The organism is Paenibacillus hemerocallicola, from assembly GCF_006265175.1.
Lineage (GTDB): Bacteria > Bacillota > Bacilli > Paenibacillales > NBRC-103111 > Paenibacillus_AB > Paenibacillus_AB hemerocallicola.
Genome location: NZ_VDCQ01000001.1, coordinates 114,308 through 225,696, shown reverse-complemented (window position 1 = coordinate 225,696; position 111,389 = coordinate 114,308). Strand labels below are relative to the sequence as shown.

The window sequence follows — 111,389 nt, the reverse complement described above, 5'->3', positions numbered from 1 at the left end:
CGACTTGGGCGACTTGCCCGCCGATACGCCCCAGTCCGAGCAATCCGAGCCGCTTTCCGTACAGATCAACCCCGATCCGTGTTTGCCAAGTGCCGTTATTTCTAATAGACCCGTTCTCGGGTATCAAATGTTTGGTCAGACCGAGGATCAGCGCCCACGTCAGCTCCGCCGGACCGCGGCCCCCTCCTCCCGTCCCGCTCACCGCGACTCCGTGCCGGGCCGCCGCTTCGAGATCGACGGAAGCGTTTCTCATGCCTGTCGTGACAAGCAGCTTCAAGTGTGGCAGCCGGCGGAAAAGCGATTCGCGGAAAGGGGTCCGTTCGCGCATGATCACGACAATCTCGCAATGAACGATAGCTGCCGCGAGTTCGTCCTCAAGCTCGAAATGGCGGTGAAACACTTGAATGTCCAAGCTGTCGGAGACGGTGGACCAGTCGGCCATTGACAGCGATACATGCTGATAATCATCCAAAATGGCGCAGCGCAGCTTCATTACTCATTTCTCTCCTTTGGTCGGCTTGTGCTGTATTTGTTCGTTCTCTATATGAAAATCTATATAGTCTACACCTATTTCTTTACGCTACAATGGTTAGTATGCGACTTATAGCGATAAATTTTAGAGCTGCCCGATGATGGACATTGAAATTGGATTGCAACTCGATCGTTGCAAAAGGAGACAAGTTCAGATGGAGCAACAAATCCCTTATTCGGTACCCGGAACCGTTCAACGGACCATGCATTCCCGTAACGGCAATCGGGAATACCGTATATTCGTATTCAAACCGGCGCACGCAGCGCCTCCTTCCGGCTATCCGGTCGTCTACCTGCTGGACGCCAATTCCATATTCGCCTCGGTCGCCGAAGCGGTACGCTTGCAGTCGCGCAGAGCCGGCGGCGTGGAACCGTTCGTCATTGCGGGAATAGGCTATCCGACGGATGAGCCATTTGCCAGGGTGCGAAGATTTTTCGACTATACCGTCGAAGCGACCTTGGAGCAGCTTCCCCATAGACCGGACGGCTTCTCCCTGCCTGCGACGGGCGGCGCGGAGCTGTTTCTCGATTTCATCGAAAACGAGCTCAAGCCCTCGATCGAACGGGAAATTCCGATAGACCGGAAACGGCAAGCTTTGTTCGGACATTCGCTCGGAGGCTTGTACGCGCTGCACGTGTTGTTCACCCGACCCGGACTTTTCCAGGCCTATATCGCGGGGAGTCCGTCCCTTTGGTGGAAAAACAAATATTTGTTCGATGAAGCGCAGCGGCTCCGTTCGCGAATGAATCAAGCCAATGCCGCCGTATCCTTGATGATTGCCGTCGGCGGACAAGAAAAACCGTTTATGATCGAGGACGCCGAACGGATGGCAAAGTCGCTTTCTTCTGCCGATATTCCCGGTCTAAGGCTAACTTACAGCTACTTCGGGGATGAGGGTCATGTCTCCGTTCTTCCGCCGATCATTAGCGCCGCATTAAGATTTATGTCCGGCAGTTCTCCCACGCCGCGATAACAATGACGGAGCAGCAGTACCGTCTCGAACCATTGGATTCGTTCCAATAGGGCGACGGCGGCTTCGTGCCGCTCCTTCTCCACCTGCCGTTCCACCGCGTCGACGAATCGGTCGGAGTTCCACCTGTCCGAGAGGACAAGCGACTCCAGCTCGGATTTAACCCGATCGGACCCCACGCTTGCCAACACTCCCGGCTCCTTGGACATCTCGAATACCGCCAAGTGCAGCTCCGTGAATATGGGGTGATTGCCTACGCGTTTATACCAATACTTCGAATTCCAATAGTCGCCTTCCATCCGGTGCATGATCGCATGCCAATAGCTTCCGTCCGGCGTATGTATGTCTTGCGAAATCGTATGGGAAGCATCCAGGCTGTCATTCCACAAATGCATGCCCGAGAGAAACGAATGGGCGTACGGTTTATACTTGGCCTCGACTTGCTCGGCCCATCCGCCTATGACCGCGGCGATCGAAGCGTCCAGCTCCCCGTTCCATACTTGTACCGGCCTCAAGACTTGTACAGGCTTCCGCCCCGCCAGCTGACGAACCAACTCCATCATGCGAGAATCCCTCCCATATGCTTACTTACGTCTGCACCCAGTATAACACAGCAAACCGAGCGGAATGCGTCCTATTTGCAGCGACGGAACGAAAAAGACGACGCACCGACATGCTGTGCATCGTCCTATTGCCTCAGACTCCCCCCAGTTTCCTTACAATGCCCGAACCATGCCTCCGTCCACGAGAACGGCTTGCCCCGTTACATAAGTGTTGGCGAACGATCCGAGGTAAACGATCGTCTTGGCGAATTCTTCCGGCGTTCCGTAGCGTCCAAGCGGAATCTGGTTCATGAATTGCGTGCGAACCTGCTCCTCGGTCATGCCCTTTGCATCGGCGGCCCGACGGTCCAGCTCCACGATCCGGTCCGTTTCGATTCGTCCGGGTCCGACCGTATTGACAAGTATGGAATCTTTCCCGAGTTCGGCTGACAAGCTTTTTGTCAAAGCATATACGCCGGCACGGAATACGTTGGACAAAATCAGGTCGGGAATCGGCTGCTTGACCGACACCGAGGTCAGATTGACGATCCGCCCGCCTCCTTGCTGCCGCATATGCGGCAGCGCTTCGCGGATGAGACGGACGACGCTCATCAGGTTTTGCTGAAACGCGGCTTCCCATGCCGCATCGTCGAACTGGTCGAATCCGCCTCCGGGCGGACCTCCCGCGTTCGTTACAAGCACATCGAGACGCCCAGTCCAGTCTGCGGCAGACTGAATCGTACGCGATATATCTTCCTTGCGATTAACGTCCGCTTCCACCGCCAACGCCTCGCGTCCAGTAAGCCGTTCGATTTCCTCCTTGGCCTGCTTCAGATGGTCCGCATTGCGGCTCGAGATGACGACATTCGCGCCTTCGCGGGCGAACTCGATTGCGCTAGCCTTGCCCAATCCTTTGCTGCCCGCCGTAACGAGCACCGTTTTCCGATCCAACTGCAAATCCATCGCTTATCGCTCCTTCGCCCAGGTGCCGGATTAAAATATTTTATTTTTCTCGCTTTGGGTCAGCTTGCGCGCCGGAATGTCCAGCACCAGTTTGCCATCGGCCAACCCCCATATGCGCGAAGCGTTCCGCTCGGCCATCTCCAAATTTTGCATCGCCGCGATGACGATCATGTTTTGATCTTTGCACAACGCCCGAAAATCCTGCAGCACTTTCGTCGCCGATTCCGGGTCTAGTCCCTTCGTCGGCTCGTCCGCCAAAATGACTTGAGCGCCTTGCGCAAGCGCTCTCGCGATGGCTACGCGCTGCTGCTCGCCTCCGCTCAGCTTCTCCGCGGGCAGCATTTTCGCTTTGTCGAGCAGGCCGACCCTCTCCAAGTAATCCATCGCCCGTATATGCTCTCCGGTCGATATCGTCCCCGTCAGCTTGCGCCACAACGGGAGCTGATAAAACCGGCCGCTGAATACGTTTTTCAAGGCGTTTTTTTTCGGATGCAGCGCCGGACGTTCCTCGAGAAACGCCCATTCCTTGCGCAGCTGGAGCTTGTCCGACCATTTCGTATTCGACAGCTCCTTGCCGTCGATTATAAATTGGCCTTCCGTCCATTTTTGCTGCAGCGCGATGCAGCCGAGCAATGTCGATTTCCCGCTTCCGCTGGCGCCGATGACGACGACGAATTCGCCTCTGTCGACTTGAAAGCTGACTTTGGACAGTATCGTTTGGCCGTCGGTCAATGTTTTCGATAAGTTTCGTACGATGATCATTCCAATATCAGGGCTCCTTTTGCCGGCGGCGACTGCCGTTCGATTGCCGGATCGCGTTTCCCACTCATTATACCATGATTTTCGCGGTCGGGCAGGTCGGACCGATTCAGGGCTGCACGGCGGTGCCAAACAAACGTATTTTGCGAATCGAACCTCCTTGCTGTTGATCCCACAGCAGAATATTCCCCTCCGCATCCACCGTGAACGGCCCGAATTCCTTTACCGTAGGAACGCTCTCGCCGATCGGAGTCATCATGATGGAGCCGTTCGGATTCGTGACTATTGTGCGCTGCCCGTTCTCGTCAGGCTGTTGAATTTCTTTCAGTGAAACATAAGGCGACAACCGCCCGCTCGTATCGAGCGTGTATATTTGCTCGTAATTTGACAAGTAGAATATCCCGTCCCTTGCCGTTGCTTGACGCAACGATTCCACATTTACTTTCGCGACTTGACGGGTAGCTCCGCTGCTCGGTTCCAGCTCGGTTAGTGTCTGCGATATTTTGTCGAAGTAATAAATTTTTCCCTCTTTGATAGTCGCCGTGAGCTTGACGCTTCCCGAGCTTTTATCGATCGAAGCGATCGGGTCCGCTTCGCCGCCCGAGGCGGATGTGTAAATTTGGCTATGTACGATATCGCTGAAGTAAAATTGCTTACCCTCTATAGCTAGGAGGAAATTATCCTGAAGCGGTTGCATGCCCCCCGCCGATGCATTGGTAACCATTTGGATATCCGGAGTAATGCGGTAGACGATGCTGGAAATGCTGCTCTTTAGCAGCGATTGGCCGGTTCTGTTGTAAGTCGCGTTCGTATTGTTGGCCAGCAAATAAACATTGCCGCTCTGTTCGTCGTAGTACAGCGCTCCCGGGGCAATATCTCCGTAGGACATTTCTTTTTTGCCGCCCAACGGCTCGGTATAGCTGAAATTGAACCGACTGTCGAACGAGTCCAGTGTAACTTTCGCCCGTTTCGTTTTGGCGTCGTATTGAAGCAAAGCCAGACTCGTCTCCAGCCTGTCTTTCGAAAACAAAACGTACACGTTGCCGTCCTTGTCCGTCACGATGCTTTGCAAGCGAGCGGGAAAATTGAGCACTTCTCTCAATTTATTGCCCCCGATCAACGTTTCCATCGCAATCGTCTCCAGTTTGTTCTTCTGAACAGGCGGTTTCGCCGGCGCCTCCTCCTTCGGCGGGGTCTCCGATTGCTTGGCGGTGATCGTGATCGTGCCTGTAGCCGTATCGAACGATACGGCTTGATTCAAGCTTTCCGCAATGAATCGCAGCGGTACCATCGTCGTCTCATTGACGATTTGAGCCGGCTGGTCCAACGGCTCGGATCGGTCATTCACGATTGCAGTCTTGCTTCCGATGACCAGTCGAAGCTTGTATGCTCCGGCTTGGATCACGATAGCGCTCTCATCGCCGAACCATTTCACCTCGGCCCCCAATGCCTCTGACACGGCGCGAATTGGCACCATTGTAGTATCACCGAACAGAGTCGGCTCGACGGGCAACAATAATTCCTTGCCGTTTACCGCAGCCGTTTTGCTGTTCAGTACCATTTTTACGGACGAAACCGCTTGCGCGGTCGCCGTTTTTTGTCCGTCCTCCGCATATGCCGGACTCCCCCCGATCAGCAGACCGAATGCCAGCGCCAAGCTGACGGTTTTGCGTTTGTTCATATAGACTCCTGCTTTCTTTATGTTTAGGCAGCCTTTTCCAAAGATAAGCTCCATTTCCCATACTACCGCTAGCCCCGAAATAGATGCAATACCATTTACGAAAAAAACGCCCGTTTCCCCATATAGGGACTCGGGCGTTTTGCGAAATCGCTTTTATAAGGTAATGCTTTCCTTGCTGTTCAGCGCATGACACGTTATATCGTATTCTTTCAGCATCGAAGCGAATTTCTCCGTATCCTGACGGATGACCGGGAATGTGTTGTAATGAAGCGGGATCACTTGCTTCGTCTGAAGCCAGCGGGCTGCGATAACGGCCTCTTCCGGTCCCATTGTGAAATTGTCCCCGATCGGCAGCGCGGCCAAGGCGATTTCGTTCATTTCCCCGATCAGCTTCATGTCGCCGTACAAGGATGTATCCCCCGCATGGAAGATCGTCGTATTGTCCATTGTCAGCAAAATGCCTGCCGGCTGTCCGGCATACAAGTATTGATCGCCCTCGCGCAGGGAAGAACCATGGAACGCTTGGGTGAATTTGACCCGGAAGCCGTCGAACGAATAAGAGCCCCCGATGTTCATCGCATGCGCTTTGGCCCCAAGTCGGATACAATGCATCGCCAGCTCGAACACCGCGACGATCGGGCAGTCGTTTTGCTTGGCAATCTCGATACTGTCGCCGAAATGGTCGTCGTGCGCATGGGTCAGCAGCACCGCATCCGCTTCGATCTCCTTCGGGGATACGCCGGATTGCGGATTGCCGGACAGGAACGGATCGATGATCACCTTTTTGCCGCCGCTCTCCGCGTACAGGCATGAATGTCCGAAACATGTAATGTTCATTACGGTCACCCTCTCTTCATCCAAATGTTGGGTACCTCTACATTTTACATAAATTATTTCGCGGAAGCCAACGATACGGATGGAGGTGTAACTGCCCATGACAACATCCAAGCGCCGGAAAGAAAACGCGTGGAAAATGCGCAAGCAAAATCAGCAGCCGCACGGTAAAATTACGCCGCTCAAGGAATTGTCCGACTCGTCGGAGCAAGGTTAGGTCAGCCTCTTCAAGGAAAGAACCCCCTGGCAATGGCGAAACCGTTCGGTTTGGCCTTGCCCGGAGGTTCTCATTTCTTTGTATCCCGGAGGGATCAGGTGTTTTCGTTTTTGCTTATTCCGTTTAGCGAGGCGGGAAATGCTTTCGATTTATCCGCATGCAGCGTTTGCGCTTCTTCCTTCCTACGGGACATATTCTGTTGTTCTTTGAATGCTTTGCGGCGATGATGCGGCATTGTTGCACCTCCGTAAAGTATCTTTTAAGTTACCGTTCCTTCTGCTTGCCCGGCAGCTTGCGGTCCGGATCGCCCTTGCCGTGGGTTCTCCGATTTTTCTCGTCCTTTGCTTGCGTGTCGTGCAGCTTGTTCAAGTAGGACTGCGTATCGTCCATGGCGGCTCCTCCTTTTGCTGAACACTTCGCCCCTATTATGTCCACAAACGGCCACCGCCTCTGCTACTAGCGCTTGTCAATTTCAGTAAAGCGAAAAGGCTCCCTCCCGGATGGAGGAAGCCGATACTTCGATGTCCTTTTGCTTAAGCTTTTTGACGGAAAAAGTTCCAGCCGCCGAGCCTTTCCGGATTGCCTTTGTCGTCCGCAAGCAAGTCGTTGTATTGCAATGCGGCTTTGCGGAAAGCTTCGACGTATTGGTCGATTTGCTCCGTATTGAAATGCTTGAACCAAGGGATGGAATAAACGCGTGCCGCGATCCCTTCGGAAATTGGCAGGCTGCCCTTCGGCTGACGCAAATCGCGCGAAGCGTTGGCAATAATCGTCGGTTTACCATGGCCGTACACGTCGGCGTCTTGCTGCAGCGAATGCAGATGGAGCGGCAAGTTGCAGCCCGGTCCGATCGATACTCCCTCCGCGCGCACAGCTTCGCAAAATCGGGTTACGGACAAGCCGCCGAGCTCTTCCGGAACATAGTGGCCATGCGTCGCATACCAGCCTCCCATCGTACTTCCCGAGTTTTTGGCCGGACGGTGCGCTCTCAAGCCCGGTACGCCTTCGAGCCGATCCCAGAAATAGTTCATCGCTTTGTCGATTTCGCCGATTCGCTCATCGTAATATTTCAGCTGAACGCGACCGACTGCCGAGCTGACCTGATGCATCCGGAATTTGTAGCCGCCGAGCGGCAAGCCCGCATGAGGCTGCAAGTAAGGAGTTTGAATTTCCTGGTTGTACCGCTCGTAATGCCCCAATGCGATAGCGCGCTCATAAATCTCCAGATCGTTCGTGACGAAAATACCGCCCTCCCCGATGGCAAACGATTTGCCCGCCATCAGCGACATGGCGCCTACATCCCCGATCGTTCCTACCCGGCGGCCTTTGTAATATCCTCCCTGCGCATGCGATACATCCTCGATTACTTTGATGTTATGCTTCTTGGCGATTTCCATAATCGGATCCATATCGGCCGGATGTCCCAAGTAGTGAACGACTACGATCGCTTTCGTCTTCTCCGTAATCCGATGCTCGATATCGTTCGGATCCAGACACAGCGTAACCGGATCGATCTCCGCAAACACAACCGAGGCGCCTAGCGAATAAGCCGGCAATGCCGATGCCCAGTAAGTAACGCTCGGACAGATGATTTCATCGCCCACTCCGACGCCGCAGCCGTAAAAAGCTCCCAGCAAGGAGTTCGTACCGTTATTGAAGGCGAGCCCATATTTCATATCGAGCCAATCGGCGAACTCGCGCTCGAATTTCCGCGTAATATCCGTTCCGGACATCGCGCCGTCACGCAAAACTTGCACGGCTGCCGCTTCATCCTCCTCGGTAATAATCGGCCATTTGAACAGTCCCTCTTGCGACTGCTTAACCGCTTTCGTTCCGCCGAATAGAGCCAGCTTTTCAGTTCCGATCATGTCAGTGACACTCCTTCAATGGATAATTTGCAAATCGTTATTGGATATGTGCATTTACCAGCTTACCGCCCAACAAACGAATAATGCTGTCGGGATGCTCGTCGCGCAGCGTATAAGCGGCTTTCGTTCCGTCGCTGCGAAAACGGATTTCCCTCCTGAACGGCGCTTTCGCCCGCAGCAGCGCAAATTGCTCCCGGTTCTCGATAAACCGGCGCGCCGCTCGTTCGGCTCCCTCGCGAATTCGGCCTCTCGCGGTTTCAGGATGAAGATGAATCGCCCCGTTATTGCGTTCCTTGTAGCCCTCGGTGTTAAATTCGTCTCCGCTTCCCGGCATGAGTCCGCGTTTGACGGAAACCGTCTCGATTCCTTCGACCAACGCCGCAGCTTCTATTGCGAAAGCTTCGTCCCCGGCGCCGAATATCGAGCGTATACCGAGAGAAGCCCCGCAAAGCGCCAGCTGTCCGAACTCGCCGACCGATGTGCCGTTAATCGTATAATCGATTACGTTGAACCAGCCGGTATGCGCCATTTGCGCAAAAGGAGTTCCCGCCTTGGCATGCTGGCCGATCCAAGCAATCGCATCGAATGAGGCATCCAGCATCGAGTAGTAGTTTCCATGGTAAGGGCCGCGCATAAACCGCGCCCGCGCGTCCAGGAGCAAATGGTTGATCCCGCCGTATCCATGTCCGTCCACGACTATAAACTCATTCGCTCCCCCTGCCGCGAACCCTTCGATGGCGGCATTCGTCTCCATCGTCAACAGCTTCTTCCCGTCCTCGTAATACCGGCCGCCGGGGACGACCCAGTCGTCGTGATTGATCATCCCGGCTACGCCTTCCATGTCGGTCATGATGAGCATTTTCACGGCCCATCCTCCTAGAGCAGATTAGCCCGGCCGAACTTCGGACAGCCGTCTCCGAAGCGGTAAATGGGGCTTCCTTTTCTCGTATGTAACTATATAATAAAAGGGAAAGCGCCACATGACAGAAACGGCTTCGCCAGATGTCATTTTTTAATCGTTTTGTCGCTCCCCATACGGGGCGTGGATTGAAACTGACAAGGGGGAACAATATGGCGAAAACCATATACCCGGAATACCAAGAGCATATCGGCGGCCTGAAGATGTCCGCGGACGGCAAGCAGCGTTTTTTTATCAATATCGGTACGGTTACGCAATCGGCGCTTCACCATCACGATTATGCGGAGCTTTCCTTTTTCATCGAGGGAACCGGTTCGGAGTCCATAAACGGGGTGGCTCACCGCATTCGGCCGGGCACCGCTTCGTTTCTGCTCCCCCATCATATGCATAAGCTGGAGAGCGACCCGGGACGAACGATGAGTAAATACCGCTGCATGTTCGATTTGCCTCTGCTGTTCAGCGAGTACGAGGACCCGGAATTTTCCCGTCTCGTATACGGAATCGGAACGACCTCCTCCTCTTTCGCCGATTTTGACGGTGACGCGGCGGAACGCATGATGGCGACGATGAGACAGCTGCACGAGGAATACGCCATGCCGGATACTCCGGGAAGTCGTCATATGATCAGGCTGAAAATTAGCGAGGCCCTTCTGCTGTTCGTGCGCAACGCAACAGGGAATGACCGCTCCCCGATCAAGGATGGCCCTGAAGAATCCGTAAAAATGTCGCCATTGCTTCAATACGTGCACTTGCATTATACGGAGAAGCTTGCGCTTGAGGATTTATCGCGGCAGTTCCGGTACAGCGTGCCCCACATCAGCCGCTCGTTCAAGGAGCAGACCGGTAAACGATTTCACGATTATGTCCGGCAGCTTCGTATCGAAAGCGCGATTACGATGCTGCTGCATACGAACATGTCGGTAACCGATATCGCAACTGCCGTCGGCTTCGATTCGTTCCGGACGTTCGCTCGCGCTTTCCGGGATATGAAAGGGCAAACGGCTAGCGAGTATCGCGCCATGATGAGAGACGGCGGAAGCGGAGCTTTACACGGCGAGTAATCTTTGCAGCGTTATTTGACTATATGAATTTGGGTGCGATGTTAACAGACAAGCCCTTTTCGCGCATTTTTATGCTTGTTCGGATTGAGCGGTTGCACGTGTGGGAAGTGAAAGACTGCTATCCACGTCCAACCCGAAGGAATCCGCGCTACATCGAAGGGAAATAATCCAAAGCGCAAAAAAGATGCACCCGCTAATAAAGCGGAGTGCATCTTTTTTGCAAGCATTTTGCCGTACAGCATGCTCAATACAGTTTGTCCAGCACCGCCTTGGCCGTCATCTCCAATGCCTCGTACGTACGCTCCTTTTGACCGAGCGCAACGGCTGTGGACAAGACGTCCAGTGCATGGATTTGCGACATTTTGGAGGAGAACGAACCTCCTTGCAGCGGACTTTCCTTAGAAGCGGTCAACAAGACGACGTCAGCGAACTGTGTAATCGGCGAACGGGCATGGCTCGTCAAGCATAAAATGCGAGCCCCTCTCCGTCTGGCGATTTCCAGAGCATCGACGAGATCCTTCGTGCTGCCGGACGTAGAAACTCCGATTACGACGTCGCCCTTTTTCAGCAGCGCCGCATTCATCGCGATGATATGCGCATCATTCTCCGCCGAGCAATCGTAGCCGAGCCGCATGAACCGGTACTTGGCGTCAAGCGCCGTGATACCGGAGGAGCCGACCCCGAAGAAATACAGCTTCTTCGCCTCGCGGATGATCGCAATCGCCTTGCGCAAGCTTTCTTCGTCGAGCAGCGTCGTCGTATTCTCGATATTTTGCCGATTCATCGAGCTTATTTTTTTCACGACGACGGACAGCTCGTCATGGTCCTGAATGTCGCCGTGAATATTTTGCGAAGGAGTCGACAAGTTTTGGGCCACGGACAGCTTGAATTCCTGATAGCCTTTGAACCCGAGCTTGCGGCAAAACCGGATGACCGACGTTTCTCCTACGCCCGACTTTTCCGACAAATCGGTAATCGTGTAAAAAACAGCGGCCTCCGGCTCCTTCATGACGACGTCGGCGACTTTCTGCTCCGATTTCGTCAATGAATTGTAGATGCTCGATATTTTCAATAACGTATTGTTCAGGTCGGGAATTTTGGGATGTTTCATACGAGTTTCACGAACGGCTTATACTTCGTTCCAGATGCGGAACGCATTGTCGATAGCCGCTTTCGTCCCCCATTTGCATTCCTCTTTGCCTTCGAACTCGATCGACACGTATCCGTCGTAGCCGGAAGCTTTCACGACGCGGATCACTTCATACATATCGATATCGCCTTGGCCGACGATCGCGCCGCGCAAATAGTTGCCGCTCGAGGTACGGAACCAGCCTTCTCCCGGATTGCGGTAAGAAGGACGGACATAAAAGTCTTTCAGGTGAACCATCGAAGCGTACGATACGCTCTTCTTGACGGCCGACACCGGATTCTCGTCTACGCACAAAAAGTTGCCGATATCGATCGTATGACGGAAATTCGGACGGTTGACCGCCTCGATGATCCGGTGCACGCGCTCGGTCGCCTGAACGTGAAAACCGTGGTTCTCGATGCTCGTCACGATGCCGTATTGGTTCGCATAATCGGCAATTTCCATGCTTGCCTTGACGATCGTATCGAAATCCTTCTCGAATTGGGCGGTACCCGTCTCCGGAATCGGTCTGGACGCTACGTCATGGCGCATCCTTTTGACGCCGAGACGATTGGCGACGTCCACGTGCTTTTTCACGCGGTCAATCTCGGCTCGGTAACCGGCTTCGTCCAGATCGATGAATTTGGCTCCGATGGCGTAGTTGGAAATGTCGATTCCCACTTCCTTCGCTTTGTTCACGATCGCGTCCGTCAGATCGGGATCGCTATCCAGCGAAATGCCGATCGGCACGATCTCGACATGCTGTCCGCCGTTGTCGGCGATCCATTGGATCGCTCCCAAAATGTCGAATTCCTTGGCTGCGATTGCCCTGGACAAGCTATAAGTGCTTACTCCGATTTTCATGAATGAATCCCTCCGCTTGGTTTTGTTCCTTTCTCATTGTAACCGGACCATGCCGGTTTGTCTGCCATTTTTTTCACCGAAAATTAAGGAACGCCGTTCCTTTTTTTGCCTGCGCCGTACCGTCGGCAACCGGAAAAAACCGATATAGCCGAATTCGCATTTTCTTTTTGCTCCTTCGTATGGTAGTATGAAGGTCTGTTTTTTGTAGGAGCAAAGTCAGAGCCCCTCCCGTACTTCGAAGGAAAGGGTCAGGGTCAGGCTCAGGCTTTGTTCCGGAACGTCAAGCCGATGGTTGGGAGGTAACTGAATTGGAGATTCAAAGTGCCTATCAAGAGGAATTGGAAAAGCTGGAGCATACGTCGGCATGGATCGACCGGAAGCTAAGCGAGCTGCAATCGGTTCCGCGGTATTTCGGGGATAATTTGACCGAGCAGGTATTGGACTCGATACGCGAAACGGCTCGCCACAATTTATCCGGCGCCACGGACGAGCCCTACTTCGGAAGGCTCGATTTCAAAGAGCCGAAGGACGCTTCCAGCCGTCAGCTCTATATCGGCAAATTCGGCGTAGACCACGATACGTCCGGAGAACCGCTCGTCATCGATTGGCGGGCGCCCGTAGCCAGCCTGTTCTATTCGTTTACGGGCGGCGAAGGGCCTGCCTCCTATGAAGCGCCGGACGGCGAGATCGAAGGACTCGTTTATTTAAAGCGGAATCTCGTGATCCGCAAACAAATATTGCAGCGCGTCGTCGACACGTACGACCGCAATAGCGACAGTCCGGCCGTAACCGACGAATTTTTGCTGTACAGACTCGGCGAGAACAAGGACAACAAGCTGCGGGACATCGTTTCCACGATCCAGGCCGAACAGGACAAAATTATCCGTTCCGCGAAAAATACGGCGCTTGTCATCCAAGGCGTGGCCGGGAGCGGCAAAACGACCGTCGCGCTGCACCGACTCGCCTATTTGTTGTATCAATACCGCGAACAAATCCGCGCCGAGCGAATGATCATATTGGCGCCGAACCGGATGTTTCTGGATTATATTTCCTCCGTTCTGCCGGAGCTGGGCGTCGGCCATATCCAGCAGACGACGTTCGAGGATTGGGCGCTGGAAACGCTGGCCGACCGGATCACGCTGGCCGACGAGTCGGATCGACGGGCCCGATGGTTCGCCTATGGAGGCGAAAAGCCGGTTATCGACGATGAGGCGCCTGGCCGCTTCAAAGGCTCGCTCCGCTTCATGCAAGCGATACGGGGCGCCCTCGCGGATTTCGAACGCTGTTTTGTCCCAGAGTCGGACTTCGAGCCATGGCCTGGCGCGAAATGCTCTGCCGACAAAATGCGGGAATGGTTCCATGAGGAATACCGTCACTACCCTCTAATGAAACGGAAGGAACGCGTCGAAGGAAGAATCAAACGCTGGCTCGAAATGGAGCTGAACGAGACGCGTGACCCGAACGTTCGGAAGGAACGCAAAAAGAAAGCGACGCAAAAGCTGAAAACGTTCTGGAAAACATGGCCGGACGATACGCCCTTTGCCTTTTACCGTTCGCTCTTCCCCAATTCGGCCCGCGAAGACGGCGCATCGTCAAGAACGCTCGGAGATTTGACCATCCCGGCTCAGGTGGCGGAGGAATCGGTACTTGCATTCCGCAAAAACAAGGTTTATCCCGAAGATCTTGCACCGATGATGCTGATCTATAACGGCTTGTACGGTATTGACGGCGACCGCACGTTCGACCACGTCGTAATCGACGAGGCTCAAGATTTTTCGCCTTTTCAAGTAGCGCTGCTTAACAACCACGTCAAGAGCGGATCGTTTACGATATTGGGCGACATGTCCCAGGGCATTCACGCTTACAAAGGAATCCGATCGTGGGACGAATTTCTGAGCCTGTTCGAGGCGGACGATCGCGCTTATTTCACGATGGAGAGAAGCTACCGATCCACGATGGAAATTATCCGTTTCGCTAATGCCGTCCTGGCAAACGGCATACCGGACGCGATGCAGGCGGTTCCCGTTTTCCGCAGCGGCGAGAAAGTGAAGATGCTATGCCATGACCGGAAGCGGCGAACCGATACGATCGTTCGAGCGCTGCGCAAATTGGAGAGCGGGCCCGCTTCCACGATTGCGGTGATCGGCCGAACCGAGCAGGAGTGCAAGCAGCTGCATACCGCGCTGCTCCACGAGGACATATCGGCGACGCTGATCGACGCCCAGCGGCAAAAATACGAAGGCGGCTTATCCGTCGTCCCGGTCCATCTCGCCAAAGGGCTCGAGTTCGACGCGGTCATCCTGATCGACGCGGACGAGGAACATTACGGAGCCAATGAACACGACGCCAAGCTGATGTACGTAGGCTGTACCCGGGCGCTGCACGATTTGTGGGTCATGTACGCCGGAAAGCCGTCCTCCTTGATCGCAGGAACGGACGACGAGTTCGTCAAGCATATCGAGGCATGACCCGATAACGAAAAAGAGGCTTTGGGACCGATCGGACCCCGAAGCCTCTTTGCTTTAATCTCACCAAACCTTCCGACACTCGCCCGCTAATGGATCGGAACCAGTTCTCCAAGCTTGGGCACGAGCAGTCTCCCGGAGCTTAATCCGTTCGCTTGCCAAGCGGCATGCAGCCTGTCCAGCGCCTCTCTCGGCGTATCGTCCGCCAGACGGAACGCACCATAGTGCATCGGCACGAAGGTGGTCGCCCCTACGTCCATGAATGCTTGAACCGCTTGTTCCGGAGAGACGTGCTGAGGAGCCATGAACCATTCCGGCTCGTAAGCCCCGATCGGCATTAGCGCGATATCGATTGCGGGGAATCGCTTCCCGATTTCCGCAAATCCGGGAAAGTAACCGGAATCGCCGGCAAAATAAACGGTCTTCTTCGCATCCAACCGGCTCTCTTCCTCTTCGTCCCGTCCCGTCTCGATTATCCAGCCGCCCCAATGGGAACGATTCATATCCCATAACGTTCTGCGGGTCCAGTGCTCGGCCGGCACGAATGTAAAGGCCAGCTTGCCGACCTTCGCACTTTCCCACCAGCCGAACTGCTTCACGTTGGACAGACCTTTTCGCAGTAGCAAGCTGCCTACGCCCTCCGGAACGAGATGGATCGGATTGCCTTTCAAAAAACGCAATGAAGGGATGTGCAGATGATCGTAATGGCTGTGCGACAGCAGAACGATATCGATATCGGGCAGATGCTCCACCGCGATTCCGGGCGGGGAAAGCCGTCGCTCGAAGCCCATCCGTTCCGCCCATACCGGGTCGGTCAGTATGTTCATACCGCCCGATTGGAGTAAAAAGGTGGAATGTCCGACCCATGCGAATCGGGGAGTTTCCGCATACGATTCGAGCTCTGTCGGATCGGAAGGCGAACTGGGAACCACAAACGACAAATCTTTCACCTTCGCTTTGCGTTCCTTCCGCCATGCCCGCAAATCGCGAAATGTCGCGCGTTTCGGCGCTCCACCCATATTGTTATAGCTTGCCACGGTCAATACTCCTTTCCACTGCTACCTTTCATACGGGATTTCGCACGCTCCGGTTGCAAAAAATGCCGATTGCCGATTGCGGGCTTGGCAAAGTCAGCGTTTCTTTCCTTCCGCGCTCCAATAAGCTAAAATAAAACCAAATCACAGTAAGCGAGGGGAGTTATCGATGAAGTATTCGGTTCGCGAAGAAATCGCCAACGCGATCAGTCACGGCATAGGCGCTATGCTGAGCGCGGCTGCGCTTGCCATACTGGTCGTGTTCGCCAGCCTGCACGGCGACGTGTGGCACATTGTCAGCTTCAGCATTTTCGGCACGACTCTCGTTCTGCTCTACACCTGCTCCACGCTGCTGCACAGCTTTCGCGAAGGAAAAGTGAAGGACATCTTCGAGATTTTGGACTATTCCGCCATCTATTTGCTAATCGCCGGAACGTATACGCCCTTCCTTCTCGTTACGCTCCGCGGCCCGCTCGGCTGGACCATATTCGGTATCGTCTGGGGCTTGGCGGTAGCAGGAATCATTTTCAAGGCATATTTCGTCAGCAGGTTCATCATGCTCTCTACGGTATTCTACATCGCCATGGGTTGGCTGATCGTGTTCGCCATTAAACCGCTCTATGAGCAGCTTCCTTGGAACGGCTTGCTGTGGCTGGTAGGCGGAGGCATTTTCTACACGGTCGGGACCGTTTTTTTCATTTGGCGCAAAATTCCTTATCATCATGCGATTTGGCATACGTTCGTCATCGGCGGAAGCGTCTGCCATTTCGTTGCAATTCTGTTCTATGTGCTGCCGATGCCAGGTACAGCCTCCTGAGCCATACGGTGTAGCCTATTTGTTATCCTCATAGGTCCGGTTTCCGAGCTGAGCTGATATCCCCCGGGAGTCGGATCGCCCTCACAAGGGCGAACGATATTTCTTTCGCTCCAAATACAGCTCCATCGTCCTCCTGCTGCCTCCGCGCTGCGGGGATATCGGCGGAAATTGGTCCGGCCGGTATAAGTGTACGCGCCCCTCCTCGCTGTCTCTCGCACTCCCTCCGATCGCCTTCGCTTCATAGTAAAAATGGAGCATCGGTCCGGGATAACCTGCATTTTTGTTAAAGCCCCAACCCAGCAACTCCGTAATCGCAACATGAAATCCGGTTTCCTCATAGGCTTCCCGAACGGCCGCTTCCTCCGGAGACTCCCAATACTCTCCATGCCCCCCCGGCAAAGCCGCCGGATACTCTTTCGGCGCACTCGGCGGTAAAATCGCGACGATGCGGTCCTCTACCGCAACGATAATGATGACTCCCATCGCGTTCGTCGGGTAATGGACCCAGCCGCACGAGAGGCAGCATACCCGCTCCAAATCATCATCGTTCAAAATCTTTTTCGCAAGAGCTTCCCTGCACATTGGACAAAACCGATAACGCAGTCGCGGCAATACGATTTCGGGATACAACATCACGTTGGCGTCACTCCCAATTTTCGATAATTGGGACATAATACGTCCCTATAGGACTTTTTACGTCCCTCATACTCATAGTAGCACCCATTATATGTTAAATCAATCCGATTATGCGTGGAACCGATTTTCGCTGTTCCCTCCAGGTCCAATCTCCCGGCTCGGATGCACTCCAACCGACGAGAGCATAACCTCCCCCGGATTCGTCGCATAAAAAATAGGCCGCACGGTCCTTTCGCCGTACAGCCCGGGTCTGCCTCAACTTTCCGAATTTTACGCTCAAGCGCACTAAACGCATAGTGGCACTGCAGGATGACGTTTGAACCACATGTTTGCCTTTCCAATCGCAGGTCGTCGTTGTCCGTCCTTCCCTTTACTTGAATTCCATCTGTTCCAATGTAACCCGATGAAAGTCCCAAATATACCGCATGTCATACTCATACGTATCCGCTTCGATCCAACGGTATATAAGCAATATGACAACGCCAAAAAACGCCAGACATCCCATCATGCAGATTAGAAACAAGCCCATGGGAACAACGACTCCTCTCCTGAATGTAATCGCTTCCAATATTAATATGAAACAAACGTCAAAAAAAGCACCTTCGCATGAAGGTGCTTTCCTGATTGTTAACCGATACATACTCGTTCCGACCTTTAAACCTTCTCCGCGACCATCTTGTTCGTAATGGATCCGAGCTTCTCGATCGACACGGTGACGACATCGCCCGGCTGCAGGTAGACGCGCTTCTCCGGCGGATATCCGAGAACGACCCCTTCCGGCGTGCCGGTCAAAATAACGTCGCCCGGTTTCAGCGTAAGATGGCGGGACAAGTAGCTAATAATTTGTTTACAGTTGAAAATCATGTCGGACGTGTTGGAGTTTTGGCGCTGCTCCCCGTTCACATGGCAGCTGATCCGCAGGTTGTTCGGGTCGGAAATCTCGTCCGCGGTGACAAGCTCCGGTCCGAGCGGCGAAAAGCCGTCGCATACTTTGCCGAGCATCCATTGGTTCGTGCGCAGCTGCAGGTCGCGGGCGGACAAGTCGTTGACGACACAGTAGCCGAATACGTAATCGAGCGCTTCCTCCTCGCTGACATGCTTCGTCGGGCGGCCAATGACGATGGCGAGCTCCGCCTCGTAATCCACTTCCTTGGACGTGATCGGCAGCTCGACGTCGTGACCATGACCGGTTAACGTATTGTTGAATTTGTTGAACAAAATCGGGTACTCCGGAATTTTCGCGTTCGTTTCCTCCGCATGCTTGCGGTAGTTCAGACCGACGCAAATCAATTTCTCCGGACGTGTTACGCACGGGCCGTAAACGACCGAATCGGCATTCAGCCATGCCGCGGAATCCGACTCCGCTTCGCGCACGAGCGACTCTATCGCTTGCCGGGCAGCCGCTCCGCCTTCGATCAGCTCATGTACCGTTACCGGAAGCGAGCTTCCTTTGCCCGAACGGGCTGCGGCCGTTACGTTCAAAATGCCGCGATCGGTTTTCACGCCCAAATGGTTCTCGTTATTCGTTTGAATAGTGACGAATTTCACCGTTAAGTCCTCCCCCGTTTGGCAATTTTCCGTCCAATCCCAGCTTGTCCGCCGCGCCTCGAAATGTCAGATGCTCAGCCGGAACAGCTTTATGGCATTGTTCGAATAAATGTCTTCCCTTTGACGCGGTGTCAAATCCGCTTCCTGAACCTGGGCATAATTCGTAATGAACGAGCAGCCTGGCATATCCGAGCCGAACAACACCCGGTCGGAGCCGAGCTGGCTCACGGCATAATCGATGTCTTCCCTGCCGAACAGGGAGCCGGAAAAGTCGGTCCATACGTTCGGCTTATCGCGGACCGCCTTGATGCCGTGGTACGCGTTGCCGCCCAAATGAGCCATGATCAGCTTAGCCTCGGGGTACCGGTCGGCCAGCCTCGCTACATGCTCGCCCGTCGTCTCGTCAGGCAATTGATTGACGGCTTTGTGAAAGGCATGCAGCAGAATCGGCACATCCAGCCGGATGCAGCGCTCGACCAGCGGATAAACGAGAGGATCGTCACAGTAAGAGGCGATCCACAGCTTCAGTCCGACCATTCCATCGTCTTCGATACCGCGTCGAAGCGCGTCCTCCGCATTCGCATGGCGCGGATTGGCGTACACGTATCCTTCGACCAAATCAGGGCGTTCCTTGCGGAAACGGACGATGTCGTTGTTATGCTGCTCGATTTCGGCCTCGTTCGGATATTGCCGCGCGATTCCGGAAACGATGATTTTGGCAATGCCGTACCGTTCGCAATTCGCGATCAAATCATGGGTATGCGGCTCGTACCTGCCGCCCCAGACGTGCGTATGCATATCGATGATCATCAGTCGTCTGAGCCTCCCGGCTTGCGTCGGATTGAACCGTCATTCTCTATGGTAATTCAAGCGGGGCGGCATGTAAACACCATTTAAAGATTTTTATGTGAAGCTTCGCTTACGGCATATAATAAAGCTTCGTGCTGATTTCTTTGGCTCCTTGCAGAACGGATTGTCCGATTCGCTCCCACATGACCGGCTCCCATCTCGATTCCGGCATCGACACGCCCAATGCGGATACGATCTGTCCCGAAGCCCCATAAATCGGTGCGGCGACACAGCGTATGCCGTGAACCGATTCGCCAATGCTATATCCGACTCCGTCTGCCCGGATTCGGTCGATCTGCTTCATCAATTCTCCGAAATCGGTTATGGTCGTATCCGTCAGCCTGCCCAACTGCTTATCCGGATAAAGCTTCGCAATCTCCACCTCCGGCATTCCGCTGAGCAGCACCTTCCCCATAGCCGTCGCATGTAGCGGCAGCTGCATGCCGAGGTGCGAAACGAAGCGAACCGGATGGGTGCTCTGCTTCTCGGCGATATAAAGCGCCATTTCCCCATTGCGGATCGTCAAAAATACCGACTCGTTGATGTCGTCGATCATTTTTTGCGCGGAAAGCTGGAATTCGCCGGCAAGATCGGTCCGCTGGGCGTATTTGCTGCCGATTTCGAACAGCTTGTAGCCGAGACGGAACGTCTTGCCCTGTTTGTCGGACTCCAGGTACCCGCGCGCGAGCAAGTTTTGCAGCAGCTTGTAGGCGCTGCTTGCCGGCATTTCCAATTCCCGCGACAGCTCCGTCAAATTGATCGGCTCGTGCCGCTCGGCGAACAGCTCGAATATATCCAACACCCGGTCGGCGGATTTTACCGTAGTCGTTTGCTTCTCGGTCTCTTTCATAAATACCCCTTTCCGGCGAGCTTGGCAGAATGTTCCCGAAGCGGAACGCAGCCTTCTTGGCTTATAAACGGTGCAATTAAGATAGCTTGATCAGTTGTCCGCCGTCGACGACCATGGAAGTTCCGGTCACGTACGACGAATCATCCGATGCCAGGAACAAGGCCGCGGAGGCGATCTCCTCCGGTTGGCCTACCCGTTTCATCGGGACCGTGCGCAAATAGTCGGCGATGGCCGGAGGGTTGTCGATCAGCGGCTTTGTCAGCCGGGTCTCGATAAAGCCGGGGCAAAGCGCATTAACGCGGATGCCGTGCTCCGCCAGCTCCAGCGCCATGGACATCGATAAATTGATCATGCCGCCCTTGGTCGTATTGTAATGAACCTGATCGCTTTCCGCCTGAATGCCGTTTACGCTCGACATCTGGATGATCGAGCCTCCGCTTCCCAGACGCACCATCTCGCGGGCCGCGCGCTGACTGACGAGGAAGGCGCCCTTCAGGTTAATATTCATATGGCGGTCCCATTGGTCTTCCGTAATATCCAGGAAGGGCGATACCTCGCAAATGCCGGCATTGTTCACCACAATATCGAGCCTGCCCCATTGCTCCACGATGCCGTCGATCAACCGATCGACCTGGCCTTTGTCGGAAACGTCGGTTTCGAAGGCGAGCGCCTCCCCGCCCTGCTCCCGGATCAAGGCGACCGTTTCCTCAAGCGCGGCTTTTCCTCTGCCGCACAGCGCAACCTTCGCGCCTTCCCGCGCGTACCGGAGCACGACCGCTTGACCGATGCCGTGAGAACCGCCCGTAACGAGCGCGACTTTGCCGGAGAGCCTCATGTCAGTTCCCCTCCGTCAGCCGCACGAACACCCGGTCGATCGCCTGCAGCGTCTTCTCGATATGATCCGCCTCATGGACGGTCGAAATATACCACAGTCCGTTCGGCCGAACGAGAACGCCTTCGTCCAGCATCAGCTCGGCGAATTTGGCGTATTTGCCCGAATTGCGCTTTTGGAACGTATCGAAATGCGTGACTTCGTCTTCTTCGATGAACATGAAATGGAATACCGGCCCGATTTGGTTGACTACGCCGCGATGACCATGCTTTTCGAACAAAACGCGAATTCCGGTTGCCAGCTTGATCGCATTGTCCTCCATTTTACCATAAACGGCGCCGTCGTTTTCGGTCAGCAGCTCGAGTACGGCCAGAGCGGAGGAAGTGGCTACTCCGTTGCCGTTCAACGTACCGAGGTGGCTCACCTGCTCCGAATCGATCAGCTCGAATATTTCTTTGCGTCCGCCGACAGCGCTGACCGCGATACCGCCGCCAAGCGCCTTCCCGACCGTCACGAGATCCGGGTTGATTCCGAACCGGCCGTGTGCGCCGCCAGGGCTGAGCCTGAAGCCGGTAATTACTTCATCCATAATAAACACGATATTCAGCTCGCGTGTCAACTCGCGAATTTGTTCCAAATAGCCGGGCAGCGGCAAAATGCAGCCGGAGTTGCACATGACCGGCTCGGAAATGACGGCCGCGATTTCGTGCGCATGCGCGCGGAGCGTCGCCTCCAGCGTCTCGGGCTCGTTCCAAGGCAGCAGGATGACGTCCTGCAAGCTAAGCTCGCTCTGCCCTTTCGTGCCAGGAGGCACGCTGTCTGCGGCGGCGGAGGTCGCCTTCTGCATCATGTCCGGACTCGGAAAAGAGGTGAAGATCGAGTCCGACCAGCCGTGATAGTGGCCGTGGAACCGGACCACCTTGCTCTTGCCCGTATAGGCGCGGGACAATCGAAGCGCCAGCATGACCGCTTCCGTGCCGGATCCGCTTAGGACGACTTTGTCGGCGCACGGCAATACTTCGGTCAGACGGCGCGCCAGCTCGATTTCTCCGTCGTGCTGCAAGCCATACGTAATCCCTTTTGCCATCGCCTTGCTTACTTTCTCGTTAAAGCCCGGATGGGCGTGACCCAAAATTAGCGGACCGTAGGCCAACTGGTAGTCCAAATATTCATTTCCGTCGACGTCCTTGACCGTTACGCCCGATGCCGATTCGACGTAAAGCGGCGTCGGCTTCATCGAGCCGCGAAGCGTGCTTGCCACTCCTCCTGCCAATACTTGCTTCGCTTCCGCAAGCTTCGCGCGGGATTTCTCAAAAGTTTTCATCTTGTTTCCCCTCTCCAGTCGATGTCTATTCGATCGAATCCAACGGATAAATCGGTCTTTTTACGGCTTCGTAACGAAAACGGTGCATATTGGCCGTACAGCAGCCCGGAGTGTCCACCTCGATCACGAGCTTGGCCACATCGCCGAAAGCGGTTCTCCAGGCAATGGCCGCTTTCACTACGATCATATGGAATTGCTCGGGCTGAAGCCCGACGAACTTGACGTGGCCCGGATCCCACGGGGCAACCCGCTCTTCGGTCAAAACGACCGTAACGTTGCCGCATTCGATTACGGCGGTCAAGCCCATCCGCGCGTACTGGCCGGTCATATAGGCGCCGATATGGCGATAGTTGCCGTCGAACAAAGTGCGAATCCGGCCTTCGATCTCGACGGGCTCGCCATGCAGATCGTCGCTTTTCCCTCCGATTGCGCAGCGCAGCACCGCCCCGATTCCGTGCTTCGCCGCAAGGCGCGCCGCTTCGGGATCGCGGATCACGATCAAGCTTTTTTTCGGAGCCGTCAGCAGGTGAGGCAATATATGCGTCGCATCGGCGGGAGAGCCTCCTCCGACATTGTCCGAGCTTTCGATCAGAATGACCGGTCCTTCCGGATGGCGGACTGCCATGGCTACCGCTTCGGCCGGCTCCAGCTGTTGAACGGTGAACCGCTCTCTGCGATCCCAGGCGGCCGCCCGCAGCTGCTCGCAGCACCGCTCGGCAAGCTCCGGATCATTGTCGACCGTGACGACGAACGTCATGCCCGCATCCTCGACATCGCTGTATGGGAATCCTCCGGCTACCGATATGTTGAGCACGCCTTGCACCTTTTCCAGCTCGAAGGCAAGGTCCATCATTTCCTTCATAACCCCCGATGCGGTCAGCATCGCTTGCGGAGCGACCAGCATCCGCGTATGGACGAGCCGTTGAACCGGCTTGATATCGCCCTTCAGCTGGCTGTTCAACAGGTGTACCGCCTCGACCGCCCTGTCGTATGTATCGACATGCGGATACGTGTCGTAGGCGACGATAATGTCCGATAAATCAACCATTTCCGGACTGATGTTTCCGTGCAAATCGAGCGTCACGGCCATCGGCAAGCTTCTGCCGAACTTCGCCCGCAGCCGGCGCAAAATTTCTCCTTCCGCGTCCGGATACGAGGAAGCGACCATCGCACCGTGCAAAATGACGACAAGCCCGTCGACATCGTGATCCGCCGAATCGGCTATCCCGTCCGCGATCGCATTGAAAGCGTCGTCGGTCACCATACCGCTCGGCGTCGCCTGAGTGTAGAAGCCCGGACGCAGCTCCAAGCCGAGATCGCGGGCCGCGTCGATCACGCCGCCCATCGATGTCTTCGTTCCCGTATAGCGATCGACGAAAGCGGCCGTTCCGACAATCCAATCGTTTTTAAAGGCGTCAAGTCCCGTCAAGCCGGGTGCAAACGTATTCGTCTCGTGAACGACTCCGACGACTCCGATGACTTTGGGACGGTTCGTTTTCGTTTGCTCCATCGATTATTCCCCTTCCGCTCCGCACCAATCGACCATAATCTCGGCATACCAGCGGATCAAAGTGTAATAGCTGTCCAAATCCATTTGCTCGTCGGCCGCATGCGCGTTGGCACCGGACGGTCCCAGCACGAGCGCGGGCGTCGGGCTGTGCAGGTTGAACATAAAGCCGTCGCAGGCGAACGGAGAGCCTTGACCGCGTGCCGTCTCATGGCCGAGGGCGATCGAGCCCGCGCTGCGGACGCTCGCGAGAAAGCTATCCGTTTGCGGTCCGGCCGGCATCTCGCTTCCGGATAAATACCGGATAAGCGGAGTGATGGTCGGCCGGCATTTGGCGAGGATCGGAAAATGGGGCAGCTCGCTTTCATAAAATTCGTCCAGCATCGCGAGAATTTGCTCGGCCGTCATTCCCGGATAACCCTCGATCCAGAAATTGAGCTTGCCGTCCGCAGGCAGCTTCTCCTGAAGCTCGCGTTTCGTATCGCCCGACAAGATCGACAATACGACTACGTCGATTCCCCTGTCCGTATGGCTCCACAGCGGATGCGGCTTCACAAGCTCGTTCAGGCGCAATTTGAACTTTTGCAGCAGCATGGCAAACGAAACCGTCGCATCCAAGGCGCTGATCAGTTCTTCGCCATTGAATCCGATACCGCTTTTGCCGGAAAACTCCGCCTTCCATATTCCTCCGCCCAAGTGAGCGGGATACGGAATCAGGTTGGTCGGCTCGGGGATGATCGCCATATCGGGGTTAATCCCCATCAGCCTGCCGGCAAGCGTTCCGTTCGCCCCTCCGTGCTCCTCGTCTACTACGCTTTCTATATATACGTTACCCGCCAACCGTATACCCGACTCCTGCAAGCACCGTACCGCTTCCAATGCGGCGGCCATTCCGCCCTTCATGTCGTAGGAACCGCGTCCGAACAGCTTGCCGTCCCGGATCGTCCCCGAGAAAGGGCCGTCCTGCCACGGCTCTACACCCTCATATACCGTATCGGCGTGGCCGGAAAAAACGAGCGAGCGGCCGTTGCCCGTTCCGCTGAACAAGCCGTGCACATTGGGACGGCCTGCGTAGTTGCGGGTATTCATATAAGCCGGATGCTCCTTCAGGCCGGGCACGGTGTCGAGCTCGTACGTCGTCACCTCGGCCCCCATCGAGCGGAGCCGATCGCCGAAATACGTTTGGTAAGCGGCTTCATTTCCATTGGGCGGATGATTTACGCTCGGTATGCGGACCAGCTCCGAGGCCAAGGCGGCGGATTCCGCCTTGTGCCCCTCGATCCATAACGCGATTCGATCGGATAGAACGTTTCTGTCCATTAGCCTTCTCCTCTGCGGGTCGGAGCGTATGCGATCACGTCGATTTCGATCAAATAGTTGCCCAACCCGCTCTGCACGGTCGTTCTTGTCGGATAAGGCTTGCTGAACAGATTTTCGTAAGTTTTATTGTAAGCCGGTGTATCGGAGATACTCGTCAAATGTGCGTTTACTTTAATGACATGATCAAGCGTCAAGCCGGCCGCCTGCAGAATCGTCTCGATGTTGCGCACGCTTTGTTCCGTTTGCGCTTCGATCGTATCTCCTACGACTTCGCGGGTTTCCGGATTGACGCCGACTTGACCGGATACATACACGAAGTCGCCGGCGCGAAGCGCATGGGAGAACGGAAGCGGGAATTGCGGTGCGTTGGGAGCTTTGATTTCGATAGACATGATCATTTCATCCTCTCATCAGTTGGGTTATCGTATTTGTCCTCTTGCATCGACGGGGAGCCATTTCTCGAACCGTCCGTTGCGGACTCCCGTTAGCCGGTCCTGCAAATTCGTCACGACGCAGCAGTGATTCGGCACGATTCTCAATTGCTGACCGATCTCGTACGCTCCGCTGTCCGGAACTTTCACGATGCCGTGCTCTTCGCTTAGCCTTTCGATGACGGCGCCCGAATGCCCCAAAATAATGCCGTAGCCCGGATGGTACTTGCTTACGTCGCTGCTAAGCGTTTTCGAGCCTGCATCTATAATGATCGTTCCGGGTCTCGGACGTCCGACGACAGTAGCGACGATCGTCATGGCAAGCAGCTCTTGCCCGATCAGTCCCATCGTCCATTGCGTGCCGTCGCCGAATACGTAAGCGCCGGGGCGCATTTCCGTCACGCCGAGACCGGCTATGTCGGCGACGAACTTCGAGGTCGGAGTCGAGCCCACGCTGATCTCTTCGATGGATATGCCGGCTTCCTCCACCTTCCTTTTCGTCAAAAGAAGGCTTTCGGCTTCCTGCTTTGCTATTTCCCGGACGGCATCATTGCTGTTATAGCCGTATGCGTGTCCGGAATGGGTCATCAGACCGGTTACCCGTATATTCGGCAGGTCCGTAATCCGTTTCACGACGTCGGCCGTTTCATCGCCGGGCTCCTTGCCGCACCGGTTCAGCCCCGTATTCACGTCGACATACAGAGAGATTTCCCGATTCAAGCTTCTGCCGAACGCCGACAATTGGCGCGCGACGTCTACATCATCCGTGCTGAGCGTAATTTTGGCGTTTTCCATCAGCCTTCCGAGCCGTTCGAGCTTCGGCGCCCCGATCACCGGGAACGCGATCAGAATGTCGTTTATGCCGGCCTCCGCCATTACTTCCGCTTCGCCCAGCTTGGCTACCGTAATTCCTGTCGCTCCGTACCGGAGCTGCTCCTTGGCGATCCAGACGCTTTTGTGCGTCTTCGTGTGCGGCCGCAGCTTCACGCCTGCTCTGGCTGCGGCATTCGCCGTCTCCCGTAAATTCCGGTCCAATACGTCCAAATCGATCTGGACGGATGGAGTATCCCATTGCTCCATGGCTTCGATCCACTCCCCGATTGTTTCGCGCGCCTCCGGTCCCGAATCGAGCCCGAAAACACTTTTCGCGATCATCGTAACATAGCAATTCTTTCACATCAAGAAAAACTTTTTCTAAATAGAAAAAAGATCCGCAAGAAACGAAAATCGTTTCCATACGGATCGTGCAGAAATTATTGTGCGTCGGCGAAACGGAAAAAAGGAGCATAAGCCCCTCTCTTCCCGGGCTGTGCCACCGGTTATCCTTTGATGGAACCGAGCAGCATCCCTTTGACAAAATATTTTTGCAAAAACGGGTAGACGATCAGGATCGGGATGATGGCCACGACGACGGTCGCCATCTTGATCGTTTCCGGCGGCAGCGTCTGCAGGTCGCTCGCGTTGACATTGAGCTCGGAGCTCACGCTTGGCGATACGATCATATTGCGGAGCACGACCTGTATCGGCATCAGATCCTTGTCGGTCAAATACATAATACCGCCGAAATAGGCATTCCAGTGACCTACCCCGTAGAACAAGCCGAGCGTTGCCATAATCGGCATCGAGAGCGGCAGAACGATTCTGAACAGTGTCTGCATGTCGCTGCAACCGTCCACCTTGGCCGCTTCCTCAATCTCGCCCGGCAAGTTCTCGAAATAAGTTTTCATGATAAGCAGGTTGAAGGAAGAAACGAGACCCGGGATGATGAGCGCCCAGATCGAGTTCAACAGCCCTGTCGCTTTGACGACGATATACAGCGGAATCAAGCCGCCGGAGAACAGCATCGTGAAGACGATACCCATGAGCACGATATTGCGTCCCGGCAAATATCTTTTTGACAGCGGATAGGCCAAAAATGTAGTGATGAGCAAGTTGCAAAACGTACCGATAACCGTAACCCTGATCGTAACCCATAATGCGTTAGGGATCCGGTTGCTGCTGAAAATGTATTTGTACGCTTCCGTCGTGATTTCATTCGGCCAAATGACGAACCCGCCGTTGCGCAGCACCTCGGCGATCGGAGTAATGGACATGACTATGACGTAATACAAGGGGAACAATGTGGCAAAGCCGAACAATGTCATGGACAGGTAGATGAAAAAGTCGACAACATAATCGGATTTGGTCTTTTTGAGTATGAATGACATCGCTGTGACCTCCTACCAGATCCCGGACCCGCCGAGTTTTTTCGAAACCTTGTTCGCCGTAACGACCAGCAGAAACCCGATGACCGATTTGAAAAAACCGACCGCGGATGCCACGCTGAAATCCAAGCTTTCGATTCCTCGTCGGAAAACCCAAGTATCGATAATGTCCCCGACCTCATACACGCGAGCGTTCAAGAAAATATAAACTTGCTCGAAACCGGCGTCCAAAATATGTCCGATACGCAAAATGAGCAGCAGGATGAAAACTTCCCGGATACCCGGCAGCGTAATGTGCCATATTTGTCTCCAGCGTCCGGCACCGTCGACGACGGCCGCCTCGTAAAGCTCATTGTTGATCGTGGCGAGAGCCGCCAAATAAATAATGGCGCCGTAGCCGGTGCTCTTCCATATATCGGTCAAAATGAGAATCGGACGGAACCAGTCTTTATCGGTCAGCAGATTCAACGTTTCTCCCGTATTGTCTCTCCACCAGGTGCTGATCAATCCCGCGTCAGGTGCAAGGAACGAGAATACGAGACCGTACACGATAATCCACGACAAAAAGTACGGACCGTAGGTTACCGTTTGAATGATGCGCTTGAACCACTGCAGCCGGATTTCGTTCAAGATGAGCGCTAGCAGCACATCCGGCAACATATTGAAAACGATTCTGTAAAAGCTGATGAGCAGCGTATTTCGGATAAGATCCGGGAAATCCGGCGAAGTAAATACGGTACGGAAGTTCTCGAATCCTACGAATTCGCTGCCGAAAATGCCTTTGCCCAAGTTGTACTTTTGGAACGCGATCATCAAGCCGCCCATCGGAATGTAATGATAAATGATGTAATACAGAACGCCTGGCAGCATCATCAAGTAAAAATACTTGTAGCGGACAAGCGCTCTTCCGAGCAGGAGGAACCTTTGCTTGATGCCGGTTGATTCGTCTGCGTTCCCTGTAGCAACATGATCTGTCTTCACTCTTGCACTCCTCCTGTTTGATTTGCGTTTCTTAACGAAACGGTAAAGCGTTTACAAGACTACCCCATACCTACATCATATTCGTAATGTTTTCCGATTACAAGGTTTGCATGACGCAAAATCTGTCTTTAAACGGTCTTTATTACGTTATCGTTAATGAACGCGGAAAGATCAAATACGCAATACCTTTTTGTAGCAGGCGATGCCGTACCATTCGACCGTCTCGGAGCCGAAATCGCCCGTGGCGCTTGATATTGCGGGAATGTACACGACAATGTCGTAGTCCGATGATGGGCCGTCCAAACGAATACTTCCATCTTCGCCAACACCCGCTTTCAAGCTGCGCCGATATCGCTCCCAGTCGTTCACTTTTTTTCCTGTCCAAAAATCGAAACCGAGTTGACGCGCTTCCGCAACCAATTTCCGGATCGAATTCCGTACGGCTTCCCAGTTGTGAATATGCACCTGATGGTACAGGAAGTGGGCCACTCCGCGCACCCGCTTTACTTGTTCCAGAAACGGACGGATTACACTATTATCGGATAAGGTCGACAGCTCCAAATCTTGGGTCAGGAAGCTCATTTCCAGTACGTCGTACATCCGGTTGCCGTCATTTGCCCAAGCGATCGGGAAATACGGATGACTTGTGCCGAACAGCATGCCGACATTCCCCTTCTTGCTCGGCCCCCGCGTCTGATCGGCGGCAATCCCGTTGCGCTCGCACCATTCGAACAGCTCTCCCCATCCTTCGAACCGGGTGTAATGATTTTTGTTCGAGGTAACCGATTCCAGCTCCGCGGCATCCTTCAGCCATTGCAGCTGGCGGGCGAATTCTTCTTCCGACCATATTCCTTTTTGGGTTTCCAGACCGTTAAAGTGAAAGGCAAGCTCATGTCCGGCTTCTTTAACCCGCTCGTAAATAGGCTTTCCATATCCGGGCTCCAGCATGCACCAAGTCGTGTTCAGTCCGACCTCGGCCAGCAGCTCGAGCGTCGCTTCGGCGTATTGATCCTTGTTCTGATCGCTATCGTGGGACACCATCAGCACATGGGATATGCCATCCGGGTAATAGCCGATGAACGGCAACGTTTTCCCGTCCGCGACAATGGCTTCCAATAGCGAGCCCAGAAATGCCTCGCGCCACAAATCCGCGTACGGATAAGCGAAATAGGGCATGCCCGTATCGGTAATTTTGCGGTCCAGCTCCCAGTCTACTGCCGCTTGATCGTCCGCTTTCAATATGTTGTCGTTCAACGCGCCCGTTCCGTCGGATGCGGGAGCGCCGTCTTCCAGAACCGGACCATTTCCTTGCTGCAAATGTACGATCGTGTTCCATATATCGACGGACCAACGGTACAAGCGGCCGTTTCCAACCGGGAAAATTTGAAGGGCGGCGCCTTCAAACGCGCCATCCTGCCGATCGCGGAATATCGAGCCTTTCTCTGCCGAAGGGATCGTGCGATCGGCTAGTACCGGACGCCACGGAGTCGCTCCCAAAAATCGCAACGGCGTATTCTCGGAGCCGCTGTTCCCCAGATCGGCGTATCCTACCGCCACTTCTTCCGCTTTCGCATAACCCAGCTTTCCCCCGAGCTTGTTCAACCCGGCACAGCTTATGACGATACCGCCGCTTTCCATGTATGCAGTCAAATGTTTGACCGTACGGTCGTCTTCGGCACATGCCGCAGCAACGATGACATCGCAGCCGCACGTTTCCGCCTCGCCCGCATCATGTAATTCGACAAAGCTCATACCTGCGTGTGCCAGCACTTCCCCTACGTACAGTCCGAATGCATTCAGTCCGAACGATTGCAGTTTGGATATGGCTTCCCGGTCACGCAGCACGGCAATCTTAGCCAAGTTCGTCATGATAACCTCTCCTCTTCGATTTACCGTACGACAACGGATTTCTGTTCAGCGCACGATTGTAAATCTGTATTTTACATGTATGCAACGATGAAGAAACAATTTCGATGGTACCACATTGCATCCCGATTCGGCAATGAAGAAGTTTTGGCAAGGGGACATTTTTTGCTGAAAAAACAAAAAACAATGGAAGAATAGGCGCATTCTTCCATTGCTGGGCTGTCTCTATAAAATCGTGGAGGGGATTAGGGCTGATATTTCGGATCGGGCTTGAACGTTAACGGGTAAACCGTTTTCCCGCCGCATTCATCGCATTCATGCGTGTAGCATTCGGATTGCTCTTCCATTACGGTTCCGCATTTGGAGCATTGCTTTTTCGGAAGCGTGTCGAAAAATTGATTGACCGGCAGCAGCATTCGGGTATTCACACCTTTCGCCTATTATTTGTACTATTACAGATTTTTTTTTGTGTTTTTATTATATAACAACATAGAATGGAATGCGAGTTGTTTTTTTGTTAATGCAAGGTTATCGGCCATGCCGGACGAAACGATTAGTGAATCGACTGTCACTGTTTGCGAACCAAAAAAAGACCGTACCGAAAGGTACGATCCCTATTTATGAAATAGCCGGATTATTCACGAGTACAAGTGGACCATTTCTTCATCAATCAAAGGAAGGCGTTTCATCCGATCCAATTCGAGCTTAAAGATCGATTGCTCCTGTACGGAGTATTCGATATTTTGTCTCAAATGCTCGACACGACCGCCAGCCGCGGCAAGCAGCTTTTTCATCTGCCGTAATATTTTCGGACTGATAGGAGTCCAGTTTCTTATCCAGAGAATCGACTTTGGTGTCCAATGAACTCGCGGTACACCCTTTTCCCTAATGGAATGATTGTACCCTATCGGATGCCGCGACAGAGGAACAGAATTGGGCAATAATGGAATTCAGCCTCGCTATTCCGACAAAATCCGGAACGAACCGCTCCCCCACGATCCGAGCCGTCCCGTACTGTCTTCGATCTTGCCGTAAACGGTTATCATTTTCCGGGACTGATGAATCAGCTCGGCCGTAACCGTTACTTTCCCCGGCTCAAGCGGCGACAAATAATGCACATTCAAATTCGTCGTTACGACTTTGTCGTTCGGCCTGGCAACCATCACGGCCAAACCCATCGCGTTGTCGAGCAGCGATGCGTGAACCCCGCCATGGAGGATGCCGATACCGTTCAAATGCCGTTTCTCCACCTCCAGCGCTACGACCGCTTTGCCGGGCTCCACATGCTCCAGCTCGCAGCCGAGCTGCTCCCAAAACGTCCCTTTGGCCGCTTCCTCCAGCTTGCGAACGATTCGTTCCAGGTTGCCGTCCATCCTGCCGAATCCCTCCAATGCCGCTTTTCAACGGAGTGACACGCGTCCGAACCGGTCGGGTTACACGACGACGTAGCGCTCTGCGGCTTTTACTTTTTCCGCCACCTGCCGCTTGAGTCGGATCGTATCCGGAGGCGTATGCCGCGTCCATTTGCGCAGCACCGACAGCTGCAACGACAGCAGGTCGCCCGAGGCCATGGCCGCGACCGATTGTTTGGCCGCCCGCTCGATGGAAGCGAAAGTGTCGTGGACATATACGGACGTCATGATCGATGCAAGCTCTCCTCGCTTCTCCCCGGATTTTGCCGTTATTTTCTCCGCTCGCAGCAGCGCGCTTTCCATGGCATAGATTGCGATCATCATATCCGATAGCCTCGCCAGCACCTCCTGCTGCTCCTCCAGCTCGAGGCCGTACGTCTGCACGGCTTGCCCCCCGACAAGCAAGAAGATTTGCTTCGCGGTAGCAAGCAGCCGTTTCTCCTGGGCGAAGCGTTCGTCCGTATCGGACTGTTCCGTCGGCTCCAGCATGCTCTCCTGTACGGATTGCGCATGCTCCATGAGCGGAAGCTCGCCCTTCATCGCTTTCTTCAGCAGTGTTCCGGTAATCAGCAGCCGATTGATTTCGTTCGTTCCTTCGAAAATCCGATTGATCCGGGAGTCGCGGTAAATGCGTTCGATCTTGTATTCTTGAATAAAGCCATAGCCGCCATGGATTTGTACGCCCTCATCGGCAACGAAATCGAGCGCTTCCGTGCCGAACACTTTATTGATCGAGCATTCCAGCGCATATTCCGCGATCCCTTTCGCCGATTGCACGCCCGCCGCATCGCTGCCATGATCGATATTTTGCAGAACGGCATCGATCAGCCCCGCCGTCCTATACACCATACTTTCGAGCACGAACGTCGCGATATTCATGTCCGCAAGCTTTTCTCCGATCAACGGGAAAGAGGAGATCGGCTTGCCGAACTGGGTTCTCTCGTTGGCGTAAGCGGCGCTTAGCGAGATCGCATCCTTGGCGGCACCTACGCACCCGGCCCCGAGCTTGAACCGTCCGATGTTTAAAATGTTGAAGGCGATCACATGACCTTTGCCCGGCTCGCCCAACAAGTTGTCGACGGGTACCTTGACCTGATCCAAAATAAGCGGACATGTGGAGGAGCCTTTGATCCCCATTTTCTTTTCTTCCGGACCGATGCTCACTCCCTCCATCGTTCGCTCGACGATAAAGGCCGAGAAATGCTTGCCGTCGATTTTCGCATAAACGATGAATACATCGGCGAATCCGGCATTCGTAATAAACTGCTTCGCCCCATTCAATACGTAGTGCGTCCTGTCGTCGGACAGTTTGGCGGTTGCTCTCGCGCCCAATGCATCCGAGCCAGATGAAGGCTCCGTCAAGCAATAAGCCGCGATCTTCGAGCCGTCGGCCAAGTCCGGCAAATATTTCCGCTTCTGCTCGGGCGTCCCGAAGAAGACGATCGGCAGCGTGCCGATTCCGACATGGGCGCCGACCGAGAGGGCGAACGAGGACCCTTTGGCCAGCTTCTCGCTAATGAGCGTCGAGCTTACTTTATCCAGGCCGAGCCCCCCGTACTTCTCCGGTACGTCGACTCCGAGCAATCCAAGCTCCCCGGCCTTGCGAATCAATTGCACCGTGAGCTTGTAATCGAGCTTTTCCAATTCGCCGTCGTGCGGAAGCACCTCGTTCTCGATAAAATGCTCGGCCGCCTCCGCGATTAACGTCTGCTCCTCGGACAAATCTTCCGGAGTCATGATGCTTTCCCAACTAGACGAATCTATGACGAAGCTGCCGCCCTTCACAATCGTTGCCATAATGGTCCGCCCTCCTCAATCGGCATATACTTCGAAAACTCCTGCGGCGCCCATGCCGCCTCCGATGCACATCGATACGATACCGCGGCCTCCGCCCCGCTTGCCCAGTTCACGAATTAGCGTCGTCGCAAGCTTCGCCCCCGTGCAGCCGAGCGGATGTCCCAGGGCGATTGCACCGCCGTTGACATTGACTTTCTCTTCGTCCAGTTCCAATGCGCGTATGACTTGGATACACTGGGACGCAAACGCTTCATTGATTTCGTACAAATCAATGTCGTCCTTCTCCAATCCCGCGAGCCGCAGCGCCTTCGGGATCGCCTCGACCGGCCCTATGCCCATCACCTCGGGCTCCACGCCGGCGACGGCAAATGCCCGGAATGCCGCGAGCGGCTTCAAGCCCAGCCGCTCCGCCTTGCCGCGGCTCATGACGATCAAGGCGGCTGCACCGTCGCTGACCGGAGAGGCGTTTCCTGCCGTCACCGAACCTTTCGCGGAGAAGGCTGGCTTCAGCTTAGACAATGCTTCCATTGTCGTATCCGCTCTGACGCATTCGTCGGCGAAGAACTCGATTGTTTTGCTGCGCGGTCCTTTCGCAAGGTCGTACTCCGGCAGTACAGCTCGGACCGGTACGATTTCGTCGGAAAATTTGCCCGCCGATTGCGCGGCAGCCGCTTTACGATGGCTGCCCAAAGCGAACCGATCCTGCTCCTCGCGAGTGATGCCGTATCGCGACGCAACCTTCTCGGCCGTATGGCCCATACTTATATACACCTCGGGCATTAGTTCGAAGATGTCGGGATGAGGCGACAGCTTGAAGCCCGTCATCGGGACGTGGCTCATACTTTCCACGCCGCCCGCAATAACCGTGTCGGCATAGCCCAGCTTGACGCGCTCCGCCGCATAAGCGATCGCCTGAAGACCGGAGGAACAAAACCGGTTGACGGTGACCGCGGGAACCGAAACGGGAAAGCCGGCATACAGCGCCATCGCCCGGGCGAAGTTGAGCCCCTGTTCACCTTCCGGCATGGCGCAGCCGATGACAATATCCTCCACATCCCCTTTATTCAAGCCGGGAGCCCGGTCCATGACCGCCTGAAGCACCGTTTTCCCCAAATCCTCGGCCCGGACGTGCGCCAGCGCTCCTTTGCGTCCTTTTCCGACGGCCGTACGGACGGCCGAAACGATGACCGCCTCTTCCATCCGAATCACCTCCTTAATTTCTAAGCGGCTTCCCGGTTGCGAGCATATGCTTCATTCTCTCTCTTGTTTTCGGCTCTCCGCATAAGCTGAGGAAAGCTTCGCGTTCCAGATCGAGCAAGTACCGCTCCGATACGAGCGTTCCGGCGGCTACATCGCCCCCGGACAGCACATGGGCCAGCTTTGAGGCGATTTTGTAGTCGTGTCGGGATATATATCCGCCTTCGAGCATCGTGCGCGCCCCGAGCTTCAACACGGCTTTCCCGTTGCGGCCCGCAACCTTGACGCCCTTTTCGCCGTGAAACGCCTTGCCTCTCCGCTTCAGCCCGATTACGGCATTCCTTGCCTCGAATAGTAGAAGCTCTCGGCTCATGATCGTCCGGTCCGTGCTCCGCAACAGACCGAGCTTAACGGCTTCCGGCGCGCTGCCCGACACTTTCGCCATGCCCAACGTCTCGAAGGCCTTGTTCAAAGCGGGCTGAATGTCGTCATCGGGATCCGTGCCCGATTCACCCGCACGGACCGCCATCTCCGTAGAGCCTCCGCCCGCGGGTATGAGCCCGACTCCGGCTTCGACCAATCCGTAGTAAGTCTCGGCATAGGCGCACACCTGATCCGCGGCCATGCACACTTCCACGCCTCCGCCCAGCGTCATCCGATGCGGCGCGGCTACTACCGGCTTCTCCAGACGCTTCAGCTCGAGCATCGCTTGCTGGAACATGCGGATGATCCGGTCGACTTCGTCCCACTCCTCCTCTTGGGCTTCCATCAGCAGCAGCATCAGGTTCGCGCCGACGCAAAAATTCCGTCCCTCGTTGGCGATGACGAGACCCCGATAATTGCGGCGAACCTCTTCCGCGCTTTTGCGGATCATCGTTAAAATATCGGCGCCAATCGCGTTGTTCGGGGAATGGAACTCGAGGCAGGCCACCTCTTCGCCAATATCGATCAAGCTGGCACCGCTATTGGATAAAACGGTTCGCCCGGCCGCCTTTAAAGATTTCAAAGACAAATGCTCCGGCCGATCTGCCGGCTCTGCATACCTCCCCGCGTGAACGTAGGCGGTTGTGCCGTTTTGCTTCGTGTAGAACGATTCGTTTCCCGCCGCGATCCAGCTCTTGACCCATTCCGGCAGCGCAATGCCTTCCGCTTCCATTCTGGCCGCGGATTCGGTCAGCCCGATCGCATCCCACGTCTCGAAAGGACCGAGATCCCAGTTGAAGCCGAGCCGCATCGCTTTATCCACGTCGGCGATCGAATCGGCGATCTCATACGCCTTAGCCGCCGCATAGGCGAGAACATGCTTGAGAACGTTCCAGGCAAGCTCGGAATACTTGTCGGTTCCCGACAGGACCGCTTTGCACTTCGCGGCCGCCCCTTTGGCCGTTTTCGCCGCATCCAGGGACGCCGATTTGATAGCGCCTGCCGAGGGCGCATAGTCCATCGCGTTAATATCGAGCGCCAATATGCGGCTTCCTTGGTCCGTTTTGAGCTTCTTGTAGAACCCTTGCCCTCCTTTCTCGCCGAGCCAGCCTCGCCTCACCATATCCGTCAATAGTCCGGGCACCGCGAAATTTTCTTTTTCCTTCGGGTCGTCCACGTGCTCGTATACGTTATTCGCCACATGGACGAACGTATCCAAGCCGACCAGATCGAGCGTGCGGAACGTCGCGCTTTTCGGCCGACCGATCGCGGGACCGGTAACCGCGTCGATTTCCTCGACCGTGTAACCGTGCTCCGTCATCAGCTTAAGCGTAACGAGCAGCCCGTATGTCCCGATCCGGTTGGCGATAAAGTTGGGCGTATCTTTGGCGATGACAACCCCTTTTCCCAGCCGCTGCTCCAGAACTTGCTCCATCCCCGAGACGATAGCGGCATCCGTGAACGGACCCGGTATAAGCTCGACCAATGGCATATAACGGGGAGGGTTGAAAAAATGCGTGCCCAGTACATGAGTTCTCATCGATTCCCCGACCGATTCCGCCATGGCGGCTATCGAGATGCCGGACGTATTGGAGCTGACGACCGTACCGGGAGTCCATACCTTTTCGATTCGGGCCAGCAACTCTCTCTTCCAATCGAGCCGCTCGGTTATCGCTTCGATAATCCAATCCGCCTCGCCAAGCCGCGCGAAATCATCCTCGACATTCCCCGGCATAATCCGTTCCGCGTACCGTTCGTCATAAAAAGGCGCCGGATTCGTTTTCTTCAGCCGCAGTATCGCTTCGGCTGCAAGCCGGTTGCGGACTTCGGGATCCGCAAGGCTTTTCCCTGCAGCTTCGTCCTGTGGCGACAATCGGTCCGGCACCCGATCGAGCATAAGAACGCGAATCCCCGCATTGGCCAAATGAGCGGCGATTCCCGCCCCCATGACGCCGGAACCGATGACCGCTGCCGTACGGATCGTTTTCATCGGGCAGTTCCCTCCTCCACTGAATTCTATAAGTGCCTTTACCATGTTCTTACTGTAAATCATGAGGCTGTTGAAAAAGTCTGCAAAGAGAGGAAGCGCCGCTCTCCATCTCAGGAATTTGCCATTCGCCGACTTCCTAATGCGGTCCGAACACGGCCGCAGCCAACAGCTCCGACACATCCTTGGCGGCTACCCGTTCCTCGGCCTCCAGCAGCTTCGTCCCGTCCTCCATCATTGTCAAGCAATACGGACATGCGCTGGCGATTACGGTGGGAGCGGTCGCCAAGGCTTGCTCCACCCGCGCTACGTTAATCCGTTTGCCCGCCTTCTCCTCCATCCACATCAGTCCGCCGCCCGCCCCGCAGCACATCGCATTGGCGCCCGAGCGTTCCATTTCTTCGAGCGACAGCTCCGGAATCGCTCGAAGAATCGCTCGCGGTGCGTCATAGCCGCCGTTGTACCTGCCCAGGTAGCACGAATCGTGGTAGGTCGCCACTTCCCGGACCGGATAGCTCGGTACAAGCTTTCTTTCCTGTAAAAGGAGAGCGAGCAGCTCGGTATGATGGACGACTTCCGCCTTCAGCCCGAATTCGGGATACTCGTGTTTAAACGTATTGTACGTATGAGGGCATGCTGTAACAATTTTCCGCACCTTATACTTCCGGAACAACGCGATATTCTCGTCGCAGCATTGGCGGAACAGCAGCTCGTTGCCCATGCGTCGTGGCGTGTCTCCCGAATTTTTCTCTTCCGCCCCGAGGATCGCGAACCGGACTCCGGCATGCGCCATCAGCTTCACGGTGGCGATCGTTACCTTCCGGGTACGGTTGTCGTATGAACCCATCGACCCGACGAAAAACAAATAATCGAAGTCCGGCTGTTCCCGTACCGTCGGCACCCATACTCCATCAAGATCGTCCAACCACTTGTCGCGGTCGCTTCTGCTTATCCCCCATGGATTGCCCTGACGCTCGATATTTTGGAGCGCGCGTTGGCCGTCCCCCGGTACGTTCCCTTCTGTCAATACCAGGTAGCGCCTCATGTCGATGATTTTATCTACATGCTCGTTGCCGACCGGGCATTGGTCTTCGCAATTGCGGCACGTCGTGCACGCCCATAGCTCTTCGGCCGTCATCACGTGTCCGATCAGCTCCGTTTCCATCGCAAGACGATGTTGCTCTCCGCCGTTGTCTTGTTCGTCGGAACGATCCGCAATTGTTCGAAGCCAGCTTTCCTTCTGCCGCTTCATCGTCGGACCGATATCCGTAATGCCCTCTCCGATCCATTCGACGCGAGACTCTTTGGGTTCGGGGCGAAATGCGGAAACGGCGGTTCCATTCGCACCGAAAGCGAATGTCGGTACCCACGGCGTTTTCGAGGTGATAGCGGCTCCTTTCTCGGTCAAGTGATCGCGCAGCTTGACGATCAAATGCATCGGCGAGAGCAGCTTGCCGGTGCCGGCAGCGGGGCATACGTCGGTGCAACGGCCGCATTCGACGCAGGCGTATAAATCGAGAAGCTGCTTTCGCGAAAACTGCTCGATCGCGCCGACGCCGAACGTCTCCGCTTCCTCGTCCTCCAGATCGAGCGTCCGAAGCTTCCCGGGAGGATCGCTGCGGGCCAGGGCGAGATTGACCGGAGCCGTGAGCAGATGAAAATGTTTGGATTGCGGGATATACACAAGAAAGGCGAGCAGCAGGAGCAAATGCGCCCACCACGCGGCATAATAAAGCGCTTCACCCGCCGGTACGGCTATAAATCCGTCCATGGCCGCCGCCAGCATGGAACCGATAGGCGCCAGCGCGGATGCCGGTTCTTCCTTCCATATCCGTTCGAATGCGGATACGAACAACACCGAGATCATGAGTCCCCCGATAAAGAACAGAACGATGCTGGGCTTCCAGTCTCGCTTCAATCTGCGCAGCTTCTCGACATATCTGCGAAATCCGGCGTACAAGATCGCCAAGAGAACGGCCGTGACGGCGATCTCCTGGGACAAGACAAACCATTCATAGGCCGGCAGCGGAAGCCGCACACCGAATAACCCGTTCCACACGATGTCGATCGCACCGATCTGCAGCACGATAAAGCCGTAAAAGATGACCAAGTGCATCAAGCCGCTCCGCCGGTCCTTCAGCAGCTTCTTATGTCCGAACAATTGCGCCGCCCATTCGCGCAAACGCATACGGTCGAGCCGTGCCGGTTGTTCGGTCCTGCCGAGCATCACATAAGCGGCGCGATGGCTGACCGCTTTCCAGAACCAGAATACGCAACAGCCCGCTGCGCATAGAAACAGTACGAGGTTGACGATTTTCCAGGTCATAGCTGCCCGCTCCTTTCCGTTTCAAGCTTCACGGCCGGATTATTCAGGCTCTTCGCATCATATACATTTATACGGCCGATACCGCAGCAAGCTTATTCGTGATACTTGCATTGTATTATCGACAAGGGTGGTCCCATGACAAAAATGCTCGTCAAGGGTCCGCCGAACCGCACGAAGCTCACCTGTATGCTGGTCCGAAAGGAGAGAGCGCCATGAATGTAATCGTATTGATGAAGCAAACGTTCGATACGGAGGAAAAAATACGAATACGCGACGGGAGTATCGACGAGGAAGACGCAAAGCTTGTCATGAATCCGTATGACGAATACGCGGTGGAGGAAGCGCTCAAGCTGCGCGACAATCATGGCGGCCAAGTAACGGTCGTGTCCGTCGGTACGGAGCGTAGCTCCGAGGCTCTGCGCACCGCTCTTGCCATGGGTGCGGACGAAGCGGTTCTGATCGCCGAACCCGCCGACGCCGACGAAGCCGTGCTAAGCAAGCTATTGGCCGCCTTTCTTAAAGGCAGACCGTTCGATATCGTGCTCGGAGGCCATTTCTCCGTCGACCGGGGCTCCGGTCAAGTCGCGATTCGGGTCGCCGAGCTGCTGGACATCCCGCATGTAGGCGCCGTTACGAGGCTTGCCGTCGACAGCTCGGGAAAGTCGGCGGTCGCAGTACGGGATTCCGAGGGGGACGAGGTGACGATCGAAGCTGCGCTCCCTGCCTGCTTCACCGCCCAGCAAGGCTTGAACGAGCCCAGATATCCTACGCTGCCTGGCATTATGAAGGCGAAGAAAAAACCTTTTTCCCGCATCAGTCCGGCGAGCCTGGGCTTGTCCGAGGAGCTATTGGCGCCTTATACGGAGAGGAGCGCGCTCGCTCCCCCGCCTCCCCGGCAAGCCGGTCGTCTCATCGAGGGCGAAGTCGCCTTCCAGGCAAGCGAGCTTGTCCGGGCGCTTCGCGAGGAGGCCAAGCTGATCTGAATCGTCAACAAATAAGGAGGGAAACCGATGAATCGCCAAGTGCTTGTAATCGCCGAGCTACGCGAAGGAAAGCTGCGCCAAGTCTCTTTGGAGTCGATCGCCGCGGCACGTTTGCTGGCAGGTGAGGCCGGGACCGTCTTCGCCTTCGTTTCCGGAGCCGACAAGGAACAGCTTGCAGCCGAATTGCTGGCCTCGGGAGCCGATCGGGTCTTTTCCGCCGGAAATGATCAATCGACCCGGACGGACACGGAGAGCGTATTCAGAACCGTCACCCGCCTAATAACCCGGCTGCAGCCATCCGCTGTCATCCTGGGCCATACCGCCTTCGGCAAAGATATTGCGCCAAGATTGGCAGCGCGGATGAATGCGGGGCAAATCTCCGATGTAATAGCTATTGAACAGTGCGGAGATACGTTCAGCTTCACGCGCCCGATTTATGCCGGCAAGGCGTTTGAAAAAAGGCGGTTTCGCCAAGAACCGTGGGTCGTCACGATCCGGCCGAACAATTTTCAGCCGTCGGACGATCATGCTACAAATTCCGTTCAGCCGCTCGATTCGTCATCATTCGAAGCGATCGAACCGGAGCAACCCGATTTGCGCACGGTCGTGAAGCATATCGTGAAGCGCGCGACGGGAAAAACCGATTTGTCCGAAGCGAAAATTATTGTTTCCGGCGGTCGGGGGGTGAGAAACGCTGACGGGTTCAAGCCGCTCGCCGAGCTGGCCGACTCGCTGGGAGGCGCGGTAGGAGCTTCCCGCGGCGCATGCGATGCCGGCTATTGCGATTACTCGATGCAAATCGGTCAGACCGGCAAAGTCGTGACCCCGGAGTTGTATATCGCTTGCGGTATCAGCGGCGCCATCCAGCATGTGGCCGGCATGAGCGGATCGCGGGTCATCGTGGCGATCAATAAAGATCCGGAGGCTCCCATTTTCAAAATAGCCGATTATGGTCTTGTAGGGGATTTGTTCGATATCGTGCCACTGTTGACGGAGGAATTCAAACGCCTTTTGTAGCCTCGATAGGGTCGTAACCCGTCAAGTGCACGCGTTCGGCGATAACCCGGTACCCTTCGGGATTCGGATGGAACCGGTCGTCCGATAAGTAATCGTCCTCCTTGCCCAGAAATGCGTCGTACACATCAACGATATGAATGTGTCCCGATTGAAGCGACCGCAAGTGCTCGTTGAATTTGTTGACCCAAAAAACGGCCTCCTCGAATTCGGGGAGCGGATTGTAAAGGCCGATCACTCTGACGGCATAAGCGCCGCTTCCCTCTTTCAGTTGGCGAATAGTTTCTAGTATATGGGAAATGTTTCGCTGGAACCGCTTTAGAGCGGACATTAAAATGCGGCTGTCATTGTCGAAATAATACCGTTTCGCCGCTTGGATCAAATCGTTGCCGCCCGCCGTTAACGTAATGACGGCCGACCTTTCCGCAGCCGATCGCACCTTCTCGTCCGTCCGGATCACTTGAAGAATTTGTTCGGTCGTCGCTCCGCTCTTGCCCGCATTTTTCGCTATTACCGTCAAACCCAGGCTGGTCTCGGTCAGCCGGATATATTGCTGCACGAAGCTGCTACCCGGCGGTGCTCCTTTCCCCGCCGTCAACGAATCGCCAAGCGCCAAATATACGAGTTCCCGCTCCATGAAACCAACCTCCGCTCGCAGTTGTTCCTATACCATATTCATAAAGCTTCCGATTGCGCCCAGTTCCATGCAACTATTTCTCGGAGCGTTCGCATTCCTTTCCCTAATCCGTTACAATGTCCGTAGGAAACGCCGGAGTGGGGGATAAGGATGAAAAAACAGCTATTTAATGCCATTAACGAAAATGCCGACACGTTGAAACGAATCGCTCTCTATATCGGCGAACATCCCGAACTGGGAAACGAGGAAGTATTGGCTTGCGCGGAGCTGACGGGCGAGCTGAAGCGGCAAGGCTTCCGGGTCGAGACGGATATTCTGGGACTGCCTACGGCTTTTATCGCCACATACGAGTCGGGCAAGCCCGGTCCGATCGTCGCCTTTTTGTGCGAATACGATGCGCTGCCGGGGCTCGGTCACGCTTGCGGCCATCACCTGATCTGCACGATGGGCTTGGGAGCGGCCATCGGCTTGAAATCGGTGCTCGACGGGATCGGAGGCGCCATACGCGTATACGGCACACCCGCGGAGGAAACGAAGGGAGCGAAAGTACCGATGTCGGAAGCGGGGCTGTTCGACGACGTCGATATCGCGCTTATGGCCCACCCGTTTCACCGGTTCGAGAAGTCGGGCTCTTCTCTCGCCATGGATGCTCTGCAGTTCGAATATTTCGGCAAATCCGCCCATGCGGCGGCGAATCCGCAGGACGGCGTCAATGCGCTGGACGCCGTGCTTATGCTGTTCAACTCGTTGAATGCGCTGCGGCAGCAGCTCGCCAGCCATGCCCGAATCCATGGCGTCATTACCGCCGGCGGCGAAGCTCCGAATATCATTCCGGAATATGCTTCCGCAAAGTTCTACGTCCGTTCCGCCAATCGTCCGTACACGGACGAGACGGTCCGAAAGGTCATCCGCTGTGCGGAAGGAGCGGCTCTGCAAACCGGCTGCACGCTTGCAACGAGCAACTACGAATACTCCTATGACGAGCTGAGTACGAACGGACCGCTATCCGAAGCTTTCACGGCTAATCTGGTCGGTCTAGGCGTTGCGGCAGAGCGGATATACGATGGACAGGATCACGGCTCTCTCGATCTTGGCAACGTTTCCCGACGGTGCCCTTCCATTCATCCGTTCGTTCAGGTCATCGATGAAACCCATATGCTTCATACGCCCGAATTTCGCGATTTCGCCATGACCGAACGCGCTTTGGACGGCATGATCCTATCCGCCAAGGCGCTGGCCGCCACCGCATATGATGTCATTTCCGACACAGTCCTCCTGCAAAACATAAAATCGGCATTCCGGGCAACGAAATAGTCTTCCTTGCGGCAATCGCACAGTCGGTCGTGCTCCGGCCGAACGGTAGTCATGAACATAAAAAACCTCCGTAGCCACGTATTCCACGTGGAATGGAGGTTCTTTCGCATTCGATCTATTCCAGCACATATGCAGCCAACAAAGCCGCTGTATTCGCGATCGCGTCCGTATGCGTCCGCTCCATGCCGTGCGAAGCATGGACCCCGGGGCCGATCAAGGCGGCACGTATATTGCTGCCTCCTCTAAGCGCCGCCGAAGCATCCGAACCATAGTTCGGGTAAATATCGACCGCATGCGGGATGTTGTTCTTTTGGGCAAGACGGATCAGCCTTGTGGTCATATCGTAATCGTAAGGGCCGGAAGAATCTTTGGCGCAAATGGATACGTCCGTTTCTTTGCAGCTCAAATCGTCTCCCATCGCGCCCATGTCGACCGCGATCAGTTCCCTGATGTCGGGCGGTAAATAGGCCGCCCCATGTCCTACCTCTTCGTATACCGAAATGACGATCTTCAACGTCCTCTCCGGCGCAACTCCCGAATCCCGCAATCCCCGAAGCAGCGCGAATACGGCCGCAACTCCCGCTTTATCGTCCAGGTGACGCGATTTGACGTATCCGTTCGCCAGCAATCGGGTACGCGGTTCCCAGGACACGAAATCGCCGACCGATATGCCGAGCGCCAACACTTCATCTTTGCTCGCAACGTTCTCGTCGATCCGTATTTCCATGTTCGCTTCCTCGCGCTTCAATTCCCGCGCATCGCCATATACGTGAACCGACGGCTTCACGGTCAATACCGTCCCTTCATATTCCCGACCGTCCCGGGTGTGAACCCGGCAATACTCGTTCTCGACCGAGCTCATCATATATCCGCCGACCGGCGTAAAGCGGATCGTTCCGTTCGGCTTAATCGAGCGGACCATCGCCCCGAGCGTATCCACATGCGCGGAAATGCCCATCGCTTCCTCCCGTTTGCCGGATACCGTGATGATAACGCAGCCTTTCGGCGTACGATCCGGGACGAAGCCGAGCTTCGCGGCCTCCTCCTCGACAAGCGATACGATTCGTCCGCAATAACCGGACGGACTCGGCGTCTCGAGCAGCCGGGTCAAAATATGAAGCATATAGTCCCGATTCACGATCATGGTATCCCAACCTTTCCTGATATTCATTGTCATTTTTTTGATGTAGAATCCCGGCAGGTCAACCGGCACAAGACGGTCGTATGATATCGGATGCGTATGGCAAACTACAATAGGCGAGGAGGTGATCACCATGGCAGGACGCAACAATCGCCCCAAAAACAACGGTCCGGCGGGACACCCGTCGCAGATCGAACAGTACCGCGAAGAGTTCTCCATAGATTTGAGCGAAAAGACGGAGAACGAGCAACCGACGGACAAAAAGGACAAAACGCGCTTTACAATGTAAAGCCGTAACCTCGTCAACAAAAGCGGAGAGTGCCTTCTTGCAAAGGCACTCTCCGGCTATATCCTTCTCAACTGCGAACCGGCAGCCATTCCAGGACGCGCCGTATGTACTCGTCCCAGAAATCCCAGCTGTGTCCTCCCGGTCCATCCTCGTATTCCAGCTCAAACGAGAGCGAACGCGCATGGTCCAAAAACTTGCGGTTAGCCGAGTACAAATAATCCTCCGTACCGCAAGCCTGATACAGCTTCGGCTTCGGCCCGTCCGAGGCGGCAACCTTCTCGGCAAGTTTAAATAAGTCGTCATCCTCGGGAACTAGGGCCCCCTCGCCGAATATGAAGCCAAAGTCCTTCACCCATCGTTCCTTGGTTCCGCTAATATCGAGCGCACCCGACAAGCTTGCCGCCGCCGCGAACAGATCCGGCCGCCGAAGCGCAAGCTTGAAAGCTCCGTAACCTCCCATGGAGAGCCCGGCCGCAAACGTATCCTCTCTCTTGTCGGAGAGCGGGAAGTAAGCTCTTGCTTTGGCCGGCAGCTCTTCGCTAATAAACTTCCAATACGGATATCCACCCGCCATGTCGGAATAAAAACTCCGGTTTACAGCCGGCATGACGACGGCGATTTCTTTGGTCCGAACGTATCGCTCGATTGAAGTCCAACGCATCCAAGCCGTATGATCGTCGGAAAGTCCGTGCAGCAAAAAAAGCGTCGGATATTTGCGGTCGGCGGGCTGGCCCGGCTTCGGATCCGGCAGCAGCACGTTCATCGACGCTCCGATCGCCAAAGTTTCGGAAGAAAAATTGCACTGCATGAATGCCATAAAATATCAACCTTTCCATTCTATATATCATCCGTATCTCGATCAACCTATTTCAATTCGAACCCGATTGTCAGATCCGCGATCGTACGCTGCTCCAATTCGAACAGCACCCGTTTTTGCCAATCCCCGGCAAACTTCGTAAAATAGCATTGCATTTCTTTCCCGAATATTCCTTCGGAGGTCGAGTCCAGCAACGCCTGCGATAGCGGTTCGGACAGCTGGAGCGCGCGGTATACGTCGGCAAACGTGATTTGAGCCGCCGGTTTGGCCAACAAATAGCCTCCGTCCCGGCCTTCCTTGGCGACTACAAGATTATATTTGGACAACTGGGCCATAATGCGCCGCAGCAGCGTAGCTTGTGACTCCATTTTAACCGCGATTTCGCAGCTTGGACACACACCGTTATGAATCGCGAGAATGGCCAGAGATTGCAGGGCATACCCGAACCATTTCGCGTTTGGCGCTTCTTTTTTGTTCGCTTCCATCACGGTCACCCCCCATTTCTATATTGCCTGTTTTCCATTGCGTTTGCAATGATCATCGGTGCTTTTAGCGCAGAAAAAAAGAGGAGGGCTAATAGCCCTCCCTCCGTTCCATAAACCGAGCTATTGAGCGCGGCTCATTTGCACTCCCATGTCAAGCTTCGATCGAATTCCAGAACGCCACCTCTTCCAAAGGCAACCGGGTCGTCGGATGTCCTTCCTTGGCGGCTTTGCCGAGAGCGATCAGCATAACCGGTGCCCAGCGCTGCGGTACGTCGAACGCTTCCTTGAATTTGTCGGCATCGTAGCCGCCCATCGGCACGGTGTCGTACCCTTTCGCCTTGGCCGCCAGCATGAGCTGCATCGATACGAGCCCGCCGTCGACGAGCGCGATGCTCTTCAATCTGTCCTCGCCGAGCGAGCCGTAGGTTTGTACCGTCCGCTTGACGAAATCGGCTTTTACCGATTCCTGCATGTACCCCGCTTCGACGGCACTGCCGTATATCGTCTCGGCCTTTTCGTAAGCAAGCGGATCGGCGAATACGGCGATAACCGCCGATGCCTCGACGACCTGCTGCTGATTATAGGCGATCGGCAGCAGCTTCCGTTTCAGCTCCGCATTTTGCAGCACCAGGAAGCGCCAAGGCTGCAAGTTGGAAGATGACGGAGCCATAATGGCCGTTTTCAAAATGTCCTGCAGCTCTTCCTTCGATATGGTCCACTCCGAATCGTATACCCTCACGGAGCGGCGTCCTGCGGCTACCGAAATAAAATCCGCGTTTGTTGCCGTCTGCGCGCCTTGCTTAACTTCAATCGTCATCGTATGATTCCTCCCAAAATAGTTCTATATAACTATGCATTAATTAGCACAGTATATCTCGCGATAAGATTGACTGACACTCTCTGCCAGTGCTAATTCGGCTTCACGCCTTTTACTGTTCAAACATAAACACAGTATATGACGGAACTGTTCCAATGTCAATCACAGTTTTCGCGAACAATAATTGCTCCTACTATCGGGTACCCAAGCGATTTTTGTCTTTATGTCGTCCCCTAACGGATTTTTGATTGTCGTACCTGTATTTAGCCTGTACAATATGAGAGGAATTATTAATTCGATAAAGCGAGGTTTCGATACATGATCATCGATTGCCACAATCACCCGGATTGGTACGGCTATAACGTCACCCGCTATCTGGACAACATGAAGCAGTACAATATCGACAAAACATGGCTGCTTAGCTGGGAATGCCCGGATGACGAATACAATCCCGCTTACAAAAAAAGTATTCCCGACGCCGGCTTGCCGGACGGTCCGATCTCGTTCCGCCGCTGCGTGAGCTATGCCGAGCAGTACCCGGACAAGTTCATCCTCGGGTACGCCCCCGATCCGCGCAGGCCTGACGCGATCGACAAGCTGGACCATGCCATCAAGCTGTACGGTGTCCGCGTATACGGCGAGATCAAGCTGAGAATGATGTACGACAACCCGGACGCCATCCGCTTGTTCCGTTTTTGCGGGGAGAAGGGGTTGCCGGTTACCGTCCATATCGATTACGAGTTTGCAACCGGATCCAAATATCCGCGTCCCAACTGGTGGTACGGCGGAGGCATCGAATCGTTCGAGCGCGCGGTCGAAGCTTGTCCAGAGACGATCTTCCTAGGTCATGCCCCCGGCTTCTGGGCGCACATCTCCGGCGACGATCAATACGATAAAGCGTCCTACCCGACAGGCAAAGTCGTTCCGGGCGGCAAAGTGGCGGAAATGCTGAACCGTTATCCGAACTTGTATTGCGATATATCCGCAGGCTCGGGCGCAAACGCCTTTAAGCGAGATCCGGAGTATGCCAAATCGTTCCTGCTCGAGTTTCAGGACCGCATCCTTTACGGACGCGATTATTTCGACAATGTCCATCAGGAAGTGCTGAATTCGCTCGATCTTCCGGAAGACGTTCTGGCCAAAATATACTCGGGCAACGCCTTGAAGCTCGTTCCCCTATCCTGATACAATACAGCTATAGCCGGGAGCTCTCCGTCGGGGCCGATGACGGTCGCGGAGGTCCCGGCGATCAGGTTAAAGGAGAACCACGACCCGATGCCCAACATCTGGACTCATTTTCTGTTCGGCCGCGAGCTGGCCGACAAAGTAGGACTACAAGAAGCGTCAGCTACTCCGGAACTTCTGCGCACGTATCAATTCGGCTGCCAGGGGCCGGACTTTTTGTTTTACCACCGCTTTCTTCCGTGGCAGTCCGGCGGCATGCCCGGGATGGGCAGCGCTATGCATTCGGCCAAATGCGGACCTTTCCTTCTTGGCCTGTTGGATCATGTGAAGGGCAAGCCGCTTCGTTCGACGGAAACGATCTATGTGCTCGGCTTTTTGACCCATCATATATTGGACCGCAATGCGCATCCGTACGTCTTTTATTTGTCGGGCTTCAAGAAATGGTATCATCAGCGGTTCGAAATCATACTCGATACTTTGGTGGCGCGGAAAATTGCCGGCGTTGAAACCTGGAAGACGCCCGTATGGAAGGAATTGTACGCCGGGGAACGTCTGCCCGGCAATATGGCGACCGTATTCGACCGACTGGCCCGCCTTCATTATCCGGAAATTGCCGAACGCTTCGGCGCAAGCGACTGGGATGACGCGTATCGCGATATGATCCGGGCCCAGAAGCTGTTTCACGATCCAACAGGGGTGAAACGGAGTATTACCTTCGGCAAAATCGAGCCTTTCGTCTTCAAGAGGCAGGTTCCTCCGCTCGACTTTCTGAACGAATCGCGCGCGGAATGGCGCCATCCTTCCATCCTGGAGGAACGCCATACCGAAAGCTTCTGGGACTTGTGGAACCAAGCCATCGATGACGGTATCCGTGTTATGGACGCGGCACTCCGATATATATCCGAAGATTATGCCTCCCGTCCCCCCCGGGGCGACGTTGCCTATGATTCTAGACAGGCTCTGGAGGAGAGTCTTGGCGATATTTCTTACGAGACAGGCAAGCCATGCGCTGACGGCCACAAGATTTTACACGCCAATCCGATGATATAAAAATTGACCGAAGCTATCAGGAGCTGCCTCTTGATAGCTTTTTTTTGTATAAAGGGCAACCCAGATGGACATAATCAGTCTAATCAAAACCTACGCTCCTTGCGGAAGGAGAGCTCTATTGATGTCGCATGCGAAAATTCACTCCTGGTCCGATCACCCGATTATGAGCGATTCCATTCCATTTCACCGAAACGGATTGCTGCAGCTGACCATTATCGCATTCCTACTATTCTGGGGAATGATGGCGATCTCGCCGACCGATCGGTCGATGTGGCTGGTCGAGAATATTTTGGTCGCCTTGCTTGCAATCGCGCTCGTATGGTCATATCGGGAGTTCCGTTTCTCCAATTTGTCCTACATGCTGATTGCACTGTTTCTTTGCTTTCATACATATGCAGCTCATTATACGTATCAGGGCACCCCGATCGATATATGGCTGAAAGCGGCATTCCATACGAAGCGCAGCTACTATGACCGTGTCGTCCATTTTGCGTTCGGCTTGTTCATGGCGTATCCTTTTCGCGAGCTGTTGACCCGGCTTGCCTTGCTGCGCGGCTTCTGGTCTTACGCGATACCGACGGCGGTCGTTTTGAGCTTAAGCGCTTTTTTCGAAATCATCGAGATGGCGGCCGCCGGCTTGGCCGGGCAAGGGCAAAACAATGAGCAATTTATCGGCATGCAGGGGGACTTGTTCGATACGCAAAAAGACATGCTGCTAGGTTTCGCGGGAGGCTTGCTTAGCATGGGGCTGCTCGCGTGGATCATCTGGCGCAGCTATCGCAATAAAGGTTTCATTTAGGTTCCGAACGGCTGCAAAGCGAAAAACCGCCACCCATCGTGTCGAAGGGCAGCGGTTTTTTAGTATTGAAAAACGATTACGCTTGCGCAGCTTCCGCTTCCAAAGCCCCTTTTTGCAAATTGACCTTGGCCAGCAGCACGATTCCGACAATGAAAAAAACGACCAATGCCAAAATGCCGAGCCGGCTCGATCCTGTAGCCAAACCGACGACGGAGAAAACGAAAGGCCCGACAATGGCCGAAAATTTGCTCGATACGCTCAAAAAACCGAAAAACTCGGCCGGACGATCGGATGGAACGAGACGGCTGTATATCGACCGCGCGATCGACTGACTGCCTCCCTGTACCATGCCTACGATGAAGGCGAGCGCGTAAAATTGCCACGTTTCCGTCATGAAGTAACCGAATATGACAATAAGCACATAGATGCCGAGCGAAATATACAGTGACAGCTTCGAACCGAGCCGTTCGGCGATTTTGCCGAACAGCAGAGTAAATGGAATGCCTACAAACTGGGTGATGACGAGAGCCGCGATCAAATGGGACGTACCTAGACCGATCTCCTTGCCGTAAATCGTCGCCATCGTAATGATCGTGCTGATTCCGTCGTTGAAAAACCAGTACGCGATTAAATATTTGAGCAGCTCCGGGTATTGCTTGATCCGCTTGAACGTGCTCCATATGCGGGAAAAACCGATTGCGGTATATTCTCCGAGCTTGTGCCGCGGTCCGGTCTTCTTGTCCTTCACCCTGCGGAACAGAGGCAGCGAGAACATATACCACCATACCGCGACGGAAGCGAATGATATGTAGGTACCGGTCAAACTGTCGGGAAGCCCAAACCAACTATAATTCTGTATCAACATCAGGTTCACTACGAGCAGGACGCCTCCGCCGATATACCCGAAGGCAAACCCTTTGGATGAAATAAAGTCCCGTTTATCCGGTTCGACCAAATCGTTCAGCAGGGCATCGTAGAAAGCGTTTCCCCCGGAAAAGCCGATCGTGCCCAAAATGAATAAGAAGGAGGCCAGCAAGTAGTCGCCATTGCCGACGAAGACGAAACAAAGCGAAGCCAAAATGCCCAAATACGAGAATAGCCTTAAAAATAACACCTTAAAGCCCGAATAATCCGCAATCGCCCCCAAAATCGGGGTCAGCACAGCTACGATCAGCATCGCGATCGACTGCGTCATTCCCCAATACGACGTGGCCATCTGTTCGTTCGGCAGCGTCGAGGCCGCAACGTCGCTGTAGAAAATCGGCAGCACCGCGGCCATCATCGTCGTGGCGAATGCGGAGTTGGCCCAATCGTACATAACCCATGCCCGAACCGTTTGACGATCCATGGGAGCCCTCCCTTTCCGAATGTCGGCCGTCTCGAAGGCGACGGCGATCCATCCCTCATTGTACCATCGCGCGCGGGTAATCGCCTACGATTTTTTTAATGATAAATTAAGTACAAGGGCTGGGCACGAACACATTCCGCTCCTTGCCTAAGGTCATATACTATCCCATACCTTACACAGAGGAGATGAATTTATATAATGTCGTACTGTCCAAAACCGATCTGCCCTGCAAGCAATGTGGTCGACCCGCCCAAAGTCATTTACCGGGACTTTTACCACCCGCAAATCGTAAATGTCATCCACCCTGTTGAAATCGTCAACCGGCATCATTGCGTACCGGTACCTCGGCACGTGTACTGTTACTCCCAAAGAGACGAATTTCAGACGCCTACGCCGTATGTTCCTTACCGTCGCGGACGCTGATCCGGTAACGGCGAAGCTATTGACGTGCTTCGAAGATGAACGACCGCGATTTAACGATTGTCTTTCTTGATAGAGAAAGTCTCATTTCGCATTGTGCTTTAACGAAGTTAAACTTATCGTTAAAAAAAGATGCCCCGGTGTGCGCACCCCGGAGCATCTTTTTTCTCATTGGCCTTCCTCCTTCCCGTTCTCCTCTTCCCGAAGCTCCCTTCTCGACACTTTGCCGACCATCGTTTTCGGCAGCGATTCCTTGAATTCATATATTCTCGGAACTTTATAGGACGCAAGCTTGGATCGGCAATGTATGTCCAATTCGGACTCCGTCACGCTCGCGCCGGACTTGCGCACGATGAATGCTTTTACCGTCTCCCCTCTGTACGTGTCCGGAACGCCGATGACTGCCGCTTCCTGAACATCGGAATGCTCGAACAGCACCTCCTCCACTTCCCGCGGGAAAATGTTGTAGCCTCCGGCAATAATCATATCTTTTTTCCTGTCCACGATATGAAAGTAGCCATCGTCGTCCATATAGGCCATATCCCCCGTATAAAGCCAGCCGTCGACGATAGCCTTCCGCGTTTCCTCCGGCTTGTTCCAATAGCCTTTCATGACTTGAGGTCCCCGAATGAGCAGTTCCCCGATCTGGTTGCATCCCATCTCCTCTCCGTTATCCGGGTCCACGACCTTGCAGTCTGTATCCGGCCATGGCAATCCGATACTGCCCGTCTTGCGTTCTCCCCATATCGGATTCGCATGCGTGACCGGAGAGCATTCGGATAAACCGTATCCTTCGACGAGCCGCCCCCCGGTCAGCTTCTCGAATTGCTGCTGGACTTCGAGCGGCAGCGGAGCGGAGCCGCTTATGCAGCAGCGGATCGAAGAGACGCGATATTTGACGGCCGACAGCGGATGATGGTTGATGGCGATATACATCGTCGGAGCTCCCGGGAAAATCGTCGGCTTGTCGCGGTGTATCGTCATAAGCAGCATGTCGATGTCGAACCTCGGGACAAGCACGATATTCGCCCCGATGGACAACCCCAAATTCATGCAGACGGTCATCCCGTATACATGAAAAAGCGGAACGGCGGCAAGCACCGTCTCCTGCCCCGATTCGACCTTATACAGCCACGAGCGGCACTGGCGGACGTTGGCCATCAAATTCGCATGCGTCAGCATGACGCCTTTCGGCGTCCCCGTCGTTCCGCCCGTATATTGCAGAACGGCAACGTCCGATTCCGGGCCGGTCTCCGGTGTGAACGGTGTCGGCGTTGCCGAGCGCAGCAGTCGATGAAACACGAATAGCTGCTCGGCTTCCGCATCATATTTCGGCAATGGCTGTCCTTTCCGTTTCTGTACAAGCGGATAAAGCGCTTTCTTAAAGGCGGGCAGCTCGTCGCCAATGCTTGTCACGATAATGCGTTTTAAGCCGGCCTTATCCCGAATGTTACGAATTCTGGGCAGGAGCAGATCCAGGCAAACGATCGTCTCCGCTCCCGAGTCCGTCAAGTGCCGCAGCAGTTCCCGCTCGACATGAAGCGGGTTCAGCTGAACGACGATACAACTCGCTAACAGCGCACCGTAATAACTGACGATATACTGCGGCATATTGGGCAGGAGCAGCGCGACCCGCTCTCCCTTGCCTACACCCAATCGTTTCAGAGCATCTGCGAAACGGTACGAACGGTCAAGCAGCTCCCGGTATTTCGTCGTTTTTCCGAAAAAGGTAACAGCGGTCCGTTCGGGGAATTTCTCCGCCGCTTCCTTTAATAAGACCGTTAGCGGAACGGAAGGATATTCGAGCGTAGGCGGCACTTCTAAGGGGTAATGGTTATGCCAAGGTCGCCGATCCATGAATCATCCACCTTCCTTTGCGCAGCTTACCAACATGCGCGGTTAGTTAATGATATGGGGCGATGCCTGTTCAACATGACGGGAACTATCGCGAGAGGTCAACTTCCAGAGAAAGACAAAATCCGACTCGATTCGTGTGAATTTTATCGAAAGAAGTCGAAATAACGATAACAAAACTGTGTCTTTTCGGCTATAATGGGGTTGTGCCGACCTTATGTCCACACTAGGTCCGTTGCCGTCAACTATGTTTGCAGCGGCTATACAACCGGGGTGTTCTCATGCAGATGAAATCGCGTTTTTTCTATATCGTGTTCGCTTGCGTCGTACTTATGCTTTGCCTTAATAACATCTTTTTTTACTTTACGACCAAGGAAACGCTCGTTAGCAATGTCGAGAATCAGTCGCTGCTCGCGGCTCACAATTTGCGCAATGCGGTCGATCGTTACAACACGAGCGTCCTGCATGTCGAAGATATGATCGGCCAACAATTGAGAATCGCCGCCGTCGCGGCCAAAGACCGACTTGATCCGAGAGCGGCGAACGTAACCGACGAGCAGCTCGCACAGCTGAGCAAAGAGCTTGGAGTATCCCATATTACGCTGCTCCAGCCTAGCGGCGACGATATCGTCGGAGTCCGATCGTCCGATCCGAGAGAAATCGGCATGAGCACGAAAAAATGGGGGTATTGGTTTAGCGCTTTCCAACAGCTGCTGAGCAATCGCGAGGTCACGATCCCGGAAGGGCAGAAGCTGCTCCACTATTGGTCGGGACCGATCGGACATGCCGATACGGATCCGACGAAAATCGATAAATGGGGCTATTACTTCGATGGCACGACCGATTATATCCTTAACCCTTATGTGGAAGACGTGCAGATTAAACAGTATAGCCAGCTTGCCGGTCCCGACATCATTCTGAACAAAATGATCGCGGACAATCCGAGCATACTGGAAATGACCGGTTACAATTACAATACGTTCGGCCAGCCGCTCAAAGTATCCAAATCGCAAAGCGGCCATTATTTCGTTTCGCTGACGAACCGGCCTATCCTTTTCGGAACTTACGGTTATTCGGAAAGAGCCCGCGATACGGAAAGCGTTCAGTTGGCCTATGAGACGAATAAGCCGATTACGTACAAAACTGTCGTGGACGGCCACGAAGTGATGAAGAGCTTCATTCCCGTTCCCGCCCAATCTCTAGATCGGGAATCGGACGTCCCTTACGTTATCGGCGTAGTATTCGATTACAACACGATCCACCAAGCGCTGAACGAACAAATCCGTTCGATCATACACCGTATCGCGATTATGACCGGTCTCAGTCTTGTACTCTTAATAATCGTATTCCGGATGATCAAGCAGAATAAGGACGAAGCGGTTCGGGTAACGCAAGAGGCTTACATCGACGAAGTGAACGACATGTTCACGACGATCCGTGGGCAACGACACGATTTTCTGAACCATGTCCAGACGATTCATACGTTCCTCCAATTAAAAAAATACGAAGACCTGCACCGGTACACGGGGGAGCTGATCGGCGAAATCCGACAGACGAACGATATTATTCAAATCGGACATCCGGCCGTCGCCGCCATTGTCCAGTCCAAATTCGTCATCGCGATGAACAAGAGAATCGATTTCCGTCATCAATTTTTGTTAACCGGTAATTTTAATCTGGGCGTTACTTCCGTAGACATCGTCATTATTATCGGCAACCTCGTCGACAACGCCTTCGACGAAGTCATGAATTTGCCCGTTCACGAACGCTGGGTAGAGCTGCTCGGCTCCTATAACGCCGGCTGCCTGATCATTTCCGTGCGCAATCCGGGCCGAACGCTGGATGAAGACGAGAAATCGAAAATATTTTCCCCCGGCTACAGCACGAAGGAAACAAACAATCATTCGGGTCTCGGACTCGCCGTAACGAAAAAAAGAGTCGGCTACTACAAAGGATCGATTACGGTGGACAGCGATCCGGAGCAAGGCACGGTCTTTACGGTCAGCATCCCGCTGCAACGGTTCGGCAAATCTTCCTGATATGCGTTTCTCAACGACAAAAGGACCCTAAAGGGTCCTTTTGCACGCTCGCCGCGAAAAGCCAGCTAGCCCCCCGCTCTCACTCGTCACGCTTCAACGTCCGATCGATCCGTTCCAGCAGCTGTTTCACGGAAGCCGCATCCAACTGTCCTTGCTGCTTCCATTCGCCGACCATTCCGGCGATTTCCCCTGCTAATTTCTCGTTGTCAGAAGCAGCTCCTGCCAAGCTTTCCGACGGATCGAACCACACATAGGTCCCATTCGGACCGTTGCGCAAAAAGGGTCGCGTCCAATGTTCCGGGTAAGCATAGCTTTGTTCCCCGAACATGACGGCAAGCACGTCGTCGCTTTCGAGCGGCAGAAGCTGATGAAATGCTTCTTCCGTCCCGTCCGCCACCGTCAGATGAATATAAGCGTAATGCAAAAAATGCTCTCCGGTCGAAGAGTCCTTGACGATCTCGTACAATTCCGTCTCATTCTCGTCTTTGGCCAATTCCTTCACCATTTGCAGCCGTTCCTGCAGCATATCCTGCGGGACTTGCCGCATCGTCGTCCACGATTCGTTCATAGCGCGCGTTCCTCCTCCTTGGCCCGGTTAATCCGCCTTCCCGCCGCTCCTTCGCGTTCGAAAACCAAAGTGCGGCGGGGCAGCTTCCAGCCGTAATAAACCGACAGCATCCGTAAAGCTACAATGACGGCGAACAAGGCTGCCGTCCCGACTCTCCCGTTCATCCATCCCATTCCGATCACGATACCCGACAGCATCGCCCATAATGCATATATTTCGTCGCGAAATACAAGCGGTTTTCTGCCCGCCAATACATCGCGAATGACTCCCCCGCCGATACCCGTCGCGACTGAAGCGAATATGACGACCCCGACAGGCATCTCCATGCGAACGGCATATAGGGCGCCTTGAATGGAAAAGGCGGCGAGACCGATAGCGTCGAAGAACGAAGAAATAGGCTGCCATTTGCGGATCCACATCGCCGGAAACATATAAATCAAGACGATCGTAATCAGAGCCGTATTCAGAAACAACCCTTGCGACCATAACGTTGTGATCGGATGTCCGATGAACAGGTTCCGTATCACTCCGCCCCCGAACGCTGCTGCCATGCCGAGGACGGCTACTCCGAATAAATCATAATGCTCTTCCATCGCTATAATCGCTCCGCTGGCCGCAAAGGCAACAATGCCGAGCAAGCTCAATAACTCCCAAGTCAACTTCACTCTCTCCCCATCTGCTAACCTTGCGACAAATACGACTGAATACGGGAAGTAAGCAGGCCGATTGCGATATCGTTGCGACCGCCTTCCGGGATAATCAGATCGGCATATCTTTTGGAAGGCTCGACGAACGCGTCATGCATAGGCTTTACCGTATTCAAATATTGGGCGAATACCGACTCGACCGTTCTTCCCCGCTCTTGAATGTCTCTCGACAGCCTCCGCAGCACACGGACGTCCGCATCGGTATCGACGAACACTTTAATATCGAGCTCTTGTCGGATCAGCGGATCGGCAAAAAGCAAAATTCCTTCCACAATGACTACCCGCTTGGACTGTACGCGAATGGTCCGTTCTACACGGCTGTGCGTAGAAAAATCGTACACGGGCATGTCGATGGGCTGCCTGCTGCGCAGCAGCCGCAAATGGTCCAGCAGCAGGTCGCCATCGACCGAATCCGGGTGATCGTAATTGATTCGTTCCCGATCCTCCATGGTCAGATGACGATTATCCGCGTAATACGAGTCCTGCGACAAAAAAGCGACGCGCTCCTCCCCCAAAGCCGCAACGAGCCGTTCGGCGACGGTTGTTTTGCCCGAACCGGTTCCGCCGGCGATTCCGATCATCAACATGATGCTTCCTCCGATTCGACAAAAGTCGCATTTTCGCAATATTGTAACCTATAGGATCGGCTTTAAGAAACCCATGATCGACTCGTCGGCATTCATCCCCAATAATCTTTTTCCAGCTCGCGCAGCTTCTCGATCGATCGTTCGGCCCATTTTGCCAGTCCGGGACGGCGATCGACCTCGTCGGACTGATCCGCCACCGCCATATGGCTCATAGAAGCAATCATTTCTTCCCACGCGCGGCGAAGCGATTCCTCGTAAGAAGGGACAGCCCCTGCATAAGCTTCGACGGACGAAGCGGGCACCCATACTTTCTCGCGATTGGATGCGGCCCGCCGTTCGTGGAACATCGGAACGTCCGCCTCGTAAGGATGATGCAAATCTCCTTGCAGCGGATGCCGGACTACGGCTGCAATTTCAACCAGGATACGGGACTGGGACTTTTCGATCGCTTTCGCGATATAAGCACCGGATCGATGCTCGACGGTCACGTAAGATTCATTCGGGTTCATCGTTATTCGTCCTTTCGTCTGCATATAAAGGTTCGAGAAAGCGGTCGACGTTCTCGACGGATTCGAACGCGTACAGTTTGCGCACAACCGTCCCTTGTTCGATGTGAACCAAGCACGGAACGCTTTCCACCTTCCATTGTCTGACCAATTGAGGCAAAAAATTCACATTGGCACGATCCACGGAAAGCTGCGGGCGCATGACCTGCACAATTTCCAACATACGCGCCGACACTTTGCAAGTACCGCACAAAGGCGTATATAAAAAAACGGCGAACGCGCCGCCGTCGTCAGACCGCTTCTTCAGTTCCGCTTCCGTCCGCTCGGGCATCGTTCATTCCTCCAAGTTGTAGGGTTCCAGCTGCCGTAGCGTGCGCACCGTATGCTCGAGCAGATCGGGAATATCGTCGACTTGCCCTTCTCCGATTTTCCGGTCGAAATGTACGCCGATTTCATTGCTGCAGCGCGAGCCGTCATCACCGAACCGGTAAGACAACGTCTGAACGATCGCGGCATTCGGATCCCATATTTGTTCCAAAATGTCCTGAATGTTTTTGCAGGCCGTTACCGGATTGTGCAGCATGAGAGAAAACAAGATTTCCAGCTTGCAGCCGGGAAGCGCATTCCGCCACTCCAGCTTCTCGCCGGCCAAATCGACGAGCCCGGCCGATAAGCGGATTTCCGCCGAGCATCGGCCATCCTTCATCCGGTACCGCACGGCGTAGCTTCTCGACATGGCAGCAAGATCGATACAGTCGGAACGGTGAATGACGACGATTTGTCCGTCCAAATCGAGATCGTACACCGCACCTTCGAATACGACTTTCAAATTTTCGTAAATCGTCGGGTCGAACATGCGCTCCCTCCTGTTTCGCGAATTCCGGTCCGGAGAACTGTCCTCTCCCGCGGAATCAGGTTTTTGCCTGTCTTCTGAACGGACGTCCCGGCCGTCTCGCCATGACCGCTTCCTTCTGTATCGAAGCATTCTCCTGTACAATTTCCAGTCCGACGAACGTATACCTCATACGCATGATCTTCATGGATGCTTCTTCCCTTGTCATCGGATGTCCGTACGCTTTCCCTTTATAGCTAATATAATACGACATGTTGGCGACTCAACCCTTTTTTCCGACGTATAGGGGTTCTTGGTAAAGGTATGCGGCAATCGGAGCATTAAAAAGCGGGAGAACCTGAATGCCGTCCCCCCGCTGCGTATTAAGCGTACATCGTCTCGCGAAGTCTCTTCACGTCTTCGTTGCTTAAATATTCCTCGTACGTCATCTGGCGGTCGATCAAACCGTTCGGGGTAATCTCGATGATCCGATTGGCGATCGTCTGGATAAACTGCCAGTCATGCGACACGAACAGCATCGTAACGTCCGTATCGATCAAACCGTTATTGAGCGCCGTGATCGACTCGAGATCGAGATGGTTCGTCGGTTCGTCGAGCATGAGTACGTTGGCGCCGCTCAGCATCATTTTGGACAGCATGCAGCGCACCTTCTCGCCGCCGGACAGGACGGACGCCTTCTTCAGCGATTCCTCCCCGGAGAACAGCATACGGCCGAGGAAGCCGCGGATGAACGTTTCGTCCTGATCCTTGGAATATTGACGGAGCCAATCTACAAGGCTCAGATCTACACCTTCAAAGTAGGATGCATTGTCTTTCGGGAAATAAGCCTGCGTTGTCGTGACGCCCCAGACGAATTCGCCCTTGTCGGGCTCTGTTTCCCCGGCAAGAACTTGGAATAAGGTCGATTTGGCCGAACCGTTCGGACCTACGAGCGCTATTTTGTCTCCCTTGTTGACGACAAAACTAATATTGTTCAGCAGCGTCTCGCCATCGATCGTCTTGCTAAGCCGATCTACGGAAACGATATTTTTGCCGGCTTCCCGCTCCGGTTTAAAATTGATATACGGATATTTCCGGTTTGACGGCTTGATGTCTTCGAGCGTCAGCTTCTCCAATGTCTTTTTGCGCGATGTCGCCTGCTTCGATTTAGAAGCGTTGGCACTGAATCGGGCGATAAACGTTTCCAGCTCTTTTCGTTTCTCTTCTACTTTTTTGTTCGCGTCGCGCATCAGCTTCATGGCCAACTGGCTCGACTCGTACCAGAAGTCGTAATTGCCTACGTACAGTTGGATTTTACCGAAGTCGATATCCGCGATATGCGTGCAAACTTCGTTTAGGAAGTGGCGGTCATGGGATACGACGATGACGGTGCCCTCGAAGCGTCCCAGAAAGTTGACGAGCCAATTGATCGATTCGATGTCCAAATGGTTCGTAGGCTCATCGAGCAGCAAATTTTGCGGATTGCCGAACAGCGCCTGTGCAAGAAGTACGCGAACCTTCTCGTTCCCGCTCAGCTCTTTCATTTGCTTGTCGTGCAGGTCGGTACCGATACCGAGGCCGATCAAAAGCGACGCCGCATCCGATTCCGCCTCCCAACCGTTCAGATCCTGGAAGTCGCCTTCCAGTTCGGCGGCCCGCATGCCGTCCTCTTCGGAAAAATCGGGTTTTGCATACAGAGCGTCTTTCTCTTCCATAATAGTGAAGAGCTTCCGATGACCCATGATGACCGTCTTCAGTACTTGGAGCTCGTCGAATTCGAAATGGTTCTGCTTGAGCACGGCGAGCCGTTCGCCCGGAGTGACGAAAACTTCCCCGCTGTTCGGTTCGATTTCACCGGACAAAATTTTTAGAAACGTCGATTTGCCCGCACCGTTCGCGCCTATGAGACCGTAGCAATTTCCTGGTGTGAACTTTATGTTAACGTCTTCAAATAAGGCGCGTTTTCCGTAACGCAGCGTTACATTACTTGTACTGATCATGAAGCAACATTCCCCTCATTGGTTCTGGCCGTCAAATCATTAGTATAGCATAGATGGGCGCTATATCAAAGCATTTGCCCGTCTTCGTTCGATATTGGTTTGAGATTGGTTTTTTATGAGCTTTGGTGTAATATTATGCAAAGGACGAGGCAACGCTTTCATAATATCCTTTAAGGGGGCCCCATTGTGAGCGATTCTAACAAACAGTTGATTACCGGCAAAAGCATGATATTGCGTTTGGAAATCGATACGAAGCAGATCCGTTTCAGCGATATCGTATCGGCCATAGCGGACGAGGGCGGCGATCTCGTCGCGATCGACGTCATCCAGACGAAGCAGGAATTGTCGATCCGGGATTTGACCATCAATGTGGCGGACACGCTTTACACGGCCAAAATCGTAGAAAAAGTGAAGCAGCTCAGCGGAGTCAGCCTTGTCAACGTATCCGATCGGACGTTTTTGCTTCATTTGGGGGGCAAAATCGAGACGAAGCTCAAAGTTCCGATCCAGAACCGGGATGATTTATCCCGCGTGTATACCCCGGATGTAGCGCGGGTGTGCATGGCTATCCACGAGGAACAGAGGAAGGCGTATTCGCTGACGATCAAGCGAAATACCGTAGCCGTCATTTCCGACGGCAGCGCGGTGCTCGGCCTCGGCAACATCGGGCCATATGCCGCCATGCCGGTCATGGAAGGGAAAGCGATGCTGTTCAAGCAGTTGGCCGATGTCGACGCGTTTCCGATATGTCTCGATACGCAGGATACGGAAGAAATTATTCGAACGATCAAATCGATCGCCCCGGCGTTCGGCGGCATCAATCTGGAAGATATATCGTCCCCGCGCTGCTTCGAAATCGAAGAACGGCTGAAGCAGGAGCTGGATATCCCGGTATTCCACGACGATCAGCACGGTACCGCGGTCGTGCTGTATGCAGGACTCATCAGCGCGCTCAAGCTCGTCGGAAAATCGATCGATTCGATCAAAGTGGTCGTATGCGGCATCGGGGCGGCCGGGATCGCCTGCAGCAAAATATTGCTCGCGGCCGGCGTCAAGGAATTGATCGGCGTCGACCGGGAAGGCGCGATCGTCTCGGATCGCACTTACGATAATCCAATGTGGAACTGGTACGCGGAGAATAGCAACCCGAACAAGGTTGCGGGCTCGCTCCGGGAAGTTATAGCCGGTGCCGATGTGTTCATCGGGGTGTCCGCAGCCGGACTGTTGAAGCGACAGGACGTCATGAGCATGGCCGAGAACCCGATCGTTTTCGCCATGGCCAACCCGAACCCCGAAATCAGCCCGGAGGAAATCGAGGACATCGCCGCCGTCGTGGCAACCGGACGTTCGGACTACCCGAACCAGATCAATAACGTGTTATGCTTCCCCGGCATGTTCCGCGGCGCGCTCGATTGCCGGGCCGAAACGATTAACGAAGAGATGAAGCTCGCCGCAGCCGAAGCGATCGCATCGGTTATTTCCGACGACGAGCGGAACAAGCTCTACATTATTCCGAGCGTCTTTAATCAGAAAATATCGAAGCTGATTCGCGACAAAGTCGTGGAAGCGGCGATCCGGACCGGCGTCGCCCGCAGAATTCCGCGGGAGTACCGGTAATAGCGGCAGCATAACGAATCGCGAATCGCGACACAGAAAGGCATGTTATTGTCGAATTTCTTCGACAGAAACATGCCTTCTTCCTTTCACTCCGCATGATCCCATAGAAAGACGAAGCGGGTATTGACGACCTGTAAGGAAGCGCCGTCCTTCAGCGGATACCATTTATAAGGCACCATCGGCTCGTTGTTCCAAAGCGTTCCGTTTTTGGACCCCAAATCTTTGGCGAAGTATTCGGTATGCTCGCGTACGATTTCAAGGTGGAGCTTGGAAACGCCAGCCGTTTCCTCCGTATAATCGACCATACCCTGTTCCCTGCCGATAACGAATCGGTCCCGTGTCAGCCGTATCCGTTCGACCGCTCCGCCTTTATGCGCCTCCAGCTCGGGTAATCGCTCTGCGGCCTTCTGTTCGGCCGGTTGACCCGCCGCTGCGAGCGCCTCAGGCCGAAGCAATACCGTAGCGTCCTGCCTGCGAGGCGGAGTAGCTGCCTCTGCCCTTAAACCCGTGGATCTTTCATAGACTCCTTCCGTAGACACCTCTGCTTCGCGAGATACCGCCGTCTGTTGGTTTTTAGCAGGTACGGACAAATAGCTTGTCAGACCGGTCATTTCCCGCTCCTCCATCGCGGTATACGTTTGTGCGAGAGCGTGCAGCTTCCCCTTGCCCGGCCAATTCGGACGGAGCATCACCCAGACGAACAACGCATCGAGCATCAATAACGTTAGTCCCGTCCAAATGCTTAGCAGCCCTTCTTCCGCTTCGGGCGGATAGAAGCTCCACAGCAAGAGCAGCCCCGCCCCCGCGGCAGCCCCTCCCAGCAGACGCTGTCGCCCGGTTGGAGGCTCTCTCTCATTCGGGGCAGCGTGTTGTCCCGGATCGATAGAATCGTTCGCTTCTGCCGTTAGTATCCCCGGGGCTTGCTCCTGTCGGCTGTCCCCATACTCCGAACCTGCGTTGATCCATGAGGGAGCCTGCATACGAATATCCGGCTCCGATTCTGACGCCGCTTGCCATACCGTCGGAACTTCCTTGACTAGATTTTCGTTGCGATCCGATCGAAATTCATTCGCCGTCTCCGAACTCAACAACGTGCCAAGCAATTTACGTATCTCATGAAATTCGAACGTATCACGGTGCAACGCGGATAAGAGCGACGAGAAGCCGCTCCCTTCGATCCGGCCGATACAGGCAGACAGACGCAGCGCCAACTCCTTAAATTGCTCGCGAGCCGGAGGCTTGGCATCCGCGATTCGGATCGGAACGTACACCAGCATCGGCTCATCGGGCGAGTCGCCGTCTATGAACATGAAGTGCTCGTGCAGCCAGTAACCGTCCTCGCGCAGCATATAAGTTTTGCTGTCGTCGATCGTCCCTGCGCATTTCAGCAGAAATCGATAGTAGTCTTCAAGCGTAAATCGTCCCGTCTTCATCCATTGCGAAAGCATCCTCTTGCCTGTAATCTCGTAACGCAGCTTCACGTTAAGATCGATTTCCTCCGATTCAAGCGGCAAAAGTCCGGGTATTTCGTTTGCCTCCATCATGCGGAGCTCGATCCGCTCGAAATGCTCATAACGCAGCGTGTCCGTTCTGGACAGCACCAGACATGTTCCACGATGACGGATATAGTCATAATGAAATCCGTATATGGAATGTTCCATCCGTTCCCTCCTTGTTAATGGACCACGGGGGAGCAATAAGTGAAAGTGAAGGCCATTGCGGGCAAGACGGCGTACATGAACGGAAACGTCGCCGCATGGCGTCTGTAACCGATCACGCCCGATACATCCCGGAGCAGCAACAAATTAAACAGCAAGGCGCCCGTTGCGCTCAGACGCTTCCCGAGCTCTTTTCGATAAGCCACAATCGCAACCCCGATAACTGCGGCGAATAATAACGAATTGATCGCTCCGTTCAATACGAACGTTCCGCCGGCAATAGCCCCGATAGCCCCGAACAGTTTGACATCGCCCGCTCCGACCGCTCCGATGACGTGAAGAGCGAGCAGCAGGCCGAAACCGGCCGCAAAACCGATCAGCGCTGCCGCCAGACCGTTCCAACCTCCGATCCAACCGTGATAAACGATTCCGATCGCCGTACCGGACAATGTGTACCGGTTCGGTATTTTATTTTCCTTGCAATCATGGTAGAAAGACAACAACAGCAGCAGTACCAATATGCCGACTATCAACTTCGCCCTCCTTCCTTCTATTATATTTATTTTTTCGTCCGACGAGTTGAAGCTCGTCATGCTCCAGTCCAAATACGCTCGTACGCTTTTTTTCGCAATGTAATCGATTTGTTTATGAATGGGATCGGCAGCTTGACGGAATATTGGGCGGTAATGCCGACAAACCGACTGCCCGTGCTCGCCAACCCGGGCAAGACGACTTCGGAAACGACCAGTCTTTCTTTTTTCAGGACCTCCTCGTCAGCGTAATGCATAACGGCTTCTTTGAAGGCGGCGCGAACAAGCGGATCGATATGGTCTCGAACGAATTGATCGAGCTCCTCCTTTGCCATATGCTCGGCTTGCTCCCGCTTTTGCTGCTCCCACTGGACCCATCCTACCAGCGCATCCGGTATGAAGGCTTCGTAGTCTTCCACCCACTGCTCGCCCTGGACGAGCTTGTCGCGGGCCGTACGGATTTTCGCGAGCCACTCGTCCGCCACGACACCGACTCTGCTCTGCGAATACGCTTGAAGCGCTTCCTCGGCCATCAGCCCGACCGGGTAGGCATTGGCCGCCATTTGCTTGACCGTTTCCGAGACGGCGTTTTGCAGCGCCATATCCGCTATCGTCAGCTTGACCAAGCAAATAAGCGCCAACACGAATGCAAGGAAAAATGGAAGCGCGAGCGTCGCTTCCAAGCTGACGCTTCCCCGCTCGTCTCGAGCGAATTTCAACTTCCGACTAACGTCAACTCCCCCTCTCCACTCCATGGCAATGGCGGGCATCGATTTTCTCAGTATGACAAAGAGGCCGTTTTCGATACGTTCGCCCGATTGCCTTCGACCGGGTAGCCGAATGCGGCCAGCGTGTACGGGATAAACCATAGACGCACCTGCGTTTCGGTCCGCGCCTGCATGTAGACGGCGGTTTCTCTCAGGTCCCTTCCTGTATTCAAATCGATCAAGCTCTGCATGCGGGCCGTCATCGGCCCGGACTTCGTATGGAGCAGCAAAAATAGCCGCAAATAGTCTTTATAATTCATCGTCAGCGTATCCGGCGCTTTGGTCGAGATCGGCACTTCCTCCCCGTTGACGAGCTTCGTCATATCCGCGAACGCTTTGGCAGCACCTTCCGCCAGCGACCACAAGAGCAAGACGACCGGATTGCCCGCCGACGCCAATTTCGCTTCGGGTGACATGAGCGCTTCTGCCGTTCGAACGGCCAAGCGGATCGCATACATTTCCCCATAAGCCGCGGATTGATTTTTCAAGCAAGAATTAAGCCCGTACAGCAAATATTCCGCCTCCTGCCCTTGAAGGTCGTGGCCGCCCCGTTCCGAGCCTTCGTAGTCCGGCTTCAATTGGCCATCGGGTCCCGTCTCTTTTCCGTACGTCCGATAATTGAACTTGGTCAAGGCGTACTCGTTAAAATACAGCTCGTTGCGAAACTGTCCGGCTGCGGAGGCAATGCCTTCGAGAAGCTTGTCGATCATGCCGGTCGTGCGCTTCAAAGCTGCATCCGCATCCCCCATCTCCGGGACGGAGGAAGCCGCTTCGACAGCCAGACGGTTGTAATCCGCGTATTTCCGGTAAAGCGATATTGTGCCGGAGGCAGAATCCCCGACTTCAAGCAGCCTGTAGGCTTCCGACGAGCCCTCTCCGCATTCCGCCCAAATTTTGCGCGCCTGATCCCAAATATTACTAAATCGATTGCGTTCCTCCTTTTTTCTCCTCGCGATATTTTGTTCGTCCGCGGACCGTTTCACCTCCTCCAGACGCTGTTCGCCGGCGAATTGAGCGGCTCTTTGCGCATACGCATCGTTGGAGGCCGTCAACGACGCCATACGGACCGAATCGAATTTGTTATCGCCCGTGAATAACGTCGTCGCGGCAATAGCCGTTTCGAACCCGTTAAAAAGCGCGCCGATACCGCCGATGCCGGTTTTGTATTTCATGTAGTACGAATCCGGCATGACGGCGGCGTCTAATGCATCCGGAGCAATATTGGAGTCCGCCGGAAGCGAACCGATTTCCTCCCGGATACGGTCATCCAACGCTTTTGCGCGGTCCAGCATCTCCATGACGCTTTGCGTCATTGCGGTCGTCGCCGCTTGGTCCCGTGCCGCCTCCAGCTTCGTCGTATTCATAAGCAGCGTGTATTCGGCAATGTATTGCAATATTTTGTCCAGCTCCGCGATTTGCCGGTTCAGCTCGCTCCAGCTTTGCTCCAGCTGGACGATCGATTGCTGGATGGCGGCGATTTGTTCCGCCGCTTGGACACCGGCCCGGAGCAGATTCGCCAAGCCCGCCTGCCTTTCGGCAATCGCGCTTCTGAGCGAATCGGCCTGGCCTCTGAGCGATGAGATGGAGCGAGTAAGCTCCTCGGCGTTCCTCAGTCCGATCAATTGGCACAACTCGTTCAGCCGCCCCAGCTTCTTGGCATAATAGCTCCGGAAAATCGAAGCCTTTTCGACCATCTGTTGCGAAGTCGTCCATGCCGTATCCAATATCTCGTCCCTTTCCGACATGAGACGCTCTATATGTTCCGCCTGGACCGTGAACCGGGAGACACCCGACAGCATGGAAGCCGTGCCTGAACGTTTGGTCAGCTTGTCGGTGACGCTCAAGGCAAATTCCAACGGTGCGCGGTATTTCATTTCCTCCAGAATCTGACGTTGAAAAACGGATTGGTTACCGAGCGTATACACCGGCTTGAGCGATTCCGATACGGGACTCGGCTCGATCAGACTGAAAGCGCCGTTCCCGCTCGAGCCAAGGTTTTCTTTAAATACCCGCGAGAAAAGCTCGGCGCTCGCTTCGGGGCTGTTGCCGACTCCGAATAAACCGTATCCGCGCAAAGTCGGATCGTACGCGGATAAAACGGAACGGAGCGCCGCTTTCGTCGCCGTCTCTGCCTGGCGTTCCCCCATTTTGACTCTGGCCGCGTCGATCAGTGTCGCGTGAAAGGTGAACAGCGGCGCGATCAACAGCACAAGCGCAACGGAAACCGATCCCGCCCTTGACTTCCACATAGCGGCCCCCCTCCTTCAAATCGCTTATTGATGAATGACGACAATAATGCCCTGCTTCTCCAAATAAGTGCGGAGAGGCTTGGAAGGACCGATTTTCCCGTCCTTTTCCTTCCGGAAGAAATGTATGATTATTTGCTATTAAGTGACAATGATATTCAAAGATACTCAAAACCTAGTTACATCAAGCTCTCTGATGATTTTCAGATATTCATTGATGTTCAATGTTTTCCGATGTTTTTCAGTGTTAGTGTGGGTAAACTGTGGGAAGCCCCGCCAGAGTAAAGCTGGTCGGGGCACTTTAACATATCGGATGATTATCCTCCCCACGAAATAGAAAAACCTCCCAGCACAATCACAATCGGGAGGTTTTCTATACTTACTGTGCAGAGTTGACTTTCATTATATCCAAAAAAGGCACCTTGGTGACCGCTCCATGCCTTTCAACATGTACCACTCTCGTACGGGCTACCAGGTCCACGATCCGGCCGACAACCGGATCAGATTCTCCCCAAACGGATAAGGAGACAAGCATTTCCTCGTTCTTGGCTTCGGTGAGTTGGTTGCCCAATTCTTCCAACTCGAATTCATCCCGCGTCGGACGCTTTGCCTTATGCTTTGCCATATATTTGTCCATCTCGCTTTCTTCATTGTGTTGAACGATCTGAACCCTATGCTCCGGCAGCATCATCCTTGACGACTCCCACATGCCGTTCCCTGTCAGCTTTTTCAATCGAACCAGCCCGCTGTGCTATAAGCTGACTTAGGCGGTTCAACCGTTCGAGGCTTTTCTAGTTCGGGATCTCCCGGGATCAAAATGCGCATCTTCCCTTCCGCGATCTCGACATATCCGGCAGTTCGCAGCTCCTTGATCGCCTCACGGACGCGATCGACCGAACGCTGGGAAAAATGGCTCACCCGGTCGATATCCGGCCGCACCCATTGTTGCTGATACAGGTGATAAAGCACCCGCAGGATTTTACGTTGGGTATCCTCCAGCATCAGACCGCCCTCCGATCCGGCTCCACGGCCAGTATGCCGTCCAGACGAAACGTGCGGGGCGCATTGCTATCGTGGCAATAGGCTTTAACATACTTTGGTCCCACAGCCCGAATCTGCACCCGCCGCTTGGTAAACTTGTCTCCCGATCCTTGATAAATGATGACGATGGTTTGGCCGATGTACTTTTTCAAATTCATCTGATCGCCTCCATTGTACGAACAAAATGAGAACAATTGTTCTTATTATATGCGAACAAATAAGAATTATACAACGGTTAAAAACAGGAAAAAAAGGAGCAATGAGGTTAGCCCTCTCGCTCCTTTTCTTTTCACGGCACTCATCGCAACGAAATGATTTTTATATCGCCTTTCGCGTATGCATCGATGAAGCGCATGTATTCCTCATGTGCCAGTAAGCACACAGGAATCAGCATATTACCCTCCCGGATATAATCACACATTCCAGACCGGCGCAGCTTACTGGGCCGACTCCTCATTTCCCCCATCCTCCTTCACGTATTCGATTAATTCGCTAATATCTTCAAGTTCCAGCGCGATCATGATCTTGTTCAAATTCTCGGGCGACCACGCCTTTGATTCGTTTTTTTCCATGTCCAAAATCGTAGGGTAACGAATCCCCGTCATCTTAGACAACTGATTTGCACTTAACCGCTTTTCGTATAATAACGAATCCAACTTGAGCCGCATCATCTTAACCACCTCACCTATAATATATACGATATTCGAAACAATATCAACGATAATAGTTATTTATGTTACGAAATTCGTTGTCAATATAACGTATTTCGTATATAATTAGAAATGTAGAGAGGAGGTGAACAACAAATATGGAGCGCGAAACAATGAGAATCATTGAAAAGTTGGAAAAGCGAGAACATCTGGTCCGCTACCAACAAAACCGCCGAGCGCTCGGCCGAATTACCAAAGCCGAGTGTGAAACCGAAATAGCCCAAATCGACGAACGATTCGGGCTGACAGAGAAAGAGCGGCTTGCCTACGAGCTGTATATGAAAATACAGGTCGAGAAGCAACGCCGCCGCAACAAGAAGTAATTTAATTGGAGGGGAGATTAGGGCCTCCCCTCCTCCCAATCTTAACATAATCAATTTTATAAATAAACGGCTGGAGGAGGTTGTCGCTTGCCAGGAGACGGGATGTGTTATATGGGATTGTTCCGCAGTAGAATGGACCCGATCGCGATGCGCGAGCTATACGTCCAGCAGGCTGGCGAGATACTGGCCGACGAGGATCGTCCGGACGCGCAGCTGATCGGCGAGCTGCGGTCGCTGCATACGGCTTATTGTGTTGTATATGACGAGTGGTTTGGATTTACTGATCGACGGTAAATAATTAAGACCCCCGTAGCTATTACGGGGGTTGCTACTATGTGCTTATGTTCAGTCCGTGGTGCCCTCGTTATCATTAGCACCTTCGCCTACCTTGTTGTCTAACGCTCCTCCTACGATGCCACCCACAACTGTGCCAATAGGACCCAGAGCAGAACCCACGGCAGCGCCGACGACACCACCACCCACGGTTCCTACAGCTTCTCCAGTGTCAACCCCGGCCGTATCGTTCGTGTTACGGTCATAGCCATCATTTCGATTGCGGTCGTTTTTTTTAGCCACTCATCTCACCCCCTTATCTTGTTAATAAACGTAGTTACTTTGCAAAAATATCTTGCCCTAACCGTTCTGAAAATACAGCCCCTGTGTTTGTCACATGTGGTAGGCACCTGTCATACCATGGGAGAAGTGTTTTATCACATATGACAAAGGAGCAACCAATTTCATGAACAGACCGATGTATTATGCCTATCCTCAAACTTACGCACTTAATCCTAATCAGTTGCATTATCGAAGTGAAGATGTGCAGCGTAAAGAAGAGCCGGTACTGCCGAAAAATGTTATGTATACGACATCAGTGGAACCAAAATTTATTGAGCATTTAACACAACACAAAGGGCTGATGGTTTCCATAACGACAACTGTTGGAAAATTGGTGGGCACTCTGGACGAAGTTTTCATTGATCATGTAGCTCTTGTAGTTCAAGGAAAGAAGCACCATATTCGGATATGCGAAATCGTTTATTTTGAAAAAGCTGAATCTAAATAATAGTTATACAATCCGGGCTTTTCTCCGGCGTTTCAAGGATTGAAGAATCGGGGAGGAACAAAGACCAAGCTCTCGGAATAGTATAGGTTTGGGTCCCTGCGATGGATACAGTTGTGCTAGTCAGTCATTTGACTGGTTCTTTTTTTACCGTAAATAAAAAAGATCGAGGAGAGGAAGTTCCTCGACCAATATCGCTTGGAGGGGCTCCCGACAACTCCTCGCGGCATATAGAACAGCAAGGAATGAGGGTCATGTTTATGCCGGTAGAGTGAAACCCCGTAGCCTCCGGCGCAGCATGACCTCCCTCCCCGCTGTATTTGTTATTGTATGTAAGCACACGGAGGCTTGATTGGGCTTGGACGCCCCCATTTTCTTATACAAAAATCCCCAGCCAGCCGAAGCCAGCGGGGGATACTCATTAATTACTGCTATATTCATTTACCTCAAACGTTTCGATCTTACTGAATGCAATGTAATCCTTACGGGTGATCAAGTTCGCCAGATTAAAGTTCTTGCTGATCGTGTACACTTCCGGACCTGTGCCGGCTGCCCGGCCGTTGTACCAAGCAAGGTATGCGCTCAGCTCGGAGGCGGAAAGATTGTATTCCTTTTCAAGCCCGCTGACCAAGGTGATAACGAGTAACACACGATTAGATGCTGTCGGTGCCTGTGGCGTTGCTGAATCTTCGTTCGAATTGCCGCTTTCTCCGCCCGCACTGACCGCTGTGACGACATAGTAATAGGTCGTGCCATTAACAACTGTTGTGTCGGTGTAAGTCGTACCGTATACGTTCGATGCGACGGTCGTGTATGGGCCTCCCGGAGTTGTGGAGCGTTTCACGTTATAGCCAGTCGCTCCAGTGACTGCCGACCAGTTCAGTGTGACTTGGGCGTTTCCACCGACTGCGGTTAAATTAGTTGGTGCATTTACGACTGGTATTTGAACTGAGTATACTTCAACAGAATTAAGCGAAGTGGTTGCATTACCACCTCCTATTGCATACATGTTATTGCCTATTACTGCAGCCGTAAATGCATATCGAGCTACATTTAGTCCACTAATAGAAGTTAGCGTATCACTTAGTGGATCATATTCTTCCACTGAATTCATTACGTTCAAGGAATTGTCTGCGCCTCCAATAAAGTAAGCCTTATTATTATACGTCAATACTTGTGCATATTGCTTCGGAGTCGTTGAAACCCCACTTGTTTCCCACGTATCATTTACTGGATCGTATATGTCTATTCTTCCTATCAATCCGGGTGTTGACTTCTGCCCTCCAAAGAGATATATCTTTTCGCCGATTACTGTTGCACTGAGGTTAAGCCTACCTACAGGCATTGTACTTTGTTTTTGAACCAAAATATTCGCTATAGGATCGTACTCAAATATTTTTGAAGATTGTACACCTGGATCCCGCCCACCGAAAATGTATATCTTATTATTAAACGTTACCGCAGTTAGACCATCTATATTGTTGGGAAATTGTGCCTTAGTTGTCCATGTTCCCGTTGCTATGTCGTATTCATCAATATTGTTTGTAGTAGTTGATGAGCTAGTTTGACCACCGAAAATATATATTTTCTCATTTAATTTCGCAGCACCAAATGCAACTCTTGTAGTTGGCATATTTCCCAACTGGGTCCATGTATTTGTAACCGGACTGTATTTGTTAATATTTCTTAATCTAGTGCTCCCATTTTGCCCACCAAATACATATACCTCACCATTCACTTCAACTGCTTGATTAAAAGCCCCTGGATTCGGCATTGAGGAATTTATTTGCGTCCATACACCAGTTGTATTCGCTACCGCTGACACCGAGAACATCGGAACCACTAATACAACCATCATGATCATCAAAAGTAATTGCTTCAGCTTCTTCATAATTCCTCCTATATTTATGTATTTATCATAGACTCAACCATAATATAGGAAAAGTATTACAATTGTCTAAACATAAAGTCTCAGAAATTGTAGAATCAGGTCGAATGATTGAGATATTTTGGGAAAGGATTTTAGGGGAAAGAAAAGAGGAAAGACGGTCGCCCGCGTTGGGTAACCGTCTTTTAGTCTTCCGTAAGAAGAAACGTACAAGCTGCACGAGGATAGTATTCACCCCTTATCTTTAACGGCCCGTTCCGTTACTTCTTCGATAACACCGCTTCCGATCAATTCATTGCTCAGAAATACGACGACGGACCGTTCATCGATTGCGGCTGTATGGAGTTCAATGTTAGACTTAATCTGTTTCAGCGGAATCACCTCTACAAGATAGATTCGTCATTGCAAGAGCCAAATCCTTCACCTTCGACATAGTGGGTGGGGGATACTTCTTTTTATTACAAATGATTGAGCCAACAGGCAGAAGAGTTCAGACAATATGTTAGGATTCGGGAGTTTAGGTTTCGTAGTTATTGAATTTATTAACCAGCCCTCCTAAAATATGATTAAGACAATATTTAGAAAAGGAATGATTCAATGGATAATTACGAATACACCGAGAGAGAACTAATAAAGTTTACCGTAAATTACTCATCATCAAAACTAACTGCTGAACAGGTCGGAATTGTAATCTCCCAGACCGCAGTTATGTACAAAATAATTCAAGAATATTTAGACTCGCCTTATGATCTACAGTTTGAACGGACAAGTCGAGGTTCCTACATTTTTGAATTCTTGGGCGACCCCGTTGTCTTGGATCAGGTAGTTAATATTTGCAGTTTTATTGGTAATCAGTTATCAGACTTTTGGGGTCATGTTGGGAGCAACGTCACATGGGATTTTACAAAATACATTGGAGTAGAAGTATTACGCAAAAAAACTGAACTTCAAAGATCAGAAACAGAGAATTTTATGAGAGCAGTTCAAGAACAGCGAAAGGTTGCCTGTGAAACTGATAGTATTGTTGTGTATGATTACAAAAACCAAAAAATTACTGTAATCAATGGACAAATAGCTAGGGAGTATTCGAAAAACAATTTGGACGATGCCGATTTCCATGCGAGTAACCTCGCAGAAAGAAATGATTTTTCATTGCCCCCTAGAAAAACAAGGCATAAACGGAAATAACATTCTCAACACTAGTTTCCTATGTGGTGCTATTGCTAGGTTTCAACGTTAAAAAAGCCTGCAAAAGAAGATTAGATTCAACTAACGGTGCGATAGTTTAATATAGCCCCGCCAGCTTAAACCGAGCGGATTCGTGTTCCAATACTTACCGCTCAAAATATCCCGAAAGCATTGCTACAATTGATCATAGGTGATTACTATGTTCATTTCTCCAATGCTGCTTGAGACAGCGAAATCCGCATTTGACAGTCCTGACCATATATTCGAGCCGAAGATCGACGGTCATCGGCTTCTTTTGTCGCGCCAAAACGGCCCGACTCGCTTGTACACGCGCCATAACAACGAATGCACCAGACAATACCCCGAGCTGTACGACATCGCCCAGGACGATATCCTGCTGGATGGCGAAGTCGCTTGCGTGGATCGTGACAGTGGGCTGATCGACTTCGAATCGATCATGGAACGCTTCTTGGCAAAAAAGTCAGATAAGATATTGAGATTGAGCGCTTCGCTGCCGGTGAATTATATGGTATTTGACATCTTGCGGTACAAGGGCGAAGACTTGCGCGGATGGCCACTGATGAAGCGTAAGGAACTGCTTGCGGGTATCGATTTTGGCAATCCTCGAATCAGCGTCGTGCCCTTCATTGAACGTGAGGGCGAACGGCTGTATCAGGAGATCGTCTCGCGGCAGATGGAGGGTATTGTTGCTAAGAGGAAGGAATCCATTTACGTGAGCGACCAGAAAAGTCCAAGCTGGTTGAAGATTATAAACTGGACGTACGTCGATGTCGTGCTGACCGGCTGGCGGAAGGACGGGTTCGGATGGCTTGTTGGCGTGCATGAGGGCGAGCGGATCAAACCGGTCGGGGTTGTGGAATTGGGCGTGACGGCGCCGCAGCGGAAGGCGTTTTATGGGGCTGTGCAGCCGTATGTGACAGGCGAGGACCGAAATAACGTTTATGTACAGCCGTTACTTCATGCGAAAGTAAAGATCCGGAACTGGACGAAAATAGGACTCCTAAGGAGCCCTGTGTTTGTGGGTTTCAACATATGATAACTACTCCAGCAACATTATGGTCATATCATTCCTCACTCTTAGTATGCATGTCAACTTTTGATGCTGCTTTTGTTGAACGCTCTCTTAATCCTTCTACTTCTTTTTCATGTAAATATTTTTCGAGCTGGTACATTACATGAGTCATTCGCTCTTTTTCCTGCTTTTCATCTTCTAAGTTATGCATTAACTTTTGTAAATCGTGACTATATACTACTAGGATATTGATTCCAAATCTAAATGCTGTTAGTAGCATATAAAAAAGCAGAAGGAAGAAAAAAAATGCCTGAGTAAACTTGCTTGGTAATACTGCCACAAATAATGAGTAAAAAATAATTAAAAAAGATGAGATCAACGCAGTACGAATATATTTTATTAATTTACTTAAGTCATTCCCAGTTAAAAGTGCTACTAACGAATTTGCCTTGATACTCCCCAATACAGATAACACAGTTACATAAATTCCTACAAATACAGATGCAATTGTTGTAATGGTCCCGATATTAGGAGTTATCAATTGATCATATTTTTGAAGCAAGAAATAATCGATCTGGCTTATAGAAAGCTTAGCACTTATTACTGATGCTATCCTATTATACAAAAATACAATTGAGTACGTTACACACACTAGGATAATCAGTACCTTTTCAATAAACCAGCCTATTTTATCGAGAAATTCATCCCTTTTCATATAAATTTCACAACCCTTGTCATATAGATTTTATGCAGGGTCACCTTCAAGATCTGTTCGACGGCCAGATTGCACTGGTACAGAATACCTTTCTCGAGGTACAGTGTTCAATCTTGGCAATTCCGAATCAATGAATTTTATTCCTCTTCCAGCAAATTCATTACTGCGGGGTCGATTTTTAGAAATGTATTTCTCAAGAATTTTATCCCCTATAAATTCCCATCCATGGTTTCCATTATCCCCTTCAAGGACTACATCGTTCAAAATGCCGACATTCTTAAGCTCGAGAGTTTCGTTTTTACCAGTAGTACTGTTTCTAAAAGTAACCTTGCAAGATTGGACAGATTCATTATTATCTATGTCCAAGAGTTCAATTAAGCCCAATATTTCTTTAGTATCGAGATTTATTTTTCTTTTTCTCCCCTTTCCGAAAGAAATATCAATAACCGGGGCATCTGTTTCTTGTTTTATTAAATTTGATGTGCTCATTAGTGTACCGAAAAGAGAATTCTTTTGATTTGGGGCTTGAGAACGTTCTAATAATTGAGTAAATGTGTTATTTCCTGCATTTATTTTTATACTGAGTTCTTTAATGTCATTCGACGCTTTTATATCAGCTATACTCCTATTTGAATCAATTGGTAGAAATACGACTTGCCAGTTGTTCCGGGGGTCATTCACAGAAAAAAATGAATTGAAATACTCCTCAATATCCTTTACCTTACTACCATAAAAATTGTATTCAAATAAAACCGTCCTTTGTAGCGGCGCGGCTACAAAGGTAACCATTTCAATAATATCATTTTGTATCATTTGTGCCTTATCAGAGTTTATGTCACCTATATATGGCTTTATTTGCTGCCTATACTTCCCTATGGATGCAATTCTACACATTTGATCTTGATTGGGAACAGTTAAATCGAATAAAGCTGTAGGATGATAATTAATTTTTCTTATGCGGTTTTGCCAATTTATGGATTTTATTTTATCTAGGAAATCCGTAAAATATAATCTAGTTGCAGAACTGTTATGAGTAATAAAAACATTATAATAATGGAATCTTCTTGCCATTTTGTTCACTCCTATAATCAGGTAAATTTCGACAAAAACTAGTTCTATAATCCCTGATTATGGAATGTTTGGCAACAAGAACATACATTCCTCGGAACGTACGTTCTTGTTTTTTATTAGAATATCACAACTAATATCTACATACCAGTTACAAAAACTACATTTTGACACCTTTCTCCCGCGCGAACACGACTGTATTCAGCCAAGCAAGCTCCGTCTGCATCAGCTCGCCTTTATACGCCTTTTCTGCCCATACGTAATCGCCCAACAACCCTTTGCGATAAAGCCCGTCCAGCGAGTCGCCGAGCATCTTCCATTGCCACTGTTCCAGCTGCATTGTGTCGTCCCCCTTTAATTTTGCAGTCTCCGTTGTACCGTGCAGCTTCTCCCAATAGGCCAAATCCATTTCGTTCAAGTCGACATTTCCGGCGATGCCGCCCACCCTCCCAGACTCGCTGTATTGAAACATCGCCCATCGATCCCATGTCCCGTTTGCCATCGGCTGATTGACTTTGTAATGCGCGACCCACAGCGGCCAGCGGGCAAGCTTGCTGCCCAGGTACGAACGTGCAAATGACGCGCCAGAGTAAATCATTACCCTATGGCCTGAGCGCTGTTCGACCGTCTCCAGCCATCCATGGCACCAGTCGGTCAAACGAGACGGTCCGAGGTCCGCCGCCTCCCCTTCGACATCCAGCGCATACGGAAGCGTCACCGGGAGCCCGGTCACAGCAGCCAGAAAATCCTCGGCCTCTCGAGCGGCCGTGTTGGGCGTTTCAGGATGGCAATAGTGATAAAACCCAACGGCCAAGCCCGCATCGGTTGCGCCGGCGTAATGGCTACGAAAAAGAGGATCGGTATACCCGATCCCCTCCGTTGCCTTAATCATGACGCCCTTGACGCCGCTGGCCGCGACGGCCGCCCAATCGATAACGCCTTGCCACTTGGATACGTCGATGATCCGGATGTTTTGCTCATTGCGGCTTTGCATCGTTGCCAGCTCCCCTTTCTGCCTTGCGCTGAAGCGCGCGGTTCACCTTCGATTCCATTTCGCTACCGACCCACTCGATCACTTTTTCGAGGATGGATATGGGCAGCCATTCGGCCCAACCCGCCCGGACCGCGTTGGCCGTCATGCTTCGCAAGGTATGGTAGATCAGGCCGACGGCGAAGATGCCGAACAGGATACCAGGTAAACCGACGGCCTTGTCCAACAAATGCCCGCCAGCAGGCAGCAGCACCATAAAAAACGTCCGGATGACTCCGTCTATGCCATACTTGGACGAGTAGGAGGCGTCCTTCCGGGCCGCACTCGATCCGCTCATCCAATCCAGTAAGATGAAAAATGCCAATGCCCCCATGATTGATACGACCGCCGTCCCCTCCCCATACAAAAACTCGAAAACCGGAAGCAAGATGCCCCCGGCCACCGCCGAAACCACTTTACCTGTTTGCTCCATATTCTTCTCCCATCCGCCCATGTGGGGGCATAAAAATAGCCCCGATCGGGGCATGTGTAATCTCAATAACGTTTTGAACAGGGTTGGCTTATCTAGTAGCACCCCCGTATAAGACAACGGGACCCATCTGTAAAGGGTCCCAGTTCGCTCGCTTACAATACTCACCGAGTTGGTACCATTCGGTTGCCTTCCGCGCACCATTAACGATAAACAGTGTAGTTAACACTAGTTGTTTGACTTACCCTACACGTGAAGCTGTTGCCGGTTACGACCACAAATGGCGTTGAATCCATGAATGCGGACGCAGTATTGTTCGTGGAGTTGATTGTCGTTCGGACACGTAACAGTATGCCGCCGGGGAAGCCAGTATATTGCTCTTGATAGAAATCGCCTGACGAGTAAGCTTGGTTTATATATACGTAGCTTGGGGTGAACGGTAATCCAGAGACCGAAATCATCCCGCCTGATGGAGTTGCTATTCCTGAGTACTGAGATTCTGCTACCGACCCGCCGCTATAATAACCAGACGGAATGCTTTGTCCTGCTGTCAGCGTCGGCGCGCCTCGATTCGGCATCGTGCCCGTCTTTAGGCCACTACTATAGAACGTTTGACCGGATAGCACTTGGCCAGTGGTTGCATTGGCATCGGTCGATATAGCCGATATCTTACTTGCCAGTTGTGCATATGTGTCGCTACCGCTTGCCGCCTGTCCCATGCCAGTAATCGCGGTAGCGACCGCCGACTTACCGTTACTGGCAGACGTAAAAAGCTCATTGATTGCTCCGACAACACTCTTTGAAGATGTGAGTAGGGAGTCCGAATTGCCTTGGTTCCCGGCATGCCATATCTGGTATGCATTTCCGCCCACGCTCCAGCCGCCTACCTTGAGTTGGTTGTCCGTATCCAGCCCAAAATGAACAGCGTGTGAACCTTGGCGATGGAAAGTCATGAACGCAGCATCACCACCGCCAGCAGCAGACCGCACTTCTAGGTTGTTAACACCAGCGGCATTGCTTGCGATTGTACCTGTGGTTGTGTTTGGGAATAAATGGCCCCCTATACCTAGATCGCTATTGATTGTTAATGAGCCGCCGATTGTCTGCCCACCACCGCTGTTAATAACATCAAGCCCATTCCACTGGAACGAGGTTGGAGAGGCCCGAAGGATGTAGGCGGTGTTGGCTTCGTTGATGATGTTAAATTGGTCTCCGTTCACCTTTATGAACGTTGCATTTGTGTCATCACCCATCTGTCCGCCGGAACCGAAGTTTATGGCACCACCTCCACCTGTTAAAGTTATATGTCCAGCAATTGAGGTATTTCCAGCCCCGTCATCCAAGACGTTGTTGGCAGTATGTGTGGACGGCACTCCTCCGTCCTGAACACGCAACCCCCAATGGTTCCCTGCGTAATTGGTAAATCCAATTGTCCCCCCTGCGGTAGTTGGCTTAATAAGTCCATTGACATACATATTTCCGTTGCCGTCGTCCAAAACATTGTTCTTAGTGTTAACCCTGCCGTCGAAGCGCCACAATAATGCATACCTCGTTGCCTCTCCTTCCCTGTAGCTTCCCAATGCCCCGCCGTCATATCCATGGAGAACAGGTCCGGCTACAGCCACCCCATCAAATGAGTCATAAAATCCAAGGGCGTGATTTGGATCGGAACCGGCTACAAGACGGATCTTACCAGCAATGCTCATATTTCCGGCACCGCTATCTAAGACGTTGTTCTTTGTCACTACTTTTCCGGTAGGCTCGATTATAATACCGGCAGAACCGCCTTCGTATGGAGTTGCTCCATGACCGATGTATATGCTATTTATGGTTGTGCTGCCCCCGGAACTTGTGCCAAACATACCGACGCTTCCGTATGTTGTACTTCCGGGCCGGTCCGTGAACCGCATACCATGTGCCCATCCGGTATTTTGGTCGGTGGGTGCGGTGATTTTCATGTCGTGGAATGATGCGACGCCGCTACCATTGTCCAAGATGTTGTTATTGGTGCGCACTACGAATCCGGGGGATATTAAAAGCGATGAGTTACTCCCCGTCGAATTCTCGCGTATCGAGAACGACCCGCCATCAGCGACAATGTAATATTTCTTGTCGCTGTCCCATTCATACATCTCAATAATCGGTGCGGTAGTGTTGCCGACTTGTACCTGTACGAAGGAAGCTAGGCCCGATCCATTGTCCAAGATGTTGTTAAGAGTAGACACCGCGTATGTCGATTCATCAACGCGTAGCAGCCATTGATTCGCGGCGTTATTCGTGAATCCGATATTCCTTCCCGCTGCTGGTCGGATATTGAAATCCGAGGTGGTGCTGGCCGCTATGAGATACGGACCGCCGATAGACATATTCCCGTTTCCGTCGTCCAAGGTGTTGTTCTCAGTATAAATCCCTCCGTTATTGTCTCCGGAAAGGATCATCTGTCCGGCAGGATTGTGCCAATTTATGCTTCCTGCCGGGTTCATGAATTGATTGATGACTGACTGCCCTTTCACTGACATGTTGCCGTCACTTTCCAGTGCGCCATTTAGGATCAACCCGCCGTTGATCGTCTGTCCGCCTCCGGAATGGATCATCTGCACCCAAGGCCCCCACGATCCTGCGCCGCCAACCTCCGGTGGATAGCCCTGCCGCATGTAGAATGCGTGGCCGTTATACGAAAATGCCAATTGCACTATCGTATCGGCCCCTCTAGACACAATCATTTGCCCGTTTGCGACACCGGCGGGCATGTTCGTGTGTATGCTTAATAGCCGATAAAAGCCGGAAGTCACTACAGTATTAAGGTCTGTACCGTCCGATAGCATTATGAACTTTTTGACCCCATCCGACACTACCGAATCGATCTCGGCCTTCCGCGCAACGTCATCCGCCGCCGAAGGGGCAGCTGCCTTGAATCGACCACTCGCGTCCCGCTGGACGAGTGTGTTTGCGGTAGCCGCTGACGTGGCTGCTTGAATTGCCGTCGTATTCGTATTGATCTCCTGACCAATCTGATTCATATCCGCCGGCTGAACTGTCTCGCCCATTGTCCAATTTGTTTTTGCCAAGGGTTAAACCTCCTTTACCTCGATTGTCTGAAGCATCATCGTATCGGACGCGATCGGGACGTTGACGGCGTTGGTCGTTTTGACGTTGTTGCTGCTGTCTTTCAGCTCGATCAAAGTAATTAACGATACGTCTGCAACACGGACCATGTAATTCAGCGCAAGCGTGCTGTCCGTTACCTGTTTGACCTGAAAATCCGTAATCTCATACGAGCCATTGAGGACGACTTTATCGATGTGGCCATCAACGTAAACGGCCACATCATGCAAAAACGTACTCGTTATCATTTGATGACCTCCTCCGGCCCCAGTGTCGAAAAGGGTAGCTGTCCGAGCTGCCAGCTGCCCAGCGCGTAATTCCACGTAATGCCTCGCTTTGAAATGCTCTCTTCGAGCCCGATCGTGCTCCCCAGCGAAGTATTTTGCTGATAGACCATGTTTGCCGGCTTAATCAGCTCGACCGTGTATACGACCTCACGAAATACACTAGCGTTTTCGATATTGGCCGTGACCGTCAGCAGAAAATTCTGCGAATCGACGGAGACAATGGTCATACCGGGACCGACCAGCAAGTCGAGCTGCTGCTGCAGGTATCGGATCGTAAAAGGCGGCTTGGTCTGGTAACGATTGAGGATTCGCCGCTTTCGAAATTCGAGCGTTTCCGAAGGTTCGGCCTGAATCTCCAACATCTGCTCCCGGCGCTTGACCGCCGCGGCGCCCGATGTCAGCACGAATTGATCGTCCAGCAGTTGATTAACAGCCGTGGCGAGCAACAGCAGCTCGGCATCCTCGGTTTCCGCCAACTCCTCGAAATCCCGTATGTCCTGATAGTAGTCCGGCAAATAGGATAGGATCGGCTTAGGCATGGACAGTCACCGTCCCCAGCACCGGGATCTGCTCGGCTCCCAAAGTCAGGTTCGCAGTGGACCCGTTGATTTGGGTACCGTTTACGTCCGCTATACCGGGCACCATTAGGATCGAGGCATCGATAAAGGCAATACGGATAACGAGCTGCGGTTGGTTCGCCCAATCCTGCCGCAACGTCAGAAGGTAAGCTTCGATCGCTTCCTCGATTGGCGTTTGGACTTGCCCGAGCACCGTGCCGGAAGCGAGCGTTACCGTCGTTTCGACGTTGATCGTCACGCCCTGCACGCCGGCGATCGTGACGACATGACCGATCGGCGCCGTACCGATCCCCAGCCCGCTATTAACCGTCGGATCGACGGCCGTTTGCACCTCACTGACAAGCTGTGAGGATGGTACGGTCCAATCTGATGCAATGATGGTTCCCTTGGCCGTGCCGCCGCCCTGCCATACGGGAAATATCTTCGTCGCTCCGACTCCCGACATAGCGTTGATCTTTTGCTTATAATCCGCCACGTTTCCACCGAATGCCGGCCGGTTAACCTCCTCGTAATAGCGAACCCGCAGTGCGTCATCGGATTCCGCATCCTCTCCTGGCACCAGAACGTCGGTCAGCTCTGCGCGGGAAAGTCCGGCAATATAATCGATCGGCAACATGGCGCCGAATTTCTGATTCCCAACGATCCCAACCTGTTCGCACTCCATGGTGAAGACGCCGGTACTGATTTTGTTGATCGCGATATAATTTAGGTTCTCGATGCTGAACCGGCTGCCGATAGGGATGTCGAATGGCGCATTTGCCGCATTGTAAAACTGCCCTTTGCGGCGGGCTTTGGTTGCGGGCTCGCGGGTGACGCCAAACTCCGCGGTGCGCCGGGCCAAGTATTCGCCGGATGCCGTATCCGCAAACGAAATATTGTAGTTCAGGTCCAGCTCGACGTACATCTGTGCCAGCTCGGCAGCGGCCGGCGCAAGCGCATCATAGATAACCGAACCGGGGCGCTTGTCTACGTTATCCGGTACCCGAGCAAGCATCCGGTTAAGGATCGTTTGTTCGTTCTGCGACTCGTACACTATCTGATCACCTCCTGTGAATCTTGGAAGCTACCGAAGACCGATATAACCGTAAAGTTGATCAGCATTGCATCCCCGTTAATCTCGACGCTCACGTTCTCCACGCCCCGAATACGATCGTCCGTCATGAGCGCTTCCCGGATGATCCGCGCAGCCTCGGACTGAACGAACAACGGGCTGACGCCGACCATGCCGTCCAACTCGTGGCCGTAATTGAAACTGTAGATCAGATAGCGAAAGCGCTCCGTCTGCAAGATTTTAAAGACCGCCTGCCGGACTGCATCGAGCTCATCGACCATCCCCGACACACGGCCCCGATCGAAATCAAGGTGCCACGTCCGGGACGGCTGCTGTACGGCCTGTACCTGTGCCGTTTTCAAACTGCTACCGGTTGGGATCATCCGACCACCACCTTGTCCAAAATAAGATACTGCTGCCCGCCTTGAATCCGCAGCAGCACAACCTTATCGCCTGTCTGCAGCCCCGGGCGGATGACGATCTTATCCGCCAGCGCCTCGCCGGTTGTGCCAGATGCCCCGTCGTCCGTATACGTATGGCTGTGTTTCAGGTCCACTTCATATCTGGTCAGGCTCTCCGGAACATTCAAAAAATCCGCATCGAGGGTGAAACGTTGGTCCACGTTTACCTCGAGCGGATCGTTTTGAATGACTTCGCCAAACAAAATATTAACCGGGCTGCCGGCTTCGACCGCCTCCTTGGCGGCCTGCTTAATGATGTCCAACATCAAATCACCTTCAATGTCAGGGTCATGGTATGGTCTGTGCCGTCGTACCGGTGGACACATTCGTCAACAAGGAAAAACTGATTGACGTCGAACTCTGCGATCATGACGGGCACATAGCAGCCAGCGCGGACGGACGAGTTGCCGATCGCTTCGAGCTGCAGACTCCGGGCTTCCCGGTTTTTCAAGGACATAAGCTGCTGCAGGAGCTCGTTGATCTGCGCCGCGTTTTTGTCCTCGTCGACGGTCTGGTACAGCTGCAACGTCCCCCAGCGGGCGATATTGGCGCTGTCCTGCGCAATATAGACGTCGCGTTTCCCTGACTCCTTGTTGTCCTGTACGAGCTTGATCTTGTTGTACGTGTCCGTGTCGATCGATTGCTTGTATCCGTAATCGATAAGGCTGCCGTCTCCCATAACAAGATCAAGGCGCATATCCTCGACGTTCCGGACCGTCAGCGTGCCGAAGTCGTCATAAAACATGTACAGCCGGCTCGTGCTGATGACCGTCTGCGTAATCGCCTTTTCGATGATGTCGAGCAGCGTCTGCCCGTCCTCGACCATTGTCGCAATCCGATAGCCGGTGTCGGCCAACGTGCCGGTGGTCAAATTAAAATCGTCAGCGATTTGCTGGACCACATCGGCCACAGTCACGTTTTTGAAAACGTACGTGTCGGTCGCCAGCAGATAGCGCACCTGGTCGTATGCGAGGATCTTCACGTCTTCGTCCTTACCGCTGTCGATACTGAAGATGTACCCATAAAAAACATTTTGCTGGCCATCACGAAATCGGATGATGTCGCCGTTAGTGTAACGGAAAAGCGCGTCCTGGGAGAGTGAGTTTTTCACAAGCGTAAACTCCAGACTTGCCGGACGCCCGCCGCGCGTCGTCTTCCATGTGATATCCGACGCGATGCTCGAGATATCCCACACGTTGCCATCCTTATTGTCCAGCAGGAGCTCAAGCATTCATCGTCCCTCCCGTCTCGGGGAGCCAAAGCTCGTAACCGATTGGCAGCGCCTTGACTTGTGCATCAGTAAGGCCGTTCAACTGCTGCAGCTCCCGCCAACGGGCCCCGTCATCGAAAAACCGCTTGGCGATCGCCCAAAGCGTATCCCCGGAAACAATCGTATACGTACTCGGCGGCAGACGGTCGTTCGGGCGCGTCTGTGGCTCCGGCTGGATAACCTCGGACATAACCCCATTGACGACCCGGGACGCCACCGTGACGCGCTGTGCAGTGTAAAAGACGTACCGTTTCAATCGCAGGGTATAATCGATGTCGCCCCCGGAACCGGCTACTTCCTTCCAGCGAAATTCTTCGATGCTGGCCGCGACATTCAGGTCAAAAGAGGGTCCAGTAAAAACAAAGCGGATGGGCCGCTTGGACGCCATCCACGAATCGATATAGTCGATGTATAGTTGCGGATCCAGCAGGATCGGCGCAGTAACGAGCGGCGAAGATGCTGCCGGGAAGAAGCTCGAAAACGAGTACTCCGTCAGCTTCGGGCTCTTGATGACATTGATCTCGCCAAGGCCCGCTACATCGTAGGTCCGGCCGTTCACGCCGTCGCTGATCTCGATCGAGCCGGGGTTGACGGGGAGCTGAAAGCCCTCCTGCTGGTTGTTAAAGGATAACCAGAAGCCGTAATTACTCATACCAGCTCGTACACCCCTTTCGCTGACGAAGCGATCTGCGTAACAAGCTTATCCTCAATCCTTGCGACGATCGTATCGATATCCGACTCGCCGCCGACCGGGCCGGTCGTAACCTGAACAGTCGGTGTGAGCGAAACGAAATTCTGGATACTCTTCATCTCCGCCAGCTCGCGCATCATGCGCAGGTCTTCGCTGCTGATGTCGACCTTGTCCTTTATCTTGCCAACCTCTCCGATGCTTTTGATCCGATCAATGTCGGCCTGCTGGTTCCAAGCGGTGAAATCGTATTTTCCTGGTGCCGCAGGAGTCGTCTGCTCCGTCGCCCGCTTAGTGGCCCGGGTGCTTAGCATATCCAGCACATTTTGCTTCCTAGCTGCTGCTCGTGCCGCGGCGCTCTCTTTCATGGCAGATAAAGCGTCTTCGCCGGCCTTCTTCAAGTAGTCGGCCTGAGCAGCGGCTGTTGCGACGAATTCTACTTTTTCAATGCTTGAGATACTGACACCCTTAACTCCATTCAATTTATCGATCAGCCCGTTCATTCGATCGATCACACCGTTAATCAGGTCTTCCATCAACTTGAGGGACTTCACTTTTGCCGATTCAAATGCATTCACGATCCCGTTCGAAACACTCTGAAAAAAGATAGGTACTTGGTCGAAAAAATTCAGGACCATGTTCCATGCCCGCATGAATCCGGCTGCGAAATCGTCATTAGTCTTCCATAGATGAACCAACCAAGTAACAAGCCCAATGACCAAGGAAATTATCAAGATGATGACATTAGCCTTCATTGCAGTATTCAACGTAGCCCACGCAGCGGCCAGTCCTTGTGTCGCCAGTGTCTGCGCGAATATGGCAAACGTACCGGTACCCGTCGCAAACGCCATAACCTTTTGGGCCAGTGCCTGACCACGGGTCGCAAGCGTCCAAGCCGCCATCGCTCCTACGATGCCCCACAGGATCGGCTCGATCGTTGGCCAGTTGTTCGAAAAGAAATGGTATATCTCCCCGATGACTTTCAATAGCCACATCCCCTCGTTTACCAATGCCGCCAATCCTCGACTCAACAGGTCGAAAAACACTTGGAACTTACCGGCCTGGGCTGCTTGATTCAACATTATGATCAAGGGCAGTAGCGCCTTCATCGCGGCGGTGCCGGCGTCTGCAAAGCCAGAACGCATGTTATTCTGCAATAGCTCTAACTGTTTTGCCGGTGACGCCAGCATTTTGTCGAACGCTGCCTGGCCCATTTTTTGCTTTTCCATCAACTTATCGAAGGCCGTAATGAATCCGTTGATGTCGCCTTTATTCGCGAAATCCGTGATTTTGAAAGCTCGAATATCGGCTTTCGACATGTTGAAGCGTTCGGCCAAAGATACGATATCACCGCTCATCGCTTCTTTTAACGCAAAAGCTGCACCTTCGATCCCATTGCCGGCACTGTCGAAGGCATTGAGCCGCTGGGCCAGATTGTTCAATTTCGACAACTGATTCGTATTTTGCGTCATCGAGTAAAAGGACATCGTGCTTTGTAGCGCCTTCGTAACATCTTGTCCGGCAGCCAGCGCTTCTGCCTTAAACTGCTGAAACATGGCACGACCGACAGGCTCGTTCCCGGTCCGGGCGACAAACATGTCCTCCATTTTCTGTTGCTCCATCGCACCGCCAATCGTCGCCGATCCGAGCCGCTTTAAGCTCTCAATGGTCAAGTATGTCGCTGCAAGCCCTTTGACGGTCTCAAGTAATCGGGAAGAACTCTTATCGGCAGTTTGAATCGATCGATTATGTTGCTCTTGAGCCTTGGCTGCACCTTCGGTTGCCCGCTGCACGGCTTCCTTTGCCTTCGAGGTTGCATTTGTTGATTTGGCAATGTCCGATTCGGCAGTAGCAGCTTTTCCCTTTTCTTTTGCGATTGCTCTGCTTGCTCTCGCTTCCTGCTCCGCAGCTCTCATCGCAGCTTCCTGCGCCTTGGTCGTCGCCTCTATTGACTGGGCAATATCCGCCTCGGCAGATGAGATTTTACTTTTTGTTGCCGAAAGCATTTTGCTGACTTTCTCGTCACGTTCGGCCGTCCGCTGCATCTGTTCCATGGTCGAGATTAACATCTGCATCCCCTGCGTAATGTTTCGCAACGGACGTGTCATGGCGTCCATCATTCGCAAGGTCGAATTAATGGTGGACATGTTTACCCTCCTTTCGAAGGAAATATAAAAAGCACCCTCTAGGAGAGTGCTTGTGATCGTCTTATTTTACGCTGTTGAAGATTTCCTTTGCTTTTTCATAATTAGCCTCTAACAAGAACCGCCCATTTGACGGCCAATTCTTCAACATTTCATCTTTTTTGACTGCATCCTTCATGTCTTTCTCTGTTCTATATTCATAAATCTTTATCGGCTGATTATCCATATAAAAAATTACGCCGTTAATAGCTTCAGCCATCTGATATTGCTGTTTCTTACTCGGATCTACCGTAACCCCGGCATCCGTATAAGCCTTTATGAACGAATCCAACGTCAACGTACTTTTCGGCTCGGATGATGAGCAGCCACCGACAACAAATACGGCCGTCAATAAACAAAGTAAAAATAACTTTCGCATAATGCCCCTCCCCGTTAATGGACAATTTTACCACACGCATTATATCACATCTTTACGGGGCAGGGACATTACCGTTTCGCAGCAGCCTTCTTTTCGGCGGCCAAGCGCTCATCGATCGCAGCCATTACGAAGGCCCGTTCCTCGCGCGGCAAGGAAAGAAACTCGGACGGCCATTTACTGAACTTGTGGAGGGCGTAGTATGCGTAGTTTGCGTCCGCATCGTCCTCCTTGATTAGTTTTTTGCGTCTTCAACCAGGTCTTCCATACTGCGCCCGAATCCGGACAACCGTTGGATCTGCTCGGCCAGCTCGGCCACCTCTCCGGGCAGCAGCACCCGATTCAGATAATCCGAAGGTGTAATGCATCCGAGCTTTTGGATACTGGCAGCGTCCTTGAAATCTGGAACGACGGTATGATCGATGACGACCGTTTCGTTAAATTTCTGTGCGTCCATTTCGACTTTGCCATTCTTCCGGATATTCATGGATTTCTTCCGGATATCCTCGAACGTATTGCCCTTCATGGCCCGGATTGTGAATTTCAGCAGGTTGCCGTCCGCGTCTCGGAATCGGTCTGAAATGGCGACGTCATCCGTCACATTGTCGACGGGGTTACTATTGAGAAAATCCTGCAATGTTGACATAGGTTAAATACCTCCTTGGGGTTACACGCCCGTAAGCGCGTTGAACTGGTCGAGTATATCGTAATCCGAGAACGTGAAAGACAGTTCCTCGTCCATCATGTCATCGGATGTACTGTCGAACTTGGCTGCGATCAAGCTATCCAGGTTGCAGCCCTTGAGCACGACCGTTTGCCGGCCTGTACTGGAAGTCGGGTCCTCGTTGATGACCTGCAGGTCGAAATTGAAATCCCGACCTGTTTTGACGTAGGTCAGCATGAGGTTTCGAAAAACGGTAGAAACATAGTAGACATTCAGTGTCCCTGTGCCGTTCCATCCGCTGGACTTCTTGCCGACGTTTGTCCGGCCGAGCGTTGGAACATCAGCCTTGTTCTTTTCGAGCATGGCCTCGAGGCTCTTGGCGTAAAATAATTCCTCGACCCGTCCGTTAACGGTCGCGAATGCCTTCGCCATCTTACCGGATATTGCATCTTCCTCACGGAAAAACATGTTATCTCACCACGACTTTCATATAAATTTTCTCTATGGCGTCGACCGGCTGGATGTAAACCTCGACATACACGCTGTCCGTCTCCGTCCCCTGCTGGACAAATACGTCCGTTTGGGAGTCGAAGTTTTGAATGGCGCTGATGTTCTGCAACGTCTCCAAGTATTTGATGATCTCCGCTTTCAGGAGATTCTGCCCCTCGGGATTGTTGTCTACCTTACCGAGATAAAATTCCGAAAAGATCCGGTTGAAATCGTTGTTGATTCCATCCAGCACCCGAAGGACTCGGTTTTTACTGAATGCTCTATTCTTGGCCGGCACAAAGCTCGTATAGGTGTTGATATCTTTTTCCACAAGAGCCCGTCCGTTATTGGCCGTGAACAAGAATTCACCAGCCTGCAGTGCGGCGATGATCTGGGCATTCGTGTACCGGGTTGCAACGTCCACAGCGTCATCGTAAGCCGCGTAAGTCAGCGATTGATTCATCTGTGCGCCAGCTGTCGCTCCCGCCGTCCACGCGGTCGCCTGCGCCGCCGTGAGCGTCGTTCCATCGGTGAGGATGACTCCGTTCTTGACGCCGATGACGCCCTCGTAGTCGGCCGTCGGGTAGTTCTCGAGGACAACCTGAATCTTCTTCCCTTCGTCGTCCCGGAGACGCTTAGCGAACGCGACGAACGTCGATTTGAGCGTATTGTCCGTGGACGGCAGCCCAATCGTATTAAAATCGAGGATTTCGACCGCCGCCAGATAATCGACATAGTCCTGATTGATTGTCGTTCCGTCTGCACCTCCGACCAGTGGAGCCCCCGCGGTTGTCGCCAGCGTGCCCGTGCCACTCCAGACGACCCAATCGTTAGCGACAAGGCCCGCGATATTCGCGACCGTTTGCATATCGTATACGGAGCCGCTGACGAGCGTTTTGACGTCGAATTTGGCATTGTCGTCAATATTGGTTTGGATCACAACGGTAATATTGTTACCGCGCACACCGCCCCATTTGGCCGTCGCCGTCAGGTTGCCGCTCGTGACGGCTGCTTTGGTCCCGGTGTTGACTCGGTAAACGAGTAGCGTCTTTGCCCGTTTGAGCGCTTCCCGGACAAGCAACATTTGGGAAGTCGTGATGCCGTAGCCGAGCTTGTCAAACGTATCCTCACCGGCCTCAATCGTAATGATCTTTTTGGGCTCGCCCCACGAAAGGACAAGAGGGAGGGAAGCAATGCCACGCTCGCCGACCGCGCCGATCGGCTTGGCTTCGCTCACCGTGTTGATATATACCCCGGCGCGCTCTTTGTTTTGTGTTGTCCATGTACCAGCTGCCACGATTACTCAGCCTCCTTTTTCAGAAAATCATCCATCAGCTGTACAACCTCGGCGATCGAGTACAATTTATCATCGTCCAGTACGGCGGTAAGAATATCGCGATCGATCCCCGACCGCTGCCGGGAGGCGAGAAACTGCTGCTTAGTGAACACTGCTGTCAATTTCCCCATTTGATCCCTTCTTTCTGTTCGAGTGTCTGCATCTTCGGATGGGTCGCCTTGACCTCCCAAACATGGAGCGTGTAGTCCACGAAAAAGTGCAGGACTTCATCGATTATTCCAAACCGCATACCGGTTCCCCGGATCGGTCGTCCGCCCACCTGAATTGTCTGGAGGGCGCTTGTCAGTTGCTCTGCCATCGTGTACATGTTGTCGTTCCCGCGCGCCGGTGCGAAGTAGTGAACGTCAAACGGATGCACCCGCTGATAGCGCCGGCCGAGCTCCCGTGTATGCATCGGTTCCAGTAGCTTTACAAAGAAGCAAGGGGGATTGAGCTGCTGTTTGATCTCTTCCCCGTGAATGGGAATGTCAAAGAAGGCGGCATCAAGCGCGGCGTTTACTCCGTAACGTACATCGTTGAATGTAATCTGCGGCATCGTCATCCCCCTTTCTTCGGAGGTCGACCGTTCATGATCTGATTCAGCAATTGCGCCATCCGTTTTTCCAAATAGACCGGCAGTTCCTGCTCGAGTTCTTTCATGCTGATCGTCATCATAAAGCGACCTTCGACCCACTTGGTCAGATCCTCGCCGGTACGGTGTCCGAATTCAACAAAGGACACATATTCCGTGTTGTTGTAGATTTCGACCAGGTAGGCATCGCCTTGACGCTCTACTCGACCAACCCGCCAGTTCCGCCGCAGCTCGCCAGTGTCGACAGGCGTCCGCTTCTTGATCTTGCGTTCAGCCCGATAGGCCATCTCGAGTAGAAAATCCCGGATGAATCGTTCAATGACCCGGTCGTCGAGCGCCTTTTTGAAGCTCCCGGCAAGCCGCTTGAGCTCGTCGAATTCGACCGATCCCCATTTAGCCACTACGCCCACTCCTTGCGCTGGATGCTGATCTCCTGATGGGTGACGTAGAGGAACGGCTCGCCGGCCTTATACTTCCGTGCCGGAGCGACCGGCTCCCAGCCTGCAGGCGTGTCCCTGCCCCGCGTTACCTCTAGCATGTCGCCCTGCAGGACCTCGATCTCCGGTGCGAGGAACAGCTTCGTTTCGTAGCGGATGTTATTTTCCGCCGCGGTCTGGTCGTTCTGGCCCAGCGCTCGCTGTGAGAGGCGGCACGGCTGGTTGATTTGGACCGGTTGCGGGGTTTGCTTCGTCTCTTTGGTTACCTGGTTCTTCGCCCCAGCGTATCGGTAGATGGTACAGCGATCCGTATAAAGCCGCTCGATCGCCGCCCGGTGCTTACTGTAGTCGATCGGCATGCTACCACCTCATCCGTCGATAAGCGATCAAACTGGACCGGTAGTCAAATACCACCGATGCGATAACCGTCAGGGACGGAGCCGGCGGCTTTGTACTGACGACAGCTTTGATCGGCTTGACCGTCGTATCCCCGATCTGCGTCTCGTACGTCTCCTCCGGTTCAGGGACCGGAAACAAAATGGCGAGCTGCTCCGCGGATAGAGCGCTCGCCACCATGGCGGCCCATGTTTGCTTGAGGCCGTCCGGTATTATGGTGATATTGCAAAAGTTCTTGATAGACTCCTCGACTGCATCGATATACAGATCGATCAAGTCGTCGTGAGTCGTTTCGGCCAGCGATAAACCTAATCGCCGCTTGACCAGAACACGGATATCCGCCTTATCGATTGCCACGCGGATCAGCTCCCCGCAATATAGGCGGCGCTCGCCGAGGATGTGGCGGCTTTGACATAGATCAAGTTGCGGTTTGCCACCTCAAGCCTAACGGACTGCCCCGGGGCGACGACATACGCCTGTGCCGTTGCATTGCCAACGAGCAGGTTCTCTGCGGCTTCTGCGCCGGTGTTTTGCACGATAACCCAGCTTACGGCTTGGGAGGCTCCCAACGCAGCCGCCGTCCCTGTTGCGGCCAATGTGCCGGTGTAAATCGTGGCGGATGCTGTTGGCTTGATCGGCAACGGCTTTATCGGGCTTACGTAGACAAACCGCTTTGTTGCTTCATCATAATATTGGGTCATTGTGTCACTCTCCTATCAGCCGGACAGCCTTTGCACGCATTAGCGTCACAAAAACATCCTCCGGCAAGTCGTTTTTTTGCCCGGCATCATAATAATCAAGGTTGTGCTTGACGTTAGTCAGAAACAGCGCACGGACCATTCTCGGTGGTTCAGGTGCGTCCGGAGATGCAGGCCCCTGCTCGTTCGATTCCGGAGGTTGAGCCGGTGCGTCAGCGGCAGGGGGCGCGACAAGAGCCTGCTCTTCCGGTAATTGCATCTGTTCCGTGGCTGCAGTCTCATCTTTTTTTCGTGGCGCCATTGATTTCATTCCCCTTTCAACGAAAAGTAGGAGAGGTACGCCCTCTCCTTACGCTACCTTAGCGATAAACACTGTATCCATCGTTTCAAACGACGGAAGCACGATCTCGGACACGATCGTCTCGACATTAACCGGATGTGGCTCTTTGATCGTCGTGATCGCCACGCCGGTATTGACGATCGATACTTCGGCGGCAGTCGCACCGGCCATCAGGTCGGCCTCTTCCGGGGTTGTACCGTACCAAGTGTTGCCCAAGTTCCCTGCCGGAATCAGCGTGAAGAAATCATCAGGGAAGAATTGATGCGTGCTACCGTCCTGCAGGGCGTAAATTTTATTGTAGACCGCCACGGTGATGCCAAGTTTGTTCTGCAAGTATGCCCGGAGCAGTGCGTCCGTCATGATGATGTTCTGGCCGCCAATCGGATTCATATCCAATCGGATTGCCGGATGCGCCATCAGATAACCCCAGGTCTTTTCCGTGCAGATCGCGCGTGCCAACGTCGCGCCGGTACCCTGATTGATGACCCGTTTCCAACGCTGTATATCCTCGACCGGCGTGCTGTTCGGATCGCTCCATTGAGCCGTACCGGTCAGCGTCTCTTTATGGCTTCCCGAGAATCCGTAATTGTAGTCGTAGTCCTGCCGGTTGGCTGTGATCCGGATTTGGCCACTCGACAACAACTGCATGATCATCCTTTCCGGGATGACCTGGGCGCCGGCCACGAGCTGCGCGCGATCGTCAAAGATTTGCGTAATCAGCGGCATGATGTACTGCTCATTGCTGTTGTCTTGCAGCTTCAGAAGCTCTTGACGATCCTTCTCACCCATTCGCATTGCTTCACGAAAAAACGGCATTTCCGTTTCAATCCGCTGGAATCCGATCCGGTCCCGCAATGTCGCTTTGGCGTCAAACGCGGACGGCTGCAACGAAACCGGAACACCGCGGGCTCCCTTGATCCAAGCCAGATCGAGGCCGAGCTTCTTTTTTGGCGGGAACAAAGTCGCTCCCATATACGGAATGTTGTTGCTTGGGTTGTTGGTGACATACGCCGCAATTGCCGGCGCCGTCACGTAATCAAAGATAGTAGGCATGTATGATCGTTCTCCTTCCGCCGTACTAGGCGATGAATGTAATTTGCTTAAGGGCCGCGACCTCTTCGACCGTTGGAGCAGTTGGGATCTTTGCAAGATCAATAAAGCCATGAATCGTCATCGCGCCCGGAGCTGGTCCGTATGTGACGTCAACATCGTCAAACAGGACTCCTTCGGCGTTAGATACACCAGTGGTAGTCACGGCCTTTTTTGCCAGCTTCGTCGGGTCCTGCAGCACGTCGTTGCCGAGGATTGTGCCGGCTGGTACGATTTTACGGCCATCAGCGTTAGCTGTAATGCCCGTATTGTCCACAGTCACTGCTACGTTGACATAGTGATCCGGGAACTTGAGAATCTCCTTGCGATTCCCATAATTCGTTGTCACAAACTTGCTCATCCGTTATCACTCTCCAAAGTAAGTTTTTTGCGCATCCGATGTAGCTGAATTGGCTTTCGCGAAATCAGCTATCCGTTTGCCGAAGTCCGCGGCCTTATTGCCTCCGGAGCCTCCGCTTCCGCCGGAACCTCCGGCTTCGGTCGGGTTGAAGCCCTTGAACTGGAATTGATTGCCGCCTTTGTCTTCGGGAACAAACAAAAAAGCCTTGCTCGTCTGCAGGGCTTTGATTTGGTCGTCCAATCCGGTTTTGATGCCGCCGGCGTCGTCGAGCTCGATTTTTGATTTGTCGAGCAGTCCGGCAACGATATCCGGATCGTGGACCTTGCCGGCGAGCGCCAACTTCACGGCGGATCCCAGTCTCAACGCAGCAGCATCTGCCTCGTACTTCTCTTTGGCCGTCTTGTTGTCGGCTTGCAACTGCGTGATCTGATCCTGTAATGCCTTGTTATCGCCAGCTGACTTGCTGAGTGTTTCCAGCTGCTTGTCGCGTTCCCTCAACGTGTCCTCGGCCGTCTTTTTGGCCGTGTTGACGTCGTCAAAGCGCGCTTTCGGAATAAAGCCCTTCAACTCCTCGGCGGATGCAGCAGCGGCCTTCTCAGCCAAATCCTCCGACAGTCCTAATGCAACAAATTGCTCTTTATTCACGGTCGATTCCTCCCTATTCATCTTCGCTTGGTAACCCGGTCGCGGCCGGTGATGTCTTGTTCTTTAGCGTCCGCAATACCAAAAGGACGACTGAGGCCCCTGCAGTCTCAGCCGGAGCCCGTTTCTTCCTCAACCAATTTGTATTCGGCCTCCAGCGCCTCACGGGTACATACCCGAAGCGATCCGTCTGCCTCTTTGACGATGCATTCGCCCAACTTAGCAATCAATACGCTAAAGGCGCCACGGATGACGCGCAGCTGTACGCCAGCACTCGTATATTCAACGCTGGTCGGCAGCCCGGCAAAATCGATGATCGCCTGATGATTGCCGGACGTATTGTCAAATTCGATCGCGTCGATATAGACATTCTTCTTGTAGCGCCTTTGCATGCCGTCCTCCTCCTTCCTCCCAGGGAATGAAAAAAGCACCCTCGCCGCAGCGTGAGTGCCTTTACTCCTTTTCGTCATCCTTTTTTGTTTCATCCGGTTTGCTTTCGGGCTTGTGAATGACGATCTCGCCCTCTTCCCATGTGAACCGGTCCTTACGAATACCATCTTTTTCAGACATTCGGTATCACCTCCGCAATAATAAAAATAGCGCCGTTCTCATCTTTGGCGTCTATAATCTGGAACGACGTACCTTCTTGAAGCAAAAATTCATTCTCGTTTTCGAATTGGCTCAGTGGCATAACCGGCGCGCCTTTGCTGCCCGCTGGGACTCGAATCTCAAATCGAAGTTGTCCGCCGAAACTGGACGACTTTAATAAGCTGGTGCTTACAAAGCCGAGGTCGGAGAACACCATGCCGGGCATTTCGGAAGCCGGTACACCAAAGATATTTTTATTCATGCCGCGGTAAACCGTGATGTTGTCGGTTAACTCAAATTTGTTGAGCCCCGAGACAATCCCGGCAATCACGTCATCATACGAGATATCAGGTGATCCGGATCGTAATTTCCGATTGATCTTCGTATACGAGCTGCCGGTATAGGTTCGGATTGCGTCCGTCTCCACATCGGTTAAGCTCTTTCGCCACTCAGGGGACACCTCGCTCACCCAAGATCGCACAGCATCCGGATTAGAAAAAGTAAGATACTCAGGTGGCTTTATTTTATCACCTTTCGGCGGTTCTGACGATAGAACATACTTTTTCTCCCATTCCGGATACGTGGTATCCCCAGGTACATAGTACGTTTTCCCGTCCGCATCCCGAGCAATCCGCTCGCCGACGTCAACCTCGTCATCGAAATAGGCGGTTGTCGTTGTCCGGCAGCGAACATGGAACGGCGGATAGTTGACGCCGACCTGCATTTCGGAAAGCGGAAAGACCTTGGCGTCCATTTCCCGACAGATCGGAGTCGTTCGGCTGTCCAGCGTCGCCAGTACTTCGTATTTCTGGACGACGCCGCTTTCCTTGTAGCCGGCCATTGTCGCCTGACCGGTAAAAAAGGCACTCTCCGTTTGGACCAAGCGCTCCGCGTTGGACCGGGATACGTTCATCCGCTCGGTTACGTCTTTGACGGTGCGGTCGACGCTATCGCCTCGGATGAAGGACTGTGAAAGCTTCGTTTGCAGCTCCTGCCGAAGCTTGGTTCGATCATCCCATATCCGCTGCGACCAGTTACGGCCGTCCAGCTTGGCACCGAGCAACGTTTTCAGGCCGTCATCGTCGATCCGTGCGAAGGAAACGCCGATCCCTGTACCTTTTTGCAGCTCATACAGCGTGCGGTAATACGTATCCTTGTAAATGCCGCCCAGCAATGCACCCGTGCCCGCCTGACGTTTTCCGGCCAGCATTTCGACCTGCTGATTGATCTGTACCTGCAACGCCTCTAATCGGCTTATACGCGTCCGGAAATATACATTGTTCAGCTCTTTGGTCCACTGCCCGTCCGCATTGCTCTTCGCTTTGGAAGTGAACTCTTTGAGCGTCATCTTGAATTCTTTCAGCTCGCCGGTCGTAAGCAGCTTGCGGGCTTCGGCCATTTCGATTTCGTTGTTCTTGGCGAATCGGGCATAGAACGCTTCGATATCCCGCTTGATCGACAATGTCGCCCGCTCATACTCCCGCCGTTGCTCCCGATCGTAATCGTCGGCATTCTTGAATTGACGGGCTGCGATCTGCTCGGATCGTTTCGCCCAGTACTCGGCCGATTTCATTCGGCATCATCTCCGTCGGGCGGATTATCCTCACCCATTCCCGGATATTGCGTCAGCTCTGCTTTCTTCTGTTTCTTGATTCGCTTGAGTTCGGCCAACAAGTCCCGCACCCATGGATGCTGCGCTATCAGCGTTTCGTCAGATAGGATGCCGACGCTGTCTTTGATGGCTGAAATGATTGCAGCCTCATCAATCGGCATGTCGCGATTGTAGATGAATTCGACATCCTCGCCACTGTAATCGACGCCCGTTGTGTTATAAAGGTGCGTATCGATAAACCAGCGAAGTTGCTCAAGCGACGCCTGAAATTCCGTTTCGATCATGGAAGCATCCATGTCCAAATCGGAGTAAAGAAAGCGGAGAGCGACGCCGGAGGGGGCGCTGCCGATGTCCACACCCTGCGTATCCACACCGCGGCCGAACTCGTAGATATCCTTGCGGGATTGCTCCATGTGGACCTTGTATGCTTCAGTATTGATCTGCAACCCGATCGTATCGACGCCCCCTTCAGCTTCTACAAAGGCTGTTCGGTATGTCGCGATGTTTTTGCGGAACTCGCTAGCATTCGTACCGCCGTAGTTCCGGACGACATAGATACTGTCCGGCAAATCTTCGAGATTGTTGCTGTTGTCGGACTTGTTGCGGTCGTAATCGTCGACCAGCGACTTAATAATCTCGACGAGTGGCTGCTCTTCCTCGTTATACTTCCAGGCGATGAAGGGCACGCGCTCCCAGTTCATTCCCTGCTCTTTGTCACCCGCCTTTACGGTAACATGCGGGCTGATCGCGCCCGCTTCAACGTCCGGCGTCAACCCGGTACCGTCAGCCACATAACGGCGCACGCCATTTTTGTCCCACCACTCAATTTTTCGGACCGTCTTGCGCTGCAAACCTTCGTACACGATGACTTCGTAATCGCGGATCACCGCATCCAAAATCGTGTGTGCTTCGTCGGCCCACAACGGAACAATCTCCTGCGAACGCATCTTCCGGAATGACAGCGTGCCGGCCTCGTCATAGTATACGAACCACCAGGCGATCCCTTTATTGATCGCCTCTTTGCCCGTTGATTGCAGTTGGCGGTACATGGACTCAGTGAACACCTCATCCAGTGCGTCTGCATACTGCTTCTTGGCCGTCTGAATGCTCAACGGCTTGCCGAGCAAATAGCCAACCTTTTGGTCGACGAGCTTCCGAAGAAACGCATTCGCCAGCTTGTTGTTGGATAGGTTCCCGACGATTTCCTTCGCGCCGCTGGCGCCGATCGCCGTCCGCTTCCGCTCGAGGATGTCTGTTTTGTTCCGGTAATACCGTTCACCGATGTCCATCCATTTTCGCTTGTCGGATGCCCGCCAGTCGCCGATTTCGAGTTGAGTGATCTGCTCCAGCGTGGCCGCCGTGCGAGCGCCGCGGATAATAATATCTTCGATCTCTTTTTGCTCATTGCCAAACGGCCATAGTGTGGGCATCGCACTAACCCTCCTTTCATTGTTTGTCAGGGAAGAATACGCCGCTGCGTTCAGGCGGAGCGAACGCCAAAACGACTGCATCCGCCCTATCCGGGGAATCCAGTCCGCGTTTTTTCATTTCTTCTTTGCGCTCGATCGCAAGTTTTCCTTTACTGGTCATCCGATACTTGCGCTGTGACAGTTGCGTCACGAGGCGATCATCGTTTGGCAGTTCAACTGCTGCAGGCTGTCCCTGAATATGCTTCGAAAAAGATTCTTGCAGCAGATCACGCAAGTACGCCCACGTTTCGGTGCCTCGATTCTCAAAGTGTTCCTCTTCGTTTCGAGTCGGCTTGCTGCCGTTGTTGATCGGTGTGACACGCCACCCATTGAGCCGTTCCTCCCGAATGACTTCGTTCAACCTATCCGTCACCCCACCGCCGACGCCGCTGTCGTCCACTTTGATTTCGACGCGCTGCAGTTGCGAATAGTGGCGGAGCATCTCCTTGCCGGTTGAAATGACCCGCCCGGCCGTGACCATGGTGTCCTGCTTGTTGTAGCAGCGCAGCTTGAACACCTTCATGCCGATTCGCGGAGCGATGACTGTTTCATCATCACCGAAACGAGCCACGTCCACGCCCAAATGAAGCGTGTCGCCCTGCAGTTCTACCGTAGCATTCGCGGCCAGCTCCGCCAGCTCCAGTGCGATGAAGGCATCGGCCTCGGCTTTGGGAAACTCGCCGTACACCCTTACGCGAACGACGTCGCTGTCGGCACCGTACTTGTCGATCAGCATCTGGATGTTTTCTTTCGAAGTCCGTTTACTGTCTCGACTGTCGACCCTGTGCGTCCGGAATAATCTACGGTCCCGATTGTGCGAATCGTAGAAATACCCACTGGTGCGCGTTGGGTTTCCGCATAACAACATTTTATTGTCTTCGCCAGACAAGGTCCCCTGAATGGCTTCCATGATCGGATCAGCGACGCCAGAAGCTTCATCGACGATGAACAGCATATGATCTTCGTGGAATCCTTGCATGTTCTCGGGCTTATTGGCCGTGCGGGCCGTCGCAAACCACCGCTTCTCGTGACCGATCATGTAAACCTTGGTCTTTGTCCACTTAAGCAAGTTCCCGACCATGGACGATTCAAGCCACTTGGCGACCTCTGCCCACAAGACGTCATTGAGCTGCTGTTTCGTAGGAGCCGTACAGACCACCCTCGGGTTCGGGCGGCAGCACAAGAACCAGATCGCCAACGCGGCCTCGAGCCCGGTCTTGCCTACACCTTGGCCAGATCGAACGCTCGTGAACCGGAACTCCGCTACGTCCATCATGACCGCCCGCTGCCATTCATCCGGAGCAAAGCCAAGCATGTCCTCCGCGAAAGCGACGGGATCGTCCCAGTATAGGTCAAGCAGCTGCACGATGTCGGAAACGACATTATACGGTTTACTCATCGGTCTGAGCCTCCGCCGCTTGCACAGCCTTACGACGCTCCGCAATCTCCTTCAGTGCATCGGTCCAGCTTTGTGTCGCGCCAGCGCCACCTTGAAGCTGCTGCAGCTCGATCTGGAGAATAGCCGTTCGGACTTGCTTCTCCTCGTCCACAGCAATAAGCCGGTTCTTTAACTCGATAGCTTTCAACTTTTTTTCCTGAACACGTGTCAAAGCATCTTCGATGCGCAGAATATCTTCCAACGTTCGAAATGACGTTTCTTCGATCTGCGACTCGACCATCTTGTCCTTCTCTACCGTGATGGTATTGGTCTTTCCCGTTCGATCATCATGGACTTGTACAGCTTCCCTCACTGTTCGCAATTCCTGAAGCACACGCCGTTGCTTTTCCGTCAGTCCAGAATTCAACCGCTGGATCCGCAGAAGCATTCGACGCTCACGCAGAGACAGTAACGCAATGGTTTCGTCAGCTTGTATGACCGGATCTGTGTCGATGCTTGACAGCAGCTCCAATTCGTCCTCATCGAGCGCGTCCAGCCAAATCGTTTCATGTTCGCCGGTCTTAACAGCCTTTTTATTGCCGAGCGGCCCGCCGTTGCCCCCACGGTTACCCATTGCCTGCTTATTGCCCATAGGAGCTCCGCCTTTATTGCCTATGGCGTTCCTGTTCCCTTTCGGCGCTCCCATTCGTTTGGTAACGTTACTATTCGATTCATTGGTAACGTTACCGTTCAGGGAGGTTTCCCACTTATCTTGATTCTTCCACTTTCGGATTAAAGTGTCCCCGACACCAAGCGCAGCAGCAATGTCCTTGAGTAGTACCTTACCGCCGCTGTCCATCCACATACGTTCTGCTTCGGCGCGTTTCGGACTGCGTTCTTTGCCCACTACATACCACCACCCCCGACCCAAAAAGGCGAACCTCTACAGTTCGCCTTTTTGCAGCTCAATATCCATTTCTATCAACTTTCGGAGGTCGTCGACCGTGTTCATCTCAATTCGATCTTCCTGAAAGTCTTTTACCCAACGGGCTATGGCCGCCTTGACAACCTTCCGGTACTGCTCGCGAGATTCCATGATGCCGCGCACAACCTGAATTTCATGTTCCAACAACAAATCATCATTTTGCTTCGTCATATTGTGGCAACCCCGGCTTTCCGTTAGAATGGAAAACGAGATAGCGGCTTTTCGGAAATCCACGCGCGTGGTCTCCGCTATCTCAGCCGGGGGATACCCTGGGTCAAAGGGAGGACGTTAGCGCGTCCTCCTTTATTTTGGGTAAGGTTTATGCAATGACAAGATTTTTTTTCTCATTTTCCGGTTCATTGGCATGAGGTATTTGTGCTTACCGACCGTAATGTATACTTCCGCATGAGAATCTAAGTTCTTTCGAATCCACTCTATTTGTTGACTACCTGTCCCATACTTTGAATGGATTGATTTTGGGTGCGTTCTTTTGCCTCTAATAATGAAATAATGTTCTCCGCTTGTTTTACCTTCATAAATCCAGTTGGTTGCTTGATAAATGCCACCGTGATGATTCTGTTCAACATCCGCATAGCTTACAACAAGTTGAATATTAGGAGATTGTTCTTTCAAAAATTTGAGAGCTTTCGCGAGTATTTCAGATACGAATGACTTGTGATTGGTCAACGCAACCCGGGTTAACTCGCAACATTCCTTTTGAGTCAAACCGTACGGCGAGCCGATATGATTCGTGGCGCCCCTACTAAAAATTACAGCCCCGATGAACTGACCATCTTCCCATGCCCCAACTTTGACCATCTTACCGACAGGCATACATTTGCTATAGTGGAAATGTTCACAGGCAAATTTTGCAGCTTCGTATGTTGCCCATGTCACTTTCAGGTCAGTCATTCCCGCTCGAACTCCTTTCCGCAATGCGGACAAGTGACGAGTTTTGAACTCAGCACGCCCAAATCGCCCTGGTCTTCCGCTGTTCCTGTTTCGAATTGGGGAATCTCGATTTCGCCCAACATCTGTTTCAGGTCTACTTCGTCAAAACCAGCCAAGGATATATCCGCCCCTCCTTGTTGCAGTTCAACCAATAACTGCGTGAGAGCTGACTCGTCCCAATCTCCTGAAAGTTTATTCAAAGCGATATTCAGCAACCGTTCCTGCTGCTCGTCCAGGTCGACGACGGAAACGGCCACCTCCATATCGCCGCGGGCCTTCAATATTTTGAACCGCTGGTGCCCGCCGACCATGTTCCCGGTGCGTTGGTTCCAGACAATCGGCTCGACGTAGCCGAATTCTTCAATGCTTCGCCGCAGCTTCTCGTACTCGGGGTCGCCCGGCTGCAGGTCGACTCGCGGATTGTATGCTGCCGGATTGATCCGATCAATGGATATCGTCTCGATTCGCATAAACTTTGCCTCCCTTGAGCTGAGTCGGTTTTTGGAGAATAAAAAAAGCACCGGTTAGGGTGCTTTAACGGCTCTTTTAATTATGCTTAATTTAATTTCAATTCCATCGCTATCAAAAAAACTGATCTTGGCATTATTAGGAGCAATTGTAGTGATTAATTTCTCCATTATCGAACCTTTGAAGCCAATGCCCGGCACCACGATCTCATCGTTATGAATATTAACGACTTCTGAGTAATGATTCCCATATAAAGACCCTTCATGCTCATGCTTTGTTATTACCAAATCAAACACTTGATTCTGTCCGATGAAATTTTTTAATAATTCAACCTTACTTATTTGGGTTTCTGCTGATTTTTTTTTCGCTTCTGCATCAGCCCGATCCCGCTGTGCTGCAATTGCCTGTTGCTGCCCAGTCAGATGTTGTCTGTCAAATCTGAATGACATCTATTTCCACCCCCTTCCCAAAATACACCATTCGACACGTAGAAGGTAATTCCTCCCATATGTCGAATAGTTCTTTAGGAGGTGCTACCATTGATCGAAAAATACCCATTGGCGGACGAGCCCGGAAAAACCATGGTTGTGTTCTCGGGTGTAGCAGGTAAAGTCTACGGCCATATCATCAAGGATCGGACCGACAAGGCGCCGGCAAAGTTCCTCTTTGAAACGAGCAAATATGACTCCTTCGAGCTGCTGAAGGCAGATTACCCGGAGGCGATCAGCTGATGCTTGCCTCTGGTTTCGTACTCCGAACTGACCATCACCTGCAAGTCGCCATGCACAACCGTTCGCCCGTCGAGGTATGGCAGGAAGGCCAACTGCTCGACTATGGCGGACCGATCGAGGCGATCAACGAACAGTCGGTGACGATCAACGGCGTCAAGTATTTGCATGTCACATGCGATTTCAAGATCAGATGAGTACTTGATTGTCATTTGAGCCCTTCATAATAAGGTGGCTTTTGCCCCACAAAAAAAGGATAGTTTTTGATGAGCTAGATTAAGATAGAGTACCTAGAGGCTAAGTAGTAGTTTTAATTTAAAATTATAATTGAGTGGAGGCGTAGTATATTGGTGAAGCCAAAAAACATTCGGCATATGCTTAGAAATGAGAAACACTGGAACCCCTTCAGTGATCAATATGATGCTGCGAAAGTGGATCAAGATTTAAATAAATATTCTGAAACATTGAAGGAAAATCCGGAAGTAGCAGATCAAGACGATCAGCTTGCACTAAATATCGTGGAGAATGGGCCAATATTTAATATCATTTTTAAACAAATATATGATTACATGAGGGATGCCGTTGAGCGGACGAAGGCACATCCTGAACAAATTATGAAGTTCCTAATAAGTTTAGGGAATCATGACACTATTCTCATTAATAAAACTCTTGACGAAAAAATCCAACAAGACAATTCTGATGGTATTAAAATAGAGGAAGTTTCAGGAATCCAAATAGAAAGTCGAGATGGAAGGACTCAAGTCAATGTCGTAGGTGCATTTGAGATGCAGGTAGATCTCCTTAACAACTTACTGAATTACTTACGGTACTTCCTTAATACGAGGAAACTTCACGATAATTATGACGAAGATCACTTATTTAGAATTGCTGCTTATTTATACACTTCTTCAAACCTTTTGGTTTTGGTGAAGGATTCATATGACAGAATTACTTGGGAAGATGGAAGCATCAGAGAGTTTCCGGAAAATGAACTCCATCTGGTATTTAATAAACAAAATTATCTTAAGCTTCTTAAAGTCGGACAACATCGTATCGATCGAAATGTGTTGTCGACGATTATGGAAACTCAAACAATCTATTCGAAGCGCCTTGATTTTAAAGCACTTATTAACCTCAAGAGAAAGAAAGCATGTCTCTCAGAAGTCTTGGTGGATAGTCGAGGCTTCGTCTCGATCCGGGTTACCAGCACAGGGGATTACCCATTCAATGATGAAATGTTGAATGGATTAGCGACAATTGTTTCCTTCTATCCTCATATTCATTTGGAAGAATTAAAAGGTCTAGAACGGTTAACCATCAGGGATATTCTGAGCCTATACAGCGATTTGCTAGTCTTAGCGAAAGCACTGAGAGAAAGTTTACTAAATGTTGAAGATCCACAGAGCGGCAAAGAAATGAAACGTTTATTTATACGAATTAAGAAAAAAGAACTTCTCTCTTATTTGCAAAGTGTTACCTTATTTTCTAAATCGCAAATCGAGTCGTTTCTTTCAATTATAGAGTTTGATCTATACAATATAGATAAAAAAATAAGAATCAACCTCTGGACAAAGCCTTTGATAAGAACAAGAGACGTATATTTTTTGCTTCTTTCAAGTCTACAAGCACCAAATTACTTGCAACTCATCGATGAATGGTTAGAGTCTGCTAAGTATTCCTTGGATGAGAGAGGTAAAGCGCTGGAAAAGGTCATGAAGGAAGACCTACAAAAATATCTGAAGGGCAAGGGAAAATATGCAATAATTCCAGAGAAACAGAAATTTTATGCAAATAAGAGGGACTTCGAGGAAATTGACTTAATTATTTCTATGGAAAAAATGATCTTTATTGCGGAAATAAAGAATATTAAATATCCAATGGAGGCAAGGGATTTTCATAACGGGTACAAACGTTTAAAGGAAGGGGCGAATCAAGTTAAGAGAAAACGTGATTTCCTAATTAGGAATCGCTCCTGCTTCGATTCAGAGTTGCAAGGCATCGACGGAAAGAACATTCACGTAGCTGTAATTACCAATTATCCACATTTTACTGGAATGGAGATTGACGGAGTGCCAGTCATAGATTATTTGGCTCTACAAAGTTATATGAATAAAGGTGAAATCAAAGATTATAAAGTACATATCAATGACAGCGATGAACCTGAGATGGAAGTTATGAACACAGTAAGACTATGGAGTAATATGGATGAATTTTATGAGCGATTCGAAGCATATTTAAGACAGCCAACAATCGTAAAGAACTTAATAAAAGATGTCATATTAAAGCTTGAGAAAATTTCCCTCGATAAAGCATCTACTCAAATGTTCATGCAAGTTGCATCCCATAAAACTCCTATTCCTATAAGCTAAGCACGACCTTTCGAGAACAGCAGTATCCTCTACTTCTATTCTTGTGCACTGAATCAGCAGCCTATTGCAAAAACAGGCTGCTGATTTTGTTTAATTTGATTTTTTCTTCCGCCCGGCCGAGCAGTGTCGAAACGTTCCCGCGTGAAATGCCGAGCATACTTGCAATGTCCCCATGCCCGATCCCTTGTCCGGCTGCCATCTCATAGCATGCGCGCTCGAGCGGGGTCAACGTACGTAGTGCCTCTTCGATCTGCCACCGCTCCCAATCGGTGATGTTAGCCGGGCTGCCCGCCGTGCTCTGCATGACGTAAGACTGAATCCGAATTGGATCAATCGGCCGTTCCCGCTGATACCCGGCTCGACGCTCAACGCCCCTCTTGTTCCCAGGTCGACGGCCTGACACCAGCCATTCGATTGCATACTCGCAATCGCTGATCATGCTGCTGAGTAGCCCGCGTTCCGCAGCGTCTGTATTAAGGGTACGGAGCGCCCGCAGCATCCTCTTGGTTTGTTGGTAGCCATCGATTAAGTCCTGCATATGTCGCTCCGCCCCTCTTTGGTTTAATTCTTACTGGTGTTATCGAAATGACCTTCTTCGATTTCTTGCTTTAAGTTCTGCAGCACCAGCCGGACGTTTTCGTCTTTCGACAGCCTGCCGCAAAGATCAAGGTGCTCGATCAGTTTGTCTTTGTCGACTTGCTTCTCGTTCATAGATGCGGCCCTCCCGTCCAATTCCACAGCCCTTGCCTCCCCTTTGCCGGGATCAGCTCCGGTAGCTGCTTAATGTCGGTCAATTCCCAAGCATGGCGGCCAGTCTCGTAATTGCCGAACCTCCCCTCCTTCAGTCCGACCGGCTTTGTCGCTCCGTCTTCACCGTTGAAGAGTGCCGGCATGCTGCTTTGATAATCCTCGCCGATGGACCAGCATTCGGAGAGATTGCACGTCGCAACAACCGCACCGGTCGGCAAGTTATCCGCCGAAAATCCGTGCTCGGCCAGCGTCGATTTGATCGGCTCCCTCTCGCAAGCTTCGCGGTCGACTTTTTTGCCGGCATGGATCGCAAGCGTGCCGCGGTGCTTCGTCGGCCAACTGCGCGTCTCCAGATGTTTGGCGCCGATTGCGATCAGCGTCGCCCACGGCTGGATTATCGTTATAGCCTTCATCCCACATCGCCCTCCTTAATCGGCCGGAACGGCCCGATGTCCTCTCCTTGCGTACGCCTGTAGTGCATTCGGTCTTTGTCCCAACAGGGCTTGCACATCTTTTCCCCGGTCGCCATATCGAAAGCGTGCGGGTGGCCGACCTCCTTGGCAGTTTCATCACACCAGTCACATTTGACGAGCTTTTTCATCCACTCACCCGGTGCGGACTCCTGCATCCGTACTACTGCGCCATTATCATCCCGCGCGACCCATATTAATTCTTGCATCCATTTCGGCAATTTGCTTCTCCCCAATCACGTATTATCACGTATGAATTTTAAATAAAGTACAGTGGAGGATTGCAGCCAATCACCCACGCATGATCGTTTCATCAAGAGTATTTCGCCTGTATTTCCGCCCATTTTGAAGCCACTGCGCGAAGTGTCTGCTTTGCCTCTGTTTCACGTTCCTGTGCCTCTTCGAATAATTTAAAATCACAATACTGGAGCACCTTTTCCCGAATCAGGTCTTCGATGACTTCCGGCTTCAACGCGTCCAACTCCCAGCACTCATGACCAAATTCTTCAATGTACTTGGTCGCGCGGCTGTCTGTAAGTTTAGTCGGATTGGGTGGTGAACTATACTGCTCAATCTGGTCAAAATTCAGAGCGATCCGCTCAAACTCGATGGAAACGCCGAAGGTTTCCAACCGATCCACGATATCCCGGCTCATGTCCTTACCGCTTGGATCATGGTCGCCTAAGTGGATGATATGAATTTCCTTCTGGCCAGCAAAGTCTTCGAGCCGCTGCGCTGCACTCCACATTTCAGATTGACTTACGTAACCACGGCAACTGAAGTAAGGAATATCAAGCTTTTCGCACACTTGACCAACGATTCCGACCAGGGCGTCCTTTTCGACCCACACTTCGACGTAATTGTCCTGGTCTTCCCATTTGTCGATCGCATAACTGCGAGCCGCCGAATGAATGATGCTCCCGGGCGAATTCCAATGGCTGTTTTTCCGAAGATTGCGCGTCCGATCCTCAATCGCATCCCAATCGATCAAACCGGCCATCCGTCCGTCAGAAATTAGGTTCCCGAGATTCTTATAAGATCGTTCATTGTTCGGGATGACATCGCGAGCAACGAGCTGATAGTAAACTTGCCGAAGCGTCAACGAGTAGCCCTTTTCCTGATATTCAGCGATAATACCGTTTACCCGTTCGATCAGACGCAAACTTTCGGAGCGAAATTTGATCTCCCTGTAACAAATTTTCATGGTTATCCCACCCGCTCCTCAGCATCGTCCATGTGCCGCTGATTGTGAAACCCGAAAAAGCTCTTGACGTATCCGGCGACATCTTTGCATCCGGGATGAAGTTCTGCTAACTCGGAGGCGACGAGTGCAACATACGTCTGCACGAGTTGGAAGAATTCAGCCGCTACTTTCCCGCGATCCGAGTCTGCGGACTCCATGACCTCGGACAAGCGCTCGATGTCCCGATGCACGTTAACGCGCTGCCGGACCGGATTATCGCCCGATTGGACCGGCACCCGGAGGAAAACAAAACCGCGATGACTTTCTCGGCTTGCATCCAGCTCCCGAAGGCGACGGTTTAACTTTTGAATTCCGTCTTCGGCAACATCAATGTGTGATGTTAACCGCTTGTTCTCGCCCTCCAACAGCTCGATCTGAATAGCAGCTTTTTCCCCTTGTTCGAAAGCTTCCGCGACCGCCTTATCACGGGCTTCCGTCAGCTCGGCGACAACCAAGTTCAGCCGAGCGATCTCCAAATCCTTCTCCGCGATCAGATCCAACTCGGCCTCGCTGATGAATTTGGCCGTCGCTTTCTCGACTGCGCGCTCCTGCTGCTTCTCAAGCTGTGCAAAAGCTTCCGCAATTTCCTGCTTACTCTCTGCGGGGGCCACCGCCTCAGACAGTGCCCCGTCTGCTGGTACTGGTTCGGCCAAGACCTTATCCTCAGCGGCCTTTTCTTTGATTCCCCACTCTGTGAGTTTGGCGTAGAACGGGTCCGTATTGGCTCCGAGCGATCGCATGATCTTGGTTCGCGACTCGCCTGCAACCCGACGGGCTAGGTATTGATCCCGTGTAAACTCATCCAACCGCTTTTTCGACATGGCGGCCTCCTCCTTGTTGCGGTCCATGATATGCCACTCCCGCAGCTGCTTGGCGAGTTTTTCCTCCTCATTGTTGAACCAGCTTAGGGTTAGTTCTCTGCGATTTTTGCCTTCGATCCTCAGCTGCAGGTAATCATCCTTGGATAGCGTTGGCTCCCATGGTTTGATCTGAGGACCTGCCTTTTGAGCGAGGCGTTCGTTCAATGCAGCCATTTCTTCCGGGCTCAGTTGGCCGGGTACCACCGGCCCGTTTGCTTTGCTGCGAGCCTCGACCTCTTTGTCAACCATAGGAATCCGTCCGCCTGCTACAGTCAAGATTTCAATACCCATCGTGTTCCCCTCCCGATGTTAACGCCCCTGCCAAACGTTCGGCGGGGGCGCATTTGCGTTTCTTGATGTTGATTAATGCCTTTGTTCGTCCGGGCATATCTAACGCCTTAAACGGTGAATATAAAGGTCATCAGAACGACTCGTCTTCGATCCGCTTTTGGACGAGGGCTTTGTACTTGCTCCAAGCTCCCGAAAGCTGATTAGACGTGATGCCCAGCGATAGGGCGATTTCCTTCCACGTCTCGCCATTATTCCGCCGCTCGAGCAGCGCCGGGAAATCATGATTGATACCTTCAAACCGAGGTTTGTTGATCAGGATGTAAGTGTCCATATCGACAGGGCCGGCATCAGGAGCCTGCTGCTCGCCGGTAGCTCCGTCCTCCTCGGCGCCGTCGGTCTCATTCTCGTCCGTCTCGCCAAGGACCTCGCGTTCCCAATCGCTCAGTTCGTCGCCGTTGCCCTCGTCGGCGCCGCCCCAATCCAACTCGCCCTTATCGCTAAGGTCGTCGCCTTGGATGTCTCGCAGCTCGCCGCCTGCGCCGATCAAATCCTCGATCGCGTAGCACCCTTGATTGGTTTCGAGCCCAATCGCATCCTTGATGTCTCCGCCTAGAACGACGCCCATGTCTTCGCCGTTGACATATTTTTTTGGCGTCCGGCCGGTGCCGTTAACGATCGGGAAGATGTATTCGATCAGGTTGTAATCAGCGTCCCCGGATTCCTCCTGCCCTTCCTCCGAGCCGGTGCGGACCGTGATCACGATCTCTTTGCCGGAATATTCATCGCTGACAGTTCCGTCTGCTTGGTCGTTGGATTCGGCCCCTTCCTGACCCTCGGCTACTTCTGCCGGCTTCGGCTGTCCCTCGCCGTCGCCCTCTTCCGATTTGACGTCGTCAATACTGAGCTGCTTGCCCACGGTCTCGACAACGCCGTGCTGATCGGCCGTATATGTGATCTTGCGCCGTTCCGGACGTTCTGCGTCCAAGTCCAGCTCTTGCTGCGGGTCTTCGAATGTTACATGAAGCTGCTGACCTTTCATGCGCACCAATTTTCCCAAGATCGAATCGGAGGTACTCTCGGGAAGGATCAAGGTAACTTTGTTTTTCGATGCCATATTGAGTCCGTCAAATTTTGCTGAAAATTCCGTGTGTGCCATGCTGTTCACTCTCCTAGTTGTCTGATTTTGACCTCGATGCGAGGTTTATGACTATATCGCTTGCGGGCATAGGCGTCCACGACTTGACTGTCGTCGACCCACATCACGCCCTTGAGCGCGTCTTTGACGCCTTTCAAGTAGTTGTCAGCGTCAGGCTTGGATACCGGGTAAATTTTACCGGCCTCGG

At 52.8% G+C, this 111,389-nt stretch carries 124 protein-coding genes (2 of these 124 running past the window's edge); 24 read left to right on the top strand and 100 right to left on the bottom strand.

Annotated features, from left to right (window positions below; translation table 11 throughout):
• A protein-coding gene (locus tag FE784_RS01215; protein WP_139600286.1) for a D-2-hydroxyacid dehydrogenase family protein crosses the window boundary here: on the bottom strand, positions 1 to 493 show its 5' portion. The gene continues 470 nt to the left of window position 1, outside the view; only the first 493 of its 963 coding nucleotides appear in the window; its start codon is at positions 491 to 493; its stop codon lies beyond the left edge, outside the window.
• A gap of 193 nt (positions 494 to 686) precedes the next feature.
• On the opposite strand from FE784_RS01215, the gene FE784_RS01210 reads away from it, so the two are divergent.
• Positions 687 to 1,505 carry an alpha/beta hydrolase gene (locus tag FE784_RS01210; protein WP_139600285.1) on the top strand — a complete coding sequence of 273 codons (819 nt, stop codon included), beginning with the start codon at positions 687 to 689 and terminating at the stop codon, positions 1,503 to 1,505.
• On the opposite strand, the gene FE784_RS01205 is transcribed toward FE784_RS01210, so the two are convergent.
• From FE784_RS01205 to FE784_RS01185, 5 genes are all read right to left on the bottom strand, one after another.
• The gene (locus FE784_RS01205; protein WP_139600284.1) at positions 1,430 to 2,065 is read right to left on the bottom strand and encodes a hypothetical protein; all 636 of its coding nucleotides are present in this window, start codon (positions 2,063 to 2,065) and stop codon (positions 1,430 to 1,432) included. The genes FE784_RS01210 and FE784_RS01205 overlap by 76 nt on opposite strands.
• Positions 2,066 to 2,218: 153 nt before the next feature.
• Positions 2,219 to 3,007 carry an SDR family oxidoreductase gene (locus FE784_RS01200; RefSeq protein ID WP_139600283.1) on the bottom strand — a complete coding sequence of 263 codons (789 nt, stop codon included), beginning with the start codon at positions 3,005 to 3,007 and terminating at the stop codon, positions 2,219 to 2,221.
• A gap of 30 nt (positions 3,008 to 3,037) precedes the next feature.
• Positions 3,038 to 3,769, bottom strand: a complete 732-nt coding sequence (locus FE784_RS01195; protein WP_139600282.1) for a phosphonate ABC transporter ATP-binding protein — start codon at positions 3,767 to 3,769, stop codon at positions 3,038 to 3,040.
• 106 nt (positions 3,770 to 3,875) lie between these two features.
• Positions 3,876 to 5,447 carry a copper amine oxidase N-terminal domain-containing protein gene (locus FE784_RS01190; RefSeq protein ID WP_176705876.1) on the bottom strand — a complete coding sequence of 524 codons (1,572 nt, stop codon included), beginning with the start codon at positions 5,445 to 5,447 and terminating at the stop codon, positions 3,876 to 3,878.
• A gap of 153 nt (positions 5,448 to 5,600) precedes the next feature.
• Complete coding sequence (locus FE784_RS01185; RefSeq protein WP_139600280.1) at positions 5,601 to 6,284, bottom strand: metal-dependent hydrolase; 684 nt, start codon at positions 6,282 to 6,284, stop codon at positions 5,601 to 5,603.
• Positions 6,285 to 6,381: 97 nt separating this feature from the next.
• On the opposite strand from FE784_RS01185, the gene FE784_RS41755 reads away from it, so the two are divergent.
• Positions 6,382 to 6,498, top strand: coding sequence for a DUF6254 family protein (locus FE784_RS41755; protein ID WP_246131840.1), 117 nt, complete (start codon positions 6,382 to 6,384; stop codon positions 6,496 to 6,498).
• Between the two features lie 264 nt (positions 6,499 to 6,762).
• Here FE784_RS41755 and FE784_RS01180 read toward each other — a convergent pair whose 3' ends face one another.
• The 3 genes from FE784_RS01180 to FE784_RS01170 all read right to left on the bottom strand — a co-directional run bounded on the left by FE784_RS01180 (position 6,763) and on the right by FE784_RS01170 (position 9,225).
• Positions 6,763 to 6,888, bottom strand: a complete 126-nt coding sequence (locus tag FE784_RS01180; protein ID WP_139600279.1) for a DUF4023 domain-containing protein — start codon at positions 6,886 to 6,888, stop codon at positions 6,763 to 6,765.
• A gap of 143 nt (positions 6,889 to 7,031) precedes the next feature.
• Positions 7,032 to 8,366, bottom strand: a complete 1,335-nt coding sequence (locus FE784_RS01175; RefSeq protein ID WP_139600278.1) for a DegT/DnrJ/EryC1/StrS family aminotransferase — start codon at positions 8,364 to 8,366, stop codon at positions 7,032 to 7,034.
• Positions 8,367 to 8,403: 37 nt separating this feature from the next.
• Positions 8,404 to 9,225 (bottom strand): M55 family metallopeptidase, encoded by an 822-nt coding sequence (locus FE784_RS01170; RefSeq protein WP_246131857.1) that lies wholly within the window; start codon positions 9,223 to 9,225, stop codon positions 8,404 to 8,406.
• A gap of 212 nt (positions 9,226 to 9,437) precedes the next feature.
• On the opposite strand from FE784_RS01170, the gene FE784_RS01165 reads away from it, so the two are divergent.
• Positions 9,438 to 10,346, top strand: a complete 909-nt coding sequence (locus FE784_RS01165; RefSeq protein ID WP_176705875.1) for a helix-turn-helix transcriptional regulator — start codon at positions 9,438 to 9,440, stop codon at positions 10,344 to 10,346.
• Positions 10,347 to 10,590: 244 nt separating this feature from the next.
• Here the strand turns inward: FE784_RS01165 and FE784_RS01160 are convergent, their stop codons facing one another.
• Both FE784_RS01160 and FE784_RS01155 read right to left on the bottom strand, forming a co-directional pair.
• Complete coding sequence (locus FE784_RS01160; RefSeq protein WP_139600275.1) at positions 10,591 to 11,457, bottom strand: MurR/RpiR family transcriptional regulator; 867 nt, start codon at positions 11,455 to 11,457, stop codon at positions 10,591 to 10,593.
• Between the two features lie 18 nt (positions 11,458 to 11,475).
• The gene (locus tag FE784_RS01155) at positions 11,476 to 12,339 is read right to left on the bottom strand and encodes a sugar phosphate isomerase/epimerase family protein (protein WP_139600274.1); all 864 of its coding nucleotides are present in this window, start codon (positions 12,337 to 12,339) and stop codon (positions 11,476 to 11,478) included.
• Between the two features lie 308 nt (positions 12,340 to 12,647).
• On the opposite strand from FE784_RS01155, the gene FE784_RS01150 reads away from it, so the two are divergent.
• The gene (locus FE784_RS01150) at positions 12,648 to 14,807 is read left to right on the top strand and encodes a HelD family protein (protein ID WP_139600273.1); all 2,160 of its coding nucleotides are present in this window, start codon (positions 12,648 to 12,650) and stop codon (positions 14,805 to 14,807) included.
• 86 nt (positions 14,808 to 14,893) lie between these two features.
• Here FE784_RS01150 and FE784_RS01145 read toward each other — a convergent pair whose 3' ends face one another.
• Positions 14,894 to 15,841 (bottom strand): MBL fold metallo-hydrolase, encoded by a 948-nt coding sequence (locus tag FE784_RS01145; protein ID WP_425465517.1) that lies wholly within the window; start codon positions 15,839 to 15,841, stop codon positions 14,894 to 14,896.
• Between the two features lie 166 nt (positions 15,842 to 16,007).
• Between FE784_RS01145 and trhA the strand changes: the two genes are divergently transcribed.
• Complete coding sequence (trhA, locus tag FE784_RS01140) at positions 16,008 to 16,655, top strand: PAQR family membrane homeostasis protein TrhA (RefSeq protein ID WP_139600272.1); 648 nt, start codon at positions 16,008 to 16,010, stop codon at positions 16,653 to 16,655.
• A gap of 81 nt (positions 16,656 to 16,736) precedes the next feature.
• Here trhA and FE784_RS01135 read toward each other — a convergent pair whose 3' ends face one another.
• The 15 genes from FE784_RS01135 to yhfH form a co-directional block, all read right to left on the bottom strand.
• Positions 16,737 to 17,288 (bottom strand): NUDIX hydrolase, encoded by a 552-nt coding sequence (locus FE784_RS01135; RefSeq protein WP_246131856.1) that lies wholly within the window; start codon positions 17,286 to 17,288, stop codon positions 16,737 to 16,739.
• Positions 17,289 to 17,661: 373 nt separating this feature from the next.
• Positions 17,662 to 17,820: a hypothetical protein gene (locus FE784_RS40630; RefSeq protein WP_176705873.1), complete on the bottom strand. Its 159-nt coding sequence runs from the start codon at positions 17,818 to 17,820 to the stop codon at positions 17,662 to 17,664.
• A 125-nt stretch (positions 17,821 to 17,945) separates the two neighbouring features.
• Positions 17,946 to 18,839, bottom strand: a complete 894-nt coding sequence (locus tag FE784_RS01130) for a fumarylacetoacetate hydrolase family protein (protein ID WP_139600270.1) — start codon at positions 18,837 to 18,839, stop codon at positions 17,946 to 17,948.
• Between the two features lie 66 nt (positions 18,840 to 18,905).
• Positions 18,906 to 19,649 (bottom strand): amidohydrolase family protein, encoded by a 744-nt coding sequence (locus tag FE784_RS01125; protein ID WP_139600269.1) that lies wholly within the window; start codon positions 19,647 to 19,649, stop codon positions 18,906 to 18,908.
• 109 nt (positions 19,650 to 19,758) lie between these two features.
• The gene (locus FE784_RS01120) at positions 19,759 to 20,538 is read right to left on the bottom strand and encodes an IclR family transcriptional regulator (RefSeq protein WP_139600268.1); all 780 of its coding nucleotides are present in this window, start codon (positions 20,536 to 20,538) and stop codon (positions 19,759 to 19,761) included.
• A 76-nt stretch (positions 20,539 to 20,614) separates the two neighbouring features.
• Entirely contained in the window at positions 20,615 to 21,373 is a 759-nt protein-coding gene (locus FE784_RS01115) for an SDR family NAD(P)-dependent oxidoreductase (protein WP_139600267.1), read from the bottom strand.
• Position 21,374: 1 nt separating this feature from the next.
• Complete coding sequence (locus FE784_RS01110) at positions 21,375 to 22,694, bottom strand: aspartate aminotransferase family protein (RefSeq protein ID WP_139600266.1); 1,320 nt, start codon at positions 22,692 to 22,694, stop codon at positions 21,375 to 21,377.
• Between the two features lie 25 nt (positions 22,695 to 22,719).
• A complete protein-coding gene (locus FE784_RS01105; RefSeq protein ID WP_139600265.1) occupies positions 22,720 to 24,204 on the bottom strand; it encodes a M81 family metallopeptidase in 1,485 nt (494 codons plus the stop codon).
• A gap of 3 nt (positions 24,205 to 24,207) precedes the next feature.
• Complete coding sequence (locus FE784_RS01100; protein ID WP_139600264.1) at positions 24,208 to 25,521, bottom strand: M20 family metallopeptidase; 1,314 nt, start codon at positions 25,519 to 25,521, stop codon at positions 24,208 to 24,210.
• The gene (locus FE784_RS01095) at positions 25,521 to 25,913 is read right to left on the bottom strand and encodes a RidA family protein (protein ID WP_139600263.1); all 393 of its coding nucleotides are present in this window, start codon (positions 25,911 to 25,913) and stop codon (positions 25,521 to 25,523) included. The genes FE784_RS01100 and FE784_RS01095 overlap by 1 nt, the downstream gene beginning before the upstream one ends.
• Before the next feature lie 27 nt (positions 25,914 to 25,940).
• Complete coding sequence (locus FE784_RS01090) at positions 25,941 to 27,107, bottom strand: alanine racemase (RefSeq protein ID WP_139600262.1); 1,167 nt, start codon at positions 27,105 to 27,107, stop codon at positions 25,941 to 25,943.
• 164 nt (positions 27,108 to 27,271) lie between these two features.
• Positions 27,272 to 28,159 (bottom strand): carbohydrate ABC transporter permease, encoded by an 888-nt coding sequence (locus tag FE784_RS01085; protein WP_139600261.1) that lies wholly within the window; start codon positions 28,157 to 28,159, stop codon positions 27,272 to 27,274.
• Between the two features lie 12 nt (positions 28,160 to 28,171).
• Positions 28,172 to 29,137, bottom strand: a complete 966-nt coding sequence (locus FE784_RS01080; RefSeq protein ID WP_246131839.1) for an ABC transporter permease — start codon at positions 29,135 to 29,137, stop codon at positions 28,172 to 28,174.
• A 171-nt stretch (positions 29,138 to 29,308) separates the two neighbouring features.
• Complete coding sequence (locus FE784_RS01075) at positions 29,309 to 31,006, bottom strand: polysaccharide deacetylase family protein (protein WP_139600260.1); 1,698 nt, start codon at positions 31,004 to 31,006, stop codon at positions 29,309 to 29,311.
• A gap of 242 nt (positions 31,007 to 31,248) precedes the next feature.
• Positions 31,249 to 31,431 carry a protein YhfH gene (gene yhfH / locus FE784_RS42570; RefSeq protein ID WP_342779064.1) on the bottom strand — a complete coding sequence of 61 codons (183 nt, stop codon included), beginning with the start codon at positions 31,429 to 31,431 and terminating at the stop codon, positions 31,249 to 31,251.
• A gap of 222 nt (positions 31,432 to 31,653) precedes the next feature.
• Here yhfH and FE784_RS40625 point away from each other — a divergent pair, with 222 nt between their 5' ends.
• Positions 31,654 to 31,806: a hypothetical protein gene (locus FE784_RS40625; protein WP_176705872.1), complete on the top strand. Its 153-nt coding sequence runs from the start codon at positions 31,654 to 31,656 to the stop codon at positions 31,804 to 31,806.
• A gap of 156 nt (positions 31,807 to 31,962) precedes the next feature.
• Here FE784_RS40625 and FE784_RS01065 read toward each other — a convergent pair whose 3' ends face one another.
• From FE784_RS01065 to FE784_RS01045, 5 genes are all read right to left on the bottom strand, one after another.
• On the bottom strand, positions 31,963 to 32,376 hold the full coding sequence (locus FE784_RS01065) for a PaaI family thioesterase (RefSeq protein ID WP_139600259.1): 414 nt from the start codon (positions 32,374 to 32,376) through the stop codon (positions 31,963 to 31,965).
• Between the two features lie 60 nt (positions 32,377 to 32,436).
• A complete protein-coding gene (locus FE784_RS01060) occupies positions 32,437 to 34,212 on the bottom strand; it encodes an acyl-CoA dehydrogenase family protein (protein WP_176705871.1) in 1,776 nt (591 codons plus the stop codon).
• Between the two features lie 15 nt (positions 34,213 to 34,227).
• Positions 34,228 to 35,412, bottom strand: coding sequence for an acetyl-CoA C-acyltransferase (locus FE784_RS01055; protein ID WP_139600257.1), 1,185 nt, complete (start codon positions 35,410 to 35,412; stop codon positions 34,228 to 34,230).
• A gap of 13 nt (positions 35,413 to 35,425) precedes the next feature.
• Positions 35,426 to 37,822 carry a 3-hydroxyacyl-CoA dehydrogenase/enoyl-CoA hydratase family protein gene (locus FE784_RS01050; protein ID WP_139600256.1) on the bottom strand — a complete coding sequence of 799 codons (2,397 nt, stop codon included), beginning with the start codon at positions 37,820 to 37,822 and terminating at the stop codon, positions 35,426 to 35,428.
• A gap of 136 nt (positions 37,823 to 37,958) precedes the next feature.
• Positions 37,959 to 40,145: a (Fe-S)-binding protein gene (locus FE784_RS01045; protein ID WP_139600255.1), complete on the bottom strand. Its 2,187-nt coding sequence runs from the start codon at positions 40,143 to 40,145 to the stop codon at positions 37,959 to 37,961.
• A gap of 212 nt (positions 40,146 to 40,357) precedes the next feature.
• Here FE784_RS01045 and FE784_RS01040 point away from each other — a divergent pair, with 212 nt between their 5' ends.
• Entirely contained in the window at positions 40,358 to 41,128 is a 771-nt protein-coding gene (locus FE784_RS01040) for an electron transfer flavoprotein subunit beta/FixA family protein (protein WP_139600254.1), read from the top strand.
• Between the two features lie 27 nt (positions 41,129 to 41,155).
• Positions 41,156 to 42,145, top strand: a complete 990-nt coding sequence (locus FE784_RS01035) for an electron transfer flavoprotein subunit alpha/FixB family protein (protein WP_139600253.1) — start codon at positions 41,156 to 41,158, stop codon at positions 42,143 to 42,145.
• Here FE784_RS01035 and FE784_RS01030 read toward each other — a convergent pair.
• The gene (locus tag FE784_RS01030; RefSeq protein ID WP_139600252.1) at positions 42,129 to 42,779 is read right to left on the bottom strand and encodes a GDSL-type esterase/lipase family protein; all 651 of its coding nucleotides are present in this window, start codon (positions 42,777 to 42,779) and stop codon (positions 42,129 to 42,131) included. The genes FE784_RS01035 and FE784_RS01030 overlap by 17 nt on opposite strands.
• A 150-nt stretch (positions 42,780 to 42,929) precedes the next feature.
• Here FE784_RS01030 and FE784_RS01025 point away from each other — a divergent pair, with 150 nt between their 5' ends.
• A complete protein-coding gene (locus FE784_RS01025; RefSeq protein ID WP_139600251.1) occupies positions 42,930 to 44,093 on the top strand; it encodes a M20 family metallopeptidase in 1,164 nt (387 codons plus the stop codon).
• Between the two features lie 115 nt (positions 44,094 to 44,208).
• Here the strand turns inward: FE784_RS01025 and FE784_RS01020 are convergent, their stop codons facing one another.
• Positions 44,209 to 45,237, bottom strand: a complete 1,029-nt coding sequence (locus tag FE784_RS01020) for a M42 family metallopeptidase (protein WP_139600250.1) — start codon at positions 45,235 to 45,237, stop codon at positions 44,209 to 44,211.
• Positions 45,238 to 45,367: 130 nt separating this feature from the next.
• Between FE784_RS01020 and FE784_RS40620 the strand changes: the two genes are divergently transcribed.
• Complete coding sequence (locus tag FE784_RS40620) at positions 45,368 to 45,523, top strand: hypothetical protein (RefSeq protein ID WP_176705870.1); 156 nt, start codon at positions 45,368 to 45,370, stop codon at positions 45,521 to 45,523.
• A gap of 67 nt (positions 45,524 to 45,590) precedes the next feature.
• Here FE784_RS40620 and FE784_RS01015 read toward each other — a convergent pair whose 3' ends face one another.
• From FE784_RS01015 to FE784_RS01005, 3 genes are all read right to left on the bottom strand, one after another.
• On the bottom strand, positions 45,591 to 46,340 hold the full coding sequence (locus tag FE784_RS01015; protein ID WP_139600249.1) for an alpha/beta hydrolase: 750 nt from the start codon (positions 46,338 to 46,340) through the stop codon (positions 45,591 to 45,593).
• A gap of 47 nt (positions 46,341 to 46,387) precedes the next feature.
• Positions 46,388 to 46,825, bottom strand: coding sequence for an RrF2 family transcriptional regulator (locus FE784_RS01010; protein ID WP_139600248.1), 438 nt, complete (start codon positions 46,823 to 46,825; stop codon positions 46,388 to 46,390).
• Positions 46,826 to 46,976: 151 nt separating this feature from the next.
• Positions 46,977 to 47,642: a nitroreductase family protein gene (locus FE784_RS01005; protein ID WP_139600247.1), complete on the bottom strand. Its 666-nt coding sequence runs from the start codon at positions 47,640 to 47,642 to the stop codon at positions 46,977 to 46,979.
• Between the two features lie 318 nt (positions 47,643 to 47,960).
• Between FE784_RS01005 and FE784_RS01000 the strand changes: the two genes are divergently transcribed.
• From FE784_RS01000 to FE784_RS00990, 3 genes are all read left to right on the top strand, one after another.
• A complete protein-coding gene (locus FE784_RS01000) occupies positions 47,961 to 48,827 on the top strand; it encodes an amidohydrolase family protein (protein ID WP_139600246.1) in 867 nt (288 codons plus the stop codon).
• Positions 48,828 to 48,917: 90 nt separating this feature from the next.
• A complete protein-coding gene (locus FE784_RS00995) occupies positions 48,918 to 49,877 on the top strand; it encodes a zinc dependent phospholipase C family protein (protein ID WP_139600245.1) in 960 nt (319 codons plus the stop codon).
• Between the two features lie 121 nt (positions 49,878 to 49,998).
• Positions 49,999 to 50,676 (top strand): DUF2238 domain-containing protein, encoded by a 678-nt coding sequence (locus FE784_RS00990; RefSeq protein ID WP_246131838.1) that lies wholly within the window; start codon positions 49,999 to 50,001, stop codon positions 50,674 to 50,676.
• 76 nt (positions 50,677 to 50,752) lie between these two features.
• Here the strand turns inward: FE784_RS00990 and FE784_RS00985 are convergent, their stop codons facing one another.
• Positions 50,753 to 52,024, bottom strand: coding sequence for an MFS transporter (locus FE784_RS00985; RefSeq protein ID WP_139600244.1), 1,272 nt, complete (start codon positions 52,022 to 52,024; stop codon positions 50,753 to 50,755).
• Between the two features lie 198 nt (positions 52,025 to 52,222).
• Here FE784_RS00985 and FE784_RS00980 point away from each other — a divergent pair, with 198 nt between their 5' ends.
• Positions 52,223 to 52,447: a hypothetical protein gene (locus FE784_RS00980; RefSeq protein ID WP_139600243.1), complete on the top strand. Its 225-nt coding sequence runs from the start codon at positions 52,223 to 52,225 to the stop codon at positions 52,445 to 52,447.
• 165 nt (positions 52,448 to 52,612) lie between these two features.
• Here FE784_RS00980 and FE784_RS00975 read toward each other — a convergent pair whose 3' ends face one another.
• Complete coding sequence (locus tag FE784_RS00975; RefSeq protein WP_139600242.1) at positions 52,613 to 54,301, bottom strand: long-chain-fatty-acid--CoA ligase; 1,689 nt, start codon at positions 54,299 to 54,301, stop codon at positions 52,613 to 52,615.
• A 278-nt stretch (positions 54,302 to 54,579) separates the two neighbouring features.
• On the opposite strand from FE784_RS00975, the gene FE784_RS00970 reads away from it, so the two are divergent.
• Positions 54,580 to 56,337 carry a sensor histidine kinase gene (locus tag FE784_RS00970; protein WP_139600241.1) on the top strand — a complete coding sequence of 586 codons (1,758 nt, stop codon included), beginning with the start codon at positions 54,580 to 54,582 and terminating at the stop codon, positions 56,335 to 56,337.
• Between the two features lie 79 nt (positions 56,338 to 56,416).
• On the opposite strand, the gene FE784_RS00965 is transcribed toward FE784_RS00970, so the two are convergent.
• The 8 genes from FE784_RS00965 to FE784_RS00935 form a co-directional block, all read right to left on the bottom strand.
• Positions 56,417 to 56,905, bottom strand: a complete 489-nt coding sequence (locus FE784_RS00965; protein ID WP_139600240.1) for a glycoside hydrolase family 18 protein — start codon at positions 56,903 to 56,905, stop codon at positions 56,417 to 56,419.
• The gene (locus FE784_RS00960; protein ID WP_425465516.1) at positions 56,902 to 57,564 is read right to left on the bottom strand and encodes a trimeric intracellular cation channel family protein; all 663 of its coding nucleotides are present in this window, start codon (positions 57,562 to 57,564) and stop codon (positions 56,902 to 56,904) included. The genes FE784_RS00965 and FE784_RS00960 overlap by 4 nt, the downstream gene beginning before the upstream one ends.
• 20 nt (positions 57,565 to 57,584) lie before the next feature.
• Positions 57,585 to 58,199, bottom strand: a complete 615-nt coding sequence (udk, locus tag FE784_RS00955) for a uridine kinase (RefSeq protein WP_139600238.1) — start codon at positions 58,197 to 58,199, stop codon at positions 57,585 to 57,587.
• 92 nt (positions 58,200 to 58,291) lie between these two features.
• Positions 58,292 to 58,708: a sporulation phosphorelay system protein KapB gene (gene kapB, locus FE784_RS00950; protein ID WP_139600237.1), complete on the bottom strand. Its 417-nt coding sequence runs from the start codon at positions 58,706 to 58,708 to the stop codon at positions 58,292 to 58,294.
• Positions 58,695 to 59,036, bottom strand: coding sequence for a thioredoxin family protein (locus tag FE784_RS00945; protein ID WP_139600236.1), 342 nt, complete (start codon positions 59,034 to 59,036; stop codon positions 58,695 to 58,697). Before FE784_RS00945 ends, kapB begins: the two co-directional genes overlap by 14 nt.
• 3 nt (positions 59,037 to 59,039) lie before the next feature.
• Positions 59,040 to 59,561: a hypothetical protein gene (locus FE784_RS00940; protein ID WP_139600235.1), complete on the bottom strand. Its 522-nt coding sequence runs from the start codon at positions 59,559 to 59,561 to the stop codon at positions 59,040 to 59,042.
• Positions 59,562 to 59,616: 55 nt separating this feature from the next.
• Positions 59,617 to 59,745: a hypothetical protein gene (locus FE784_RS42320; protein ID WP_281286997.1), complete on the bottom strand. Its 129-nt coding sequence runs from the start codon at positions 59,743 to 59,745 to the stop codon at positions 59,617 to 59,619.
• 175 nt (positions 59,746 to 59,920) lie between these two features.
• Positions 59,921 to 61,537: an ABC-F family ATP-binding cassette domain-containing protein gene (locus FE784_RS00935; RefSeq protein ID WP_139600234.1), complete on the bottom strand. Its 1,617-nt coding sequence runs from the start codon at positions 61,535 to 61,537 to the stop codon at positions 59,921 to 59,923.
• A gap of 225 nt (positions 61,538 to 61,762) precedes the next feature.
• Between FE784_RS00935 and FE784_RS00930 the strand changes: the two genes are divergently transcribed.
• Complete coding sequence (locus FE784_RS00930) at positions 61,763 to 63,154, top strand: NAD-dependent malic enzyme (protein WP_139600370.1); 1,392 nt, start codon at positions 61,763 to 61,765, stop codon at positions 63,152 to 63,154.
• Positions 63,155 to 63,240: 86 nt separating this feature from the next.
• On the opposite strand, the gene FE784_RS00925 is transcribed toward FE784_RS00930, so the two are convergent.
• From FE784_RS00925 to FE784_RS00890, 8 genes are all read right to left on the bottom strand, one after another.
• Positions 63,241 to 64,815: a DUF6382 and FHA domain-containing protein gene (locus FE784_RS00925; RefSeq protein WP_139600233.1), complete on the bottom strand. Its 1,575-nt coding sequence runs from the start codon at positions 64,813 to 64,815 to the stop codon at positions 63,241 to 63,243.
• Between the two features lie 14 nt (positions 64,816 to 64,829).
• Positions 64,830 to 65,345 carry an A24 family peptidase gene (locus FE784_RS00920; protein ID WP_176705869.1) on the bottom strand — a complete coding sequence of 172 codons (516 nt, stop codon included), beginning with the start codon at positions 65,343 to 65,345 and terminating at the stop codon, positions 64,830 to 64,832.
• A 56-nt stretch (positions 65,346 to 65,401) separates the two neighbouring features.
• Entirely contained in the window at positions 65,402 to 66,025 is a 624-nt protein-coding gene (locus tag FE784_RS00915; protein WP_218103731.1) for a hypothetical protein, read from the bottom strand.
• Positions 66,026 to 66,120: 95 nt separating this feature from the next.
• The gene (locus tag FE784_RS00910) at positions 66,121 to 68,358 is read right to left on the bottom strand and encodes a hypothetical protein (RefSeq protein WP_139600230.1); all 2,238 of its coding nucleotides are present in this window, start codon (positions 68,356 to 68,358) and stop codon (positions 66,121 to 66,123) included.
• A 376-nt stretch (positions 68,359 to 68,734) separates the two neighbouring features.
• The gene (locus FE784_RS00905; RefSeq protein WP_246131855.1) at positions 68,735 to 68,992 is read right to left on the bottom strand and encodes a YolD-like family protein; all 258 of its coding nucleotides are present in this window, start codon (positions 68,990 to 68,992) and stop codon (positions 68,735 to 68,737) included.
• A 92-nt stretch (positions 68,993 to 69,084) separates the two neighbouring features.
• On the bottom strand, positions 69,085 to 69,357 hold the full coding sequence (locus FE784_RS00900; protein WP_139600228.1) for a helix-turn-helix domain-containing protein: 273 nt from the start codon (positions 69,355 to 69,357) through the stop codon (positions 69,085 to 69,087).
• Positions 69,357 to 69,554, bottom strand: coding sequence for a WYL domain-containing protein (locus FE784_RS00895; RefSeq protein WP_139600227.1), 198 nt, complete (start codon positions 69,552 to 69,554; stop codon positions 69,357 to 69,359). The genes FE784_RS00900 and FE784_RS00895 overlap by 1 nt, the downstream gene beginning before the upstream one ends.
• Before the next feature lie 279 nt (positions 69,555 to 69,833).
• Positions 69,834 to 70,064, bottom strand: a complete 231-nt coding sequence (locus FE784_RS00890; protein WP_246131837.1) for a helix-turn-helix domain-containing protein — start codon at positions 70,062 to 70,064, stop codon at positions 69,834 to 69,836.
• Positions 70,065 to 70,204: 140 nt separating this feature from the next.
• On the opposite strand from FE784_RS00890, the gene FE784_RS00885 reads away from it, so the two are divergent.
• Positions 70,205 to 70,429 (top strand): hypothetical protein, encoded by a 225-nt coding sequence (locus FE784_RS00885; RefSeq protein ID WP_139600225.1) that lies wholly within the window; start codon positions 70,205 to 70,207, stop codon positions 70,427 to 70,429.
• An 87-nt stretch (positions 70,430 to 70,516) separates the two neighbouring features.
• A complete protein-coding gene (locus FE784_RS00880) occupies positions 70,517 to 70,723 on the top strand; it encodes a hypothetical protein (RefSeq protein WP_139600224.1) in 207 nt (68 codons plus the stop codon).
• 51 nt (positions 70,724 to 70,774) lie between these two features.
• Here the strand turns inward: FE784_RS00880 and FE784_RS00875 are convergent, their stop codons facing one another.
• Complete coding sequence (locus FE784_RS00875; protein ID WP_139600223.1) at positions 70,775 to 71,005, bottom strand: hypothetical protein; 231 nt, start codon at positions 71,003 to 71,005, stop codon at positions 70,775 to 70,777.
• A gap of 163 nt (positions 71,006 to 71,168) precedes the next feature.
• On the opposite strand from FE784_RS00875, the gene FE784_RS00870 reads away from it, so the two are divergent.
• Positions 71,169 to 71,492, top strand: coding sequence for a DUF2642 domain-containing protein (locus tag FE784_RS00870; RefSeq protein ID WP_139600222.1), 324 nt, complete (start codon positions 71,169 to 71,171; stop codon positions 71,490 to 71,492).
• A 418-nt stretch (positions 71,493 to 71,910) separates the two neighbouring features.
• Here the strand turns inward: FE784_RS00870 and FE784_RS00865 are convergent, their stop codons facing one another.
• Positions 71,911 to 73,380 carry a Kelch repeat-containing protein gene (locus FE784_RS00865; protein WP_139600221.1) on the bottom strand — a complete coding sequence of 490 codons (1,470 nt, stop codon included), beginning with the start codon at positions 73,378 to 73,380 and terminating at the stop codon, positions 71,911 to 71,913.
• Between the two features lie 594 nt (positions 73,381 to 73,974).
• On the opposite strand from FE784_RS00865, the gene FE784_RS00860 reads away from it, so the two are divergent.
• On the top strand, positions 73,975 to 74,565 hold the full coding sequence (locus FE784_RS00860) for a hypothetical protein (RefSeq protein ID WP_139600220.1): 591 nt from the start codon (positions 73,975 to 73,977) through the stop codon (positions 74,563 to 74,565).
• A gap of 199 nt (positions 74,566 to 74,764) precedes the next feature.
• Complete coding sequence (locus tag FE784_RS00855) at positions 74,765 to 75,622, top strand: ATP-dependent DNA ligase (RefSeq protein ID WP_139600219.1); 858 nt, start codon at positions 74,765 to 74,767, stop codon at positions 75,620 to 75,622.
• Positions 75,623 to 75,650: 28 nt separating this feature from the next.
• On the opposite strand, the gene FE784_RS00850 is transcribed toward FE784_RS00855, so the two are convergent.
• The 36 genes from FE784_RS00850 to FE784_RS00680 form a co-directional block, all read right to left on the bottom strand.
• Positions 75,651 to 76,313 carry a hypothetical protein gene (locus FE784_RS00850; RefSeq protein WP_139600218.1) on the bottom strand — a complete coding sequence of 221 codons (663 nt, stop codon included), beginning with the start codon at positions 76,311 to 76,313 and terminating at the stop codon, positions 75,651 to 75,653.
• A gap of 30 nt (positions 76,314 to 76,343) precedes the next feature.
• Complete coding sequence (locus tag FE784_RS00845; RefSeq protein ID WP_139600217.1) at positions 76,344 to 77,384, bottom strand: hypothetical protein; 1,041 nt, start codon at positions 77,382 to 77,384, stop codon at positions 76,344 to 76,346.
• A 157-nt stretch (positions 77,385 to 77,541) separates the two neighbouring features.
• Complete coding sequence (locus FE784_RS00840) at positions 77,542 to 78,375, bottom strand: glycoside hydrolase family 25 protein (RefSeq protein ID WP_139600216.1); 834 nt, start codon at positions 78,373 to 78,375, stop codon at positions 77,542 to 77,544.
• Positions 78,359 to 78,844, bottom strand: coding sequence for a phage holin family protein (locus FE784_RS00835; RefSeq protein WP_139600215.1), 486 nt, complete (start codon positions 78,842 to 78,844; stop codon positions 78,359 to 78,361). The genes FE784_RS00840 and FE784_RS00835 overlap by 17 nt, the downstream gene beginning before the upstream one ends.
• A 200-nt stretch (positions 78,845 to 79,044) precedes the next feature.
• Positions 79,045 to 81,909: a pyocin knob domain-containing protein gene (locus FE784_RS41525; protein ID WP_218103730.1), complete on the bottom strand. Its 2,865-nt coding sequence runs from the start codon at positions 81,907 to 81,909 to the stop codon at positions 79,045 to 79,047.
• Between the two features lie 3 nt (positions 81,910 to 81,912).
• The gene (locus tag FE784_RS00825) at positions 81,913 to 82,194 is read right to left on the bottom strand and encodes a ketopantoate hydroxymethyltransferase (RefSeq protein WP_139600214.1); all 282 of its coding nucleotides are present in this window, start codon (positions 82,192 to 82,194) and stop codon (positions 81,913 to 81,915) included.
• Positions 82,191 to 82,772 carry a putative phage tail protein gene (locus FE784_RS00820; RefSeq protein WP_139600213.1) on the bottom strand — a complete coding sequence of 194 codons (582 nt, stop codon included), beginning with the start codon at positions 82,770 to 82,772 and terminating at the stop codon, positions 82,191 to 82,193. Before FE784_RS00820 ends, FE784_RS00825 begins: the two co-directional genes overlap by 4 nt.
• Complete coding sequence (locus FE784_RS00815; RefSeq protein ID WP_139600212.1) at positions 82,765 to 83,844, bottom strand: baseplate J/gp47 family protein; 1,080 nt, start codon at positions 83,842 to 83,844, stop codon at positions 82,765 to 82,767. Before FE784_RS00815 ends, FE784_RS00820 begins: the two co-directional genes overlap by 8 nt.
• Positions 83,844 to 84,245: a DUF2634 domain-containing protein gene (locus FE784_RS00810; protein WP_139600211.1), complete on the bottom strand. Its 402-nt coding sequence runs from the start codon at positions 84,243 to 84,245 to the stop codon at positions 83,844 to 83,846. The genes FE784_RS00815 and FE784_RS00810 overlap by 1 nt, the downstream gene beginning before the upstream one ends.
• Positions 84,242 to 84,589 carry a DUF2577 domain-containing protein gene (locus tag FE784_RS00805; protein ID WP_139600210.1) on the bottom strand — a complete coding sequence of 116 codons (348 nt, stop codon included), beginning with the start codon at positions 84,587 to 84,589 and terminating at the stop codon, positions 84,242 to 84,244. Before FE784_RS00805 ends, FE784_RS00810 begins: the two co-directional genes overlap by 4 nt.
• A complete protein-coding gene (locus FE784_RS00800; protein WP_139600209.1) occupies positions 84,589 to 85,554 on the bottom strand; it encodes an XkdQ/YqbQ family protein in 966 nt (321 codons plus the stop codon). The genes FE784_RS00805 and FE784_RS00800 overlap by 1 nt, the downstream gene beginning before the upstream one ends.
• Positions 85,547 to 86,245 carry a LysM peptidoglycan-binding domain-containing protein gene (locus tag FE784_RS00795; RefSeq protein ID WP_139600208.1) on the bottom strand — a complete coding sequence of 233 codons (699 nt, stop codon included), beginning with the start codon at positions 86,243 to 86,245 and terminating at the stop codon, positions 85,547 to 85,549. The genes FE784_RS00800 and FE784_RS00795 overlap by 8 nt, the downstream gene beginning before the upstream one ends.
• A complete protein-coding gene (locus FE784_RS00790) occupies positions 86,242 to 88,428 on the bottom strand; it encodes a phage tail family protein (protein ID WP_139600207.1) in 2,187 nt (728 codons plus the stop codon). The genes FE784_RS00795 and FE784_RS00790 overlap by 4 nt, the downstream gene beginning before the upstream one ends.
• Positions 88,429 to 88,489: 61 nt before the next feature.
• Positions 88,490 to 88,843, bottom strand: a complete 354-nt coding sequence (locus FE784_RS00785) for a hypothetical protein (RefSeq protein ID WP_139600206.1) — start codon at positions 88,841 to 88,843, stop codon at positions 88,490 to 88,492.
• A gap of 232 nt (positions 88,844 to 89,075) precedes the next feature.
• Positions 89,076 to 89,486, bottom strand: a complete 411-nt coding sequence (locus FE784_RS00780; protein WP_139600205.1) for a phage tail assembly chaperone — start codon at positions 89,484 to 89,486, stop codon at positions 89,076 to 89,078.
• A gap of 21 nt (positions 89,487 to 89,507) precedes the next feature.
• Positions 89,508 to 89,972, bottom strand: a complete 465-nt coding sequence (locus FE784_RS00775; RefSeq protein ID WP_139600204.1) for a phage tail tube protein — start codon at positions 89,970 to 89,972, stop codon at positions 89,508 to 89,510.
• A gap of 1 nt (position 89,973) precedes the next feature.
• Complete coding sequence (locus FE784_RS00770; protein ID WP_139600203.1) at positions 89,974 to 91,290, bottom strand: phage tail sheath family protein; 1,317 nt, start codon at positions 91,288 to 91,290, stop codon at positions 89,974 to 89,976.
• A gap of 2 nt (positions 91,291 to 91,292) precedes the next feature.
• The gene (locus tag FE784_RS40615; protein ID WP_176705867.1) at positions 91,293 to 91,460 is read right to left on the bottom strand and encodes a hypothetical protein; all 168 of its coding nucleotides are present in this window, start codon (positions 91,458 to 91,460) and stop codon (positions 91,293 to 91,295) included.
• Positions 91,448 to 91,885 carry a phage tail terminator family protein gene (locus FE784_RS00765; RefSeq protein WP_139600202.1) on the bottom strand — a complete coding sequence of 146 codons (438 nt, stop codon included), beginning with the start codon at positions 91,883 to 91,885 and terminating at the stop codon, positions 91,448 to 91,450. Before FE784_RS00765 ends, FE784_RS40615 begins: the two co-directional genes overlap by 13 nt.
• Before the next feature lie 2 nt (positions 91,886 to 91,887).
• Positions 91,888 to 92,322, bottom strand: coding sequence for an HK97 gp10 family phage protein (locus tag FE784_RS00760; protein WP_139600201.1), 435 nt, complete (start codon positions 92,320 to 92,322; stop codon positions 91,888 to 91,890).
• The gene (locus FE784_RS00755) at positions 92,322 to 92,717 is read right to left on the bottom strand and encodes a DUF6093 family protein (RefSeq protein ID WP_139600200.1); all 396 of its coding nucleotides are present in this window, start codon (positions 92,715 to 92,717) and stop codon (positions 92,322 to 92,324) included. Before FE784_RS00755 ends, FE784_RS00760 begins: the two co-directional genes overlap by 1 nt.
• Position 92,718: 1 nt before the next feature.
• Positions 92,719 to 93,111: a phage head-tail connector protein gene (locus FE784_RS00750; RefSeq protein ID WP_176705866.1), complete on the bottom strand. Its 393-nt coding sequence runs from the start codon at positions 93,109 to 93,111 to the stop codon at positions 92,719 to 92,721.
• 5 nt (positions 93,112 to 93,116) lie between these two features.
• Entirely contained in the window at positions 93,117 to 93,455 is a 339-nt protein-coding gene (locus FE784_RS00745; protein WP_139600198.1) for a hypothetical protein, read from the bottom strand.
• A gap of 4 nt (positions 93,456 to 93,459) precedes the next feature.
• Positions 93,460 to 93,753 carry a hypothetical protein gene (locus tag FE784_RS00740; RefSeq protein WP_139600197.1) on the bottom strand — a complete coding sequence of 98 codons (294 nt, stop codon included), beginning with the start codon at positions 93,751 to 93,753 and terminating at the stop codon, positions 93,460 to 93,462.
• Between the two features lie 48 nt (positions 93,754 to 93,801).
• Positions 93,802 to 94,845, bottom strand: a complete 1,044-nt coding sequence (locus tag FE784_RS00735) for a major capsid protein (RefSeq protein ID WP_139600196.1) — start codon at positions 94,843 to 94,845, stop codon at positions 93,802 to 93,804.
• Positions 94,846 to 94,870: 25 nt separating this feature from the next.
• The gene (locus tag FE784_RS00730) at positions 94,871 to 95,242 is read right to left on the bottom strand and encodes a hypothetical protein (protein ID WP_139600195.1); all 372 of its coding nucleotides are present in this window, start codon (positions 95,240 to 95,242) and stop codon (positions 94,871 to 94,873) included.
• A gap of 6 nt (positions 95,243 to 95,248) precedes the next feature.
• Positions 95,249 to 95,887, bottom strand: coding sequence for a phage scaffolding protein (locus FE784_RS00725; protein WP_139600194.1), 639 nt, complete (start codon positions 95,885 to 95,887; stop codon positions 95,249 to 95,251).
• A gap of 107 nt (positions 95,888 to 95,994) precedes the next feature.
• Positions 95,995 to 96,276, bottom strand: coding sequence for a hypothetical protein (locus tag FE784_RS00720; protein WP_139600193.1), 282 nt, complete (start codon positions 96,274 to 96,276; stop codon positions 95,995 to 95,997).
• Positions 96,277 to 96,446: 170 nt separating this feature from the next.
• Complete coding sequence (locus tag FE784_RS40610) at positions 96,447 to 98,045, bottom strand: ADP-ribosyltransferase (RefSeq protein ID WP_176705865.1); 1,599 nt, start codon at positions 98,043 to 98,045, stop codon at positions 96,447 to 96,449.
• The gene (locus FE784_RS00710) at positions 98,042 to 99,595 is read right to left on the bottom strand and encodes a phage portal protein (protein ID WP_246131836.1); all 1,554 of its coding nucleotides are present in this window, start codon (positions 99,593 to 99,595) and stop codon (positions 98,042 to 98,044) included. The genes FE784_RS40610 and FE784_RS00710 overlap by 4 nt, the downstream gene beginning before the upstream one ends.
• Positions 99,531 to 100,952 (bottom strand): DEAD/DEAH box helicase family protein, encoded by a 1,422-nt coding sequence (locus FE784_RS00705; RefSeq protein ID WP_139600192.1) that lies wholly within the window; start codon positions 100,950 to 100,952, stop codon positions 99,531 to 99,533. The genes FE784_RS00710 and FE784_RS00705 overlap by 65 nt, the downstream gene beginning before the upstream one ends.
• Complete coding sequence (locus tag FE784_RS00700; RefSeq protein WP_246131835.1) at positions 100,945 to 101,838, bottom strand: phage terminase small subunit-related protein; 894 nt, start codon at positions 101,836 to 101,838, stop codon at positions 100,945 to 100,947. Before FE784_RS00700 ends, FE784_RS00705 begins: the two co-directional genes overlap by 8 nt.
• A 36-nt stretch (positions 101,839 to 101,874) precedes the next feature.
• On the bottom strand, positions 101,875 to 102,087 hold the full coding sequence (locus FE784_RS00695; protein WP_139600367.1) for a hypothetical protein: 213 nt from the start codon (positions 102,085 to 102,087) through the stop codon (positions 101,875 to 101,877).
• 132 nt (positions 102,088 to 102,219) lie between these two features.
• Positions 102,220 to 102,828: a Mom family adenine methylcarbamoylation protein gene (locus FE784_RS00690; protein WP_139600191.1), complete on the bottom strand. Its 609-nt coding sequence runs from the start codon at positions 102,826 to 102,828 to the stop codon at positions 102,220 to 102,222.
• Complete coding sequence (locus tag FE784_RS00685) at positions 102,825 to 103,337, bottom strand: ParB N-terminal domain-containing protein (protein WP_139600190.1); 513 nt, start codon at positions 103,335 to 103,337, stop codon at positions 102,825 to 102,827. The genes FE784_RS00690 and FE784_RS00685 overlap by 4 nt, the downstream gene beginning before the upstream one ends.
• Before the next feature lie 54 nt (positions 103,338 to 103,391).
• Positions 103,392 to 103,784, bottom strand: a complete 393-nt coding sequence (locus tag FE784_RS00680; protein ID WP_139600189.1) for a hypothetical protein — start codon at positions 103,782 to 103,784, stop codon at positions 103,392 to 103,394.
• Positions 103,785 to 103,874: 90 nt separating this feature from the next.
• Here FE784_RS00680 and FE784_RS00675 point away from each other — a divergent pair, with 90 nt between their 5' ends.
• The 3 genes from FE784_RS00675 to FE784_RS00665 all read left to right on the top strand — a co-directional run bounded on the left by FE784_RS00675 (position 103,875) and on the right by FE784_RS00665 (position 106,432).
• Entirely contained in the window at positions 103,875 to 104,066 is a 192-nt protein-coding gene (locus tag FE784_RS00675) for a hypothetical protein (RefSeq protein ID WP_139600188.1), read from the top strand.
• Entirely contained in the window at positions 104,066 to 104,260 is a 195-nt protein-coding gene (locus FE784_RS00670) for a hypothetical protein (protein WP_139600187.1), read from the top strand. Before FE784_RS00675 ends, FE784_RS00670 begins: the two co-directional genes overlap by 1 nt.
• A 150-nt stretch (positions 104,261 to 104,410) precedes the next feature.
• Positions 104,411 to 106,432 (top strand): hypothetical protein, encoded by a 2,022-nt coding sequence (locus FE784_RS00665; protein ID WP_139600186.1) that lies wholly within the window; start codon positions 104,411 to 104,413, stop codon positions 106,430 to 106,432.
• A 61-nt stretch (positions 106,433 to 106,493) separates the two neighbouring features.
• Here FE784_RS00665 and FE784_RS00660 read toward each other — a convergent pair whose 3' ends face one another.
• The 7 genes from FE784_RS00660 to FE784_RS00635 all read right to left on the bottom strand — a co-directional run.
• A complete protein-coding gene (locus FE784_RS00660) occupies positions 106,494 to 106,970 on the bottom strand; it encodes a sigma factor-like helix-turn-helix DNA-binding protein (protein ID WP_139600185.1) in 477 nt (158 codons plus the stop codon).
• A gap of 23 nt (positions 106,971 to 106,993) precedes the next feature.
• The gene (locus FE784_RS40605) at positions 106,994 to 107,143 is read right to left on the bottom strand and encodes a hypothetical protein (protein ID WP_176705864.1); all 150 of its coding nucleotides are present in this window, start codon (positions 107,141 to 107,143) and stop codon (positions 106,994 to 106,996) included.
• Positions 107,140 to 107,595 (bottom strand): ASCH domain-containing protein, encoded by a 456-nt coding sequence (locus tag FE784_RS00655; protein WP_139600184.1) that lies wholly within the window; start codon positions 107,593 to 107,595, stop codon positions 107,140 to 107,142. The genes FE784_RS40605 and FE784_RS00655 overlap by 4 nt, the downstream gene beginning before the upstream one ends.
• A 370-nt stretch (positions 107,596 to 107,965) precedes the next feature.
• Complete coding sequence (locus FE784_RS00650; RefSeq protein WP_139600183.1) at positions 107,966 to 108,856, bottom strand: hypothetical protein; 891 nt, start codon at positions 108,854 to 108,856, stop codon at positions 107,966 to 107,968.
• Positions 108,857 to 108,858: 2 nt separating this feature from the next.
• Positions 108,859 to 110,046: a hypothetical protein gene (locus FE784_RS00645; RefSeq protein ID WP_139600182.1), complete on the bottom strand. Its 1,188-nt coding sequence runs from the start codon at positions 110,044 to 110,046 to the stop codon at positions 108,859 to 108,861.
• 130 nt (positions 110,047 to 110,176) lie between these two features.
• A complete protein-coding gene (locus tag FE784_RS00640) occupies positions 110,177 to 111,085 on the bottom strand; it encodes a hypothetical protein (RefSeq protein ID WP_139600181.1) in 909 nt (302 codons plus the stop codon).
• Positions 111,086 to 111,207: 122 nt separating this feature from the next.
• Positions 111,208 to 111,389, bottom strand: the 3' end of a protein-coding gene (locus FE784_RS00635) for a RusA family crossover junction endodeoxyribonuclease (RefSeq protein ID WP_139600180.1). It continues 235 nt past the right edge of the window; the window shows 182 of its 417 coding nt (coding positions 236-417); its start codon lies off the right edge, out of view; its stop codon occupies positions 111,208 to 111,210.

What these genes read in the sequence shown, in the direction of transcription:
- FE784_RS00645 (WP_139600182.1), bottom strand. Translation starts at nt 110,046, where the DNA reads ATGGGTATTGAAATCTTGACTGTAGCAGGCGGACGGATTCCTATGGTT.
- FE784_RS01110 (WP_139600266.1), bottom strand. Translation starts at nt 22,694, where the DNA reads ATGAAAACTTTTGAGAAATCCCGCGCGAAGCTTGCGGAAGCGAAGCAA.
- FE784_RS01030 (WP_139600252.1), bottom strand. Translation starts at nt 42,779, where the DNA reads ATGGAGCGGGAACTCGTATATTTGGCGCTTGGCGATTCGTTGACGGCG.
- FE784_RS00810 (WP_139600211.1), bottom strand. Translation starts at nt 84,245, where the DNA reads ATGATCCCAACCGGTAGCAGTTTGAAAACGGCACAGGTACAGGCCGTA.
- FE784_RS01135 (WP_246131856.1), bottom strand. Translation starts at nt 17,288, where the DNA reads ATGTTGTATCCCGAAATCGTATTGCCGCGACTGCGTTATCGGTTTTGT.
- FE784_RS40620 (WP_176705870.1), top strand. Translation starts at nt 45,368, where the DNA reads ATGGCAGGACGCAACAATCGCCCCAAAAACAACGGTCCGGCGGGACAC.
- FE784_RS00765 (WP_139600202.1), bottom strand. Translation starts at nt 91,885, where the DNA reads ATGCCGCAGATTACATTCAACGATGTACGTTACGGAGTAAACGCCGCG.
- FE784_RS00735 (WP_139600196.1), bottom strand. Translation starts at nt 94,845, where the DNA reads ATGCCTACTATCTTTGATTACGTGACGGCGCCGGCAATTGCGGCGTAT.
- FE784_RS00745 (WP_139600198.1), bottom strand. Translation starts at nt 93,455, where the DNA reads ATGACCCAATATTATGATGAAGCAACAAAGCGGTTTGTCTACGTAAGC.
- FE784_RS01115 (WP_139600267.1), bottom strand. Translation starts at nt 21,373, where the DNA reads ATGAGGCTCTCCGGCAAAGTCGCGCTCGTTACGGGCGGTTCTCACGGC.
- FE784_RS00895 (WP_139600227.1), bottom strand. Translation starts at nt 69,554, where the DNA reads ATGAATTTGAAAAAGTACATCGGCCAAACCATCGTCATCATTTATCAA.
- FE784_RS01000 (WP_139600246.1), top strand. Translation starts at nt 47,961, where the DNA reads ATGATCATCGATTGCCACAATCACCCGGATTGGTACGGCTATAACGTC.
- FE784_RS40615 (WP_176705867.1), bottom strand. Translation starts at nt 91,460, where the DNA reads ATGGGGAAATTGACAGCAGTGTTCACTAAGCAGCAGTTTCTCGCCTCC.
- FE784_RS00975 (WP_139600242.1), bottom strand. Translation starts at nt 54,301, where the DNA reads ATGGATCGGCGACCTTGGCATAACCATTACCCCTTAGAAGTGCCGCCT.
- FE784_RS00840 (WP_139600216.1), bottom strand. Translation starts at nt 78,375, where the DNA reads ATGCAAAGCCGCAATGAGCAAAACATCCGGATCATCGACGTATCCAAG.
- FE784_RS00680 (WP_139600189.1), bottom strand. Translation starts at nt 103,784, where the DNA reads ATGTCATTCAGATTTGACAGACAACATCTGACTGGGCAGCAACAGGCA.
- FE784_RS01210 (WP_139600285.1), top strand. Translation starts at nt 687, where the DNA reads ATGGAGCAACAAATCCCTTATTCGGTACCCGGAACCGTTCAACGGACC.
- FE784_RS01160 (WP_139600275.1), bottom strand. Translation starts at nt 11,457, where the DNA reads ATGAAACATCCCAAAATTCCCGACCTGAACAATACGTTATTGAAAATA.
- FE784_RS01095 (WP_139600263.1), bottom strand. Translation starts at nt 25,913, where the DNA reads ATGTCTATCGAAATCAAAGCTCCCAACGCACCGCAATTCCCGCTTCCG.
- FE784_RS00900 (WP_139600228.1), bottom strand. Translation starts at nt 69,357, where the DNA reads ATGCTGGAGGATACCCAACGTAAAATCCTGCGGGTGCTTTATCACCTG.
- FE784_RS00905 (WP_246131855.1), bottom strand. Translation starts at nt 68,992, where the DNA reads ATGGACAAATATATGGCAAAGCATAAGGCAAAGCGTCCGACGCGGGAT.
- FE784_RS01040 (WP_139600254.1), top strand. Translation starts at nt 40,358, where the DNA reads ATGAATGTAATCGTATTGATGAAGCAAACGTTCGATACGGAGGAAAAA.
- FE784_RS42320 (WP_281286997.1), bottom strand. Translation starts at nt 59,745, where the DNA reads ATGAAGATCATGCGTATGAGGTATACGTTCGTCGGACTGGAAATTGTA.
- FE784_RS00655 (WP_139600184.1), bottom strand. Translation starts at nt 107,595, where the DNA reads ATGAAGGCTATAACGATAATCCAGCCGTGGGCGACGCTGATCGCAATC.
- FE784_RS00800 (WP_139600209.1), bottom strand. Translation starts at nt 85,554, where the DNA reads ATGCTTGAGCTCCTGCTGGACAATAAGGATGGCAACGTGTGGGATATC.
- FE784_RS00865 (WP_139600221.1), bottom strand. Translation starts at nt 73,380, where the DNA reads ATGAAGAAGCTGAAGCAATTACTTTTGATGATCATGATGGTTGTATTA.
- FE784_RS01185 (WP_139600280.1), bottom strand. Translation starts at nt 6,284, where the DNA reads ATGAACATTACATGTTTCGGACATTCATGCCTGTACGCGGAGAGCGGC.
- FE784_RS01060 (WP_176705871.1), bottom strand. Translation starts at nt 34,212, where the DNA reads ATGGCAACGATTGTGAAGGGCGGCAGCTTCGTCATAGATTCGTCTAGT.
- FE784_RS01010 (WP_139600248.1), bottom strand. Translation starts at nt 46,825, where the DNA reads ATGGAAGCGAACAAAAAAGAAGCGCCAAACGCGAAATGGTTCGGGTAT.
- FE784_RS01175 (WP_139600278.1), bottom strand. Translation starts at nt 8,366, where the DNA reads ATGATCGGAACTGAAAAGCTGGCTCTATTCGGCGGAACGAAAGCGGTT.
- kapB (WP_139600237.1), bottom strand. Translation starts at nt 58,708, where the DNA reads ATGAACCCGAATGAATCTTACGTGACCGTCGAGCATCGATCCGGTGCT.
- FE784_RS00690 (WP_139600191.1), bottom strand. Translation starts at nt 102,828, where the DNA reads ATGACTGACCTGAAAGTGACATGGGCAACATACGAAGCTGCAAAATTT.
- FE784_RS01105 (WP_139600265.1), bottom strand. Translation starts at nt 24,204, where the DNA reads ATGGAGCAAACGAAAACGAACCGTCCCAAAGTCATCGGAGTCGTCGGA.
- FE784_RS00720 (WP_139600193.1), bottom strand. Translation starts at nt 96,276, where the DNA reads ATGCAAAGGCGCTACAAGAAGAATGTCTATATCGACGCGATCGAATTT.
- FE784_RS00660 (WP_139600185.1), bottom strand. Translation starts at nt 106,970, where the DNA reads ATGCAGGACTTAATCGATGGCTACCAACAAACCAAGAGGATGCTGCGG.
- FE784_RS01050 (WP_139600256.1), bottom strand. Translation starts at nt 37,822, where the DNA reads ATGAAAACGATCCGTACGGCAGCGGTCATCGGTTCCGGCGTCATGGGG.
- FE784_RS00935 (WP_139600234.1), bottom strand. Translation starts at nt 61,537, where the DNA reads ATGATCAGTACAAGTAATGTAACGCTGCGTTACGGAAAACGCGCCTTA.
- FE784_RS00910 (WP_139600230.1), bottom strand. Translation starts at nt 68,358, where the DNA reads ATGTGGAAGTCAAGGGCGGGATCGGTTTCCGTTGCGCTTGTGCTGTTG.
- FE784_RS00705 (WP_139600192.1), bottom strand. Translation starts at nt 100,952, where the DNA reads ATGAGTAAACCGTATAATGTCGTTTCCGACATCGTGCAGCTGCTTGAC.
- FE784_RS01075 (WP_139600260.1), bottom strand. Translation starts at nt 31,006, where the DNA reads ATGACGAACTTGGCTAAGATTGCCGTGCTGCGTGACCGGGAAGCCATA.
- FE784_RS00850 (WP_139600218.1), bottom strand. Translation starts at nt 76,313, where the DNA reads ATGAAAAGGGATGAATTTCTCGATAAAATAGGCTGGTTTATTGAAAAG.
- FE784_RS00785 (WP_139600206.1), bottom strand. Translation starts at nt 88,843, where the DNA reads ATGCGAAAGTTATTTTTACTTTGTTTATTGACGGCCGTATTTGTTGTC.
- FE784_RS01155 (WP_139600274.1), bottom strand. Translation starts at nt 12,339, where the DNA reads ATGAAAATCGGAGTAAGCACTTATAGCTTGTCCAGGGCAATCGCAGCC.
- FE784_RS01025 (WP_139600251.1), top strand. Translation starts at nt 42,930, where the DNA reads ATGAAAAAACAGCTATTTAATGCCATTAACGAAAATGCCGACACGTTG.
- FE784_RS00930 (WP_139600370.1), top strand. Translation starts at nt 61,763, where the DNA reads ATGATATTGCGTTTGGAAATCGATACGAAGCAGATCCGTTTCAGCGAT.
- FE784_RS00755 (WP_139600200.1), bottom strand. Translation starts at nt 92,717, where the DNA reads ATGCCGATCGACTACAGTAAGCACCGGGCGGCGATCGAGCGGCTTTAT.
- FE784_RS00940 (WP_139600235.1), bottom strand. Translation starts at nt 59,561, where the DNA reads ATGTTCGACCCGACGATTTACGAAAATTTGAAAGTCGTATTCGAAGGT.
- FE784_RS00890 (WP_246131837.1), bottom strand. Translation starts at nt 70,064, where the DNA reads ATGCGGCTCAAGTTGGATTCGTTATTATACGAAAAGCGGTTAAGTGCA.
- FE784_RS00970 (WP_139600241.1), top strand. Translation starts at nt 54,580, where the DNA reads ATGCAGATGAAATCGCGTTTTTTCTATATCGTGTTCGCTTGCGTCGTA.
- FE784_RS00820 (WP_139600213.1), bottom strand. Translation starts at nt 82,772, where the DNA reads ATGCCTAAGCCGATCCTATCCTATTTGCCGGACTACTATCAGGACATA.
- FE784_RS00650 (WP_139600183.1), bottom strand. Translation starts at nt 108,856, where the DNA reads ATGAAAATTTGTTACAGGGAGATCAAATTTCGCTCCGAAAGTTTGCGT.
- FE784_RS00965 (WP_139600240.1), bottom strand. Translation starts at nt 56,905, where the DNA reads ATGAACGAATCGTGGACGACGATGCGGCAAGTCCCGCAGGATATGCTG.
- FE784_RS01090 (WP_139600262.1), bottom strand. Translation starts at nt 27,107, where the DNA reads ATGATCGCGAAAAGTGTTTTCGGGCTCGATTCGGGACCGGAGGCGCGC.
- FE784_RS00945 (WP_139600236.1), bottom strand. Translation starts at nt 59,036, where the DNA reads ATGCCCGAGCGGACGGAAGCGGAACTGAAGAAGCGGTCTGACGACGGC.
- FE784_RS00685 (WP_139600190.1), bottom strand. Translation starts at nt 103,337, where the DNA reads ATGCGAATCGAGACGATATCCATTGATCGGATCAATCCGGCAGCATAC.
- FE784_RS01020 (WP_139600250.1), bottom strand. Translation starts at nt 45,237, where the DNA reads ATGATCGTGAATCGGGACTATATGCTTCATATTTTGACCCGGCTGCTC.
- FE784_RS41755 (WP_246131840.1), top strand. Translation starts at nt 6,382, where the DNA reads ATGACAACATCCAAGCGCCGGAAAGAAAACGCGTGGAAAATGCGCAAG.
- trhA (WP_139600272.1), top strand. Translation starts at nt 16,008, where the DNA reads ATGAAGTATTCGGTTCGCGAAGAAATCGCCAACGCGATCAGTCACGGC.
- FE784_RS00805 (WP_139600210.1), bottom strand. Translation starts at nt 84,589, where the DNA reads ATGTTGGACATCATTAAGCAGGCCGCCAAGGAGGCGGTCGAAGCCGGC.
- FE784_RS01100 (WP_139600264.1), bottom strand. Translation starts at nt 25,521, where the DNA reads ATGGACAGAAACGTTCTATCCGATCGAATCGCGTTATGGATCGAGGGG.
- udk (WP_139600238.1), bottom strand. Translation starts at nt 58,199, where the DNA reads ATGTTGATGATCGGAATCGCCGGCGGAACCGGTTCGGGCAAAACAACC.
- FE784_RS00695 (WP_139600367.1), bottom strand. Translation starts at nt 102,087, where the DNA reads ATGACGAAGCAAAATGATGATTTGTTGTTGGAACATGAAATTCAGGTT.
- FE784_RS01035 (WP_139600253.1), top strand. Translation starts at nt 41,156, where the DNA reads ATGAATCGCCAAGTGCTTGTAATCGCCGAGCTACGCGAAGGAAAGCTG.
- FE784_RS00925 (WP_139600233.1), bottom strand. Translation starts at nt 64,815, where the DNA reads ATGGAACATTCCATATACGGATTTCATTATGACTATATCCGTCATCGT.
- FE784_RS00795 (WP_139600208.1), bottom strand. Translation starts at nt 86,245, where the DNA reads ATGAGTAATTACGGCTTCTGGTTATCCTTTAACAACCAGCAGGAGGGC.
- FE784_RS01205 (WP_139600284.1), bottom strand. Translation starts at nt 2,065, where the DNA reads ATGATGGAGTTGGTTCGTCAGCTGGCGGGGCGGAAGCCTGTACAAGTC.
- FE784_RS00640 (WP_139600181.1), bottom strand. Translation starts at nt 111,085, where the DNA reads ATGAAAGGTCAGCAGCTTCATGTAACATTCGAAGACCCGCAGCAAGAG.
- FE784_RS01005 (WP_139600247.1), bottom strand. Translation starts at nt 47,642, where the DNA reads ATGACGATTGAAGTTAAGCAAGGCGCGCAGACGGCAACAAACGCGGAT.
- FE784_RS01120 (WP_139600268.1), bottom strand. Translation starts at nt 20,538, where the DNA reads ATGAAAGAGACCGAGAAGCAAACGACTACGGTAAAATCCGCCGACCGG.
- FE784_RS00845 (WP_139600217.1), bottom strand. Translation starts at nt 77,384, where the DNA reads ATGGCAAGAAGATTCCATTATTATAATGTTTTTATTACTCATAACAGT.
- FE784_RS40605 (WP_176705864.1), bottom strand. Translation starts at nt 107,143, where the DNA reads ATGAACGAGAAGCAAGTCGACAAAGACAAACTGATCGAGCACCTTGAT.
- FE784_RS00670 (WP_139600187.1), top strand. Translation starts at nt 104,066, where the DNA reads ATGCTTGCCTCTGGTTTCGTACTCCGAACTGACCATCACCTGCAAGTC.
- FE784_RS01085 (WP_139600261.1), bottom strand. Translation starts at nt 28,159, where the DNA reads ATGTCATTCATACTCAAAAAGACCAAATCCGATTATGTTGTCGACTTT.
- FE784_RS01055 (WP_139600257.1), bottom strand. Translation starts at nt 35,412, where the DNA reads ATGGAAGAGGCGGTCATCGTTTCGGCCGTCCGTACGGCCGTCGGAAAA.
- FE784_RS00740 (WP_139600197.1), bottom strand. Translation starts at nt 93,753, where the DNA reads ATGGCGCCACGAAAAAAAGATGAGACTGCAGCCACGGAACAGATGCAA.
- FE784_RS01015 (WP_139600249.1), bottom strand. Translation starts at nt 46,340, where the DNA reads ATGGCATTCATGCAGTGCAATTTTTCTTCCGAAACTTTGGCGATCGGA.
- FE784_RS00860 (WP_139600220.1), top strand. Translation starts at nt 73,975, where the DNA reads ATGGATAATTACGAATACACCGAGAGAGAACTAATAAAGTTTACCGTA.
- FE784_RS00985 (WP_139600244.1), bottom strand. Translation starts at nt 52,024, where the DNA reads ATGGATCGTCAAACGGTTCGGGCATGGGTTATGTACGATTGGGCCAAC.
- FE784_RS01065 (WP_139600259.1), bottom strand. Translation starts at nt 32,376, where the DNA reads ATGGACGGCAACCTGGAACGAATCGTTCGCAAGCTGGAGGAAGCGGCC.
- FE784_RS01180 (WP_139600279.1), bottom strand. Translation starts at nt 6,888, where the DNA reads ATGGACGATACGCAGTCCTACTTGAACAAGCTGCACGACACGCAAGCA.
- FE784_RS01165 (WP_176705875.1), top strand. Translation starts at nt 9,438, where the DNA reads ATGGCGAAAACCATATACCCGGAATACCAAGAGCATATCGGCGGCCTG.
- FE784_RS00885 (WP_139600225.1), top strand. Translation starts at nt 70,205, where the DNA reads ATGGAGCGCGAAACAATGAGAATCATTGAAAAGTTGGAAAAGCGAGAA.
- FE784_RS01190 (WP_176705876.1), bottom strand. Translation starts at nt 5,447, where the DNA reads ATGAACAAACGCAAAACCGTCAGCTTGGCGCTGGCATTCGGTCTGCTG.
- FE784_RS00825 (WP_139600214.1), bottom strand. Translation starts at nt 82,194, where the DNA reads ATGATAACGAGTACGTTTTTGCATGATGTGGCCGTTTACGTTGATGGC.
- FE784_RS00730 (WP_139600195.1), bottom strand. Translation starts at nt 95,242, where the DNA reads ATGAGCAAGTTTGTGACAACGAATTATGGGAATCGCAAGGAGATTCTC.
- FE784_RS01045 (WP_139600255.1), bottom strand. Translation starts at nt 40,145, where the DNA reads ATGACCTGGAAAATCGTCAACCTCGTACTGTTTCTATGCGCAGCGGGC.
- FE784_RS00980 (WP_139600243.1), top strand. Translation starts at nt 52,223, where the DNA reads ATGTCGTACTGTCCAAAACCGATCTGCCCTGCAAGCAATGTGGTCGAC.
- FE784_RS00870 (WP_139600222.1), top strand. Translation starts at nt 71,169, where the DNA reads ATGAACAGACCGATGTATTATGCCTATCCTCAAACTTACGCACTTAAT.
- FE784_RS40630 (WP_176705873.1), bottom strand. Translation starts at nt 17,820, where the DNA reads ATGGGCTTGTTTCTAATCTGCATGATGGGATGTCTGGCGTTTTTTGGC.
- FE784_RS00775 (WP_139600204.1), bottom strand. Translation starts at nt 89,972, where the DNA reads ATGTTTTTCCGTGAGGAAGATGCAATATCCGGTAAGATGGCGAAGGCA.
- FE784_RS00835 (WP_139600215.1), bottom strand. Translation starts at nt 78,844, where the DNA reads ATGGAGCAAACAGGTAAAGTGGTTTCGGCGGTGGCCGGGGGCATCTTG.
- FE784_RS01170 (WP_246131857.1), bottom strand. Translation starts at nt 9,225, where the DNA reads ATGCTCATCATGACCGACATGGAAGGCGTAGCCGGGATGATCAATCAC.
- FE784_RS01195 (WP_139600282.1), bottom strand. Translation starts at nt 3,769, where the DNA reads ATGATCATCGTACGAAACTTATCGAAAACATTGACCGACGGCCAAACG.
- FE784_RS00855 (WP_139600219.1), top strand. Translation starts at nt 74,765, where the DNA reads ATGTTCATTTCTCCAATGCTGCTTGAGACAGCGAAATCCGCATTTGAC.
- FE784_RS40610 (WP_176705865.1), bottom strand. Translation starts at nt 98,045, where the DNA reads ATGAAATCGGCCGAGTACTGGGCGAAACGATCCGAGCAGATCGCAGCC.
- FE784_RS00790 (WP_139600207.1), bottom strand. Translation starts at nt 88,428, where the DNA reads ATGTCCACCATTAATTCGACCTTGCGAATGATGGACGCCATGACACGT.
- FE784_RS00710 (WP_246131836.1), bottom strand. Translation starts at nt 99,595, where the DNA reads ATGCAGTCGTTTTGGCGTTCGCTCCGCCTGAACGCAGCGGCGTATTCT.
- FE784_RS00780 (WP_139600205.1), bottom strand. Translation starts at nt 89,486, where the DNA reads ATGTCAACATTGCAGGATTTTCTCAATAGTAACCCCGTCGACAATGTG.
- FE784_RS00995 (WP_139600245.1), top strand. Translation starts at nt 48,918, where the DNA reads ATGCCCAACATCTGGACTCATTTTCTGTTCGGCCGCGAGCTGGCCGAC.
- FE784_RS01200 (WP_139600283.1), bottom strand. Translation starts at nt 3,007, where the DNA reads ATGGATTTGCAGTTGGATCGGAAAACGGTGCTCGTTACGGCGGGCAGC.
- FE784_RS01125 (WP_139600269.1), bottom strand. Translation starts at nt 19,649, where the DNA reads ATGATCATCGATATGCATACGCACGTCTGGGGCGGCAGGTACGAGCCG.
- FE784_RS00990 (WP_246131838.1), top strand. Translation starts at nt 49,999, where the DNA reads ATGTCGCATGCGAAAATTCACTCCTGGTCCGATCACCCGATTATGAGC.